This window comes from Alsobacter sp. R-9, from assembly GCF_054612375.1.
This window is the reverse complement of record NZ_JBTSWJ010000011.1, coordinates 54776-166921: the sequence shown is the minus strand read 5'-3', so window position 1 is coordinate 166921 and position 112146 is coordinate 54776. Positions and strand designations below refer to the sequence as shown.

Genomic DNA, 112146 nt, shown 5'->3' with positions numbered 1-112146 from the left:
ACGCTGCCACGGAAGCGCGGCAGACGCCTGCCTGCTCCAGGGCGTGGGCCGCACGCAGCGCCAGGTCCTCCCGCCATGGCGGGGCGATGACCTGGACACCGATGGGCAGGCGCTCGCCCTGTGTCCAGACGGGCACGGCGACGACTGGCAGACCGACGAAGGAGACAGGCTGCGTGAACAGGCCGAGGTTCGGCCGCACGGCCATCTCCGCCCCGCCGAGCGTCATGGTCTTCTGGCCGCCGCGCGGCGCGCGGCACGGCGTGGCCGGGGCGAGAAGCAGGTCGACCTCGTCGAAGAGCCGGACCACCGCGTCGCGGAAGGTCCGGCGCAGCTTGTGGGCCTTTCCGACCAGCGAGGCCGGCGCCATGGCGCCGGCGATCAGCCGGTCCCGGACGTCGGGATCGAAGTCTCCGGGCCGCGTGCGCAGCCGCGGGAGGTGCAGCGAGGCGGCCTCCGTCGCGGTGATCAGGAATGCGGCAGCCCGGGCGCGGGCAACGTCCGGCCACTCGACGGTCCGGGTTGCCTCCAGCGCGCGGGCCACCCTGTCGACGGCGTCGAGCGCGTCGGGTGTCGCCTTCTCGCGGAAGTAGCCGCCCAGGACTGCCACCCGCAGGCCTCGCATGCCCGCGTCGAGGGTCGGCGTCGCGAGATCGATCCCCGCGGCCGTGCAGGAGGGGTCGCGGACATCCGGCCCCTGCATGGCGTCGTAGGCCAAAGCGAGATCGTTGGCCGATCGCGCCAGCGGGCCGAGGTGATCGAGGCTCGCGACGAACGGGAACGTGCCCGCCCGCGACAGCCTGCCGAAGGTGGGCTTGAGACCGAAGAGCCCGCACAGCGAGGCCGGAACGCGGATCGAGCCGTTGGTATCCGAGCCGAGTGTGATCGCCGCGAACCCGGCGGCCGCGGCCGTACCCGAACCGCCCGATGAACCGCCGGACATGTGCGCCGGGTCGTGCGGGTTGGCGGAGCGGCCGTCATGGGCGTTCTCGCCGGTGAAGTCGTAGGCGTACTCGCCCATGTTGAGAGCGCCGAGCAGCACGGCCCCGGCTGCCTGCATCCGCGCCACCAGCGTGGCGTCAGCGGTCGCCGGTGGGTCGTGGCGGTTGATCTTCGACCCGGCGACGGTGACGACGCCCTCGATGTCGAACAGGTTCTTCACGCCGTAGGGGACGCCGGCGAGCGGGCCCGGATCCGAGCCCGCCGCGACGAGAGCATCGACGGCGCCCGCCTCCGCCAGCGCCCGTGCGCGGGTCACGTGCGTGTAGGCGCCGAGCGTCCCGTCGAGGGCGTCGATGCGGGCGAGGTGGGCCTCCGCCACGGCGCGGGCCGTGGTGCGCCGCTCGCGGACGGCGGCGGCGATGGCAGCGGCGCTGGCGCGGACGGGGTCGAAGTCGCTCACGGCCGATACACCGGCGCGGGCTCCTCCCGCTCGTCGATGGCGGCGCCGTCGACGAGGGCGGCCATGGCGGCGATGACGCCGAGGTTGGTCAGGACACCGGGGCGGAAGGCCGGGTCCACGGTGATGCCGAGCAGCGGGGCCATGGCGTCGATGACGGCCTCCGGGTCGAAGGCCGGTGGCGTCGGTGCGGTGTCAGCCATGGACGGCCTCCTCGAGGCGGGCGAGCGGCGTCGCCCAGCCCACGATGGCGCCCTGCGCGGTGATCATCTCGATGGCGCCGGACTTGAAGTGCGGGAAGTAGCTCTCGGTGGCGTCCTCGATCAGCAGGCACTCATAGCCGCGGTCGTTGGCCTCCCGCATCGACGTCTGGACGCACACCTCGGTCGTCACGCCCGCGAAGACGAGATGGGTGATGCCACGCTCCCTCAGGACGGCTTGCAGTCCGGTCGCATAGAAGGCCCCCTTGCCCGGCTTGTCGATCTCGATCTCGCCGGGGATCGGCGCCACGGCGGGGAGGATGGCGTTGCCCGGCTCGCCTCGCACCAGCAGGCGACCCATGGGGCCGTCGTCGCCGATGCGAACCGGCGCGCTGCCGCGGGCGCGCTTGGCGGGCGGCAGGTCGGAGAGGTCGGGCAGGTGGGCCTCGCGGGTATGGATGACCGTCCAGCCCTTCGACCGGAACAGGGCGAGAAGCCGCGCGACCGCAGGCACGATGGCGGCGAGGCGCGACACGTCGTTGCCGAGCGCCTCGCCGAAGCCGCCGGGCTCGATGAAGTCGCGCTGCATGTCGATGACGATCAGCGCGGTGCGGGCCGGATCGAGCGGGTAGGGGTAGGGCGTGGCCTGGACCTCGATCATGCTCAGTGACCCGCCATGTGGGCGCCGATGGTGGTGCGGTCGGTCTCCCCGATGGGCGCCACGTAGGTGATCGTCCCGCCCGACATCACGGCGACCGTGTCGGCGAGTTCGAGCACCTCGTCGAGGTCCTCGGAGACGAGCAGGACGGCCGCGCCGCGGTTGCGCTGCTCCATGATCTGCGCGCGGATCTCGGCCACCGACGCGAAGTCGAGGCCGAAGCAGGGGTTCGCCACGATCAGCACGTCGACGTCACCGGAGAGTTCTCGGGCCAGCACCGCGCGCTGGACGTTGCCGCCGGAGAGGTTGGCGATGGGCGTCTCGGTCGACGGCGTCTTGACGCGGTAGCGGGCGATCAGCTCGCGGGCCTTGTCGCGCATGGGACCGGGCTTCAGCCACCAGCCGAGGCTGGCCACCGGTGGCTTGTCGAAGGTGCGGAAGGCGATGTTCTCGGCGACCGACATGGTGGGCACGGTGGCGTTCTTCAGGGGCTCCTCCGGCAGCCCGAAAACCTTGAGGCGGGCCATGGCCTCGCGCGTCGGCTCGAAGGGCTGGTCGTGGATGAAGATGCGCCCGTCGCGCAGCTCACGCTGGCCCGACAGCACCTCGACGAGCTCCGACTGGCCGTTGCCGGACACGCCGGCGATGCCGACGATCTCGCCGGCATGCACCTTCAGGTTGACGGCTTCGAGAGCGGGCAATCCCTCGTCGTCATCGGCGAAGAGCGCTGTCAGTTCCAGTACGGTGGGTGTCTGCGTGCGGGCCTTGCGCTCGGCGCGGGCGCGGATCGCCGTGTCGCCGATCATCATCCGGGCCATGGCGTCGGGCGTCAGGTCGCCGACGCGGCCCTGGCCGCCGAGGCGACCGCGGCGCAGCACGGTGACGTCGTCGGCGAAGGCGGTCACCTCGCGGAACTTGTGCGTGATCATCAGCACGGTGATCTCGCCGCGTTCGGTCATGCCGCGCACGAGACCCAGCATCTCGTCGGCCTCGCCGGGCGTCAGCACGGATGTCGGCTCGTCGAGGATCAGGAAGCGCTGGTCGAGGTAGAGCTGCTTCAGGATCTCCAGCTTCTGCTTCTCGCCGGCTGCGAGCTGGCTCACGGGCACGTCGAGCGGCACGCGGAAGGGCATCGTCTCGAGGAAGGCGTCGAGGCGCCGGTGCTCGGCCTGCCAGTCGATGACGGCCGGGACGTCGAGCCGCGAGATGACGAGATTCTCCGCGCCGGTGAGGGAGGGCACCAGCGTGAAGTGCTGGTAGACCATGCCGATGCCGGCGGCCCGCGCCTCGCGCGGGTTCTTGACCTGGATCTCGCGGCCGTCGACGAGCACCGTGCCGCGGTCGGGCTGGTAGAAGCCCATGATGCACTTGACCAGCGTCGACTTGCCCGCGCCGTTCTCGCCGAGCAGCGCGTGGAACGAGCCCGCCGGCACGCGGATGGAAACGTCGTCGAGCGCCACGAGCGGCCCGAAGATCTTGCCGATCCCGACGGTCTCGAGGCCGATGGCGCGGGATGCCAGGGCTGCGTTCGTGGCCGGACTCTTGGCGGGCATGGTCACGGCAGGGCCTCCACGAAGGTGCGGCTGTCTGAGACGGTGCCGAACACACCGCCCTGCATCTTCACCATCTTGATCGCAGCGAGGTGGTTGCCGTGGTCGGTGGCGCCGCAGCAGTCCTCCAGCAGGAGGCACTCGTAGCCGCGGTCGTTCGCCTCGCGCATGGTCGTGTGCACGCAGACGTCGGTGGTGATGCCCGTCAGCACGATGTTGGCGATGCCCTTCTGGCGCAGGATCATGTCGAGGTCCGTGGCGCAGAAGGAGCCCTTGCCAGGCTTGTCGATGATCGTCTCGCCGGGCAGCGGGGCGAGCTCGGGGATGATCTCCCAGCCCGGCTCGCCGCGCACGAGGATCTTGCCGCAGGGACCGGGGTCGCCGATGCCGGCGCCGATGCGCTGCGAGCGCCAGCGCTTGTTGGCCGGCAGGTCGGCGAGGTCGGGCCGGTGGCCTTCGCGGGTGTGGATCACGGGGTAGCCCTTCGCCCGCATCGCCGTCATCACCCGACCGATCGGCTCGATCGGCGCGCGGGTGAGGGAGAGGTCGTATCCCATGGCGTCGACATAGCCGCCCTTGCCGCAGAAGTCGGTCTGCATGTCGATGACGACGAGGGCGGTGTTGTCGGGGCGCAGCGCCGCGTTCCACGGCCAGGGATAGGGATCGGCAGGGATCGTCGCCATCGTCAGGTCACTCGGTCAGATCACTCGGCCGCCTTGGGCAGCGTCTCGCCGTAGAGGCGCGTGGGGGCGGGGAAGCCGCAGGAGGTGCCGTCCGTCACCTTCACCTCGTCCTCCCAGGGCAGCCGGTAGCGACCGGCGGCGAGGTCGGTCATGAAGGTGTAGGGGCAGTCGCCTGCGCCGCCCTTCACCGCCACGAAGCCGCGGTGGCCGAGCTGGTAGATGTTGTTCTCGACGCCCCAGCCGGCGCGGGCCTCGCGCACCAGATCCGGGCGGACCTCCGCGGTGATGATCTCGTCGACGCGGCCCGACGTGCCATGCGCGAGCACCGACCCGTCGAAGTTGACGATCATGCCCTCGCCCATGCTGTCGAAGCTGCCGTCCGAGCCGCACATGCAGACGTTGGCGGTCACCATGAGGTTGCAGAAGGCGTTGGCCTGGTTGGTGAAGCGCCACGCCTCGCGGATCGGCGCGGTGTAGCCGGCCGTGCGGATCATGATCTCGGCGCCCTTGTAGGCGCATTCGCGCGCCATCTCCGGGAACATGCCGTCGTGGCAGATGATCAGCGCCAGCTTGCAGCCCTTGGGGCCGGTGATGACGGGGATGCCGAGGTCGCCCGGCTCCCAGGGCTCGACGGGCACCCACGGGTGCATCTTGCGGTAGTAGAGCCGCAACTCGCCCGTGTCGTCGATGACGATGCCGGAGTTGTAGGGGTTGCCGCCGGGGTTCAGCTCCATGATGGAGAAGCAGCCCCAGATGCGGTGCTCGCGGCAGGCCGCCTTGAAGGCGGCGACCTCGGGACCGTCCAGCCGGCACATGATGGCCGGGTTGGTGTCCATCGAAAGGCCGTGCAGCGCGTATTCGGGGAAGACGACGAGGTCCATCGTCGACAGGTTGCGCCGCGCCTTGCCGACCAGCTCGACGATGCGGCGCGTCTGCGCGGCGAGGTCGTCGGGCGTGACGACCACCGGAAGTTGCAGCTGGACGAGGCCGATGACGACGCCGTTGTCCGACTTGTTGAGGCCGCCGAGTCCGTTCATGGGGGCTCCGTTCGATCAGCGTGTCACGGCCAGCTCGCCCGGTGCGCTGGTGAAGGCGCCCTTGGTCGACGAGGAGGCGATCATGATGAAGAGCGTGACGACGTAGGGGGCTGCGTTGAAGAAGTAGTAGCCCTGCGTGATCCCGACGGACTGCAGGGCCGGCCCGATGGCGCCCGCCGCCCCGAACATCAGCGAGGCGTAGAGGCAGCGCAGCGGGTCCCAGCGGGCGAAGATGACGAGGGCGACGGCCATCAGGCCCTGACCGGAGGACAGGCCCTCGCTCCACGACCCGGGGTAGTAGAGCGACAGGAACGATCCGCCGACGCCCGCGAGGAAGCCGCCGGCGGTCGTCGCCAGCAGGCGCACGAGATCGACGTTCACGCCCATGGCCCGGGCCGCGGCGGCGCTGTCGCCGGTGGTGCGCACGACGAGGCCGAGCCGCGTGTTGCGGAAGGCCCACCACAGCGCGAAGGCCAGCGCGATGCCGACGAAGAACAGCGGGTTGACCTTGAGCACCGTCGCCAGCGAGGGATTGCCCGTCCAGTCGGCCAGCGGGATCGAGGGCAGGCGCGGCGCGGAGGGCTGGATGAAGGGCTTGCCGAAGAAGAAGGCGAGGCCGAGCCCGAAGCTCATCATGGCGATGCCGATGGCGACGTCGTTGACGCGCGGCAGCTTGCAGATCCAGCCGTGCGCGGCGCCGAGCATCGCGCCGCAGCAGCCGGCGACGAAGACGCCGAGCCAGGGCGAGCCGGAGAGGTAGGAAATCGCGTAGGCGCTCATCGCGCCGAAGACGAGCGTGCCCTCGAGGCCGAGGTTGATGCGGCCGGATTTCTCCGTGAGGCACTCGCCGAGGGACACGAACAGGAACGGCGTCGAGACTCGGATCGCGCCGCCGATCATGGCGAAGATGACGGTGAGCAGGGCCTCGTTCATGTGCGGTCCGCCTCCGCGCGCGGCCGGAAGATCGCGAAGCGCCCGTAGAGCGTCTCGCTGATGAGCAGGACGACGAAGATCAGGCTCTGGAACACCAGCACGGAGGCGTCGGGCAGGCCCATGCGGCGCTGGATCAGGCCGCCCGCCGCGGCGATGCCCCCGAAGAGGATCGCCACCGGCACGACGGCCAGCGGATTGTGGCGCGCGAGGAACGCGACGAGGATGCCCGTGAAGCCGTAGCCGGCGATGAGCGAGGCATTCGCCTTGCCGTGGATGGCGGCGACCTCGAAGTAGCCGGCGAGCCCGGCGCAGGCGCCGGCGATGGCGCAGCACGACACCATCAGCCAGCCCACCGGCAGGCCCTGCGCGCGGGCTGCGCGGACGTTGCCGCCGGTGACGCGCAGGGCGAACCCGTAGGTGGTGCGGCTGATCAGGACCCAGAGGACGACCGCCAGCAGGATGCCCCAGACGAGGCCCCAGTGGACGTCCATGCCGGGGATCGTGCCGACGCGGACCGCCTCTCCGATGTCCGCCGTCGAAGGCTTGTTGGCGGAGGCCGGGTCACGGAGCGGGCCCTCGACCATGAAGTTCATCAGCGCGATGGCGATGTAGGAGAGCAGCAGGCTCGAGATCGTCTCGTTGACGCCGCGGCTGTGGCGCAGCACGCCGACGAGGCCGATCCAGAAGCCGCCGGCGAGCATCGCCGCCGCGACCATGAGCACCATGACGACGATCGTCGGCCCGCCGCCACCGAAGGGCAGGGCGACGGTGGCCGCTGCGAGCCCGCCGAGGACGAGCGCGCCCTCTCCGCCGATGATGACGAGGCCGGCGCGCGCGGGCAGCGCCACGCAGAGCGCGGTCAGGATCAGCGGCGCCGAGCGCAGCAGGGTGTTCTGCCAGGAGAACGCGGTTCCAAAGCCGCCTCGCCACAGGAGCTGGAAGAACTCGACCGGGTCCTTGCCGAGGAAGAGGAGGAAAACGGAGAACAGCGCCGCCGAGACGAGCACGGCGAAGACCGGAATCGCGACGTACTCCGCGCCGATCCGCAGCCGGTCGATCCACTCGCCGGATCGGGCCGCGGACAGCGGGGCCGCGGGCTGCACCGCGTCGGTCATGGCGTTCTCCGCTGCCGCATCGGATCCCTTCACGGGCGCGACCCTGCCGACCGCGCCGCAACGATCGGCCACCGGCGCGCGAGGCGCGGCCGGTGGTCCGTGTTCGAGGCGCCGTGAGGCGCCGTCATCCGATCAGGTGATCGAGCCGATCACGCCCTCGACGAGGTAGCTCGTCTGCTCGAGCTTCACGTCGTAGTTGTCGATCGACTGGCCGGCGGCGAGGACTTCCTTGCCCTTGTTGTCCTTGAGCGGACCGACGACGTAGGGCTTGTTCGCCTTGAGGTCGGCGATCGCGGCCGTCGCGGCCTTGCGGGCCGGCTCGGTCGCCGCGGCGCCGAACGGGGTGTTCTGCACGTAGTCCTTGTCGAAGCCGCCGCGGACGTAGTTCGGGAGCTTCTCGCCCTTGGCGATGAGGCCGGCGAAATCCTTGTAGATCGTCTCCCACTTGTACTCGGCACCGGTGAGGAAGCCCTTGGGCGCCAGCGGAGCCTGGGAGGCGTTGTGGCCGCAGCTCATCAGGCCGCGGCGCTCGGCCGTCTCGACGACGACCTTCGGGCTGTCGACGTGGCAGGTGATGACATCGCAGCCGGCGTCGGCGAGCGCGTTGGTCGCCTCGGCCTCGCGCACCGGCAGCGACCACTCGCCGGTGAAGATCACCTGCACGGTCGCGTTCGGGTTGGCCTTGCGGGCTCCCATCAGGAACGAGTTGATGTTCAGCAGCACGGTCGGGATCGGCTTGGCGGCGACGAAGCCGAGCTTGCCGGTCTTCGACACGGTCCCGGCGACGATGCCGTCGACGTAGTGGCCCTGGTTGAGGTACGCGAAGTAGGACCCCGCGTTCATCGGGTGCTTCTCCTTGGTCCAGAGGCCGGCGGCGTGCCGGAACTCGACCTTCGGGTACTTCTTGGCCATCTCGATCATGTGGGGGTCGAAGTAGCCGAACGAGGTCGCGAAGATCAGGTTCGCGCCGTCGAGGTTGATCATCGACTCCATGGTCTTCTGGACGGCGACCGTCTCGGGGACGTTCTCCTCCTCGATGACCTTCACGCCCGGCACGGCCTTCAGCGCCTTCGCCGCGACCGCGTGCGCCTGGTTCCAGCCGAAGTCGTCGCGCGGGCCGACGTAGATGATGCCGATGGTGGGGGCGGCGGCGAAGGCGCGGACGGGCAGGCCGGCGACGCCGACGGCGCCCGCCGCGGCGGCCGACTTGAGCAGGCTGCGACGATCGATCTGGAAGGACATGCGACCCTCTCCCTGGGTTGGCCCGCGGCATCCACGTTGATGCCGCGCTATGGGCTTCGGCAGCAGGGAGGCAATGGCTGTGCCAAGTTCCGCTCCAAGTCCCGCTCCAAGTCCCGCTCCATTGGGCCGACGTGCCTGCGAGTTCACGGATGGCGCGGACGGCGGTCGCCGTGGCGTCGTCCCGATGCGACCGGCCCCGCCTGCTGCTTGGCGATCGAGCGGGCAATGGCGAAAATCTGTGCAGCGTTGCTCCAGATTATACAGTTCGCATCAGGACCTGCGGTGAGCGTAGGTCGCATCCAGCCGCTCCCGCAGGTAATCGGCACCGGCGATGGGCGGATAGCGGGTAGGACGGTCCGGTCCCATGCACCCGGGAAGGGCCGACACGATCGCATCGGGGTTGGGATCGAGGAAGAAGGCGATGGAGAGTCGTTCGCGCGGCGCCCGGTGCACGACCCGGTGCGGCGTCGAGACGTAGACGTCGTTCGTCCAGCGCATCAGGCAGTCGCCAATGTTGACGACAAAGGCACCCGGCACGGACGGCGGCGCGATCCAGCTGCCGTCGCGGGCCTGCACCTCGAGGCCGCCGCTGTCGTCGGTCAGGAGCAGGGTGAGGTTTCCGTAGTCGGTGTGGACGCCGGCGCCGATGGCGCCAGATGGCGCCTGCGGCGGTGCCGGCGGGTAGCGCAGCAAGCGCAGGGTGGCGAGGGGACGGTCGAGCTTGTCGGCGAACCACGTCCGCGGCAGCCCGAGATCGACCGCGATCGGCTCGTGAAGCGCCACGCCGAGGCGCCAGACGGCGTCGAAATAGGCGAGGGCGGCCTCGCGCCATCCGGGCAGGTCCGGCCAGACGTTGAGCCCGCGGAAGGGGCGGCCGGCGGTGATGTCCGGATGATCGGCCGGCAGGTCGAGGCCGATGTTGAAGGCTTCCTTGAGATCGGCCGGCTTCGATGGGTCGAGAGCCTCGCCGCCGAGGCGCACCCAGCCGCGGTTGTTCCCGGCCTTCTCGATGGAGAGGCGCTCCTTCTCGGCCAACGGGAGTTCGAAGAGCTGCCTCGACGCGTCGAACATCTGCCTCTGCAGGGTGTCCGCCACTCCGTGGCCGGTGACGAGAAAGAACCCGATGCCTCGCGCCGCGTCCCCGATTGCGGCCGCCGTCGTCTCGAGGGCATCCGGCGCCCCTGCCCGCAGGGCCCAGAGGTCGATGACGGGTATCGTGGCGGACGCGTCGGGCATGGCTCAGGCTCCGGTCGGATCTTCGGTGGACGGCTCCTGCCGCGTCTCAGCGGCGAGGTGGTCCGGCCGTTGCATCACGCGGGCCAACCGGATCGGATCCGGAGGCCGCGGACGCGCCGCCGGCCGCAGCGCAGGAGACGTTCATGCCCAGGGCTTCACTCGATCTCGCCGGCCTCTCAGCCGCCTACGCGGCCGGACTCGACCCGGTCGACCTGGTGCGGGACGTCTATCGCCGGATTGCGGAGGCCGACGACCCGGGCATCTTCATCACCCTCGTCCCGGAGGAGACCGCGGCGGCGGCGGCGCGGGCCCTCGATCCGGCGGGCCGCGGCCGACTGCCCCTGTGGGGTGTTCCCTTCGCGGTGAAGGACAACATCGACGTCGCCGGAGTGCCGACGACGGCGGCCTGCCCGGACTTCGCCTCTGTTCCCGCGCGCTCGGCCCCCGTCGTCGAGCGGTTGCTGGCGTCCGGCGCGATCCTGATCGGCAAGACCAACCTCGACCAGTTCGCCACGGGGCTCGTCGGCGTTCGCTCGCCTTATCCCGTTCCCCGCAACGCGTTCGATCCCGCCGTCGTCCCGGGCGGGTCGTCTTCCGGGTCGGCGGTCGCCGTGGCCCGCGGCCTCGTATCCTTTTCGCTCGGCACGGATACCGCCGGCTCGGGGCGGGTGCCCGCGGCGCTCAACAATCTCGTCGGCCTCAAGCCCTCGCTGGGCCTGCTGCCGACGCGCGGGGTCGTGCCGGCCTGCCGCACCCTCGACTGCGTGTCCGTGTTCGCGCTCACAGTGGATGATGCCGCAACGGCGGCGGCGGTGATGGCGGGCCCGGATGCGGAGGACCCGTTCTCTCGTCCCGGCCCCGCCCCGCGCGTCGGAGCCTCGTCGCCTGCGCCGGTCCTCGGGATCCCGCGGGACGAAGACCTCTTCTTCGACGGCGACGCCGCGTCGGCGCTGGCGTGGCAGGCGGCGCTCGACGCGGCCCGCGGCCTCGGTGCCCGGTTCGTCATCGTCGACCTGCGTCCGTTCCTCGAGACGGCTCGACTGCTCTACGAGGGCGCCTACGTGGCGGAGCGCTACGCCGCGATCCGGTCCTTCCTCGAGGAGCGGCCGGGGAGCGTTCACCCGGTGACCCGCGCGATCATCGAGGGCGCGCGCCGCTTCTCCGCCGCTGACGCGTTCGACGCGCGCTATCGGCTGGCGGAAATGGCGCGCGTCACGGCCCCTGTTTGGTCCGGCATCGACGCGCTGCTGGTGCCGTCGATCCCGCGGCCGATGACGGTGGCGGAACTGGAGGCAGACCCGCTGGGGCCGAATGCACGCCTCGGCACCTACACGAATTTCGTCAACCTGCTCGACCTCTGTGCGCTGGCCGTGCCCGGCCCGTTCCGGATCGACGGCTTCCCGGCGGGGACCACCCTGATTGCCCCACGCGGCCGGGACGGTGCGCTCGCGACGCTCGGTGCAGACCTGCACGCCGCGGCCGCCACCCCGCTTGGGGCCACCGGCTGGCCACAGCCGCCGCGCGCGCCGGGCGAGGACCGGGCGCTCCCTGGCGAGATCGAGCTGTGCGTGGTCGGGGCCCATCTTTCCGGCATGCCGCTCAATCACGAGTTGCGCAGCCTCGACGCCCGCTTCCTTCGCGCCGCGTCGACGGAGCCTTCCTACGCGCTCTACGCGCTTCCGGGCGGCCCGCCGCGCAAGCCGGGCCTCGTGCGCGTGGCGACGGGCGCCGGCGCCGCCATCGCGACGGAGGTCTGGGCGCTGTCGCCAGATGCGTTCGGGCGCTTCGTGGCGGCGATCCCGCCGCCGCTCGGCATCGGCACGCTGCTCCTCGCCGACGGCACGCGCCCCAAGGGCTTCCTCGTCGAACCGCTGGCGGTCGAGGGCGCGCAGGACGTGTCCGCACATGGCGGATGGAGGGCCTACGTCGCCTCCCTCGGCTGAGATTCGACAGGCTCCCGGGCGACAGGCCGCCGCAGGCTGGGCAGGGCTGATGCGCGCGCCGCGCCACTGGCCAAGCGCGACGAATGCGCTAAAGTCCGCGTCCAAAGACAGCGAATGTCGGCTCGGGAGGCCGGAGGATGGCGGTGAGTGGCGCGATGCCTGACGTCGAGAACCTTGGAATCGACGACATCCGGTCCGGGCTCGCGAATGGCAGCATCCTCCTCGTCGACGTGAGAGAGCCCAACGAGTGGGAGGCGGGCCACATCCCCGGCTCCGTGCTCATGCCGCTGTCGGTCTTCGATCCCCACGAGATTCCGCCTGCCAACGGCCGGCGCATCGTCCTGTCGTGCCGGTCGGGCAAGCGGTCGCTCACGGCGGCCGGCATCGCCCATGAGGCGGGCATCCCCATCGATGCCCACTACGCCGGCGGCTTCCTCGACTGGGTGAGCCACGGCGCTCCCGTCGAGACGGGCTCGTAGCATCTCGTTCCGGCCGTCGGCACAGCCGTCGGCTCCCCTTCTTCGGTTTCCGCACGTCCATCGAGGTCCACACCATGTCCGTGAAGAAATTCGGTATCGGCCAGCCCCTGCGCCGCGTCGAGGACCAGCGCCTCCTCACCGGCGGCGGCCGCTACACCGACGACTACACGCCCGAGCGCTGCCTGCACGCGGTGGTGCTGCGCAGCCCGCACGCCCATGCGCGGTTCAAGTTCACGGACCTCGACACCGCCCGCGGCATGAAGGGCGTGAAGCTCATCCTCACCCATGCCGACCTCGCGCATCTCGGCGACGTGCCGTGCCTCGCGCCGCTGCCCAACGGCGACGGCTCGCAGGGCCACGTCGCGCACATCCCGGTGCTGGCCAAGGGCGTCGCCAAGCACGTCGGCGACGCCGTGGCGTTCGTCGTGGCGGACACGCCGCAGCGGGCCCGGGACGCGGCCGAGGCGATCGGCATCGACTACGAGACGCTGCCGGCCGCGGTCGACATGAAGAAGGCGCTGCGCAAGGGATCGGCCGCGGTCTGGTCGCAGCAGCCCGACAACGTCGCCTACGACACCTCGATGGGCGACAAGAAGAAGGTCGACGCGATCTTCAAGGCGGCCGACAAGGTCGTGAAGATCGACATCGAGAACAACCGGCTCATCACCAACTACATGGAGACGCGCGGCTGCGTGGCCGAGTACTTCGGCGCGTCGAAGGGCTGGAAGCTGTCGATCTCCAGCCAGGGCGTGCATGGCCTGCGCGACACCATCGCCAACGCGATCCTCAAGGTGAAGCCTTCCAAGGTTCAAGTGGTGACCGGCGACGTCGGCGGCGGCTTCGGCACCAAGTCGTTCATGTACCGCGAGTACCCGCTGTGCGCCGAGGCTGCGCGGCTGACGCGCCGGCCGGTCAAGTGGATCGCCGACCGCGGCGACCACTTCACGTCCGACGCGCAGGGCCGCGACAACTTCGCGGTGGCGGAGGTGGCGATGGACGCCTCCGGCAAGTTCCTCGCCATGCGCTTCGACATCCTGGGCAACCTCGGCGCCTACCTGTCGCAGTTCGGCCCCTACATCCCCTATCTCGGCGCAACGATGATGACGGGGGTCTACAGGACGCCGGAGATCTACGTCCGCGTGCGCGGCGTCTACACCAACACCGTGCCGGTCGACGCCTATCGCGGAGCCGGCCGCCCGGAGGCGGCGTACCTGCTGGAGCGTCTCGTCGACCGCGCGGCGCGCGAGATGGGCATGAAGCCGGAGAGCATCCGCCGGAAGAACTTCATTCCGCCAAAGGCGATGCCCTACACCACGCCGATCGGCGACCGCACGTATGACACGGGCGACTTCAACCAGCACATGACGCGCGCCATGGAGGCCGCCGACTGGGCCGGCTTCAAGGAGCGCCTGCGTGCGGCCCGCAAGGACGGCAAGATCCGTGGCATCGGCCTCGCCACCTACATCGAGTGCACGGCCTGGGGCGACGGCGAGGAGGTCGAGGTGCGGCTCGATGCCGACGGCGGCGTCACCGTGTTCTCCGGCACGCAGTCGAACGGGCAGGGCCACGCGACGGCGTACGCCCAGTTCGCCGCGACACACCTCGACCTTCCGCTCGACCGCATCCGCGTCGTGCAGGGTGACACGGCGCAGGTGAAGACCGGCCACGGCACCGGCGGCTCGCGCTCCATCCCGGTGGGCGGCGTGTCGGTCTACCTTGCCTCCGAGAACCTCTCCGAGAAGCTGAAGCAGCTCGCCTCGCAGAAGCTCGAGGCCTCGGTCGCCGACCTGGAGATCGCCGACGGCGCCGTGCGCGTCGCGGGCACCGACAAGCGGATCACCTTCGCCGACATCGCCAAGCTCCCGGCGGCGACGCCGGAGGCGACGACGGGGCAGGGGGACTTCACGCCGCCGAACGCGACCTACCCCAACGGCACCCACGTCGCCGAGGTGGAGATCGATCCGGAGACCGGCGTCACGCGCATCGCGCGGTACACGATCTGCGACGACTTCGGCCTCGCGGTGAACCCGATCCTGCTGGCAGGGCAGGTCCATGGCGGCGTCGTGCAGGGCGTCGGGCAGGCGCTGCTCGAGAAGACCGTCTACGACAGCGATGGCCAGCTGGTGACGGCGAGCTTCATGGACTACTGCATGCCGCGCGCCGACGACGTGCCGTTCTTCCACTTCGAGACGAAGAACGTGCCGTCGACGACCAATCCGCTGGGCATCAAGGGGGCCGGCGAGGCGGGGTCGATCGGCTCATGCCCGGCGGTGATGAACGCGGTGGTCGATGCGCTCGACCGCGCCTACGGCATTCGCGACATCGACATGCCGGCGACGCCCGACCGCGTCTTCGCGGCCATCCGCGCCGCGATGCGCAAGGCCGCCTGAGCCCTTCTCGCAAAGCCGTGATCTGCATTTCTGCAAACACGGCTTTGCGAGGTCGTAGGACCTTGGTCGGGGAATAGACACACCTGGAGATTGGTATTGCTACGTACCCGCGTTATCGACGCCGGGGACCCAAGGCGGTCCAATCAGGGGGAGACCACATGCTTCGTATCGTGCTGGCAGCTGCGTTCGCTGCCACGGCGGCCACCACCGTCCTCGCGCAGTCCGACGTCATCGCGCAGCGCAAGGACCTGATGAAGTCCGTCGGCGGCGCCACCCGCGACCCGGGTGCGATGCTGAAGGGCGAGGCGCCCTTCGACAACGCCAAGGTGCAGGCCGCGCTGGCCAAGTACCAGGAAGCCGCCGCGAAGATGCCGTCGCTCTTCCCCGACAACTCCAAGACGGGCGGCGAGACCTCTGCCGCGCCGAAGGTGTGGGAGGACATGAACGGCTTCAAGGCGGCCTTCGAGAAGTTCGGCGCCGAGGCGAAGGCAGCCGCGGCTGCGATCAAGGACGAGGCGTCGTTCAAGGCGAACTTCCCGAACGTCATGAAGAACTGCGGCAGCTGCCACGAGACGTATCGCGTCAAGAAGAGCTGAGGACGGTTCGAGACCCGTCACGGGACCCGGGCGCGAGCCCGGGTCTTTTTCTTTGGGCGGGCGGAGGGCCGCATGCGGCCGCGCAACCGGTTGCATGTCCCTTTGGCGCGGGTGCGGGGTGACGCCGACGCCCCGGCTGCTATCCTCGCCGCGTCGCTTCCGGGAGCTGAGTCTTGAAGAAGATCGTCGTCGTCCTCGGGATCCTCGCCATGCTGGGACTGTCGGGATTCACCGTCCTGACCGCGCCCGCAACGTGGGCGGCGCTCTACAGCGAAGAACCGGCTGATCCCTCTCCGCAGCGCAACCTCGAGAACGGCAAGGCGCTCTTTGCTGCGGGCGGCTGCGCCTCCTGCCACGCCACACCGGGCCAGGACGACAAGACGAAGCTTGGCGGCGGATTGCCGATGCACTCCCCCTTCGGCGTCTTCTACGTCCCCAACATCTCGCCGGACCCGAAGGACGGGATCGGCGCGTGGAGCACGGCGGACTTCATCCGGGCGATGAAGCAGGGCGTGTCGCCGGACGGCCGGCACTACTACCCGGCCTTTCCCTACACGTCCTACCAGCGCATGTCGGTGAACGACCTCGCCGACCTGCAGGCCTACATGAAGACGCTGCCGGCCGTGCAGGGGAAGGTGCGGGACCACGACGTGCCGTTCCCGTTCTCGATGCGGCGGGGGCTGGGGTTGTGGAAGCTCGCCTTCGTGGACGGAAAGGGCTTCAAGCCCGATCCGACGAAGAGCGCGAGCTGGAATCGCGGGGCCTATCTCGTGGAGGGCCCCGGCCACTGCGCCGAGTGTCATTCTCCGCGCACGCTCGCCGGCAACATCCCCGCCGACAAGCGGTTCGCGGGCGGGCCGAACCCTGAGGGCGACGGCTTCGTCCCCAACATCACCCCCCACGAGAGCGGCCTGAAGTCGTGGTCTCAGGCGGAGATCGCGGAACTGCTGAAGACCGGTTTCACGCCGGAGTTCGACTCGGTGGGCGGGACGATGGCGGCCGTCGTGCGCAACACGTCCCAGTTGAGCGATGCCGACCGCGCCGCCATGGCGGAGTACCTGAAGAGCCTGCCGCCGCGCGAAAGCCCGCCGAGGCCGAAGAAGGGCTCGTGAGGCCCTCGCCGGTTCGGCGGCCGCGCGTCAGTCCATCACCGCGGCCTTGAGGATGCAGACCATGGTGGCGTGCGCCGGCTCGTCGCCGACGTTGCGGACGATGTGGGCCCGGTCGCAGCGGTAGCGCAGCGTCTCGCCGGCGCGGGCGCGCTGCGTGACGCCGGCCACCTCGACCTCGAACTCGCCCGACATCACGGAAAGGCATTCGATGGAGCCGCGCTGGTGGGCGTCGGACTCCAGCACGCCGCCGGGCTCGGCGTGCACGTCGTACCACTGGAGCCAGTCCACCGTCTTGATCCAGCCGAAGATCGCCAGGCGCACCTTCCCGTCGTCGGAGAACAGGACAGGCGTGTCGCCCTTCGTCGTCTTCTCGATGAAAGGCTCCTCGTCGCCGGCCGAGAGGACCCGCTCGATGGAGACGTCGAGGGCCTGCGACAGGCGCCAGATCGTCGCCAGCGTCGGGTTGGTCTCGTTGCGCTCGATCTGCGAGATGATCGACTTGGCGACGCCGCTCTGCTCGGCGAGTTCAGACAGCGACAGGTTGTAGGCCTTGCGGAGGCGCTGGACGGTCTTGCCCAGCTGCCCGGACAGGGCATGGGCACCCATGTCCATCGTCTTGGTCCGCTCGCGCCCTTCGACACCCATCATCGTCCCCCATGAAGAACCGGATCGTTCCGATAAAACGAACGCTGCGGTTATAGCGCGGGGGGTGCGGCGACGCGAGCGCGATCTCCGCCGCTGCGTTCACGGGCTCGGGGGTGGCTGCGTGCGCCGTGCCTTCCGGACCGCCTTGCCCTCGTTGTAGATGACGATCAGGCCGGCAGCGATGACGATCAGGGCTCCGAGCAGCACGAGCCTGTGGGGGACTTCGCCGAAGGCAATGTAGCCGAGGACCGTCGCCCAGATCAGCGTCATGTAGTCGAAGGGTGCGATGGCCGAGATGGGCGCGAAGCGATAGCTCGACGTGAGCAGGATCTGCCCGATGCCGCCGAGGATGCCGGCCACGACGAGCATCGCCAGCTGGGTGCCGTCCACGGGGGCCCATGCGAAGACCGCGGTGGCGAGGCCGACGAGCGAGGCCGTGGTCGAGAAGTAGAAGACGATCGCTGCCGTCCGCTCTGTCTGGGCGAGCTTGCGCACCTCCAGCGTGGCGACCGCGGAGAGCGTCGCGGAGGCGAGCCCGATCAGCGCCCCCTTCGCCTCCGCGAGGCCCGCCGCGGCGTGGCCGCCGAGCCCAAGGTAGGGCAGCAGCATTACGACCATGCCGGCGAACCCGAGGACGAGGGCCGCCCAGCGATAGCCGCGCACCGCCTCGCCGAGCACGATGGCCGCCAGGAGGGTGGTCACGATGGGCGTGACGTAGCCGATGGCTGTGGCGTCGGGAAGCGGCAGGTAGGACAGCGCCCAGAAGCCGCAGTACATCCCGGCCGTGCTGGCCACGCAGCGCCGGAGCTGGCCCACGAGGTCGCGGGTGCGCACGGCATCGGCAATCTGACCCTGCCAGCCTAGCCAGAGCATCAGCGGGATCAGGGCGAAGAACGAGCGGAAGAACACCAGCTGCCCGGTCGGGATGCTGTCCGTCAGCGCCTTGATGAGCGCGCCCATCACCGAGAAGGCGATGGTGGCCAGGACCTTGAGGGAGATGCCGAGAAGGGTGTTCATCGGGGGCGAGCGGGCAGGGCTCCCCGGGGCCGAGCACCCCGGGAGGGGGTGCCCGATGAGGATCACGGGACGCCGCGCAGGCCAAACGATATCGCGGATCGGCCGCCCTGCGCCACACGCAGGGCTCCGGTTTCACCCCCGGAGCGAAGCTTCTCGTGCCGAAGCGTCAGGCAACGCCCAGCTTCTTCTGCAGGTTCGTCGAGGACGTCGTGTACTGGAAGAGGAGCTTCTTCTCCGGGTACACGTAGCGGTGCGCCTTCTGGGCGGCGAGGGCGACCTCGTGGAACCCGGACAGGATCAGCTTCAGCTTGCCCGGATAGGTGTTGATGTCGCCGACGGCGAAGATGCCCGGCGTCGAGGTCTCGAACTTCTCCGTGTCGACCGGGACAAGGTTCTCGTGGAGGTTGAGGCCCCAATCGGCGATCGGCCCCAGCTTCATGGTCAGCCCGAAGAAGGGAAGCATCGTATCGCAGGCCACCTCGAAGGTGGCGTTGTCGTTGCCGCGGCAGACGACCGAGGAGAGCCGCCCGTCGGCGCCGTTAAGCGACTGCACCTGGCCGATGCGCAGGTCCATCTTGCCCTCGGCGACGAGGCTGCGCATCTGCTCGACGCTGTGGGGAGCGGCGCGGAAATCGTCGCGGCGGTGCATCAGCGTCACGCGGCGGGCGATCGGCTGCAGGTTCAGCGTCCAGTCGAGCGCGGAGTCACCCCCGCCGACGATGAGGATCGAACGGTCGCGGAACGTCTCCATCTTCCGCACTGCATAGAAGACCGAGTGCTCCTCGTAGAGTTCGATCCCCGTGATCGGCGGCTTCTTCGGCTGGAACGATCCGCCGCCGGCCGCGATCATCACGCACTTGCAGTCGAACACCGTGTCGGCGTCGGTCGTGACCCGGAAACGCGGCGCCTCCGGCGTGCCGGTCGCCTCGAGGGTCGCGACCATCTGGTTGAGATGGAACGTCGGGCCAAAGGGCTCGATCTGCTTCATCAGGTTGTCGACCAGACCCTGGCCGGTGACGATCGGGAACCCCGGGATGTCGTAGATCGGCTTCTCCGGGTAGAGTTCGGCGCACTGTCCGCCCACCTTCGGCAGGATGTCGACGAGGTGCGCCTTGATGTCGAGCAGCCCGAGTTCGAACACGGCGAACAGGCCGACGGGCCCCGCCCCGATGATGACGACGTCGGTGGAGATCGTTTCGGTCATGGTCCCGTTCCGTCACGCCGGCGCCGGCGGCGTCGAGGCGTTCCTTAAATCAACACGCGCTGGCGTGGAAACAAAATATTCCACGCGATGAGATGGGTTTTCAGGCCTGCCGCTCGGGCGTGCGCACCACGAGGCCGTCGAGTTCCGGGCGAACCTTGATCTGGCAGGAGAGGCGGGAATTCGGGCGCACGTCGAAGGCGAAGTCGAGCATGTCCTCTTCCATGGAGGCAGGCTCGCCGACGGCCTCGCGCCAGGCCTCGTCCACGTAGACATGGCAGGTCGCGCAGGCGCAGGCGCCGCCGCACTCCGCCTCGATGCCGGGGACGGCGTTGCGCACGGCGTTCTCCATGACCGTCGAGCCGTTCTCGGCCTCGACCGTCCGCGCCGTCCCGTGGACGTCGATGAAGGTGATCTTGGGCATCCGGTCATCCGAAGCAGTCGCGGCGGGGCCGCGAGGTGGACACTGAATCCTCCCCGCGGCGGCAAAATGCCAGCCGGAGGCGGACGCCCTATCTAGTCCAGCCGCTGCCGGTTGGCGAGGCCCTGTTCCGCTAGAGGCCCAGCGACGTGTTGCCGTCGAGTTCGGCGGCGATGGCGGCCCTCGCTTCCGCGACGCTGGCGTGGAGGGCGACGATCAAGGGAAGCGCCTGCGTCTCGTCTGTCCCCGGCGGAAGATCCTCGACCGCAGCGGCCGCGGCGGCCACGCGGGTGGCCCCGACGGCCCGGGCCGAGCCCTTGAGGAGATGGGCCACCTGGATGCGCTCGTCGCTGTTCCGGCTCTCGCGCAGCCGCCGCATCACCTGGGCGGACTGCTCGAGGAACATGGCGAGGACGTCACGCGCCACGTCGGCGTCGTGCATCGTCTGGGCGGCGAGATGGCCGCGGTCCAGCACCGGCAGGGATCGGCGAGCCTGGCCGTCGGGTCCGTCGAGCTCAGGCCGGCGATCCGCAAAATCGTACAACGCGCTACCCCTTCACCCTGCGGCAGGCAGGCCGCCGCCGTGAAACCACCCATTTACGCATACGGGAGGTGAAATACGGCGTGAACATGATCGTGACGTTTTTGCGCGAGAGTCTTTCGGTCCTGTCTCCATGGGGCCGACGGCGGCGTCGCCGGACGCACGCAGTGGTTCGATGGTGAACAAGCCGTTAACGACGTTTGCTAACTCTCACAGCCCGCGGGTTTCCAAGCGGAACACCCAAGTCTACACTGACTTTTGGTTAATCAGATCCCGTCAGGATCGATAAACCACCGCCCGAGGCCTCCGGGACGGCGCACCGCGACCCTGCGGAGCCCCGGCCCGGCGAGCGGTTTCAGTAAGCGCGTATCCATACGAGGCGACGATGGCGACCCAACCGAAGATCACCGACCCGACCGAGGCGGCCCTGTCGGCGATCCAGGAAGCGCTCAACCTCACTGAGGAGGCTCGTCAGGGCCCGCCGAAATCGGATACCGCCCCTCCCGCCGCGCCCGAGACCAGCGCGGCGGCTGAGGCGCCGGCCGCGCCCGCCCGCCTGCCCGACGTCGAGGAGGCGGGCTTCGGCGAGGTTCGGCTGGAGAAGCCGCGCGACCGTGCGCGCCCGGGCCGCGAGCCGCAGCCCGATCCCCGCCGTCCGGCCCCGGGCCGCGCCGCCAACGATGACCGCCGCGCGGTCGGCGAGATCCTGCAGGCGCTGTCGGTGCGCCCGTCGCGCACGCCCTACGTCCTGGCCACGCTCGGCTCCCTGCTGTGGCTCGGAGCTCTGGCCGTCTATGCGAACGTGCGCTGGGGCGTCACCTACAACCCCGGCGAGCCGATCGCGCCGCTGCTGATGACGCCGGAGGCGGGGCTCGTCGGCTTTGCCGCGCTGGCGCCGATCGTCGTGCTGTTCGTGCTCGCGTCACTCTATACACGCGCGCAGGAGATGCGCGCCGTGGCCCGGTCGATGACGCAGGTCGCCCTACGCCTCGCCGAGCCGGAGACCGCCGGCACCGACGGCTTCGTCAGCCTCTCGCAGGCCATCCGCCGCGAGGTCGCCGCCATGGGCGACGGCATCGAGCGGGCCCTGGCGCGCGCCGGCGAACTGGAGACCCTCGTCCATTCGGAGATCGCGACGCTCGAGCGCGCTTATGGCGAGAACGAAATCCGCATCCGCGCGTTGATCGACGAACTCGTCACCCAGCGCGAAGCGATCCTGGCGAACGCCGAACGCGTGCGTTCCGCCATCAGCGGTTCCCACGAGAGCCTGCGCGACGACCTCGCCTCCGCCTCGGCCCGCATCGCGGACGCCGTCGGACAGGCCGGGGAGCGCGTGACCGCGACCCTCGGCGAGAAGGCCGAGGAAATCACCGGGGCGCTGACCCGCACCGGCGACCAGATGATCGACGGGATCACGCTGCGCGGCGGCGAACTGATCACGCGCCTCACCACGACCAGCGAGGACGTCAACAGCCGCCTCGGCGTCGCCACCACCACCGTCACCGAGACGCTCGGCGGCAAGGCGCGAGAGATCACCGAACTGCTTACCCGCACAGGCGCGAGCCTCGCCGAGGAGATCGCCAGCAAGGGCGCCGAGGTGGGCGCCACGCTGGAGAAGACCAGCGAGATCCTCACCGCCAACCTCAGCGAGGGTTCGGAGCGCGTCACGCGCGTCATCGCCGAGACCGGCGCGGGTGTCGCCGAGGCCATCGCCTCGCGCGCCATGGAGGTCAACGCCACCCTCAAGGCGACGGGCGAGTCCCTGGCGACCGACCTCGGCGAGCGGGGCTCGGAGGTGTCGCGGCGCATCGAGGAGACGGGCCAGCGCATCGCCGAGACGATCAGCACGCGCGGCGAAAACCTCGCTGCTCGCCTCGCCGAGACCGGAGACCGGCTGCAGGTCTCGCTCACCGACCAGCAGAAGACCCTCGAGGGCAACCTCTCCGGCATCGGGGAGCACATCGCCGCCATCATCGGCGAGCGGATCGACGGCGCCCGCGCGAGCATCGAGGAGGGGGCCCACGCCGCCGTCTCGGCGCTCGGCCTGCACAGCGCGGAAGCGACGGCCACCTTCGAGCGCACGGCCCGCGGCATCGCGGAGACGCTGTCGGCGCGCACCGGCGAGACGACCGCCGCGTTCGAATCCGCGGCGCGCACCCTGTCCGATGTGCTCGCGGCAAGGACCCACGAGACTTCGTCCTCCTTCGACGCCGCTGCCCGCACGTTGTCGGACGTGCTCGGGGCCAGGACCCACGAGACCTCTGCTTCGTTCGAGGCTGCGGCCCGCACGCTCTCCGACGTGCTCGGCGCGAGGACGCAGGAAGCCTCCGTCTCGTTCGAGGCGGCCGCCCGGTCCCTGTCCGACCTGCTCGGCTCGCGCACCGCGGAGACATCCGCCGCCTTCGAGGCGAGCGCCCGGTCGCTGGCCGATACCCTCGGCATGACGACGGCCCAGAGCCGCGAGGCCATGTCGCGCCACGCCGCGGACATGCAGAGCGGCATCTCCAGCGTCATCAGCGAGGCCATGGCGGCGCTCGCGGCGCAGACCTCAAGCGTCGGCGACGAACTGCGGCGCAACGCCGAGGTGCTGGCGGAAACGGTGGCCGGCCGCGGCCAGGAGGTCGCCTCCACGCTCGCGAACACCCTCTCTGCCTTCCACGAGACCGTCGTCACCCGCGGCGGGCACCTGGAGCGGTCCCTGGCCTCGCGGATGGAGGCGTTCGAGAGCACCGTCATCGGCAAGGGCCAGCAGCTGGAGCAGGCCCTGGGCGAGCGCGTCGGCGGTTTCGAGGTCGCGGTGGAGCGGCAGGCGAGCCGTCTCGACCAGATCCTCGCCCATCGCTCCGACGGCATCAACGCGCTGCTCGGCGACCATGCGAGCCGGCTCGACGGTCTTCTGTCCGAGCGCTCCGGCAGCCTCGCCACGACCCTCGACGGGCGCGTCGCGCGCTTCGAGGAGGCGATCGCGGCCCGTGCCGAGACGCTGGGCAACGTCATCGACGACCGCACCGGTCGCCTGGAGACGGCGATCACGGAGCGCGTCGGCGCCTTCGAGTCGAGCGTCGACCGCAGCACCATCCGCATCGGCGAGGCGCTGGAAGGCGCCATGACCGGCTTCGAGGCGCGTGTGCTCGGCCGCGGCGCCGACCTCACCACGTCGCTCACCAGCCGGCTCGAATCCTTCGAGGAGGCCGTGCTCGGCCGCGGCGGCGACCTCGTCGAGCGCATCACGCTCGGCACCAAGACCTTCACGGAGCTCGTCGAAAACCGGCTCGGACAGGTGGAGAGCCTGCTGGGCGAGGGGGCCGACGGCGTCGCGAACCGCATTGCCGAGCGTTCGCGCGCCGCGGCGGAGCAGGTCGAGCAGACCCTCGGCAGCTTCGAGACCCGCACGCTCAAGTCGACCGAGCAGGTCGCCCGCACGCTGGACGCTATCTTCGTGCGCATCGACCAGGGTCTCGACGCCCGCGCCAAGGGGCTCACCGAAACGCTGGCCAGCCGCACGCTGGAGATCGCCAAGCTGCTGGGCAGCGGCGGAAAGGACATCACGGACGCGCTGGAGGCCAAGGTCGGCGAAGTCGAGCAGTCGATCGGCGCCCGCACCGAGGAACTCGCCCGCATCCTCTCGACCAAGGCCGACGAGATCAACGCGACGCTGGGCAACCAGGCCGTCGCCATCGCCGAAACGCTCGACGGGCGCGTCACCCGGTTCGAGGAGCGCGTCGTCAACCGGCTCGACAGCGTCAGCTCGACGCTCGACGAGCGGGCGCGGGTCCTTGCCGACGCCCTGTCGAGCGGGGCCGGCTCGGTCGCCCACGCGCTGGGCGAGCGCACGGCGGAACTCGCCAGCCTCTTCGACACGCAGGGCGAGGCGATCCGCACGTCGCTCTCCACCGGCACCGCCTCGATCCGCACGTCGCTCGGCGAGCAGGCCGACCGCATCGCCGACCTGCTGCGCCAGACCGACGAGACCCTGCGGCAGTCCCTGTCTGCAGGCACCGAGACCGTGGCCGGGACGCTCTCCCAGCACACCGAGAAGGTCGCTGGCACGCTGTCCGAGCACACGCAGAAGCTCTCGTCACTCGTCGAGACCTCCGCCGCCACGATCGAGCGGACGCTGTCCACCGGCACGAACGCCGTGGCCGCGACCTTCGGCGAGCACACCGATCGCCTCGTCGGCTCGATCGAGGAGCGCGGCGGCCGTCTCGTCCAGCAGATCGTCCGGGAAGGCGCGGCGGCAGCCGAGCGGCTCGAGACCGGCACGGATGCTCTGCGCACCACCTTCGACGCGCATCGTGGCATCTTGGAGCAGCTCGTCGGCGAGCAGGCGCCCCGGATCGCGGAGGAGATCGGCCGGCGCAGCGCAGAGGCCGCGGAGGCGCTCTCGTCCGGCACGCAGAGCGTCACCTCGGCGTTCGGCCACCAGACCGAGCTCCTGCGCCAGATCGTCGAGGAGCGCGGCAACCGCCTGCTCGACTCGATCATTACGTCCGGCCGCGAAGCGGCCGAGCGTCTCTCGGCCGTCGGCGCGGAGACCTCCCGCGGCATCAACGAGGCCGGCGAGGGGATCGCCGCGTCGCTCGAGACGCGGGGCAACGCCATTCTCGACATGCTCCGCGAGCGCGCCGAGGCTCTCACGGGAACGGTCGAGGAATCGGCTGCGACCCTGCGCAACGCAGTGGACGAAGGCACCGCCCTGTCCGTGGCGCGTCTGCTGTCGGCCGGCGACCGGCTCCGCAACGAGCTCGGTGCAAGCCTCGAGCGGGTTGCGGAAACCAACCGCCAGCTGGAGGCGGCCATCGCCGCGGCGGGCGACAACCTGGGCACGCTGGAGCGTGAGCTCGGCGAGCGGATGACCTCGCTGCACGATGCCCTCGGCTCGATCGTCAGCGACACGCGGGCCACGGCCGTGGCGGCGGGCCAGCAGGTCGACGCGCTGCGCACCCTCTCGACGGGCGCCCTGCGCGACGCCGCGAGCCTGTTCCACCGGCTGGAGGAGCAGAGCCGCTCGGTGGCGTCGTCGACGCAGGAGCACACGACGGCGATGCTCGATGCGACGCGCGCTCTCGAGGAGGTCGAGCGGCGGGTGTCCGTCGCTCTCGACAACCGCAAGGAGGGGATGGAGCACATCCTCGGCGCGATCCATGCGCGCACCGAGGATGTCGACGCCATCACGCGCAGCTTCACGACCCTCGTCGAGGATGGGCTGCGGACGGTGGAGGCGCGGACGCGCCAGGTCGTCGGGACCCTCTCGGAGGCCACGGACGCCGCCACTGCCGCGATGGGCGAGCAGTTCGACCTGATGCGCGCCACGACGGGCAAGGAGCGCGAGCGCACGGCTCTCGCCCTGCGCGGTGCCTACGAGCAGCTGATGGGCGACATCAGCCGTGCCATGGGCGACGCGACAGAGCGCTTCCGCGAGACGGCGACCGAGATGCGGACGCTGGCCTCCCAGGTGCAGGCCGAGCTCGACGAGACGCGGGCCGAACTGCGCCGCGGGGTGCTCGACCTGCCGCGCGAGACGCAGGAATCCACGGCGGCCATGCGTCGCGTGGTGGCTGACCAGATCAAGGCGCTGAACGAGCTCGCCGCCCTCGTGCGGCGCTCGGACACGGCTCTGGACGTCGGCATGCGCGTGGAGGCCGAACCGCCCAGGCGGCCCCCGGTCGTCGAACGTCCGGTTCCCGCGGCTCCGGCGCAGCAGCCTGCGGCCCGCATGAGCGAGCCGGTCCGTCAGCCGGCGCCGACGGAAGCCCCGCGCGCCGTGACGGCCAGGCTCACCGCCCGTGTCGAACCGCCGCGCATGGACACGCCCAAGGCCGAGGCTCCGCGAGCCGAGGCGGCCCGTCCGGATGCGGCCCGCCAGGAGACGGTTCGCCAGGAACCGGTTCGCCAGGAGGCTCCGCGCCAGGATCCGCCTCGCGCCGAGCCTCCCCGACCCGAGCCGCCGCGCTCGCCGGCCGCGCCGCGGGTCGAGATGCCCCGGGCTGACATCCCGTCGCCGCTCGCCGTCCCGCGGCCGCGCGCGGCGGACCAGATGCCTCCGGCGACGCCCAAGCCTCCCGCGCAGCCTGCGCCGGCTCCCGCGCCCCGCGCGCCGGAACCGCCCGTCCGCGAGACCTCCGGCACCGCCCGCGGCGGTTGGCTGTCCGAGCTCCTCGCCCGCGCGTCGCGGGACGACGAGGAACCCTCGATGCGCCGCAATCCGGAAGCCCCTGCGCCGCAGGCGCGCCCGGCCGGGCGGCCCGCCCAGCCGCAGGCGCCTGCGCCCGCAAAGCCGGCTTCCGACGCGGCTCAGCGGGCGGCGGATTCGCTCGGTTCGCTCTCCTCCGAGATCGCCGGCATGATCGACCACGAGGCGGCGGTCGACCTCTGGGACCGCTACACGTCCGGAGAGCGCAACGTGTTCAGCCGCAGGCTCTACACGCTGCAGGGGCAGGAGCGCTTCGACGAGTTCCGCCGGCGCTACCGCCGCGATCCCGACTTCCGGGACACGGTCGACGCGTATGTGGAGAAGTTCGAGGAGCTCCTCAGCGAGATCGCGCCCGGTGACCGGGGCTCGGCGCTCGCCAAGTCGGTCCTGACCTCGGACGAGGGCAAGGTCTACACGATCCTGGCCCACGCCAGCGGCAAGTTCGACTGATCGGACAACGGGTGCGGCGCCTTCCGGGCGCCGCTCCCGGGCTGGTGCTCCAGGGCTGGTGCGGCGCTTCTCAGCCCCGGCCGGCCCAGCGGACGATCTCGGCCAGCACCTGCTTCATCGCCTGATCGAGCGCGGCGGCCGCGGCGCGGCCGTCAACCGCGGGGAGCGGCGCGGCGGCGCGGAAGACGCGCTGCGCCTGGATGCGGCCGTCCGAGCCGACCAGCTTGCCGGAAATCTCGACGACCGCCTGGGCGCCGCCGCCCCCGGTCTGGACCCCGAAGAAGCGGATCTCCGAGGTCAGCGCCACGTCGGCCGACAGGCCGCCGCCGGCGCGACCGACGGCGCGGCCAGTGTTCTCGAAGCTCTGGACGATGCGGCTCTGAAGCAGGCGCGGCAGGCGGTCCGACCACTGGACGCCGGGCAGGAAGCTCACCGAGCCGTCGGCGCCGCGCACGAGGATGCGATCCGACTCCAGGGTCTGGAGGGCCACCGGTTCGGCCACGACGAGGAGGCGCCCTCCGGGCGACGCCTTCCGCGCGCCGTCCGGCACGGAGAGATCGAAGGTCTCCGGCGGGGACTGGAACGAGCCGCAGCCGGCCAACGCGAGCGCCGCCACCGCAGAGGCGCCGAGCAGCAGTCCGCGGCGCGTCGAAGAGACGCCGGGATGTGACGGCTGACGATGGAGGGAGGGCGCGGTCAGGGCGGGATCCGGGCGGTTTGGGGACTCAGGGCTTGCCTCGGTATTCAGGGATGGACGGCCTGCTGCCGAAAAGCAACTGCTGTGGATTGCTCTCGAAGCTGCGCAGCGTGCGGTTCAGTTCGTTGAGCGTGCGCTTTCCCTCCGCCGTCAGCTGCTCGAAGTCGCGCAGGCCAGGCCCTGTGACCTTGCCGAAGCCGGCGGTGATCTCGGCGGTCCGCTTGTCGAGGTTGTCGGCGAGCTTGCGGATCGACTGGGCCATTTCGCTGATCTGCGTGATGGCGCCCTTCGTCTCCGGCGATCCGATGACGCTTTCCGCGCTGGCGAGCAGCCCGTCCACCTTGTCGGCCGACCGGTTGAGCTTCTCCGAGAGTTCCGTCGCGTTGCGGACGATCTCGTCCACCTTGCCGCTGTTGGCGCCCAGCGAGGTCGCGAAGCGGTCGATGTTGTCGATCGTGCGGGCCACCTTCGTGCCGTCAACGCCCTTGAGGGCGCCGTCGAGCGACTTCAGCGCCGACCCGGCATCCGCCAGCACCGAATCGATGCGGTCGCCGGCCTTGTTCAGCTTGGCGGTGAGCTCGCTGGTGTTGCGCAGCACCTCGTCCACCTGCTGGGCGTTGTTGCCGAGGACGGCGGTGAAGCGGTCGAGGTTCTGGACCGTGCGGCCGACCGACTCCGGGTTCATCGCCCGGAACAGGTCGCTCGCCTCGTTGATGGCCGACTCGAGGACCTGCGACGATCGGTTGAGGCGGCTGGTCAGCGTGGCGGCATCCGAGAAGATGCCGGCGATCCGGTCCTTCTCCTGGGCGAACGCCGTCGTGACCTCCTGCAGGTTGGAGATGATCTTGCCGACGTCCGCGGGGTCGACGCCCTTCACGATCCGGTCGATGTTCTCGGAGAGGCGCTGCAGGTCCACGGAGAGGGCAGCGATCTTGTCGGCGGCGTTGCCGGTGGACGACAGGAACTGCGCCACGCCCTGCGAGTTCTGCGCGAGCGCGTCGGAGAACGTCTCGACGTTGCGGACCGTGCGGCTGATCGAACCCGCGTTGTCGGCGAAGAGCGCGTCCGCCTTCGCCAGCACGTCGTCCGCCCGCTTGGCGAGGCGCTGGGCGCTCTCGAGGAGGTCCTGGAAGTCCGAGCGGTCGGCGTAGATGACCGGCGGCTGCTTGCCGTCCGTCGAGACGAGCGGCTTGGCGCCGGGGCTCCCGCCCGAGAGCTGGATGGAGGCGACGCCCGTCAGGCCCTGGAACTCCAGCCGGGCGCGCGTGTCGACGTTCATCGGCGTCGTGGCATCCACGTCGATGCGCGCCACGACCTTGCTGGGATCGTCCGCCTGCAGCTGCAGCGCCGTCACCTCGCCGACCCGCAGGCCGTTGTAGAGCACCTGTGCGCCGCGCGAGAGCCCGGAGACCGAGCCGTTGAAGATCACCCGGTAGGTGACGAGCTTGGTCGTCGCGTCCTTGCCGGAGAACCAGAACACGAAGCCGAACGCCGCTGCCAGCACCGCGAGCGTGAACAGGCCGATGAGGGCGTAGTTGGCGCGGGTTTCCATCGTCTCCTCAGCCGTGGGTCTCGGCGGGCGCCGCGCCCACCAGCTTCTGGGCACGCTTGCCGTGGAAATAGGACTGCAGCCAAGGGTCCGTCGAGGACAGCATGGTCTCGATGGATCCTGCGGCGATCACCTTGCCGTTGCCGAGCGCGGCGATGCGGTCGCAGACAGAATAGAGGCTCCCCAGATCGTGCGTCACCATGAACACGGTCAGGCCCAGCGTTTTCTGCAGCGTCGCGATCAGTTCGTCGAAATCCTGCGCGCCGATCGGGTCGAGGCCGGAGGTCGGCTCGTCGAGGAAGACGATCTCCGGATCGAGCGACAGCGCGCGGGCCAGCGCCACGCGCTTGATCATGCCGCCGGAAAGCTCGGACGGGCGTCTCTCGGCGACATCGGGCTTCAGTCCCACCATCTCGAGCTTGAGGATCGCCAGCTCGTCCATCAGCCGGTCCGACAACTTGAGATACTCGCGCATCGGGACCTGCACGTTCTGCTTCACGCTGAGCGAGGAGAACAGCGCCCCCTGCTGGAACAGCACGCCCCAACGCCGTTCGAGGAGGCGCCGTTCGGGCGGCGCGAGGGCGTCGAGGTCCTGCCCGAACACCCTGATCGAGCCGGACTGCTTCTTCACCAGCCCGAGGATCGTGCGGGTGAGCACGGACTTGCCGGCGCCGGACGCCCCGACGAAGCCCAGAATCTCGCCGCGGAAGACGTCGAGATCGAGGCCGTTCATGACCCGCTTCTCGCCGAAGGCGACGACGAGGTCGCGGACCTCGATGATCGTCTCGCGCGATCCGGCGGGGGAGGGTGGGGTCGAGCCGTTGCCTTGCGCCATCCCGCCCTCAGTACCGGATGGCCGCAAAGAACATGGCGAAAAGGCCGTCGACCACGATCACCATGAAGATGGCCTTCACCACCGAGGACGTGACCTGCCGGCCAAGCGATTCTGCCGATCCCTTCACGGCGAGGCCCTCGATCGTGGCGATGACGCCGATGACCAGCGCCATGAACGGCGCCTTGATCAGGCCGACGAGGAAGGTGTTGAGCCCGATGGCGCTCTGCAGGCGCGACAGGAACACGTCCTGCGAGATGTTCCCGTAGACCCAGGCGACGACCCCGCCGCCGAACAGCGCGGCGATGTCGGCCAGGAAGGTCAGCAGCGGCATCGCTATCATCAGCGCGATGATCCGCGGCAGCACCAGCACTTCCATGGGATCGAGGCCCATCACGCGCAGGGCGTCGATCTCCTCGCGCATCTTCATCGAGCCGATCTCGGCCGTGAAGGCCGAGCCCGAGCGGCCGGCGATCATGATCGAGGTCAGCAGCACGCCGAGCTCCCGCAGGGTGAGGATGCCGATCAGGTCGACGACGAACGCGGTCGCCCCGAACTTCTGGAGCTGGAAGATCCCCTGCTGGGCGACGATGCAGCCGACCAGGAAGGAGATGAGCGTGATGATGGGCACGCTGCGCAGGCCCACCGCCTCCAGGTGGTAGATGACGGACGTGTAGCGGAACCGAGAGGGCTGGACGATCGTGCGGCCCATCGCCGCGACGAGGGCGCCGAGGAACGAAACGCCGCCCACGACGTCCTTGCCCGAATCGACCACGGCCTCGCCGACGTCGGCAAGAAGGCCGACCACCGGCGAGGAGGCCGGCGGCTTGACCGACCCCACGTCGTGGAAGGCCACCTCCCGCAGCAGGATGCGGTGCTCCTCGCGCAGCCCGACATAGCGGACGGTCGAGCCGGTCTGTTCCGCATCATGACGCGCGCGGTCCACGACCCAGGCGCCAAGGGTGTCGAGCCGCTCCACGCCCGTGAGGTCGAGGAGGACGCTGCTGCTCCCCGCCGCGGCGCTGACCACGCCGAGCCCCGCGACCTCCACCTGCTCGCCCTCGCTCGACGTCCACATGCCGGAGAGCAGCACGCGCGCCTCCCCGCCATGCTTGTCGATCGAGAACTGCGGAGCGCTGGCCATCGGCGATCGCTGATCCTGCCCTTGAGACCACGGGGTTGGACTCCTATCGTGCGCGCCGGACCGAGTCGAGCAAGCCCCCGGGGGCTTTCGGCCGCGGACGGAGCGCCCATGGCCCGAACCCTCACCGTCGCCGTCGAACGTTTTCCGATCGCCGGCCGCTTCACGATCTCGCGGGGATCGCGGACCGAGGCGGTCGTCCTGGTGGTCACGGTGACGCAGGACGGCACCGCGGGCCGCGGGGAGTGCGTGCCCTATGCACGCTATGGGGAGACCGTCGAGAGCGTCGCCGGCCAGATCGAAGCCGTTCGGCCGTTGCTCGAAGCCGGGCTCGACCGGCAGGGGCTCGTGGCGGCGATGCCCGCCGGCGCCGCGCGAAACGCGCTCGACTGCGCCCTGTGGGACCTCGAAGCCAAGGTCGCGAGGGTTCCCGCCCACGTGCTTGCCGGCATCGACCGGCTGTCGCCGGCCACGACATGCTTCACGATCAGCCTGGGGTCGCCTGCCGAAATGGCGGAGAGCGCCGCCAAGGCGGCCGACCGGCCCATTCTCAAGGTCAAGCTCGGCGGGGGAGAGGACGATCCCGCCCGCATCGCGGCGGTGCGCGACGGGGCGCCCGATGCGGAACTGGTCGTCGACGCGAACGAGGGCTGGTCCGCGGCCACGCTGGCGCGCCAGTTCGACGCTTGCGCGAAGGCAGGGGTCCGCCTCGTCGAGCAGCCGCTCCCGGCCGCGGACGACTCGGCGCTGGAGGGCACGTCGTGGCCCGTGCCCGTCTGTGCCGACGAGAGCGCCCACGGCATCGACACCCTTCCGGCGGTCGCCCGGCGCTACGCGGCGATCAACGTGAAGCTCGACAAGACAGGAGGCCTGACCAGCGCGCTGTCGCTCGTCGCGGCGGCGCGGGGGGAGGGGCTCGACGTCATGGTCGGCTGCATGGTCGGCACGTCGCTCGCCATGGCACCCGCCATGCTGCTGACGCCGCAGGCGCGGTTCGTCGACCTCGACGGGCCGCTGCTGCTTGCGCAGGACCGGCCGGGCGGCCTGCGGTACGACGGAAGCCTCGTGCATCCGCTGTCGAGAGCGCTGTGGGGATGAGCCGCGGTCCCTTGCGGAACGGGGCACCCGGTGGTGCTGTGTCGGCAGGCCTCCCTGCGGGGCCTGACCGCGATTCGCCACGCCCGGCGGGCGCCGACAGGGGTTTCATGGCCGAGGACAAGCCGCCTGCGCTGACCGCCGCCGATTACGACGCCATCGAGGCGGCCGTGATGGAGACCGCACGCGGCCGCTGGTTCCTCACGGAGTACGCGCGGCGCAACCGCCATTCCGACACGACCACCCTGCTGAGGGCCCTCGACCGCATCGAACAGGCGATCACGCGCGAGAAGCCGGGCGACGATGCCCTGCGGTTGCGGCGCGAGCTGCTCGACATGGCCGATCACGTCGCGCGGGCCCGAAAGGACATCGCGGGCTCGATCGTGGAGGCCGCGGAGGGCTCCCCCGGTCCGCCGCTCGCGGAACGGGCGTTCGAGGATCTCCTCGCAGCCGCCGAGAAGGCCGACACGGACGTGTTCAACGCCGCCGAGCACGTGCAGGAGATCGCGTGGTCGCTGCGCGACGGCCGCGCCGATCCGGTTCTCCTCGACGATCTCAACCGACAGGCCCTGGAGATCTATCGCGCCTCCAATCACCACGCCCTGACGACGAACCGCCTGCGGTCCGTTCTGGCGACGCTGAAGTTCGTCGAGAGCCGCATCCAGGCCATCATCCACTCGTGGTCGTCGGACGTGGCCGTCATCGAGACGATGGCGCCTGTCGCCTCGCCCGACAACCGCCGTGGGACGGTGCTCGACCAGGCACCGGCGCGGATCAAGGACGACATCGCCTTCGTCGAGCAGCGGGCACGCCACCCGCGCCAGCCTGCGCCGGCGCCTGCGGCCCTTCCGGCCGCACCGGCCCAGCCGCGGCCCGATCCGGCGCCGCGCACCGAACGCCTCGACCCGCGCGCGGCGCCCTTCGCCGCGATCGACGCGTTGTCGACGGAGGACAAGATCGCCCTCTTCTCGTGAGCGGGAAGGGGATCGCCAAGCACGGGAGACCGCACATGGATCTGGGTATCGCCGGCCGCAAGGCCATCGTCTGCGCCTCGAGCAAGGGACTCGGGAAGGGCTGCGCACGCTCGCTCGCGTTGGCGGGCTGCGAGGTCGTCATCAACGGCCGGAACGCCGAGGTGCTGAACGCGACGGCCCGTGAACTCGAGGCGACGGGCGCGCGGATTATCCCCGTCGTCGCCGACGTCAGCACGCGCGCCGGCCAGGATGCGCTTCTCGCGGCCTGCCCGGAGCCGGACATCCTCGTCAACAACAACGGCGGGCCGCCGCCGAAGGGCTTCCGGGAGATCGACCGGCCGGCAATGATCGAGGGCGTCATCCAGAACATGGTCACGCCGATCGAACTGATCCAGCGGGTCATCGACGGGATGATGGCGCGCGGGTTCGGCCGCATCATCAACATCACGTCCGCCTCCGTGCGCACGCCGCTGACGGGCCTGGATCTGTCCTCTGGCGCCCGTGCGGGCCTGACGGCCTTTCTCGCCGGTGTCGCGCGCGAGGTCGCCCACGCGGGCGTGACCGTCAACGCCATCCTGCCGGGCGCCTTCGACACGGACCGGCTGCGGAGCGGGACGAAGCGCATGGCGGACCTGCGCGGCGTCGATCCCCAGACGGTGACCCAGGAGCGGATCGCGACGATCCCCGCGCGCCGCCTCGGAAACTCCGAGGAATTCGGCGAACTGTGCGCCTTCCTCGCCAGCCAGCAGGCGGGCTACATCACGGGCCAGAGCATCCTCATCGACGGCGGCGCCTTCCGCACCGTCGTGTGAGGCCGCGGGCCGCGACGGCACGGCCCAGCTCCAGGTTGCATTCGGGGCTGGGTCGGTCGACGTTGACCTGTCGCAAGGTCGACCCTGGCCGCTGGTCCTAGGGTCGTCGTGCAACCGGCTACAGGAGGTCCCCCATGTTCAAGCACATCCTCGTTCCCGTCGATCTCGCCGAGATCGAGGTGTCCCGCCCGGCGCTCGACAAGGCGGTCGCGCTCGCCGCCATCACCGGCGCCAACGTGCGGCTGGTCTATGTCCGCTCGATCATGCCGGTGACGTTCATGGAGTACGTGCCCCCGTCTTTCGACGAGGAGCAGCAGGGCCAGTGCGAGAAGGAGATCGCCGACCTCGCCGCCACCGTCGCTTTGCCGAAAGGGTCGGTCACGACCAGCGTGCGCATGGGCTCGGTCTACAACGAAGTTCTCGCCGAGGCGAAGAAGGTCGAGGCCGACCTGATCATCGTGGGCTCGCACCGTCCGGGCATGGCGACCTATCTGCTCGGATCGAACGCCTCCACCATCGTGCGGCACGCCGAGTGCTCGGTGCTGGTGGTTCGCCAGCCGGCCTGATCGTCGCCGCGGCGTCTTCGGCCGGGCGCGTCAGGCGCCCGGCAGCACCGCGTCGGGGACGGCGTCCGGCGTGAAGGACGCCGGCCGGTTCCGGGTCGCCATGCCCCACGCCTGCCACGCGAATGGCACCAGGAAGAGCAGCGCGAGCGCCGACAACGTCCAGGCACCCTGTGTCGCGCCCCACAGGACCGCGGCGGCGAGCCCCGCGCCGGTGAGGGCTCCCACCGCCGTTGCAGCGAGCCAGACGGGCCGAGGCTTCCCTGCGACGAGTTCCACCGCAGGATTGGCCCGCCCCGCGCGCGCCACCAGGTCGGTGACGAAGGCGCGGTAGTCGGCGTCCTGCCGCTCGACCTCGAAGTACGTCCGCCACGACAGCGACCCGAAGGTCAGCGTCTTGCCGTCCGCGAGGCGGATGACGGCCTTGAAGCCGTGGGACGTGATGTTGGTGGGCGCGAAGGTGAGGCGGATCGCGACGATGTCGCGGTAAGGCACCCGCTTGTTGCGCAGGCCACTGTCCGCGTAGAGCGTCTCGGGCTCCAGCCGCCATGTCACCTCGGGCCCGAACGGGCGCGGGCGCTGCCGGTAGACCGGATCCTCGGTGATGTCGCGGGTTTCCGCCTCGGCCGCGTCGCTCACCGGGCCAGCGCCTTCATCGCGCCGTCGAGGCCTTCCAGCGTCAGAGGGAACATCCGCCCCTCCATGAGGCCCTTCAGCATCTGGATCGACTGCGTGTAACCCCACTGGGTCGGCTTCACCGGGTTGATCCACGCCGCGCGCGGGAAATGGCCGAGGACACGCTGCAGCCAGACCTGGCCCGCTTCCTCGTTCCAGTGCTCGACGGAGCCCCCGGGAGCGACGATCTCGTAGGGGCTCATGGACGCGTCGCCGACGAAAACCACCCGGTAGTCCGACGGATAGGTGCGGATGATGTCCCAGGTCGGCGTGAGGTCCTGCCGGCGGCGGCGGTTTTCCTTCCAGACCCCCTCGTAGAGGCAGTTGTGGAAGTAGAAGTGGTCCATGTGCTTGAACTCGGCGCGGGCGGCGGAGAAGAGTTCCTCCACCTGGCCGACGTGCCAGTCCATCGAGCCGCCGATGTCGAAGAACAGCAGGACCTTCACGGCATTGCGGCGTTCCGGGCGCATCTGCACGTCGAGGAAGCCGTGGCTCGCCGTCTCGCGGATGGTGGCGTCGAGGTCGAGTTCCTCCGCCGCGCCGGTGCGGGCGAACTTGCGCAGGCGCCGCAGCGCGATCTTGATGGTACGTGTGCCCAGCTCGACGGTGTCGTCGAGGTCCTTGAACTCCCGCTGGTCCCAGACCTTCACCGCCCTGAAGTTGCGGTTGCCCTCCTGGCCGATGCGCACCCCCTCCGGGTTGTAGCCGTAGGCGCCGAAGGGGGAGGTGCCGGCCGTGCCGATCCACTTGTTGCCGCCCTGGTGGCGGCCCTTCTGCTCGCGCAGGCGCTGCTCCAGCGTCTCCCAGAGCTTGTCCCAGCCCATCGCCTCGATCTGCGCCTTCTCCTCCTCGGTCAGGTGCTTCTCGGCGAGCTTGCGCAGCCACTCCTCGGGGATGCCGGCGATCTCCGCCTCCCCCTGCTCGGCGGGCGAGGACAGGATGCCGCGGAAGGTCTGGGAGAAGACGCGGTCGAACTTGTCGAGGTTGCGCTCGTCCTTGACGAGGCAGGTGCGCGCAAGGTGGTAGAAGCCGTCGGGCGACAGGTCTGTCACCGACTTCTCGAGCCCCTCCATCAGCACGAGATACTCGCGCAAGGTGCAGGGCACCTTCGCGTCGCGCAGGTTGGAGAAGAAGGTCAGGAACATGGCACGATTGTCGGCCGGATGCGGGCCCTCGACAAGCCGCCGGCCGCTCAGGGCCGGCGGTCGTCGATGACGCGGTAGTCGGCGTCGATCACGCCGGCGGGCGCCTCGCGCCGCTCGAGGTCGGCTGCGGCCTCGTCGAAGGCGCGCTTCAGCCGCCAGCGCGCGATGAGTGCGCCGCCGATGGCGATGGGGGCGAGGACGAGCGCGATCCCCAGCCCCAGCACGAGGATGACGAGGCCGATGGCCACGGCGGCCGCGCCGGCGAGCCCGACGGCCCAGCCCGGAATGGTCGCCGTCCCGATGCGGCCGGTGGACGAGCCGCTGATGATCCTGATCATGACAGGCCTCCCAACGCGGTCAGGTGGCCCCGCCAACCCGTCCTGTCAAGGTTCAGAACCCCTCCCGGGCGCCGGAGCTCGGCGGGAGACGGCGGCGATTGTAGTAGGGCCCGCCCCCGTTGTTGCCCGGATCGTAGCCCCAGCCGAACGTGTAAGGGGGGCGACTGAAGGGCGTTCCGTCATAGTCGCGCCAGCCGTAGGGCCGCGCCACGCGGTAGCGCGGGCCATAGTAGTAGGACCAGCGCGGCCCATGCCGCCGGTAATGGCGCACGGGCGTCGGGGATGTGCCGGCCTCCACGAGTGCACGGACCGGTGGCGAGATCGGCGTGGCCGGAGATGCGGGCGCGGCGAATCCGATGGCCAGCAGGGCGAGGGGGAAAAGCAGGATACGCATGACATCCTCCGCGATGAGGCGGGTTTACGGTGTGGACCGGCAACGCCCGGAGCGGCCGGGCGGTTCTCGGTGCGCCTTGCCGGAGCATTGCGCGGCGGGTAGAGCCGCCTTGGGAGGTGGCCCGATGAGCGGACCGAGGACGCCCTTTCGCGTCGCCGTCGTGGGCGGCGGGCCGGCCGGCCTCATGGCCGCGGAGGCGCTGGCAACAGCCGCTGCACCGGGCGAACTGCGGGTCACCGTGCACGACCACATGCCCTCGCCGGCCCGCAAGCTGCTGATCGCGGGGCGCGGCGGCCTCAACCTCACCCATTCCGAGCCGCTGGACCGTTTCCTGGGCCGCTACGGGGCCGCGATGCCGTGGCTGGAGCCCGCCGTCCGCGGCTTCGACGCCGAGGCGACCCGCGTCTGGGCGGCGGGCCTGGGGCAGGAGACCTTCGTGGGATCGAGCGGGCGCGTCTTTCCGGTCGCCTTCAAGGCGTCACCGCTGTTGCGGGCGTGGCTCGCGCGGCTCGGCCAGCTCGGTGTGACCCTCCGGACCCGATCCCGCTGGATCGGTCTGGATCCGGACGGCCGGCTCCGCTTCGCATCTGGTCCTGAAGGGACAGAGATCGTGGAGGATGCGGATGCCGTGATCCTGGCCCTCGGCGGCGGCAGCTGGGCCCGACTGGGCTCGGACGCCGGCTGGGTCCCGATCCTGCGCGGATGGGGCGTCGCGGTCAGCGACTTCGCGCCCTCGAATTGCGGTTTCCTCGCCCGCTGGAGCCCGGATTTTTCGGCGCGGTTCGCGGGCCAGCCGGTGAAGGGCGTGGCGCTGTCGCTCGAAGGCCGCTCGTCGCGGGGCGAGATCATGATCACCGCCGGCGGACTGGAGGGCGGCGCCGTGTACGCGCTCTCCGGCCTTATCCGCGACCGCATCGCAGGCGAGGGCGCGGCGACGTTGCATGTCGACCTGAAGCCCGACCAGACCGTCGAACGGCTCGCCGAGCGCCTCGACGCCGCGCGGCCGGGTGAGAGCCTGTCGACCCGCCTGCGCAAGCGGCTGAACCTCTCTCCCGCGGCCGTGGGGCTCCTGCGCGAGTCCACGGGCCGGCTGCCTTCCGACGCGTCGGCGCTGGCGGCGCTCGTGAAGGCCGTCCCCGTCCGGCTCGTGGCGACGGCGGGCCTGGAGCGGGCGATCTCGAGCGCCGGGGGAGTCGCGGCGGATGCCTTCGATCCGTCCTTCATGCTCAAGGCCCGGCCGGGTGTGTTCGTCGCGGGCGAGATGCTGGACTGGGAGGCGCCGACGGGCGGCTACCTGCTGCAGGCCTGCCTCGCCACGGGGCGCGCCGCGGGGCTCGGAACGCTGGCATGGCTGAGGAGCGGGGGCCGCTTGTCCCTGGCCCACCCGGCGCCGCTTGCCGCGGGGAGGGGCGGGTCCTAGGTTGCGGTGACGTTCACGGGAACAACCGCATGCGCTTTCAGGGCACCGACAGCTACGTCGCCACCGAAGACCTCACCGTCGCCGTCAACGCGGCGATCGTGCTGGAACGTCCGCTCCTCGTGAAGGGGGAGCCCGGCACCGGGAAGACCGTGCTGGCCGAGGAAATCGCCTCCGCGCTCAAGGCCCCGCTGATCACCTGGCACGTGAAGTCGACGACGAAGGCGGCGCAGGGCCTCTACGAGTACGACGCGGTGTCACGGCTGCGCGACAGCCAGCTCGGCGATCCCCGCGTCTCCGACATCCGCAACTACATCCGCAAGGGCAAGCTCTGGGAGGCATTCGAGAGCGACGCGCGGCCGGTGCTGCTGATCGACGAGATCGACAAGGCCGACATCGAGTTTCCCAACGACCTGCTGCTCGAACTCGACCGCATGGAGTTCCACGTCTACGAGACCGGCGAGACGGTGAAGGCGGCGCGCCGTCCCATCGTCGTGATCACGTCGAACAACGAGAAGGAACTGCCGGACGCGTTCCTGCGCCGCTGCTTCTTCCACTACATCCGCTTTCCCGACACGGAGACGATGGAGCGGATCGTCGAGGTGCACTTCCCCGGCATCAAGAAGCGACTGGTGGGGGAAGCGCTGCGCATCTTCTTCGAGGTCCGCGAGACGCCCGGGCTTCGCAAGAAGCCGTCCACCAGCGAACTGCTCGACTGGCTGAAGCTGCTTCTGAACGAGGATATCGGCCCCGATACGCTGCGCGAGCACGACCCGAAGAAGCTCATCCCGCCGTTGCACGGAGCGCTCCTGAAGAACGAGCAGGACGTGCACCTGTTCGAGCGCATCGCCTTCATCGCGAGGCGGGAGGGGCGCTGAGATGAAGCGCCTCGTCATCTTCCGCCACGCCAAGGCGGTGCCGCACGGCGCCGCGCCGGACTTCGACCGGGCCCTGGCGGAGCGGGGGCTGGGTGACGCCGCCGCAACGGGGCGTTATCTCGCCGAGGAGCAGATCCTGCCGGACCTCGCGCTGGTCTCCCCCTCGCTGCGCACGCGGCAGACGTGGGAGCAGGCCGCGCCGGCACTGGGCCCCGTCCCGGTGCAGTTCGAGGACGACATCTACGACGCCTCGACCAACACGCTCATGGCCATCGTCCGGCGCACCCCCGCTTCCGTGCGGACGCTGGTGGTCGTCGGGCACAATCCGGGCATGGCGCAACTTGCGCGCGACCTCACGGGCCATGGCGACCGCTATGCCTTCGCACGCATGCGGCAGAAGTTCCCGACCTCGGGTGTCGCCGTCGTCGATATCCCGGTCGAGAACTGGGCCGACATCGCGTTCGGGGCGGGCCGCCTCGATCGTTTCGTGACGCCGGGCGGCGACGAGGACTGAGCCGCCAGGGCGGCGCCGTCGACAACCGGGCCTGCAATCCCCACATTGCGGGGACCGGAAACGGACTGAGTCCCGCCTTTGCCGTCCTTCAGCGACATCACTCTCGACCTCAGGATCGCGGCGCAGGCGTTCGCCGACAGCGTCACGGACCTCGCGAGCCCGACCCTGCGGCTCGGCGTGACCGGCCTCTCCCGGTCGGGAAAGACGGTCTTCATCACGGCGCTGGTGCACGCGCTGACGCGGCAGGCGCGCCTGCCCGTCTTCCGGGCCATGTCGGAGGGACGGATCCGCAAGGCGACGCTGTCGCCGCAGCCGGACGATGCAGTGCCGCGCTTCGCCTACGAGGACCACCTGCGCGACCTGACGGCGGGGCTCGACCGCCGGTGGCCAGAGTCGACGCGCCGCATCTCCGAGTTGCGGCTGGTCATCGAGTATGAGAGCCGCACGTCGTGGACGTCCGGACCGAAGACGCTGACGCTCGACATCGTCGACTATCCCGGCGAGTGGCTTCTCGACCTCGCCCTTCTGGACAAGGACTTCGCTACGTGGTCGCGGGAGGCGCTGGCCGCCGCACGCCTGCCGGAGCGGGCGGACGCCTCGGCGCCGTTCCTCGCCCGGCTCTCCGAGGCACCGGCCGACGGGCCGGCGGACGAGACCACGGCGCGCGAACTGGCCGACCTGTTCCGCGCCGCGCTGGTCGCGGCGAGGGCCGAGCCCCTGTCGTTCTCGGCGCTGCCGCCCGGCCGCTTCCTGATGCCGGGGGACCTGGAGGGCTCGCCGGCGCTGACGTTCGCGCCCGTCGACCTCGGGGAGGGGCAGGGGGGCTCCCGCGGGTCGCTCGCCGCGATGATGGAGCGGCGCTACGAGGCCTATCGGGACCATGTCGTGCGGCCGTTCTTCCGCGACCACTTCGCCCGGCTTGACCGGCAGGTCGTGCTCGTGGACGTGATGGCGGCGCTCAACGCCGGGCCGGCCGCCGTGGCCGACCTGCAGCGGGCGCTGGAGGATGTGCTCGGCGCGTTCCGCACCGGGCGCAACTCACTGATCTCGTCGATGCTGCGCCCCCGCATCGACCGCGTCCTCTTCGCCGCAACGAAGGCGGATCATCTTCACCACACAAGCCACGACCGGCTGGAAGCCGTTCTGGGACTGCTCGTGGAGCGTGCTCGCTCGCGGGCTCTCCACCTCGGCGCGCGTGTCGACGTCGTGGCGCTCGCCTCCGTGCGGGCCACGCGCGAGGTGAGGCTGACGGAGCGCCGCCAGGAGATCGACGCCATCGCCGGCGTGCCCCTGGCCGGCGAGACCATCGGCGGCGACACGTTCGACGGGGTGGCCGAGGCGGCCGTTTTCCCCGGCGAACTGCCGGCTGATCCGGCGGTGGCGCTGGCGCGGGCCGGCCTTGACGGTGCGGGGCTGCGCTTCGTCCGTTTCCGCCCGCCGATGACGGCCCGCGCCAGCGATGGCGGCCCCGGGCCGCTGCCGCACATCCGGCTCGACCGGACGCTCGAGTTCCTGGCAGGAGACCGCCTCTCATGAGCAAGGCGCCCCGGGCCTTCCGTCTCGATGGCAAGCCGTCGGCTCCTCCCGAGACGCCGGTTGCGGAACCGTCGGGCTTCACGCTGCAGGAGACGGACGACGAGGCCGCGTTCCTGCGCGAGGAGGACAGGGTCGTCGCCAAGGAGGAGCACCAGGCCGAGCTGGGGCTCGGGCGGCGGCTCTTCGGGTGGGGCGGCGTGCTCGCGGGCTCGCTGGGCGGTCTGCTGCTGCTTTGGCTCGGCGCGAGCCTCGAGGCCTTCATCACCGATCTTCTCGCCCGCAATACCGTGGCCGGCGCAGTGGCGCTGGCGCTCGCGGCACTGGCGGCGCTCGCGGTGGTCGTGCTCGCGGGGCGCGAGATCGCCGGGATCGTGCGGGCTCGTTCGATCGCGCGCCTGAAGGAGCGCGCAGAGGCGGTCCTCGCGTCGGACGACGGGCGGGCGGGGCGCGCCGTGCTCGACGAACTGCACTCGCTTTATGCCGGGCGGCCGGACACCGCACGGGCCCGGGCGCGCCTCGCGGCCGCCTCCGACGACGTCATCGATGGTGCCGACCTCATCCGGCTGGCGGAGCGCGAGCTCCTTGTCACGCTCGACCATGAGGCTCGCGCGGCGGTGATGGCGGCGGCGCGGCGTGTCTCCGTCGTGACGGCCATCTCCCCCCGCGCCATCGTCGATCTGGTCTTCGTGGCCGCGCAGGCGCTGCGGCTGGTGCGGCGGATCTCGGAGATCTACGGCGGCCGGCCGGGCGTCCTGGGCTTCCTCCGCCTGCTGCGCGCCGTCGGCGCGCACCTTGCCGTCACCGGCGGCATGGCGGTGGGGGAGGGGCTCGTGCAGCAGGTGCTCGGCCACGGAATCGCCGCGCGACTTTCGGCGCGGCTCGGAGAGGGCGTCCTCAACGGCCTGCTGACGGCGCGGGTCGGGCTGTCCGCCATCGCCGTGTGCCGGCCGCTTCCCTTCGCCGCCGAGCCGCCGCCCACCATCACGGACGTGGCGTCGATCCTCTTCTCGACGGAAGGCCCGGCAAAGCCTGCCCGGTAGAGTGTCTGCAACCGGCGCATTCTTCCGCAATTCCAGGCTGTTGTTCCTGATTTCATTGATGTTTTGGCTGGCACCCGGCTTGCGGCGGGACAGGCATTCTTTTGTTCGTTCTCGCTCCGGACTGCCGGGGCGCCCATCCAGAAGGATGATTGCCGATGTCCATCTTCAACGCCCTCGTGAATGCCGTGACGGGCCTGCAGGCGCAGTCCTACGCCCTCGGCAACATCTCCTCGAACATCGCGAACTCCCAGACGACGGGCTACAAGCGCGTCGACACCGGCTTTGCCGACATGGTGACCACCGCCCCGCTTCGGCAGCAGAACGGAGGATCGGTCGCAGCCTTTTCCCGCAGCACGAACGGCCTCGCCGGAACGCTCTCCGAAACGCGCGTGCCGACCCATTTCGGCCTCAACGGGGAGGGGTTCATCGCCGTCCGCGAGCGGATCGACGGAACCAGCGCGGTCCCGACCTTCTCCGCGTCCACGCTCTTCACCCGCCGGGGAGACTTCACGGTCGACCGCAGCGGCTATCTCGTCAACGGCGCGGGCCATTACCTTGTCGGGAATCCGCTGGATCCCGAAACGGGCTCCGTCATCGGTGGACGGCCGGACGTGATCAAGGTGACCGAGGGGCGAATGCCCGCCCAGGAGACCACGACCGTCTCGTTCAGCGGCAACATCCCGGCATCGCCCGCGACGGCACGGGCCGCGGGAAGCGGCGGCACCTCGGACCTCTGGCTGGATGCCGGTGGCGTGGCGCCCGCCTCGGTCTCCCCGGCGACGACGCCCAGCGCGTCCTCCTTCGCCCGAAACTCGATCGCCGGCCCCTCGCTGACGCTCTACGACACGCGGGGGAACCCGGTGGATGTATCGATGCGGTGGGCCAAGACGTCCGAAACCGCTGTCGGCTCGACATGGGGGCTCTATGCGCAGACGGGCCCGGGTGAATCGGTCGATCTCGCGGGCTGGTCGCGCGCCGCCACGGTCGCGTTCGACAGGGCCGGCCGCATGACCGCTCCGACCGAGCGCGTGTCCATGGACCTGTCCTCCCTCGGCCTTGGTTCGGCGGTCGCCCTCGACATCGCCGGAAAGGTCACCCAGTTCGCCGACACGACGGGCCAGATGAAGCTCGACCGCATCGACCAGGACGGCGCCGCGATGGGGGATTTCGACAGTCTCTACGTGAGCGACGACGGGCGGGTGATGGCCCGCTACACGAACGGCGAGGCCCGCGGACTCGCCCAGATCGGCATCGCCCAGTTCCGCGCCCCGGACATGCTCGAGCGCGGCAGCGGTGGCACGTTCGCGGCCACGGTCGATTCCGGCGATCCTCTGTGGGGAGCCGGCACGACGACCATCCAGTCCGGTTCTCTGGAAGGCTCCAACACCGACATCGCCGACGAGTTCTCGCGGCTGATCGTGACCCAGCAGGCCTATGCCGCCAACACCAAGGTCATCTCCACGAGCCAGCAGATGCTGCAGGACACGCTGAACGTGGTTCGCTGAACGCCGCCTTTCCCGGCCGGCAATTCTTGCCGGGCGACTGCGCGAGGAGGGCGGAATGTTCCGGAATGGCGTGGTGAATCGGATGTTAATGATCTGTTATTGCTGGGAAATTTCGCTGGCACACCTCTTGCGGTTGCATCCTCGAATTCTTGCGAGCCCGGCGCGTGTGCTGCGCCGGCCCGCCGAACGAGGAAAGGTTCGCCGCATGGGTATCTTCGGTGCGATGATCACGGCCGTGACCGGGCTCAGGGCCCAGTCCTACGCGCTGGAAAACATCTCGGGCAACATCGCCAACTCGCAGACGACGGGCTTCAAGCGCGTCGACACCAGCTTCGAGGACCTCGTCCCCAACCTGCCGGTCCGCCAGCAGTCGAGCGGCGCGGTGTCCGCGTTCTCGCGCGGCACGAACACGATCGACGGTCCGCTCAACTCCACGGGTGTCGGCACGAACATCGCGCTCAGCGGCGAGGGCTTCATCGTGGTGCGCGACCGGGCGGACTACGTCGGCGGTCTGCCCACCTTCTCCGCTTCGAACCTCTACACCCGCCGCGGCGATTTCGAGCTCGACAAGAACGGCTTTCTCATCAACGGGGCCGGCAACTACCTCGTGGGCTACCAGGTGGATCCGACGACCGACACGATCGTCGGGGGCGCGCCTGACGTGCTGCGCTTCACCAACGACCAGGTGCCGGCGCGCGCCTCCACGACCATCACTTACCGCGCCAACCTGCCGGCCAAGCCGCAGACGGCGAACACCGACAGCACGGTGCCCAACTCCGAGCTGATCACCGCGACCGGCTTCACCGTCGACCCGCGCGGCAACACCGGCACGGTGACCGCGGCGGAGGAGACCTCCTTCCTCAACCAGACGATCTCGGGCGGCAGCGTCACCATGTACGACCCGCTCGGCAACGCCATCACGGCGCAGCTGCGCTGGGGCAAGTCGGCGAGCGTCGCCAGCGGCGGCACCGACACCTGGGAGCTGTTCTACATGACCAACTCAAACGCCACGGGCGCGCAGGTGAAGTGGGCCAACGCCGGCTCCAACTTCACCTTCAACTCCGCCGGGCAGCTGACGTCGCCGACGAGCGTCAACATCACCAACATGACGATCGACGGCACCAACCTCGGCACGATCGCGTTCGCGCCCGGGGCCGGCGGCCTGACCCAGTTCGCCGACATCAGCGGCCAGTTCAAGCCGACGGCGCTGAACCAGGACGGCTACGCGGCCGGCTCCCTGCTGCGGCTCGCCATCAACGACGCCGGGCGCGTCCAGGCGGTCTACTCGAACGGCCAGACATCCTCGATCGCGCAGATCGCGGTGGCCCAGTTCAACGCCGACAACATGCTGAAGAGGCGTGACGGCGGGACCTTCGAGGAGACGCTGGAGTCGGGACAGCCGCTCTACGCGCCGTCCTCGACCTCCGTCATCAGCGGCACGGTGGAAGGGTCCAACACCGACATCGCGGAGGAATTCTCCAAGATGATCGTCACGCAGCAGGCCTACTCGGCGAACACCCGCGTGGTCACCACCTCGCAGCAGATGCTGCAGGATGTCCTCAACATCATCCGGTGAATCCGGGTTCGGCTGAAGGGCCGACGGTGTCCCCATGAGTCTGAGCAGCGCCCTCACGAATGCCCTGTCGGGCCTGCGCACCACGCAGGCCCAGATCCAGGTCATCTCGAACAACGTCTCGAACGTCGACACGCCCGGCTACACCCGCCGACAGGCGACGGTGCAGGAGGTCGCGGTCGACGGCTTCGGCGCCGGCGCCCGGGCGACCGGCGTGCAGCGGGCGCTCGACGAGATCCTTCAGCGCGAGCTGCGGGCAGAGACGTCGGGTTCGGGCTATACCGCGATCCGTGCCCGTATCACGGACCAGCTGCAGGCTCTGTTCGGCACCCCCGGATCCTCGAGCGCGCTGACCTCCGTCATCGACGGATTCACCAAGGCCCTCCAGGACCTCGCCAACGACCCCGCGTCGTCGACCGCCCGCACGCAGGTGCTGTCGACCGCTCAGTCGCTGGCCAACACCATCGCCGGCGTTTCGACGGGCATCCAGGACCTGCGCACGCAGGTCGAGCAGCAGATCGGCGCCGACGTGAAGCGCGCCAACGAGTTGCTCTCGGCGATCAAGGACGCCGACCGCCGCGTGTCGGAGACGCTGGGACAGGAACCCTCGCTGCTGGACCAGCGCGACGCGCTCATCAACGAGCTCGCCAAGCTCATCGACGTGCGCACGCAGCAGAACGCCGACGGCTCGGTGGTGCTGACGACGCAGGCCGGCCTGCGCCTCTACGGCAACGGGCAGGCTGCGACGCTGAACTTCGATGCCCGCGGCCTGCTCGGCCCGTCGTCCCTGTACACGAGCGGGACCGGACGGGGCGTGGGCACGATCACCGTGACCAACGGCGGCGGCGCGATCGACGCCATCGCCCAGGGGCTCATTCGCTCCGGCGAGATCGCCGGCCTTCTGGAGCTGCGCGACAAGACGCTCGTCGATGCGCAGGCGCAGATGGATGAGCTTGCGGCGTCCCTGGCCTCCTCGCTGTCCAACCGCACGCAGGCGGGCACCGCGGCCACCGCCGGCGCGTTCACCGGCTTCGACGTCGACCTCACGGGCATCCAGCCCGGCAACGTCGTCACCCTGACCGCGACGGTGGGCGGTGCGACCCGAACCTTCTCGCTGGTCCGCGTCGATGCCGGCGGAACGCTGCCGTCGAACGCGACGCCGGACCCGAACGACACCGAGATCGCCTTCGACTGGTCCGCCGGCCCCGCAGCCGTCGCGGCGGCGCTCGACACGGCGCTGGGCGCGGGCTTCACCGTGTCCAATCCGTCCGGCAACACGCTTCGCATCGTCAACGACGGGACGGCCGGCACGAGCGTCACGGGGCTGTCCGCCTCGATCAGCACGACCGGCCTCACCGGCGACGTCGCGCTGCCGGTGTTCGTGGACGGCGGGACGAGCCCGGCCAGCGTCTTCACCGGCTCCTTCCAGTCCGGCTCGCAGAAGACTGGGCTGTCGTCGCGCCTGATCCTCAACCCGGCCCTGAAGGCGGATCCCAGCCGGCTCGTCGTCTACTCGACCTCGCCGCTCACGCCCTCGGGCGACTCGACGCGGCCCGCGTGGATCCTGAACCAGCTGACGCAGGCGTCGCAGGCGTTCTCGCCGCAGGCCGGGATCGGCGGGACGTCGTCGGCCTTCACCGGCAGCGTCGTCGACTATGCCCGCCGCGTCGTCGATGCGCAGGGCGAGGTCGCCGCCTCGGCCGCCCGGCTCGACGAGGGGCAGAAGGTGGTGCAGGCCTCCATCGACAGCCGCTACTCGCAGGCCACGGGCGTGAGCATCGACCAGGAGCTCGCCCAGCTCGTGCAGATCCAGAACGCCTATTCGGCCAACGCCCGTCTCATGAGCGCCGTGCGCGACATGATGGACCTCCTGATGAGGATGTGAGGCACAGGACATGTCGAGCATCACCAACGTCTTCTCTGGCAGCTACTCCGTCGACTCGCTCACGACCCGGCGCAATGCCGACCGGTTCGTGTCGCTCAAGGAGACGATGGAGGACCTGCAGCGCCAGCTCTCCACCGGCAAGGTCGCGGACGACTGGCAGGGGCTCGGCACGAACCGCCTGCCGTCGCTCGACCTGCGCTCGCGCCTCACCGCGATCGAGGGCTACGACGGGGTGATCAAGGACGCGACGCTGCGCCTCAAGGTCATGGACCAGACCCTGACGGCGCTCGACAAGAGCCGGACCGACGCCTCCAACGAGCTTTCGCTCGACAGCTACCAGTTGCGCACCGGTGGAACGCAGCAGGGGCAGATCATGCTGACGAACCGCTTCGTCGACGCGATCGACCTGCTCAACCAGAACATCAACGGCCGCTACCTCTTCTCGGGGCGCTCGACCGACGTGCGGCCGGTGGCGAGCGCCGACCTGATCCTCAACGGGGGCGGGGGGCTGATCGGCCTGAAGCAGGCGATCACGGACCGCAAGACGGCAGACCTCGCTGGCGGTCTCGGCGGGCTGTCCGTCGGTCTGTCCGGCACGACGGTGACGGTCACCAAGCCCGGCGCGGGCGGCCTCACCGTGTCCGGCGCGAACTCCTTCGACTTCTCGACCCAACCGTCGGCGGGCGCGGCCTATACGCTGACGCTGACCCTGCCGGACGGCACGACGGAGAGGCTGACGCTCACCGCCCGCGCCGCCACGGACACGGGCTCCGCGACCTCCACCTTCGCCATCGGCGGAACGCCGGCCGCTACCGCGGCGAACTTCCAGACGGCCCTCACCGCGGCCGTCACGGAACTCGCCGGCACGTCGCTGGCGGCAGCGTCCGCCTTGCAGGCCTCGCGGGACTTCTTCGCCGGCACCATCCCCGGCACGGTCGACTGGTACGTCGGCGACTCGACGGCATCGCCACGCCAGACGGCGCTGGCGCGCGTGGACGAAGGGACGCCGGTGGCGTCGGGAGCGCAGGCGGACGAGCCGGCGCTGCGGAACCTGCTCGCGTCGCTGGGGGTCATGGCGGCGGAGAGCTTCCCCTCGAGCGACCCGAACTCGCCAGAGCGCTACGACGCGCTGCGCCAGCGGCTCACCGTGGCGCTCGACGAGCCGACAGGCTCGCCCAAGGTGCACGATATCCAGACCGAGCTTGCGCTCGCATCCGTGGACGTGAACACCGCGAAGGATCGCAACGCGGCGAAGAAAGCCGTCCTGCAGACGCAGCTCGACACGGCCGAGAACGCTACGCCGGAGGAAGTCGTGGCGCAGCTCCTGAGCCTCCAGACGCAGCTGCAGGCGAGCTACCAGACGACCTCGATGATCTCGAAGCTGTCGCTGGTGAACTACCTGGGCTGACCCGCCCGCTGGCCGGTGCCACGGCGCATCGCCGACAAAAAAGCCGCGGCCCGTGCCGCGGCTTTTGTCTGTGTCCGGTCGCCGGGCCGGTCCCGCGCTCAGGCCGCTTCGGAGCGGGCGCGCAGTCCTTCGGCGATGTTGCGGTTGATCTGGATGAGGATGTCGGCGCGGCGCGGGTCGGGCTCGTGGGTGAGCTCGAGCGTGCGCTTGAAGATGAAAACGGCCAGGTTGGCGACGTTCTGCTTGATCGGCTTCGGGAGCGGGTTGCTCTCGTCCGTGACCGACGACACGAGCACGGTCCAAAGCTTGCGGTTGTTGAGCAGGACCGGTTCGAACTCCTGCTTGCGCATGTCCCATTCGTCGACGACCTGCTGGATGCGTGCCGCCGCCTTCAGCAGGACATGCGCTTCCAGTTCGCGGGGTGCCAGGCCGGCCTGCGAAACGGCACCGTAGGCCTTAGCCGCGTTGTGCATGGGACATCAACTCCGTCTCGTACTCGATCAGCTTCTTCGCAGACTTCAGCGCCTTATACATCTGGTCGGTTAAGATGTAGTTGTTGATGTCTGCGATGATAGGAACCGAGCTTGGTGCGGCCTGAGTAAATTGCGTTATCAGATCGATGTAAGGTTTCTGATATTTGGACATATCGTTTGCGATATACATCAATTGGACGGTGAAGTAGATCTTCTTCGCGACCGTATCGGCGCCGTCCTCGGTCAGGATGTCCTTCTCCCGCAGGATCGGACAGGTGCCCTCGATGAAGAAGCGGGCCCGATTGTCGCCGTTCCGCAGCACCACGTTTCCGATCAGGATCCGCTCGCCCGGCTTCAGCTCGACCTTGAGGGCCATGGATGCAACGTCTCCGCGAATGACCCGCGGATTGTGCGCCAAAGTAGTTAATCCGGACATAATCGCGCCCGGCGCGCGTTCACCATGACGGCGCCGGCAGGGCAGGCAGGAAGGCAAAAAAAGAGGGGTGGGCCGGGGCCCACCCCTCGATGATCGGTCGAAAGGACCGGATCAGAAGAGCCGCAGGACCTGCTGCTCGCGCTGCGAGGCGAGAGACAGCGACGTCTGGGCGAGCTGGGCGCGCGTGTTGAGCGACACCAGGTTGGCGCCTTCCTCGTTGACGTCCGCCAGGGTCAGCGAGTCGGCGCCGGCCTTGAGCGTGTTGATCATCGAGGTGGTGAACTCCTGGCGGGTCTTCACGATGGCCGCGTTGGCGCCGAGCGCGCTCGCCTCCGAACGCAGGGTCGTGATGGCCTTCGAGAGCGCCGTCAGCTGGGCCTGGATGGCCACGTCGCCGGCCGTCGCCGTCGTGCCGCCGGCCGCCGCGCCGATCGTCCAGGCACCGGCCGCACCGCCCGAAATCCCGAGGCCCGTGGCCGACAGCGCGCCGGTCGCGAGGTTCTGGACGTTGAGCGTGGAGGTCGTGGCCGAGGCGTCGAACTTGACGTTCAGCTTGTCGCCCTTCAGCAGGTTGATCCCGCCATAGCCCGAGTTCTTCATGAGCTCGTCGACCTGGCCGAGAATCGTGTTGTACTGCGTCATCAGCGACGCGCGGGTCGAGTCGTCGGTGCTGGCAGCAGCCGAGTTCGCGAGGCCCTGAGCCGTCTGGAGCAGCTTGGTCATGCCATCGATGCCGCTCGAGGCAGCCTCGATGGTCTTCACGGCCTGGCCCATCGCATCCTGGAGGTTCGACAGGTCGGTGGCGCGGTCATTCAGACCGGCTGCCGTGAAGAAGTTGAGCGGGTTGTCAATCGCCGTGTTCACCTTCTTGCCGGTCGCGAGACGGGTCTGCGCGGTCGCGGCTTCGGAGGTGGCCCGCTGGATCGACGTGAGAGCATCACGGATACCAGCCGAGAGAGTGACGCCAGCCATGGTACGGTTCCTTCTGGGTTTGAAGCGAGCGGTTCTTGCTCGTGACCCGAGGTTGTCCGTGGCCGCTTAAGCAATCATGAATTGCACCGTCTCCACCGGGACCTGCGCAGCCTCAGTGGAGGAGTGGTAAACAAACGCCGTGCGGCTGTTTACCAGCGCACGGCGTTCGGAAAGACTTCAGTAACGACGAGTTTCGACTGGCCTCAGAGGGCCTCGAAACGTCGGATCAGGGCCGCGAGGTCGAGGACGAGGTGCCGGCCGTTCCGCGCCGCCGCGGGGCCGCCGAAGTGGATGATCCCGCAACGCTGCGTGGCCAGGATCTCGTCGATGCCGTCGTCGGTGTCGCAGGCGAGGCGAAGCGGTTCCGGCAAGTTCAGGACCTCGCGCATCATCGCGAAGACCTTCTCGGTCGCCACCACCGTCCCGATGCCGGCGCGGCTCATCTCCATGATCGCGGCTTCCATTGCCGCCAGGGCCTGAAGCTCCTGCGCCACGTTCTCCGCGACGACGTTGAAGCCGTAGCCCAGCAGGCGCCGGTGCAGGTGCCACGCGGTCATCCAGTTGCGACGGGCGATGTTGAGGTTCAGCGCCACGCCCATGCGCTGGCAGGTGAACTCGGTGATCCGCTGGGCGAGGCTGCTGCGGCCCTCGACGGTCTCGAAGCCCCGGCGGGTGCAGAACGAGGCGAAGTACTCGAGGCCACCGCGGTATTCGTCCCAGCCTTCGAGGGTCTCGCGGTTGCCGACCTGCACGTCGCCACGGGAAATCGCCGTCACGATGGCGAAGGGTTCCGGCGCGAACAGCACGTCGGTGCGCATCAGCGCGTGCGCCAGGTGGGCGAAGAAGTGGTAGGAGACCGGCGAGAACGTCGCCAGAACGTCCGGGATGAGGTCCGTCCGGATGATGAACCACTCCGGGAACACGTGGGCCGATAGGAGCAGGTCGAGGCAGGCCGCGTGCTCGCCGGTGCGAAAGCGCCTTTCCTCGGCCAGCGGCCACGAGGTCCCGACGACCTTGTTGTTCTTGGTCTCGTCGAGCAGGAACCAGGGAGCATGGATGACGCCGATCGAGGGATCGGCCTCCATCCGGTCGATGTACTTCTCGACGATCTCGGCGATCAGGAGGTCGTCATTGCCGGCGTAGATCGCGTACTTCCCGCGTGCGGCACGCATCGAGCCGAGGAAGTTGGGCCGGAAGCCGAGGTTCTTCTCGTGCCGGGCGTAGCGGATCCGAGCGTCCGTCTTCATCCAGTCGGCGACGATGTCAGGCGTCTCGTCCGGCGTGCAGTCGTCATGGACGAGCAGTTCGAAGCTGTGCTTCGACGCCGAGAAGGCCTCCAGGTGGTAGCGTAGGAAGCGCTCGACCTTCAGGGGCCGCCCGTAGGTCGGCAGGACGATGGAGAAGACCGGGCGGGCGTTCTCCGGGCGAACGTCGGTCGTTTCGGCGGCGTCGGCGTGGCGCATCGGCGCGGCAGCGGACATCGGTGGCCTCCTCGGGAAGGGCGGTGGCCCAGTCAGAGCCAGAAGTGGCGGGCGTAGCCGTCGGCGAAGACGAGATCGCGGGCGCGGCCGATCTCGATCTCGGAGAACAGCGTTTCCAACCCGTAGTCGGCGAGGTCCACGTCCATGAACGTGTCGACGATCTCGAAGTAGTTCTTCTCCAGCACGTCGCTGGCCGGATCGAGGTTCGTCACGAAGACGAGCCCCGTCGGCGCGGCGTCGACGACGTGGATCTTCAGGTCCGGACGCCAGCGGCGCAGGATCGGGACGAGCTTCCACACGTCGCCCGCCCAGTAGTCGGGATGGCGCGAGCCTTCGCGGCGGGGGTCGCCCATGTCGCGGGCCGTGATCAGCGCGTCGCCGGGCAGGCAGTCGTGCATGACGACGACCGAGTTGCGCCGGCAGTGCTTCTCGGTGTTGAGGAAATCGCGCAGCAGGTACTCGAAGCGGTGCATGCCATCGAGGAAGGCGAGGTCGATGGTCTGCCCGAACAGGGCGCTCGGGCTGTGCTTGCGGAAGAACTCGTCGCTCGGCATCTGGAAGAGCATCGTCGTGGGCCGGGGCCCGATGACGTCGCCGGCGATGTGGAACTGCGGGTCGACGGCGATCGTCGCGCAGGACGCGAGGCGCAGCGTGCCGCCGGTGAAGGTGCCGATCTCGAAGTAGTTCCGCGGCTGGAGGCCGGCGTGGATGGCCCGGAGCACCTCCGCGTAGTTGAGACCCCGGACCCGGTCGAAGAAGTCCTTCGGAGCGATGTGCTGGTTCATGGTCTGCCTCCCGGCGGATCAGGCGGCCGCGCGGGCGGCGTTCTCGTTGTGCTGGTTGACCATCCACACGATGTGGGCAAGCTCGGACACGAGGATGTCCTTGGGCCAGCTCAGGAAGTCGGACAGCAGCTCGTCGTGCCCCTTCTCGAGCTGGGCGGCCGGGTCCTGCGAGAGCTTGACCGAGACGAGGAGGCCGGCCAGTTCGTCGGCCAGCGCCGGCAGCGTCCAGCTGCGCAGGAGGATGCGGAGCTGCCGCTCGTTCTCGCTCATGAGCTGCGGACGCGGACCGGGGCCGTCGAGCGGCGGCACGGTGAAGACGACGATGTCCTCGATGCCCTCGATGAAGCGGGCGCGCATCGCATACTCGCTGGCCCGCTTGCGGCGAAAATCGAGACCTGAGAAGTCCTCGTACTGGGCCAGCGACCGCTTGTCGCCGAGGTCGAAGAGTTGCAGGTCGCGCAGGACGTCGGGGTTCTCGCTGAGCGCGTGGTCGCTCATGTGGTTGAACCGGCGGTAGGCACGCGTGGAGCGGGCGTCGCGGGCCGCGACGAAATCGGCACCCTCTGCGCTGCGCCGCTTGATCGTGTTGTTGCGCTGGAACTGGTGCCAGACCGTCTGTTCGCGCGCCAGGAAGACGTCCCAGCCATGCGTGTAGAGGCGCATGGCGTAGGTCACCTCTTCCGTCTCGAAGTGCTGGTACGGGTCGTACGGCACCTCCTGGAGCATCGCGGCCTTCGAGAACAGCGCGCCGGCCATGACGAAGGGCATGCGGTGGCTCGTCTCGATCTTGCCTCCCTGCCACACGCCGGTGAAGCGCAGGGCGCCGTCCTCGAGGAAGCCGTCGGTGCGGATGATTCCCGGATGCACGTCCTGGATGAGATCGCCCGGCGTCAGGTAGGGCGGGGCGCAGGAGGCGAGCACCGCCTTCTCGCTGTCGCAGGACGCGAGCTCGTCGATGAGCATCGTGTCCCAGCCCTTGGCGAAGCGCATGTGGCTGTCGATCTGGAGGAAGTACTCCTCGTTGCGCCACATGGCCTGCGCGAGGAAGCGGGCCCAGCACACGCCCTTGCTCTCGCGCCAGTCGAAGAGGAGCTCGCGAACCTGCCCCGGGCGCGGCGGATCCACCTCGAAGAGGTCCTTGTCGAACTTGGGATCGTACTGGCAGACGAGTCCGAGGTGGATGCGCTCGGGCCGGTCGGCCTTCTCGAACATGTCCTTGATGGTGAGCTGGCACTCCGGATCGCGGAAGGAGGCGATCGAGACGAAGATGCGCTCCTTGCCCCACGCGTCGTCCGTGACGATGGGATCGTCAGGGGCGCGCACGGCAAGGGCCCTCTCGTAGTCCCGCTGGTAGGCGGGATCGCTCAGGCGGGCGTCGCGCAGGAGAGCCATGGCACACCTCGGTTCAAACAGGCGGACCCGAAAGTGCGACGTCTTGGTAAACGCGCGGTTAAGTTGCGGGTATGGAGGTTTACAACTCTCATGAAAAAGGGCGCGCCCCGGAGGACGCGCCCGATGCCAAGGCCGGTGGCGGATCAGCTGAACAGCCGCAGCACCTGCTGCTCGCGCTGGGCGGCGAGCGAGAGGGAGGTCTGGGCCAGCTGGCCGCGCGTGTTGAGCGAGATGAGCTTCGCGCCCTCCTCGTTGGTGTCCGCGAGGGTGAGGTAGTCGGCGCCGGTCTTGAGGTGATTGATCATCGCGGTGGTGAACTCCTGCCGAGTCTTGACGATCGCCTGGTTGGCGCCGAGCGCGCTCGCCTCGGCCCGCAGGACGGAGATGGCGTTCGACAGGCTCGTCAGCATGTTCTGCAGGGCCGCGTCGCCGATCGTGTCGCTGGCGCCGTTCGTCCACGACAGGGTGCCGGCCGACGCGCTGTTAAGGCCCAGATTGGTGGCCGAGAGGGCGCCCGTGCCGGTGCCGCCGGCCAGCGACTGCACGGTCAGCGTCGACGTCGTGCTCTGGGTGTCGAACTTGACGTTCAGCTTGTCGCCGTTGAGCAGGTTGATGCCGTTGTAGCCGGAGTTCTTCATCAGCTCGTCGGCCTGCGACAGCAGCTTCATGAACTGCGTCTGCAGCGACTTGCGCGTGTTCGTGTCGGCCGAGGCCGCGGCCGACGTCGCGAGGCCCTGCGCCGTCTGCAGGAGCTTCGTCATTCCGTCGATGCCGGAACTCGCCGCGTCGATCGTCTTCGTCGCCTGGCCCATCGCATCCTGGAGGAGCGAGAGATCGTTGGCACGGTCGTTGAGGCCGGCCGCGGCGAAGAAGTTGAGCGGGTTGTCGATCGCGGTGTTGATCTTCTTGCCAGTGGCGAGCTTGACCTGCGCTTCCGACGCTTGCTGCGTCGTGCGCTGGATCGTCAGCAGCGCGTCGCGGATGCCGGAAGAAAGGCTGACTTCGGCCATGGCGGTCTCCAATGGCGCAGCAAAGGCGCGAACGGATATCGTGGCCGTTAGGGTTAACGAGAAAGCCTAATTGATCGTTAAGGTAGAGAGAAAATCAGACGCTTCCGTTAGGTTGTGTGTGTCGATGCGAACCTTGCGGAGGCGGTCCTCGACGACGGGAGCCCTCCGTGGTCCGCCCCCGCCGCGACATGGCCCGTCCCCGCGAGCCTCCGGTTGATCTCGGCGAGACCGAGCGCCTTGGCGGCGTCCCACGACCCCAGCAGCTCGTAGGTTCGCTCGAACACGTAGGTCGAGAGGGACAGGAGCGCTTCCTTGTCCGTGATCGGCAACCCTGAATCGTCCTGCATCGCGGCCGTCGTGAAGATCGACCAGACGCGGCGGTTGCGATCGAGCACGTCGACGATGGCCGGAAGGGCGGGGGAGGGATCCTCCGCGAGCTTGCGCAGGTCGGCGGCACATTGCGTCAGGACGGCGGCCTCCAGCTTGCGGCCGGAGAGTCCTGTGCGTGAGGTGCGGGCATAGGCGCCCGCGGCGTGGTGCGCTGCGTTCATGGGTCGTGCGGCCGTTGGGAATCAGGATTGGGGATAGATGATCGGGTGCGCCGCTCGCGGCGGCGCACCCGGGGGCATCACCGCAGGAGCTGCAGGAGGCTCTGCTCCGCCTGACGGACGGTGTTCATGTTGGCCGTCGCGATCATCTGGCGGTTTGTCAGGGCCGCCTGGTTGGCGGATTCCTCGGCGACGTTCACCGCCGTCATGTCGTTCGCCACCTGCTTCAGCGTCGCGATGTTCGCTTTGTTGAAGTCGAAGCGCGACTGCATCATCGTCTTCTGCTGCGCGAGCACGTTCTGCGACAGGCGCATCTGCTGAAGATAGTTTGTCGACGCATTGATCGCGTTATCCATGTCCCCGTCATTGTTGTAGTTGTTGGTAGTCCAGCCCGCGTTACCGCCGATGTTCGTCGACGATATATTGTTGAACCAGTTTCCTGGATCCAGGCTGTTCGTGCGAATGCCGGAGACGACCGTGGTAGATGTCGGGTTGATGGCGACGGCCTGCTTCACCTCTCCCGTGTCGTTGAGGACTACGTCCATCGTCTCGCCCTTGAGCAGGTTCTGGAAGCCAGGAAGGCTCGCGTCGTTGACGAAGGTCCGCAGGTTCTGGTGGGTCGCGCGCATCGCGTCCGCCGCCATGCGGCGTGCCTCGCGGGCCGACGTCTGGAGCGTGGCCTGCGGGGCATAGGTGTAGGTCGTTCCCGTCGAGCTGGAGCCAGCCTGTGCGCTGACATTGACGCTCGCGCCAGCCGAGTCGACACCGCCGTACTGGCCGAACAGAAGGGTGAAGTCGAACGTGGCGCCGCGGTCCGCTCCGCTGGCCGTGTTGGCCTTCGGGTCCCAGTTCACCGTCTGGCCGAACGTGACGCTCTGCGTGTCGCTCTGGAGGGCAAAGTCCATCTTCTTCGTGGTGATGCCCCCCGACGACGTGGTGGCTGTCACGTTGACGCGGATTTCGTTCGTGCCGAACGCGCTGTTGATCGCGTCCCGCAGGGATTCCATGTCCTTGAAGTTGAATGCGGTCGTCTGACTGACGCCGTCGGCGCGCGTCGTCGAAACCGCCCCCGTCGAGTCGGTCGCGAAATCGCTCACCTCACCCACGGTTCCGTTTCCGGTGTGTTCGACGGCGCGGAAGAACCGTGTCGTGCTGCGTCCGGTGGCGGCATCAGTCAGCGTCATCGAGAAAACGTCGCCCGACTGGAACATCGCCGAACTGTTTGCATCCCTGACGGCATCGGCGGCGGATGCCGGCCGCTGCCGCACGAGAACCGTCGAATCCGTCTGGGAGCTGCCGTAGGCCTGCGCGGTCGACGCAACCGTCGCGACGGCGCGGCTCGCGGTCACGGCCTTGGCGCGGGCATCACGCAACAGCTGGAGCGTGCCCTCGAGGTTCTTCTGCATCGACGTAATGGCCTTGTCGGCCGTGTCGACGTTGGATACGGCCTGGCCGATGTTGGCGTTGACGGTCGAAAGGTCGTCGGCCTTGCTGTTGAAGGACTGGGCCTTGAAGTAGACGGCAGCGTTGTCGGACGCGGTATTGACCGTCTTGCCGGTGTTCAGCCTAGTCTGCACGCCGGTCAGGTCGTCCGTGACGCCCAGGAGGGCGAGCAGGCTCGAATTCATGGCGCTGGAAATCGCAATACTCATCTCGAAATCCTTTTGATGAACACGCAGAAGGAGACGTGCCAATGCATCGCATCCTGACCCGTTCGCATTAAATTGAAGTAAATAAGAAATAAACTATAAGTAGTGCGAAGTATATTCTGCAACCGTGCACGTCGGTCATTCGGCGCGTGCGCGAGCCGCCGAGGGGCCCGGGGCGGCCGGTGGGAGAAGACTTGATGGGATTTGAAGGTCGCCGCTCGGGGCCTCAGGCCGTCTTCTCGACGACGGCGCCTTCCGCTTCGGCGCGGCGCTGCTGCTGCTCGGCGATGGCGGCGCGCAGGCGCAGGAGGGTTTCGTCGGGGATCTGCTGGACGACCTGCCCGGTCTTCTCGTTCGTGACCCGGTAGACGAGGCTGCTCGTCTCCTCGTCGCGCGTGGTCTCGCGACGCAGCGGCTGGCCCTGCGGAGCCTCCATCGCCTGCAGCGTGCGGGCGGTGCGGGAAATGTCGACGCGAGTGGGGGACGAGTCCTCGACCGCGGTCACGGCCGCCTCGGAAGCCACCTCGGTGCTGACGCCCGCGCGCACCGCCGGAGTATCCGGACGGACGACGGGTTGGGCCGATGTCGTGTTCGGCCGGTTCGCGGGGCCGACGTCCATGTCGAAATCCTCTCGACTGATCCGGCCGTTCAGGCCGCGACCCATTCATAGAGTGCAAAAATTGCCGCGAAGTCAGCGGGCTCCTTAAAATTGCAGGAAGCCGCGCGATTGCCGGAACCGCGAGCGACGGGGCCGGTTGTCGGGAGCCAAACCCGATACCGGAGGTTCACGATGGCCATGAAGGAGAAGGGGCTCGAGGAGCTCTTCGTCGAGACGCTGAAGGACATCTACTACGCGGAGAAGCAGATCCTGCGGAACCTGCCTCGCATGGCGAAGGCCGCGACCACGGACGAACTGCGCAACGCGTTCCAGAAGCACAGGGACGAGACCGAGCAGCAGATCGAGCGGCTGGAGCAGGTGTTCGAGCAGATGGGCAAGGCGGCGCGCGGCAAGTCGTGCCAAGCCATCATCGGCATCGTCGAGGAGAGCCAGGAGGTCATGGACGAGTTCAAGGGCAGCGAGGCGCTGGAAGCCGGCATCCTTGCCTCCGCGCAGGCCGTCGAGCACTACGAGATCTCGCGCTACGGCACGCTCGTGACCTGGGCAAACCAGCTGGGCATGAAGGACGCGGCGAAGCTCCTCGGGCAGACGCTCGACGAGGAGAAGAAGACCGACATGCTTCTCACAAGGCTGGCGGAGCAGGCGGTCAACCGCAAGGCTGCCTGAGGCACCGGACGCGGGCCTCAGGCTCGGGCCTTGCGGTTCAGAGTGACCGCGAGATCAGCAGCGACGTGGCCGCCGGCTTCGTGGACGATGCCGGCCGCCCGGCGCCGTAGGTCGTCAGGGTCCGCGGCGCGGCGAGTTCGCTCGCCAGCGAGCGGACGATGCCTTCCGAGACGGAGCGCGCCGTCGCCAGCACGGTCATGTTCACCGTGAGGGCGTCGGACAGCCTCGCCTGCGCCTTTCGCAGGCGCTCTACGGCCGCAGGGGCCCAGCGGGCCATGGCGATGGCGTTGATCTTCAGCGCCTCGAGGCCGTGGACGTAGTCGCGCGCCGCCTCGCTCTTGGCCTGCGCGAGATCCGTCGCCTCCTTCAACCGGGACTGGCGCAGCAAGGCCGTCTCACGGCCGACGACGTCCTCCAGGGCCGCCATCAGCACGATCAGGCGCTCGGCCAGGGCTTCCGCCTCGCGGGGGGTGCCGACTGCCGGCGGACCGGCGGGGCGGGGATCAGGCTGACGGGGTTCTTGCGGGCGCATGGGCACCTCCCTGCAGGCGAAGAAGTTCGCGGTAGACCGCGTCGGCGACGCCGACGCCCCCGGCCTTGGACATCTGGCCGGCATATTCCTTGACGAGCATCCCGCGCCAGACTTCCGCGCCCGTGCCCTCCGTCCCCATCGGGCCCTCGCCCTGCAGGCCGGAGGTCATGTGGCCGAGCATGTTCTCGAGGAACATCGACTCGAAGTCGCTGGCGGTCTTCCACATCTTGGGGTCCCGGGTCCTGGCCGACGCCATCGTGCCGACGCCCGGGATGGAAGGGGTCTGGGAGAGGGTGGTCATCACATCACCTCGATGTCGGCCTGGAGGGCGCCCGCGGCCTTGATGGCCTGGAGGATGCTGATCAGGTCGCGCGGCCCGATGCCGAGGGCGTTCAGCCCGTCGACGAGTTCCTTGAGGGTCACCCCGTCGCGGACGAGCGCGAGCTTGTTTCCCTCGCCGGAGTCGACCCGCACGCCGGTGCGCGGCACAACGACGGTCTGGCCGTCGGAGAGCGCATTGGGCTGGCTCACCACCGGCTGCTCGGTGACCGTCACGGTCAGGTTGCCCTGGGCCACGGCCACGGTGGAGACCCGCACGTCCTTGCCCATGACGATGATGCCGGAGCGCTCGTCGATGATGACGCGCGCGCCCTGGTCGGGATCGACGCGCAACTGCTCGATGTCGGTGAGCAGCTGCACCATGTTGCCCTGGTACCGTGCCGGGATCTGGATCGCGACGGTGGACGGGTCGGTGGGCTCCGCGGTGTCGCTGCCCATGAAGTCGTTGATCGCCGCAGCGATGCGCTTGGCGGTGGTCAGGTCCGGATTGCGCAGGGCAAGCCGCAGCGTCTTGAGCTGGCGGAACTGGAACTCGATCTCGCGCTCCACGAGGGCGCCGTTGGCGATGCGGCCCACGGTGGGGACGCCCCGGGTGATCGTCGCGGCGTCACCGCCGGCGGTGAATCCCGACACCGCGACGGCGCCCTGCGCAACGGCGTAGACCTCGCCGTCGGCACCAAGCAGCGGCGTCACGAGGAGGGTGCCGCCGAGGAGGCTCTTTGCGTCGCCGAGGGCCGAGACGGTCACGTCGAGGCGGGTGCCCTGGGCTCCGAACGCCGGCAGGTTGGCCGTGACCATCACGGCTGCGACGTTCGCCGTCCGGAGGTTGGCGCCCCGCGTGTTGACGCCGAGACGCTCGAGCATGGCCTGCAGGCTCTGCCTCGTGAACGGCGAGTTGTTGAGGCTGTCGCCCGTGCCGTTGAGGCCGACCACGAGGCCGTAGCCGACGAGCTGGTTCTGGCGGACACCCTCAACCGACGCGAGGTCCTTGATCCGCGACGATGCGGCCTCGGCGGCCGTCGTGCCGACGAGAGCGGTCGCGGCGAGCGCCGCGGCGGCGAGGGACAGGAGGCGGGTGCGCAACGACATGGGGCACTCGGTTCGAGCCAGGACCCCGTTCGCATTGCCAGTCTCGTGCCACGGGGCAAGTCACTGAAAAAGCTTGCTGTTCTGGCGTGTGACGAGGCGGGCGTGGGAGCCCTTGCCGGTGCTGGCCACGCGCACCCGGCACGAAATGCCGGGTCATTTACCGCCGCTTAACCATGACGGGTCAGGCTGCGACGCAGGGCAGGCGCGTCCGCTATCCTGCCCTCAGGAGCCCTTCCATGCGCGTCGACGCGAAGCTTCCCATCGGCACAACCGGCGTCGCCCCGCGGCGCCAGGCCGGCGGTCGCTTCACCGTCGACACCCCCGCTGCGTCGTCCGCCGGCCCCGCGGCCGGCGCCTCCGCGACGGGTGCGCTGGGGACCATCGAGTCCCTGCTCGTCCTGCAGGGGGAGGAGGATCCCGCCCAGCGCCGCCGCCGGCAGGCAAAGCGCGGCGGGGACATCCTCGATTCCCTCGACAGGCTGAAGGCCGCGCTGCTTTCGGGGCGCATCCCGATGGTGGACCTGCTGCGCCTGCGCGCGCTCCTGGGGGAGCGCCGAGACGCCACGGACGATCCTCGACTCGACGAGGTCCTCGCGCACATCGAGCTCCGTGCGGCTGTCGAGCTCGCGAAGCTCGGACGCTGACTAAACGGTCAAAATCGGCACGTTCTGCCTGATCAGGCGTCGAACAGGCGTGAAAAACCCGCTTTTGCGACGGTTGCATGGCATCAATGCCCGTTGCCGCACCGGGGGTGCGTCGCTATAGTCCGCGCCGCCCGGCAGGGGCCCTGCGAAAGTCGGACATGGCTGGAAAAGCTGAAAAGGCACAGATGGCTGGCACGACTCTGGAGGCCGCGTATCGGCCGACCGATGACGAACCCTTCATGAACGAACGGCAGCGCGAGTATTTCCGCCGCAAGCTGCTGGCCTGGAAGGAGGAGATCCTTCGCGAAAGCCGCGAGACGCTCGCCGCCCTCCAGAACGAAAGCGAGAATCATCCCGACCTTGCCGATCGCGCCTCCTCGGAGACGGACCGCGCCATCGAGCTGCGGGCCCGCGACCGGCAGCGCAAGCTGATCGCCAAGATCGACGCGGCGCTGTCGCGGATCGATGACGGCACCTACGGCTACTGCGAGGAGACCGGGGAGCCCATCGCCCTGAAGCGACTGGAGGCCCGGCCGATCGCGACGCTGTCGATCGAGGCGCAGGAGCGCCACGAGCGCAACGAGCGGGTTTATCGGGACGACTGAACGCGCGCTGAACGCGTGGACTGGGTGACGAGGGGGCGGCGCTTCGGGAGGAGCGCCGCCCCGCTCATTCGGGGCGTCCGGGAGAGGACGCCTTGCCCCGTTCCGCGGCCGTTGGGGAGCGCGCCGCGAAGCGGGAGGGGAGCTGGACCGCCGTCAGAACGGCAGGATGATGTCGAGCACCTGCTGGCCGTAGCGGGGCTGCTGGACGTCGGTGATCTGGCCGCGGCCGCCATAGGCGATGCGGGCCTGCGCGATCTTGGCGGAGTCGATCGTATTGTCGGCCTCGATGTCCTCGGGCCGGATCACGCCGGCGACGATCAGTTCGCGGACCTCGAAGTTGACGCGCACCTCCTGCTTGCCCTCGATCACGAGGTTGCCGTTGGGCAGCGCCTGCGTGACGACGGCGGCAATGTTGGTGACCAGTTCCTCGGAGCGGCGCACCGAGCCCGAGCCCGCGGCCGTGCCGCTGCTCGTCGTATCGACGAGGTTGTCCGGATCGACGGCGTTCGGGAAGACCCTGTTGTACTCGGACTCGTAGCCGAAGAGGTGGGGCGTCGCCATGTTCTCGGTGCCGCCGCGCGCGCGCTTGGTGGCATTGTCGATGTTGGCCTTGTCGCCGATGCGCACGCGCACCGTGACGAGGTCGCCGATCTGGCGGGCGCGCTGGTCCTTGAAGAAGGCGCGCGAGCCCTGCCGCCACAGCGAGTTCGAGGCAAAGGCAACCGGCTCGGGGGCCGGCATGGGCATCTGCACGGGCTTGTAGCCCGGCTGGGACGTGGGATCCTCGATCGCCGACAGGGTCGGCGCCTTGCCCACCTGCGAGAGGCGGTCGAGCGAGTTGGCGCAGGCCGCGAGGCTCATGGCGAGGCCGACGGCGGTTGCCGCCCTGAGGCCGCTGCGAAGGGTACGCTTGGACATTGCTGGGGTCCTTCCCGGGAGCCTAGTCGACGCTGGACGGGTCATTGCACGGAGGGCGCCGAGAGCGCGGAGGCGACCGGGCCCGGCAGGCTCGACGTCACCGCGACCTTGCCCGGCGCCACGACCACGCCCTGCACCTGGCGGCGCGAGTTCATGTTCTGGACGAGGATGGCGTCTCCGACGCCGCCCGACTCGAGCGCCTTGGCGCGCATCGTGAGGTTGATGCCGGGGCCCTCGTAGACGACGGTGACGACGCTGTTCTTGTCGACCACGTCCTGCTTCACGAGGTCTCCGTCGCGCAGGATGGCGCCGGCCTGCAGCTGCGAGCGGGTCACCTTGCCCGAAAGCGTCACGGCTCCCGTCAGGACCCCTTGGGGAAGCTCCTGGCGGGCGCGCCTTTCGAGGCGGACGTCGCCTTCGCGCACGGCCTCTCCGCGCGGGATGGCGCGGGTGAGCACCGGCACGCTGACGAGGTCGACGACGGAGCCCGTGAGCCGCACGGGCTTCAGCGCGAGCAGGCGGCTTCCCGGCAGGGAGAGGGTGGCCTCGATCCGCCGGGACCGGCTGTCGTAGAACAGGTCGAGCAGCTTGAGGTCGCCCTGTGCGTCCGGTTCGACGAAGAGCGTCGTCTCCCCGTTGTCGAGCCCGACCGTCACCTCCGGCTCTTCCATGCCGTAGCGCGCGACGAGCGCATCCCGTGCGGCCGCCTCCAGTTCGGTCTTGCCGATCTTGCGGGCGGCGCGGGTCACGGTGACCTGCACGGCGCCGGAGGGGTTGGACGGGACCAGCCCGGCCTGCCGCGCGGCATCGATGACGCGCGACACCTGGATGGTGCCGTTCTTGCCGAGCGCGGGCGCGCGGAACACGGGAGTCTCGCCTGCCGTGCCGGCGTTCTCGATGAGGTCGCCGAGGGTCACCGTCTCGCGCGCGACAGTGACGTCGTTGCGCAGGACGGGGCCGCGCGGCTGCTGCGCCGCGGCCGGCAGGGCGAGAACGAGGGCGAGGCCGGCGGCGCCGAGGCGGAGGGTCAGGCGGGAGAGGGTCATGGCTCAGCCCCTGAACATCTGGGTGGTGGCCGACAGCATCTGGTCGGTCGCGGTGATGACGCGGGCGTTCATTTCGTAGGCGCGCTGGGCCGCGATGAGGGAGGAGATCTCCGTTACCGCGTTGACGTTCGCCTCTTCGAGGTAGCCCTGCTGCAGAGAGCCCATGCCCTCCGAGCCCGGGTTCCCTGTGATCGCCTGTCCGGAGGCGGCGGTCTCGATGAAGAGATTGTCGCCGATGGCCTCGAGGCCGGCCTTGTTGACGAAGCGGGCCATCTGTAGCTGGCCCAGCGTCTGCGGCGCCGTCGCGGTCGGGATCGTCGCCTGCACCTGGCCGTTGGCGCTGATCGTGATGCCCGTCGCGTTCTGCGGGATCGTGATCTGCGGCTGGATCACGTAGCCGTCGTGGGTCACGAGCTGCCCGGTGCCGTCCACCTCGAACGAGCCGTCGCGGCTGTAGGCGGTCCGCCCGTCGGGCAGGGAGATCTGGAAGAAGCCTTCGCCGCGGATGGCGACGTCATACTCCTTCTCCGTCGGGGTCAGCGTGCCCTGCGACATGATGCGGCCGGTGGAGGCCGTCTTCACGCCAGAGCCCAGCTGGATGCCGGAGGGAACGACCGTGTTCTGGTCCGACGTCGCGGAGCCGGGCCGGCGCAGCGTGTCGTAGAGGAGGTCCTGGAACTGGGCCCGCTGGCGCTTGTACCCGGTGGTCCTCAGGTTCGCGATGTTGTTGGAGATGACCTGGACGTTCAGCTCCTGGGCCATCATCCCGGTCGAGGCGGTGTAGAGCGCACGCATGGGTCAGATCCTTCAGGCGCTCTGGACCTGCGCGAGCCGCTCGAGAGCGGTGCGGGCCAGTTCGTCGTTACGCTGGATGAGCTGGGAAATGGACTGGTAGGCGCGGTTGACCTCGATGAGGCGGCTCATCTCGAGGACCGGCTTGACGTTGGACTGCTCGATGGTGCCGCTCTCGACCCGGGCCTCCTCGGCCGTGGCGACACGCAGCGGGGTGGCGCTGGTGTAGAGGTTGAACCCGGCGTTCTCGAGCTGCCCGGGGTTCGCGACCATCATCAGCTTGAGCTTGCCCTTCTGCCCCTCTGACGTGGACACCGTGCCGTCGCGACCGATCGTCAGGCCCGTCTCGGAGCTGGTGAAGGTGATCGGGCCGCCGTCGCCCAGCACCCGGTACCCATCGCTGGTGACCAGTTCGCCCCGGTCGTTGATCTGCAACTGTCCATTGCGGGTGTAGCGCTCGCCCTGCGGGGTCTGCACCGCGAGCAGCAGCTTGCCGGTGATGGCGACGTCGAGCGGGTTTTCGGTGCGCAGGAGCGGCCCGTTCGTGAAGTCGATGCCCGATCCCTTGTCGACGACGAAGGAGAGCGGCTTGTCCTGGGTCTGGAAGGCGTCGGCGCTCGCCACCTGGTCGATGTACTCTTCAAAGCGCAGCTGGCGCGCCTTGAAGCCCGTCGTGCCCATGTTGGCGACGTTGTTGGCGACCACGTCCAGCTCGCGCTGCAGCGCGACCTGGCGCGACAGGCCGATGAGGAGTGCGTTCTCCATCGTGCCGTTCTCCCGACTGTCCGGCCGAGGCCGGTCCTTCACCGCGGCCCCGGCGCTCCCCAGCGCGGTCACGGCACGGACGGACGGCGCAACCGCCGTGCCAAGTCGAGTAGGCTCAAGAAAATGTAATGCTATCAGATGGTTGTGGTTTCAGGTGCGGTTTTCTGGGCCCGGCAAGGACGGGGGCGCTGGCAGAAAGGACCCGGCAATTCCTGCCGCGTACGACGGTCCCGTAACCCTTCATTAACCGTGAGCGACGAAGGATGCGTGACATCGGGGCGGGGTGTCATCACATCCCGACCAGCGGGATCGTGACGGGCTCCAGACATGGCCAAGAAGCCCAAGAAGAACGCCACCGAGGAGGCGGCCCCCCCGGTCGAGGGGGGGAAGGCCGAGGCGAAGCCCGCCGGCTCGAAGAAGAAGCTCATCATCATCGCGGCGGCCGCGTCGCTCGTGCTCGCGGGCGGCGGTGGCGGCGGCTACTGGTGGTGGTCGAAGAAGAAGGCGGCCGAGACCGCCGCGGCGGGCGAGGGCACCGACGGCCACGGCGCGCCGGCCGCGCAGAAGAAGACGACGGCCTTCCTCGACATGAAGGAGATGATGGTCAACCTCTCGGGCCAGAACCTCCAGGGTGCCGAGCGCCCGCGCTATCTCAAGATGAAGATCAGCCTCGAGCTCTCCGACCCCAAGCTGGTGACGGAGGTGCAGCCACTGCTGCCGCGCATCGAGGACACGTTCCAGGTGTTCACGCGCGAGTTGCGCGCGTCGGACCTCGAGGGGTCCGCCGGCGTCTACCGGCTCAAGGAGGAACTTCTGCGGCGGGTCAACGTCGCCATCTATCCCTCCAAGGTGGAGGCCGTGCTCTTCAAGGAGATCCTGATCCAGTAGGGCCCGGCCCTGCGGACGGGAGCATACGGAGCCGATCAGGTGGCCGAGAACGACGACAACAACCCCGGTTCTGGCGACTCGGATTCCATCGCGGCCGAATGGACCGCGATGATCGAGGCGGCGGCGACGGCCAACGTGCCGGACGCCGGTGTCGACCGCCTCCTCAACCAGGATGAGATCGACAACTTGCTCGGCTTCCAGGCCGAGGAAGCGGAGCTCGGCAACCGGACGGGCCTGCGCGCCATCGTCGACTCGGCGATGGTGTCGTACGAGCGCCTGCCGATGCTCGAGATCGTCTTCGACCGCCTCGTGCGGCTGCTGACGACGAGCCTGCGCAATTTCTTCTCCGACAACGTCGAGGTCTCGCTGTCCGACATCACGTCGGTCCGCTTCGGCGACTACATCAACTCCATCCCTCTACCGACGATCCTCGCGGTGTTCCGCGCGGAAGAGTGGGACAATTTCGGCCTCATCACCGTCGACAGCGCGCTCGCCTACTCCGTGATCGACGTGCTGCTCGGCGGGCGTCGCTCGACCACCTCCGTGCGGCTCGACGGGCGTCCGTACTCGACCATCGAGACGAGCCTCGTGCGGCGCATGCTGGACCTCGTGCTCGACGACACCGAGCAGGCGTTCAAGCCGCTGACCACGGTCAACCTCGCCATCGACCGACTGGAGACGAACCCGCGCTTCGCCTCGATCTCGCGGCCGGCGAATGCCGCGATCCTGATCCAGCTGCGCATCGACATGGAAGGGCGCGGCGGATCGGTCGAGATCCTGCTGCCCTACGCGACGATCGAGCCGATCCGCGAGCTTCTCCTCCAGAGCTTCATGGGCGAGAAGTTCGGGCGCGACCCGATCTGGGAAGACCATCTCGCGACCGAGATCTGGCAGGCGCACGCCGACATCGACGCGATCCTGCACGAGACCAAGCTGCCGCTGCGCCAGATGATGGCGCTCAAGGTCGGCGACACGCTCATGTTCGACGTGGAGCCCGGCTCGCCCGTCCGGCTCAAGTGCGGCGACGTGCTGCTGACGGAAGGCCGGATGGGCCGGACCGGCAACCACATCGCCGTGCGGATCAGCCGGCCGCTGCGGCGGTCGAAGACCACCTTCGCCGCCTACGAGGCGAGCGCAGCAGCCCGCAAGGACGCCAAGTAGGACGCCCCATGATCGGCATGCTCATCGAAATCCTCGTCTGCGTCCTGCTCGCCACCACCATCGGTTGGTGCGTCGTGCTTGACCGCCGGCTCAAGCGCCTCAAGGCGGACGAACAGACCATGCGCCGCACCATCGTTGACCTCGTCACGGCCACCGAGAAGGCCGAGCGTGCCGTCGCCGGCCTGAAAGCCGTGGTGACCGACTGTGACCAGACGATCGCCTCGCACCTGCGCGACGCGGAACGCCATGCCGCCGACCTCGCCGACTACATCCGCTCGGGCGACGACGTGATCGCGCGCATCGCGCGCATCGTCGAGACGGCCGGCGGGGAGGCGCCGGCCCGCGTGCCGGCTCCGCCCGCGCCCGAGGCGCCGCGCCATCGCCTCGCCTCGACGCTCGCTGCGGCCCAGTCCTTCGCCGAGCGCACGCAGCGGCGCGCCAGCGGGCAAGCCGCATGAAGATGCTGACGCCGCGGCTGCTTCCGGCCGTCGCCGGCGCCGCGGCGGCCCTGTTGATTCTGAAGGCGGTCGATTCCTTCGAGCGACCGTCGACGCTCGCACAGGTCGCGTCCGAGGGGTTCTACAAGGTCCGCACGAACGCGACTGGCGTCGACCCGGACGTGACGGGTTCGACGCCCGCGCCGAAGACCGACGAGAAGAAGAAGGATGACAAGCCTGCGCCACCGCCCCCCGGCACGCCCGTGAACCTCGACGCGCAACCCGTGTCCCCCGCAGAGAAGGCGCTGCTGGAGAGACTTGGCCAGCGGCGCGAGCAGCTCGACGAGCGGCAGCGCGAGCTGGAGATGCGCGAGAACCTGCTGAAGGCGGCCGACAAGAAGCTCGAGTCCCGCATCCAGGAACTGAAGGAACTCGAGACCAAGTCGCCGCAGGGCGAGACGGCTGCGGCCGAGCAGCAGCAACAGCAGCAGGGCCTCAAGAACCTCGTCACCATGTACGAGACGATGAAGCCGAAGGAGGCTGCGCGGGTGTTCGACAAGCTCGAGCTCGCCGTCCTCGTGCCGGTGGTCAACGCCATGAACCCCCGCAAGATGGCCGAGATTCTTGCGGCGATGTCGCCCGAGGCTGCGAGCAAGCTCACGGTGGAACTCGCCAACCGCGGCCAGCAGAAGGCGGCCACGGCGCAGCGCCAGGCGCCGCTGCCGGCGGGCGAACTGCCCGCCATCGACCCGAAGCGCCCCTGAGCAGCAACCTCGGGTATACTTAACGGAGGCTGCGCCATCTACGGGTGCACTTAAGTCCGCGTTAGCCCTTTTCGGTCATCCTGCGCCCATCGCTGCCTCCGTTGTATGGGCGGCGTGGCGGGACGACGATGGCCCTGCGCGTTTGGGTGAAGTCCGGGATCGGCCGTTGGCTGGCGCCGCTGCGCGCCGGCCTTATCGCGTTGGCGCTGGCCGCTCCCGTCGCCGCGCTGGGCGCCGAGGGCACGGTCCGCGGCACCGAAATGAACGGCTACGGGCGTGCCGTGTTTTCGTTCGACGCCCTGCCGAAGACCCAGATGCGGACGTCGAACGGCATCCTCATCCTCAGTTTCGACCGACCGGTTTCGATCAACGTCGACAAGCTGCCCGTCGAGCTGCCGTCCTACGTCTCCGCCGCGCGGCTCGATCCCGACGGCAGGGGCCTTCGCATGGCGCTGGCGCGGCCCCTCAAGCCCAACCAGCTCGAGGCGGGCGAGAAGCTGTTCATCGACTTCCTGCCCGAGTCGTGGCGCCAGCCGCCGCCGGGACTGCCGCAGGACGTCATCGACGACCTGAGCCGTCGCGCCCGCGAGGCGGAGGAGGCAGCGCGCAAGCTGCTGCGCATGAAGGCGGCCGAGGAGGTGAAGGACCTCACCTTCCGCGTCGGCACGACGCCGACCTTCACGCGCGTCGTCTTCCAGATGCCGGTCGTCTCCCCGGTCGAGTTCCGCCGCGACGGCGACACGGTGGAGTTGCAGTTCCAGAACAGCTTCCGCATCGACGTGGCGCGCCTGAAGTCGCAGTTGCCCGACACGGTCGCGTCCGTGGAGGCGGAGGCCGAGACGGGACTCCTGCGCATCGTGATGCAGATCCCGGCGACGTTGGATGTCCGCGGCTTCCGCGAGGACAATACCTTCGCCATCGACATCCCCACGCCGCGCGCGGCCGCGAAGGTTGCCGGGAAGGCCGAGCCGAAGTCCGAGCCGAAGGCCGGTCCGCAGGGCAAGTCGGCGGCCGCCACGCCCGAGGCGAGCCCCGAGAGTGCCGGTCGTCCGCTCGTGGAGGGCAAGCCCGCGGCTCCCGCCGCCGAGCCTCCTCCCGCGGCACCGACCCCTTCGACCAAAGTGGTCGTTCCGCCGCCGGCGCCGCGCATCGGCTCCGACCGTCCCCCGCAGCAGGCGGCGGCGCCCGTTCCGGCCGAGGTGCAGATCGAGGCGACGGCGGAGCGCGGCTCCCTGCGGTTGACGCTGCCCCTGCCGACCAGCATCCCCATCGCGGTGTTCGAGCGGGCCGGGACCTTGTGGATCGCCGCGGAGACGGACTCCTCCCTCGATGCGTCGCGCATCGGCCTGGTGGCTCCCGGTGTCGTTTCCAGCGCCGAAATGCGCCGCGTCGGCCGCCTCGCGGTCCTGCGCCTCGCGATGACCGGCCAGCAACTGGTGCGAGCCGCCGCGACCGACGCGGGATGGGTGGTCACGCTCGGGAATGATGTCGCCGCGCCGTCCCAGCCGCTCGGCTTCGTCCGCGACGCGGACCAGGACGGACGCACTGTCCTGCGCGCGCCGTTCAGCGATGTCGGCGGAGTGCATTGGGTCGACGATCCCGAGGTGGGCGACAAGCTCGCCATCGTGACCGGGCGCACGACCGTTCACAGCCTGATCAAGCCTCTGTCCTTCGTCGACTTCCGGGCGCTCGCGACGGCACAGGGACTCGCGCTGGCGCCGGTCTCCGACGACCTCGTGGTCCGGGCCGGGATCGACGACGTGACCGTCACCCGCGACGGCGGCCTCGCCATCAGCCTGCTCGTCGATGCGCCTACGCCGGTCAAGGGCGCGCCTGAAAGGCCGAGCGCCATCGACCGCGACAAGTGGGAGCGCGACCGCGCCGGCAACGTGCGCGAGCGCGGGCGGGAGTTGATGCGGGCCGCAGCGGACGCGCCGAAGCGCAGCCGGCCGGAGGCGCGTCTCGCCGTCGCCCGTTTCGAGCTCGCCAACAGGTTCGCGGTCGAAGCCATCGGTACGCTCGACGTGGCGATGACCGACGACCCGGATATCACCCGCGAGAAGGCCGTCATCGTTCTGAACGGGGTGGCGCATGCGCTCGCGGGGCGCAATGCCGAGGCGGTCAAGATCCTGTCTGGCGAGGACCTCAAGGACGAGCCCGAGGCCCAGTTGTGGCGCGGCTTCGCCGAGGCGCAGATGCGGCGCTGGCCGCAGGCGCTCGTGGCGTTCCGCCGCAGCGGCACCGTGCTCTCCGGCTATCCCGACGACCTGCAGGGGCAGATCGCGCCGTGGTACGCGGAGGCGGCCATCGAAGCACGCGACTTCGGCCTCGCGCAGCGGGTCCTGGAGTCCATCGAGGGGCTGTCTCCGGAGGTCGTCGACCGGCAGCTCGTGTCCTTCCTCGCGGCCCGCGTGGCCGAAGGCCAGGGTCGGCTGGAGGACGCCTTTGCCGCCTACGACAAGCTCGCCAAGACGGCGAAGCGCCCTGTCGAGGCGCGGGCACGGCTGGCCGGAATCCAGCTCGCGCTGCGCGACCGCACCATCGACCGCAAGGCGGCCATCGGGGAACTCGAAGGGATCGCGGTCTCATGGCGCGGCGACGACGTCGAAGCGCGGTCCCTCAGCCTGCTCGGGCGGCTCTACGCGGAGGAGGGGCGCTGGCGCGACGCCTTCACCATGGCGCGTCGTGCGAACGAGCTGTTCCCCGACAGCGACATCACGCGCGCGCTCTATGATGAGACCGGCTCGAAGTTCGAGGCCCTCTTCCTCGAGAACAAGGGCGAGTCGATCCCCCGCCTCGACGCCGTTGCCCTCTACTTCGACTTCAAGGACTTCACGCCGCCCGGTCGTCGCGGCGATGAGATGATCCGTCGCCTCGCCGAGCGGCTCGTTCAGCTCGACCTCCTGACGGAGGCCGGGGACCTGCTCCAGCACCAGGTCGACAACCGCCTCTCGGGCGCCGCCAAGGCGACGGTGGCCGCGCGGCTCGCGGTCATCCACCTCATGAACCGTCAGCCGGGCAAGGCGTACCAGGCGTTGCGCGACAGCCGGCTCGCCGAGTTGCCCGCCGAGCTGAAGCGCAGCCGCGCCCTGCTGGAGGCGCGTGCACTCTCCGACCTGTCACGCACGGATCTGGCGCTGGAACTGATCGCAGCGGAGGAGGGGCCCGAGGTCGAGCGACTGCGGGCCGACGTCCTCTGGCAGGCGCGTCGCTGGCGCGATGCGGGCGACGTCTATGAGCGCATCGTCGGCGACGCCTGGAAGAAGACCGAGCCGCTGGACGACCGCGCCCGGGCCGACGTCATGCGGGCGGCCATCGCCTTCGGGCTGGCGGACGACATGCTGTCCCTCGAGCGGCTGCGTGCGAAGTTCGCCGCGAAAATGGCGGACAGCCTCGATGTCCGTGCCTTCTCCGTCGTCACGGCGCCGACCGGGGCACGCGCGTCGGAGTACCGTGAACTCGCGCGCTCGATCGCCAGCGCCGACACGCTCTCCGAGTTTCTGACCGAGTACCGGAAGCGTTACCCGGATGCAGGAGCGCCGACGCGTCCGGCCGCCCCGCCGGCCGGTGGTTCCACCGACCAGGGCGCCAGCAATGCAGCGGCTCCCGCGACGCCTCGCGCGCCGGGCTGACCTGTCTCAGACGCCGTAGCTCTGCACGAGGCTGCCGGCGACGAGGTTCCAGCCGTCGACCAGCACGAAGAAGATCAGCTTGAACGGCAAGGCCACCGTCACGGGCGGCAGCATCATCATGCCCATCGACATCAGGATCGACGCGACGACGAGGTCGATGATCAGGAAGGGGATGTAGAGCAGGAAACCGATCTCGAAGGCGCGCCGCAGCTCCGAAATCATGAAGGCCGGCACGAGGCTTGTCAGCGGCGTCGCCTCGGGCGTCTCGGGGCGTGGCGCTCGCGAGAGGTCGAGGAACAGTTCGAGGTCCTTCTCGCGCACGTTGCGGAGCATGAAGTCGCGCAGCGGCACCACGCCGCGGTTGAACGCTTCCTGCGGCGTGATCTGACCGGCGAGCAGCGGAGCGACGCCGACGTTGTAGGAGGTCTGCAGGGTGGGGGCCATGATGAAGGCCGTCAGGAACAGCGCGAGGCTGACGATGACGGTGTTGGGCGGCGCGGTCGGCGCACCGAGTGCCGAGCGCAGCAGCGACAGCACGACCACGATGCGGGTGAAGGACGTCACCATCACGATGGCCGCGGGCGCCAGCGACAGGACGGTGATGAGCGCGACGAGCTGGAGTGCCCGTTCCGTCAGCCCGGTCCCGCCTGCGCCCAGGTCGAGCGTCAGGGTCTGGGCGAGCGCCGCGCCCGAGCCCAGAACAAGGCCGGCCGCGGCAAGGCCGCCTGCCCACCGTCGCATGGTCCTCGTCACGCGAATCCGCCGCATCATCCGCGGACGGTAAGGCGCCGGCCTGCGGCGGTCACGGCGGGCGCGTGATGCGCCCGCCGGCTCCTGTGGAGAAGTCCCCGAGGTGACGTCTCAGGTCTTCGGCGGCCCGGGATCGCGTCCCAGCAGCCGGGACATCTCCGCTTCGAGGCTGTCGAAATCGGCGAAGTCCAGCGGCTTGGCGGGTTTCTCTGCCGGCTTCTCCGCCTTCTCGGCCGCGGGTTCCGGCACCGCCTCCGCGACGGTCGGAGACGCGCTCGCCGATGCCGAGGCCGTTTCCGCGGGTTCCGGCTCGACCTTCGCCTGAACGGGCTCGGGCTCGACCTTCGCCGGAGGCGGCTCGGGCTCGGCGCGGGCAGGGGGCGGTGGAGGCGTCACGGGAGGCGCCGGCGGGGGCCGCACGGCGGTCTCGGCCGCCTTCAGCGCGTCGAACGGCTTCTTCAAGGCCTCTTCGAGCCGGCGCGCCATGTCGTTCAGCTGTGTCGGAGCCGCCGCCTCGGCGGACGGCTTCGGAACCACGGCCTCCGGCGGAGCAGCGGGCGCCACGGCTTCGACCGCTTCGGCGAGAGCCTCCGCGAACGGTCTCGCAGCCGGGGTGGGCTCGACCGGTGCCGGGGCGGGCGTCGGCGCGGGTGATGGCGCAGGCGAAGGCTCGGGCGGGGTCATCGCCTTCTTCGCTTCTGCCGCGGGGGCAGGCTCGGCCGCAGGGGCCGGGCCGGGCGCATTGCGCAGCGCCTGCGACGCCGTTGCGCTCACGGCGGCCGCGAGCGCCGCCGCAGCGACGGGATCGGGCTCGGCACGGCGCGGAGGCACGATCGTCTCCGGCAGCGGTGGCAGAGGATTTCTCGCAGACGCGGCCACCTTCTCCGGCATGGGCGGCGGGGCGGGGCGGGGGCCGGGCGCAGGCGACGGAGGCGGCGGCATCACGCCGTCACGCACCGGCGCGACCGGCTCGGGCCGGCGGTCGGGTGAGGGGCGCAGGGTCGGGGCCGGGGCCGGGCCCGGCGGACGCTGCAGGGGAGGGGGCGGCATCGGCATCTCGCGACCGGGCGGCGACGGCGACAGCGTCGGCGGCGGCACCGGTGGCATCGGAGCCTGCGGAACCGGCGGTGCGACGGGCGGCGGAGCCGCCGGGGGCGGAGCGTGCACCGTCATCGGCGGCGGTCCCGGCGGCACGGGCGCGACGGGGGAAAGAACGGGCGCAACCGGAGCCGCAGGCGGCTCCGCGAAGGCGGGCTCGACCCGGGCGGCTGCCGCACCTGCCACGAGGCCCGCCGGCTCGATCCGCGGCGCCTCGCGCAGGTCGGCCCCCGCCTCGCGCGGGGCCGCGACGCCACGCACGATGCCGCTTTCGATGACCATGTCGTTGGGGCCGCCGATCATGACGAGGTGCTCGACATTGTCGCGACGCACGATCACCAGCTGCCGCTGCCGGTCGAGATCGAAGGCGTCGACGATGCCGAGGCGCGGCTGGCGCCCGCGCGCACCGCCCTGGACGTTCAGCCGCGCCCCGGCGAGCTTGCGCAGGAGCAGCGCGAACAGCGCCAGCAGCACGAAGATGATGAGAAACGCCCCCGCCCACACGATGGGCGTCGACGCCTGGTTCCCTAACAGCGATTGCATCGGCTCGCGCACTCCCATGAGCGGTTGGCGACCCGGGGGGCCTCGCGCCTAACACGCCCGGAAGGGCATGAAGCGTCAAGGTCGTTACCCGGCCGCAACGGCTCTTTACGCAACATTAACCATGCGGGCGGCATTTTTTGCCCATCGGAAGAGGGCGCCACCATGGCCGGCATCGGTTTGCCGTTGATGTCTCAGCTGCGCGACAGGATGCAGTGGCTCCAGTCGCGCCAGAAGGTGCTGGCGCAGAACGTCGCCAACGCCGACATGCCCAATTACAAGCCGCGGGACCTGCGCCCGCAGCCCGACGGGCGCAGCGCCATCGCCATGGCGCCGACCAGCGCGCCACTGCAGACGCAACAGACGGACGGGGCCCACATCCGCACGTCGCTCGGGCCCAGCGGCCCGGCGGGCAAGAGCGCCCAGCGATTCGAGACCGTGCCGTCCGGCAACGCCGTCACGCTGGAGGACGAGATGATGAAGCTCGCCGACACGCAGATGGACTACCAGACCGCGGCGACCCTCTACAGCAAGAGCCTGTCGCTCCTGAAGATCGCCATCGGCAAGCGGGCCTGAGGAGGCGCGTCATGGACTTCATGCGTTCGCTCGCCATCGCCGCGTCGGGGCTCAAGGCCCAGGCCGGCCGGCTGCGCATCATCTCAGAGAACATCGCCAACGCCGATTCGACCGCGGCCTCGGCCGGAGGCGACCCCTACCGCCGCAAGATCGCGACGTTCCGGCCGCAGTTCGACCGGGACCTCGAGGCGCAGACCGTCAAGCTCGGGCGCGTGGCGCGCGACCAGACCGCGTTTCGCACGCGCTACGAGCCGGGCAACCCGGCGGCCGACAGGGATGGCAACGTCAAGCTGCCCAACGTGAACTCGCTCGTCGAGCAGATGGACATGCGGCAGGCCCAGCGCAGCTACGAGGCGAACCTCAACGTCGTCAGCGCCACGCGCCGCATGCTCCAGCGCACGATCGACATCCTGCGCGCCTGATCCCGCACCGGAGCCCTGACCCATGCCGAGCCCCATCGCCGGAGCCCTCGCCGCCAGCACCGCCTACCGGGTGGCCGGCGCCTACACGGCTGCCCAGCAGCTTGCCGGACAGGCCGCAGGCCAGGCGGGAGCCGCGGGCGCGGCCGGCGCATCCGGCGGGCAGAGCTTCTCGGACACCCTGAGCCAGGTCCTCGACTCGGCCGTGCAGGCCGGAAAGGCCGCAGACGCGCAGGCCTCCGCGGCCGCGCAGGGCAAGGCCGACATGGTCGACGTCGTGACCGCCATCGCCGAGTCGGAATCGGCGCTGGAGACCCTCGTCGCCGTGCGCGACCGCGTCATCGCCGCCTACGAGGAAATCATGAGGATGCCGGTGTGAGGATGACCGAATGACCGGGCCCGAGCTGCTCGACGTCGCCCGCGACGGCATCATCACCTTCCTCAAGGTGGCGAGCCCGCTGATGCTGATCGCGCTTGCCATCGGCGTCGTGATCTCGCTGATCCAGGCCCTCACCCAGGTGCAGGAGCAGACGGTGGTCTTCGTGCCGAAGATCATCATCGTCGGGCTCGCGATGCTGCTTCTCCTGCCCTTCATGGGCGACGCGCTCGCCGCCTACATGACGCGGATCGCCTCGCGAATCGCCACGGGCGTCTAGAATGTCCGCCATCGGCGCACCGGTCAGCGGGTGGGCCGCGGGGGTGCCGGTCCGGCCGCGCCTGTACCCGCCGTCAGCCGCGGCCCTGGACCACCGCCGGCGCATGACCTTCACCCTCGGCCCGCAGACCGCAGCCCTGTTCATGCTGGTCTTCGCGCGCGTCGGCACGCTGATGATGCTGATGCCGGGCGTGGGCGAGCGGTTCATGCCGGTCCGCGGGCGCCTGGCTCTGGCGCTCTTCCTGACGCTGGCCATGACGCCGATCGTGCAGCCGCTGCTGCCTGTCAACGCGCTCACTCCGCAGGTCATCGTCGGCATCCTGCTGCTGGAACTGGCCATCGGCCTGATGATCGGCCTCACGGCGCGGCTGGTCGTCGCCAGCCTGCAGACGGCGGGCAACTACGTCTCCCAGTCGCTGGGCCTCGCCTTCGCCGAGACGGTCGACCCCTCCCAGGGCGGGCAGGCGGCGGCGCTGGGCAACTTCCTGACGCTGCTCGGCATCGCGCTGATCTTCGCCACCGACGCGCATCACGTGGTGCTGGCTGCGATCCGCGGCAGCTACTCCGTGCTGCCGCCCGGCTACGTGCCGCCCACTGGCGACGCGGCGAGGCTGGCGCTGACCACGATGGCGTCCGGCTTCGGCGTCGCGGTTCAGATGGCCGCACCGTTCATCGTGTTCGGCATCGTGTTCAACCTGGGGCTCGGCGTGCTGTCGCGCCTGATGCCCGCGATCCAGGTGTTCTTCATCGGCGTGCCGGCGACCATCATCGTCGGCTTCATGATCCTGTTCGCCGTCGTCGGGCTGATGATGACGGTGTTCCTGCGCGAGGTCGCGGACCTCCTGCGCCCGTTCACGGGGGGCTGATCCGTGGCGGAGGATACCGACAGGGAAGACCATACCGAACAGCCGACAGGCCGGCGCCTCGAGCAGGCGGCGGAGAGAGGCGACGTCCCCCGAAGTCTCGAGATCAGCACGTGGTTCGTGCTCGGCGGGGGCACGCTGGCGCTGATGTTCGCGGGCGGTTCGTCGGCCCAGATGCTGACGACGAGCCTAAGGGGCATGCTGGGCAATGCCCACATGATCCCGACGGACGGGCCCGGGCTCGCCCGTTTCGGCGAGAATGCGATCCTCGCCGCGCTCGGCGCCATCGCGGTGCCCATGCTCATCCTGATGGCGGCGGGCATCCTGGGAAACATCCTGCAGAACCCGCCGCGCATCACCACGGAACAGATCGGCTTCAAGCTGGCGCGGATCTCGCCGATCGAGGGGTTCAAGCGCATCTTCGGCAAGGAGGCGCTGGTCCAGTTCCTGAAGGGGCTGTTCAAGATCGGGCTCGTCGGGGCCGCCATGTTCGTGGCGCTGTGGCCGGAGCGCGAGCGGCTGGAATCGCTGGTGCTGCTCGACGTGAAGGCGCTGCTGCCGTTCACCCAGGCGGAGAGCCTGAAGCTGCTTGGCACGGTGCTGGTGATCTTCGCGTTCGTGGCCGGCGGCGATTACCTCTACCAGCGCATGACGTGGTTCAAGCGGCAGATGATGACCCGGCGCGAACTCAAGGAGGAGTTCAAGGAGACCGAAGGAAATCCCGAGATCAAGGCGAAGCTGCGCCAGCTGCGCGCCCAGGCCTCGCGGCGCCGCATGATGGCCCGGGTGCCCAAGGCCACGGTCGTGGTAATGAACCCGACCCACTTCGCCGTCGCGCTCCAGTACGAGAGCGGGATGGCCGCTCCCCTGTGCATTGCCAAGGGACAGGACGCGCTGGCCTTGCGAATCCGCGCCGTTGCGGAGGAAAACGAGGTACCGGTGGTCGAAAACCCGCCACTGGCGCGTGCACTCTACGCTTCGGTCGACATCGACCAGGAGATCCCGGTCGAGCACTACAAGGCCGTTGCGGAAGTGATCGGCTACGTGATGCGGCTGCGCAGGAGGCTGGCGTGACCGCCGCGGACCCAACGAGGATGACCAGGAGCCCCGTGGACGACATCCCGGCCGAGACGTCCGCCCGCGCCGCGGGCCGCCCGCCCCGAGCGGGGCATGCCGGCATGCTCATCGTGCTGGCCGGCGTCCTCGTGGGCGCGGCCATCGCCGTGTCGCTGCTGGCGAGCGAGAAGGCACAGCCGCTCATCATCGGGCTGCTTGCCCTGCTGGCCGTCGTTGGGGTGTTCGCGCTGTTCGCCGGAGCGGTCGGGATCATCGAGTTCGCCGGTCGCGCCGCCGGCAACGACATCACCAAGGCCGTCGCTGATTCCGCCACCGAGGGGCTGGTCGTCGTGGATGCCGACGGGCGCGTGCCCTACGCCAACGATGCGTACCTGCGCTTCGCCGGCGCGCGGTCGCTGGAGAACCTGCCCACCGTGGAGCGGCTCTTCACCGGCGCGCCGGACGTGTCGGAGGCCGTGTACCGCCTCGCCCAGGCCGCGCGCGAGAGCCGGGCCGCGACGGAGGAGGTGCGTCTCTCGCCGCCGCTCGGCGGGGTGGAGGGTGCAGCATGGTACCGCGTCAAGGTGCGTCCCATCGAGCCGGAGGGCGGGCGGCGGGCGACGCTGTGGACGGTGACGGACATCACGCGCGACCGCGAGCGCCAGGAGAACATCTTCCAGGAGCTCCAGCACGCCATCGACTATCTCGACCACGCCCCGGCCGGGTTCCTTTCGCTCGATGCGACGGGCGAGGTGGTCTACATGAACGCCACGCTGGCGGGCTGGCTCGACTACGACCTCGCCCAGTTCGGCTCCGGCGGCCTGCGGCTCAAGGAGATCGTGCCCGGCGACGGCGCGGCGCTGCTCTCGGCCGTTTCTGGCGGGGCGGGGGAGGTCCGCACCGAGATTCTCGACCTCGACCTGCGGCGACGCACCGGGGAATCCCTGCCGGTCCGGCTCTTCCATCGCGTCGCCTACGGCTACGACGGCACGCCGGGCGCCTCGCGCACCCTCGTCCTCAACCGTTCGGCCGGTGAGGACGTCGCCGAGGGCCAGCGGGCGGCGGAGGTTCGCTTCGCGCGCTTCTTCAACAACACCCCCTTGGCCATCGCCACCGTCAACCGGCACGGGCGGATCGCGCGCACAAACGGGCCGTTCGCCCGGCTGTTCGGGGCCGTCTTCAAGGGCACGGACGCCGCCGAGCCGCGCTCCATTCTCGCCGTCGTGCCGGATCGCGACCGGGAGGCACTGGCGCAGGCGATCGCCGCCGCCGCGTCCGGCCGGGGCGAGATCGCGCCCGTGGAACTGGCGCTAGCCAGCGAGGGCAACCGCTGGGCGCGGTTCTTCGTTTCGACCGTCGAGAACCAGGACGAGGGCGAGGCTGCCATCGTCTACGCACTCGACACCACCGACCAGCGAGCGCTCGAGGCCCAGTTCGCCCAGGCGCAGAAGATGCAGGCCGTGGGCGAGCTCGCGGGCGGCGTGGCGCACGACTTCAACAACGTCCTGCAGGGCATCATCGGCTATGCCGACCTGCTGCTCGTGAACCACCGGCCGACGGACCCGGCGTTCCAGGACATCATGCAGATCAAGCACAACGCCAACCGCGCGGCGGGGCTGGTGCGTCAGCTGCTGGCCTTCTCCCGGCGGCAGACCCTGCGTCCGCAGGTGCTCGACTTCGGCGAGGTGCTCTCGGAACTCTCCCTGCTGATCAAGAAGCTGATCGGCGAGCGCATCGAGCTCGACGTCCGGCACGGTCGCGACCTGTGGCCCGTGAAGACCGACCTCACCCAGTTCGAGCAGGTGATCATCAACCTCGCCGTGAACGCGCGCGACGCCATGCCCGAGGGCGGCAAGATCACGCTGCGCACCGCGAACGTGACCGCGGCCGAGGCCGAGGCGCTGGGCGAGGAGCCCATGCCCGCGGCCGACTACGTGCTCGTGGAGGTGAAGGACACCGGTTCCGGCATCCCTCCGGAGATCATCGACAAGATCTTCCAGCCGTTCTTCACCACCAAGGAGGTGGGGAAGGGGACGGGCCTCGGCCTCTCGATGGTCTACGGGTTCGTCAAGCAGGTGGAAGGGTTCATCTTCTGCGACAGCGAGGTCGGGAAGGGCACGACCTTCCGCATCTACCTGCCGCGCTACGCCGGCGAGGCGCAGGAACCCGAGGCCCCGGCCCAGCCGCCGGCTGCCCCAGCGGGCGGCAAGGCCGAGCCCACGGTGCCGGCTGCCCCGCCGACGCGCGACATGACCGGCAACGGCACGGTGCTCCTCGTGGAGGACGAGGACGCCGTGCGGGCCTTCGGTGCGCGGGCCCTGCAGCAGCGCGGCTACACGGTGCTCGAGGCCGCCTCCGGCGTCGAAGCCCTGCGGGTCGTGGCGGAGCACGAAGGGCCTATCGACCTGATCGTGTCCGACGTGGTGATGCCGGAGATGGACGGGCCGACGCTGCTGGGCGAGCTGCGCCGCGGGGGTACGAAGGCCAAGATCATCTTCGTCTCGGGCTATGCCGAGGAAGCCTTCAGCAAGAACCTGCCGGAGGGCGAGGAGTTCGCCTTCCTGCCCAAGCCCTTCACGCTGAAGCAGCTGATCGAGGCGGTGAAGGGCGCGCTGGGCTGAGCAGAGGCTGCCGGCTCGACCTCCCGAATCGACGCGGCCGGTGCGGGACGTCTGGTCCGTCCCGCGTACTCGACCGGACGTTCGCGCAACTCTACATTGCAGCGCATCGCCGGGACGAAGCCGGTTTGAATTTCTCTGGTCTTTTCAGCGACGTGACTACCCGTGAAGCGTGAACAAAAAAAGAACTTGCCAGGCGGAACAAAGCGTGACCATCCTCATGGCAATCCCGTGTTGAGCTTCGCTCCGACCCCTGCCATAAGGACCCCCGTTCGATGTCCCAACCCACGCTCCGACTCGTCGAAGGACAATCCATGGACAAGGCCAAGGCCCTGGACGCCGCGCTCTCCCAGATCGAGCGCGCCTTCGGCAAGGGCTCGATCATGCGTCTCGGCAAGAACGAGAAGGCGGTCGAGATCGAGACGGTGTCGACGGGCTCGCTCGGTCTCGACATCGCTCTCGGCGTCGGCGGGCTGCCGCGGGGCCGGATCATCGAGATCTACGGGCCGGAGTCGTCGGGCAAGACCACGCTGGCGCTGCACACGGTGGCCGAGGCGCAGAAGAAGGGCGGCGTGTGCGGCTTCATCGACGCCGAGCACGCGCTCGACCCGGTCTATGCCCGCAAGCTGGGCGTGAACCTCGAGGACCTGCTGATCTCCCAGCCCGACACGGGCGAGCAGGCGCTGGAAATCGCCGACACGCTGGTCCGCTCCGGCGCCATCGACGTGCTCGTCATCGACTCGGTGGCAGCCCTCGTGCCGCGGGCCGAGATCGAGGGTGAAATGGGCGAGGTGCAGCCGGGCCTCCAGGCGCGCCTGATGAGCCAGGCGCTGCGCAAGTTGACGGCGTCGATCTCCCGCTCGAACACGATGGTCATCTTCATCAACCAGATCCGCATGAAGATCGGTGTGATGTACGGTTCGCCGGAGACGACCACCGGCGGCAACGCGTTGAAGTTCTACGCCTCCGTCCGTCTCGACATCCGCCGCGTCGGGTCCATCAAGGACCGCGAGGAGGTCATTGGAAACACGACGCGCGTGAAGGTGGTGAAGAACAAGGTTGCGCCGCCATTCAAGCAGGTCGAGTTCGACATCATGTACGGCGAGGGCGTCTCGAAGACGGGCGAACTCATCGACCTCGGCGTCAAGGCCGGCATCGTCGAGAAGTCGGGCGCGTGGTTTTCCTACGACAGCCAGCGTCTTGGGCAGGGCCGCGAGAACGCCAAGGGCTTCCTCAAGCAGAACCCCGACATCGCCAACCGTATCGAGGCGCAGATCCGCCAGAATGCCGGCCTCCTTGCCGACAGGATCCTCGACAACATCAATCCCTCCGCCGAGGACCTCGACGAGGGAGAGGCCTGAGGCGAGGCCATTCGGTCGGCAGCGTTTTGACGGCGGGCCTCGGCCCGCCGTTCTTGTCAACGGCCTTCGACAACGGCTCGACGCTGGCGCCATGCGCAACTGACCACCGGGTGAGCCCTGCACGCGGCGGCCGACCGGGCCTTACGCGCCCCGGCGCCCCGGCGCAGGGTCGTGGCGGGCGCTCTTGGGGCGAAAGGCCCGCCCAACCATCTGCAACGTCTCGACTTCCCGGACCCGCACCACTACAAAGCCTCATTCCGTCCCCGAGGGGGCGCGGCGCGGGGCTTTCCGGCGCCGCGGCCCCCGCTGTCGCGAGCGAGTGCCGGCCTGATGAGTGGCGTCAACGAGATCCGTTCCACCTTTCTCGACTACTTTGCCCGCAACGGCCACGAGGTCGTGGCCTCGAGCCCGCTCGTTCCGCGCAATGACCCCACGCTGATGTTCACCAATGCGGGGATGGTGCAGTTCAAGAACGTCTTCACGGGCATCGAGAAGCGGCCTTACTCGACCGCGGCGACGTCGCAGAAGTGCGTGCGCGCGGGCGGCAAGCACAACGACCTCGACAATGTCGGGTACACGGCCCGCCACCACACCTTCTTCGAGATGCTGGGCAACTTCTCGTTCGGCGACTACTTCAAGGACCGCGCGATCGAGCTCGCCTGGAATCTCGTGACCCGCGAGTTCGGCCTGCCGAAGGACCGTCTCATGGTGACGGTCTACCACGAGGATGACGAGGCGCACGGGCTCTGGAAAAAGATCGCCGGCCTGCCGGACAGCAAGATCGTCCGCATCCCGACCTCGGACAATTTCTGGGCCATGGGCGACACAGGCCCATGCGGTCCCTGTTCCGAGATCTTCTACGACCACGGTGACCACATCCCGGGCGGTCCCCCGGGTTCTCCCGACGCGGACGGCGACCGGTTCATCGAGATCTGGAACCTCGTCTTCATGCAGTTCGAGCAGTTGGGCCCGGGTGAGCGCATCACGCTGCCCAAGCCCTCGATCGACACCGGCATGGGGCTCGAGCGCATCTCCGCGGTGCTGCAGGGCACGCACGACAACTACGAGACCGATCTCATGCGCGGCCTGATCCGCGCCGTCGCCGAGGCGACGGGGGTTGATCCGGACAGCCCGCAGAAGGCGAGCCACCGCGTCATCGCCGACCACCTGCGGGCGTCGTCCTTCCTCGTCGCCGACGGGGTGCTGCCCTCGAACGAGGGCCGCGGCTACGTCCTGCGCCGGATCATGCGCCGCGCCATGCGGCACGCGCAGCTGCTGGGCGCGCGTGACCCGCTCATGTGGCGGCTGGTGCCGGCCCTCGTGCGCGAGATGGGGCACGCCTATCCCGAGCTCGTGCGGGCCGAGCCGCTCGTCACGGAGACGCTGCGTCTCGAGGAGACCCGCTTCCGCAAGACGCTGGAGCGGGGCCTCGCGATCCTCGAGGAGGAGACCCGCGCGCTCGGCGCGGGCGACAGCCTCAAGGGCGAGGTCGCCTTCACGCTTTACGACACCTACGGCTTCCCGCTCGACCTGACGCAGGATGCGCTGCGGGCCCGCGGGGTCGGCGTGGACACGGATGCCTTCGCCGCCGCCATGGAGCGCCAGCGGGAGAAGGCGCGCGCGGCCTGGGCCGGGTCCGGCGAGGCGGCTACCGAGGCCGTCTGGTTCCAGCTGCGCGAGAAGACCGGCACCACCGAGTTCCTCGGCTACGACACGGAGCGGGCCGAGGGCGTGGTCACCGCCCTTCTGAAGGACGGACAGCCCGTCGGTTCGCTCGCTGCGGGCGAGAAAGGCTTCGCCGTGCTCAACCAGACGCCGTTCTATGGCGAGTCCGGCGGCCAGGTCGGCGACACCGGGCGGATCACGGGGCCGGACCTTTTCGCCCGCGTCGAGGACACGCAGAAAAAGCTCGGCGACGTCTTTGCGCATGCCATCACGGTCGAGAGCGGCAAGCTTTCGGTCGGCGACGCGGTCGAGTTGGTGGTCGACGGAGAGCGCCGGTCCGCCATCCGTGCCAATCATTCGGCCACGCATCTCCTGCACGAGGCGCTGCGGCAGGTGCTGGGAGACCATGTCGCGCAGAAGGGCTCTCTGGTGTCGCCGGAGCGCCTGCGCTTCGACTTCTCGCATCCCAAGCCGATCTCCGAGGAGGAGCTGTCGCGGGTCGAGGCCATCGTGAATCGTGTCGTGCGGCAGAACGGTCCGGTCGTGACCCGGCTCATGGGCGTCGACGACGCGGTCGCCTCGGGCGCACGGGCCCTCTTCGGCGAGAAGTACGGCGAGGAGGTGCGCGTCGTCTCGATGGGGACGAACGACGGCGGCGACAACGCGGGAACGCCCTATTCGGTGGAACTGTGCGGCGGCACGCACGTGTCGCGGACCGGTGACATCGGGCTCGTCTCCATCGTGGGCGAGGGCGCGGTGGCGGCAGGCGTGCGGCGTCTCGAGGCGATGTCGGGCGAGGGCGCGCGACTGCATCTCGTGGAGGAGAGCCGCCGGCTCAAGGAACTGACGGGGCTGATCAAGGCGCCTGCCAGCGAGGCCGGCGAGCGGCTTTCGGCCCTGCTCGACGAGCGGCGCCGGCTGGAGCGCGAACTTGCGGACGCCCGCAAGAAGCTCGCCATGGGCGGTGGAGGCTCGGGCGGGGACGACGTGCGAGAGCTCAACGGCGTGAAGCTGCTTGCCCGCTCCGTGACCGGCATCGACATGCGCGACCTCAAGGGGCTCGCCGACGAGGGCAAGTCCCGGCTCGGGTCGGGCATCGTCGCGATCGTCGGCGTTGGCGAGGACGGCAAGGCCGGCGTGGTGGTCGGCGTGACGCCCGACCTGACGGATCGCTTCAACGCGGTCGATCTGGTGCGTCTCGGCTCCGCCGCGCTCGGCGGCAAGGGCGGCGGCGGACGGCCGGACATGGCTCAGGCTGGCGGGCCCGACGGCGGCAAGGCCGCCGAAGCCCTGTCGGCCATCGAGGCCGCGATCGGCGGGTCGTGACGACGGGCGATCCCTCGCACCTGTCCCGTCGGTGGCGGCGGCTCCGCCACCGCGTCTACGAGATCATGGAACTCGCGAAGCCCGGCGACCGGGTCGCGAGTCTCGTCCACGACGCGCTCGTCGGCGCGATCATCGTCAGCGTCCTCGCGGTGATCCTGGAGTCGGTGCCGTCGCTGCACGCCCGGTTCCCGGTCGGCTTCGCGGTGGTGGAGTACCTCTCCATCATCGTCTTCACCGCCGAGTTCGCGCTGCGCCTGTGGTCGGCGGCGGACTACCCTCCCTACCGCCACATGTCGCCGCTGGCGGCGCGGATGGCCTACCTGCGCACCGGCGGGGCCGTCATCGACATCCTGACGATCCTGCCCTTCTACGCGGGGCTGGTCATGCAGGCGGACCTGCGCGCCTTCGTGGTGCTGCGGCTGCTGCGCTTCCTGAAGCTCGCCCGCTACTCGCCGGGCATGCGCTCCCTCGGCGAGGCCGTCTACGAGGAGCGGCGGGCGCTGGCGGCCTGCCTCGTCATCCTCATGGGCGCGGTGATCACCGCCGCCTCGCTCATGCATCTCGCCGAAAGCACCGCGCAGCCCGAGAAGTTCGGCACCATTCCCGACGCCATGTGGTGGGCGATGATCACGCTCACCACGGTCGGCTACGGCGACGTCGTCCCCATCACGCCGCTCGGCAAGGTCGTCGCGTCGCTCACCGCGATCATGGGCCTGGTGATGTTGGCGCTGCCGGTCGGCATCATCGCGACGGCCTTCGCCGAGGTCATCCACCGTCGCGAGTTCGTGGTGACATGGGGCATGATCGCGCGGGTGCCGCTCTTCGCAGACCTCACGGCGGAGGAGGTGGCGCAGATCATGCGCCTCCTGCGCTCGCGCGCGGCAGAGCCCGGCGAGATCATCGTGCGGCGGGGCGAGATCGGCCACTCGATGTATTTCATCGCCTCCGGGCAGGTGGAGATCGAACTCCCGCACGGGCGCCAGCACCTGCTCGGCGAGGGGCAGTTCTTCGGCGAGATCGCCGTGCTGCGCAACGCGCGCCGCAATGCCACCGTGCGCGCGGTCGTGCGGACACAACTGCTGGTCCTGGACTCGGGCGACCTGCGGTCGCTGATGGCGCAGCGGCCGGACATCGCCCAGCGCATCCACGAGGTCGCGCATTCGCGCGCCACGCGGACGACCACCGTGATGGCACCCGACTACGGCCCCTCGTCGAAGGATCCCGACGCGCCGCCCGGCGACTGAAGCCGACCGCAAGGGCGCTCAGCGCGCAGGCGGCCACGTCTCGGTGTCATGGTCCGGGTGCTGGCGCGAGCCGAGGCGCGCCATCATGTCGGCGGGCGTGGCTTGCTCCGTCGTCTCGCCGGGAAGGCCGGGCACGATGTCGAGCCAGGGCATGCGGCCCTCCAGTCCGTAGGCCTTCGCCGGCGTCACGCGTTGCGGCTCGTCGAGGCTGCCGAGCGCGATGGCGATGCGCTCCTTGTCCACGTAGCGGAAGAAGAGCGGCGTGCCGCAGGAGGCGCAGAAGCCGCGCTCGGCGGCGTCGGAGGAGCGGAAGACGCCGGGCGTCCCGCGGGTCCACGCGAAGTGGGCGAGGGGGACGCTTGCGAGGGGCGCAAAGTACGAACCGAACTGCTTCTGGCACATGCGGCAATGGCAGACGTGCGGGTTCGTCGGCTCGCAGAAGATCGCGTAGCGCACGGCGCCGCACTGGCAGCCGCCCGTGTGAAGCGGCGTGCGGTCGTCCTGGTTCGTCATCGGTCGTCCCCCCGTTCGGACTGCCCCCCGCGGTCATCTTACCGGGAGCCCGCAAGCCGCCAAGCGCCGGCGCAGCGTCGAACGAAAACGGGCCCGGCGTGAGCCGGGCCCGCTGGACATGTCCTGCCGCGGTCGCCGCTCAGGCGGCCATGGCCTTCTTCAGGTTCTCGTCGATCTTGTCGAGGAAGCCGGTCGTCGACAGCCACTTCTGGTCTGCGCCCACGAGCAAGGCGAGGTCCTTGGTCATGTAGCCGGACTCGACCGTGTCGACGCAGACCTTCTCCAGCGTCGAGGCGAACTTCGCGAGATCGGCGTTGCCGTCGAGCTTGGCACGATGCGCGAGGCCGCGCGTCCAGGCGAAGATCGAGGCGATCGAGTTCGTCGACGTCTCCTCGCCCTTCTGGTGCTGCCGGTAGTGGCGCGTGACGGTGCCGTGCGCGGCCTCCGCCTCGACGGTCTGTCCGTCCGGCGTCATCAGGACCGAGGTCATCAGGCCGAGCGAGCCGAAGCCCTGCGCCACGGTGTCGGACTGGACGTCGCCGTCGTAGTTCTTGCAGGCCCACACGTAGCCGCCCGACCACTTCAGCGCCGAGGCGACCATGTCGTCGATCAGGCGGTGCTCGTAGATGATGCCGGCAGCCTTGAACTTGGCCTTGAACTCGTTCTCGTAGACCTCCTCGAAGATGTCCTTGAAGCGGCCGTCATAGACCTTGAGGATCGTGTTCTTCGTCGAGAGGTAGACCGGGTACTTGCGCATCAGGCCGTAGTTCATCGAAGCCCGGGCGAAGTCGCGGATCGACTCGTCGAGGTTGTACATGGCCATCGCGACGCCGGCGTCCGGGAACTTGAACACCTCCTTCTCGATGACGGTGCCGTCGTCGCCCTCGAACTTGATCGTCAGGCGGCCCTTGCCGGGCACCTTGAAGTCGGTGGCGCGATACTGGTCGCCGAAGGCGTGGCGCCCGACCACGACGGGCTGCGTCCAGCCCGGAACGAGGCGCGGCACGTTGCGGCAGATAATCGGCTCGCGGAAGATCACGCCGCCCAGGATGTTGCGGATCGTGCCGTTGGGCGACTTCCACATCTCCTTCAGGTTGAACTCCTTCACGCGGCCCTCGTCCGGCGTGATGGTGGCGCACTTCACGCCGACGCCGACCTTCTTGATCGCGTGGGCGCTGTCGACCGTGACCTGGTCGTTGGTCGCGTCGCGGTTCTCGACCGAGAGGTCGAAGTACTGCAGGTCGATGTCGAGATAGGGGTGGATCAGCTTGTCGCGGATGTAGTGCCAGATGATCCGGGTCATCTCGTCGCCGTCGAGTTCGACGACGGGGTTCGCCACCTTGATCTTCGCCATCGTGCAGAGCCTTTCGTTCACCGGGTCATGATCCGCCCGTCGCCCCCGCGACGGCCGGACCGGTCGGCGCACCTCTTAGCACTCGCCTTTCGCCTGTTGAAGCGCGCCTTTCGTTGGCGCGGCCGCGGCAAACAGGCCCTCTGGCGCAGCGTCCGCCGGCGCGTCGGCAGCGTGCGCTGTCGCAAAGTGTTGAGGGATTGTGCGGTATCCAATGCCGGGCCGAGACATTAGAACCACGCCATGGCCGATGTGACCCTCACCGCTGCCGTGTTTGCCGGCATCCTCAGCTTCCTGTCGCCGTGCGTGCTGCCGCTGGTGCCGCCCTACCTGTGCTTCCTCGCCGGCACGACCATCGAGGAGTTCGCCGACGGGGGCGTGAAGCGGGCCCGCCGGGACGTGCTGATCGCGGCGGCTCTCTTCGTGCTCGGCTTCTCGACCGTGTTCGTGATGCTCGGTGCGACGGCGTCCGTGCTGGGCCAGCTGATCCGGCAGTACATGGACACGCTGTCGCTCCTCGCCGGTGTCGCCATCGTGCTGATGGGCCTGCACTTCCTCGGCATCTTCCGCATGCGGTTCCTCTATCGCGAGGCGCGGGTGCAGGTGGAGAAGCCCGTGGGCATGTGGGGCGCCTACGTGATGGGGCTCGCCTTCGCCTTCGGCTGGACGCCCTGCATCGGGCCGATCCTCGCCACCATCCTCGCCGTCGCCGGCTCGGAGGACACGGTGGCGCGCGGGGCCATCCTGCTCTCGGCCTACTCGGCCGGGCTCGGCATCCCGTTCCTGCTGGCGGCGCTGGCGCTCGAACCGTTCACCGGCTTCATGCGCCGCTTCCGCAAGCGCATGGGCCTCGTCGAGAAGACGATGGGTGCGCTGCTGGTGATGACCGGCGTGGCCTTCCTCACCGGCAGCTTCACGACGATGTCGTTCTGGCTGCTGGAGACCTTTCCGGCGCTGGGGCGGCTGGGCTAGCTCACTCGGCCTCGCCGCCGCGGCCGCGACGGCCCGAGCGGGCACGGCCGCCGGCCTGCGCCTTGGGCCGCGTGATCGGGCCGAGGCTCGCCTCGACCGCCTCGAAGGTCGGCCGCTCCGGCACCACGCCGCTGTCGAGGGCCCGTCGCATGGCCGCTATGTGGCCGGGCGAAGTGCCGCAGCAGCCGCCGACAATGCGGGCGCCGGATGCGCGGGCGAGGCGGGCGTACTCGGCCATCAGGTCCGGCGTGCCGCCGTAGTGGACCTTGTCGCCCACCCATTGGGGAATGCCGCAGTTGCCCTTCGCGACGAGGACGTCGGACGGCGCAACGGCGCTCATCGACAGGACGGAGGCGACGAGATCGCCCGGGCCGATGCCGCAGTTCGCGCCGTAGGCGACCGGTGGCTCGGGCAGGCGGGCCGCGAGCTCGGCGAGGCCCTCGGGCGTCAGGCCCATCATGGTGCGGCCGGCGGTATCGAAGCTCGCCGTGAAGACGTAGGGCAGGCCGGCCTCGAGCGCGCCGCGGGCGGCGGCCTCGAGTTCCTCCGGGGCCGACATGGTCTCGATCCACGCGACGTCGACGCCACCCTCGGCGAGGCCGCGCGCCTGTTCGGCGAAGGCCGCGACGGCATCCTCCATGGTCAGCTTGCCGAGCGGCTGGAACAGCTCGCCCGTCGGCCCCATCGACCCGGCGACGATGACCTCGCGCCCGGCCTTGTCGGCGGCGCGGCGGGCGATCGAGGCAGCGAGACGGTTCAGCTCGCGCGTGCGGTCCTGCAGGCCGTGCAGCTTCAGGCGGAAGGCGTTGGCGCCGAAGCTGTTGGTCAGCACGATGTCGGAGCCGGCGGCGATGAAGTCCGCATGCAGGCGCTCGACGCGGTCAGGGTGCTCGGTGAGCCACGCCTCCGGCGGCTCGCCGGATTCCAGCCCCATGTCGAAGTAGTTCGTGCCCGTCGCGCCGTCGGCCAGCAGCACGCCCCGCTCCGCGAGGAGCCTGGAGAGCTTGTCGGCGACGAGGGTGGCGGCGGACATGGCAAGCCCCGGTTGCTGCGCGTGCGGGATCACGTAGTGCAGGCGCTGCCGTTTGTCAAAACGGACGCCGCGTCGGATTTGCGGAACGCGGGGATGGTCAGGCCGGCGGGGCGCGCCAGCCGTCGGCGAAAGCCTGTCCTCGCAGGAACGCGAGGAGACGCGTGCGGAAGCGTGTCGCCTCCGCGTCGATGGACTGGCGGAAGGCCGAGCCACCGGCGGGCGGCGCAAGCTCCGGCCAGGGCGACTTCAGGAAGAACGAACGGTAGGCGTCGACGAACCGCCCGTCGCCGCGCCAGCCGGCCTCCCAGGGCTTCGGCCGGTTGACGAAGTGGAAGACGATCGGGTCGACCTCCTGCTCCAGGTCCAGCAGCTGGAAGTCGCCCATGAAGTTGTAGCGCGGCGAGAGCTTCGCGAACTGGCCGTTCACCACCGCGTTGAGCGCGCTCTGCTCGAGGTAGGGGCAGCGCTGGGCGTTGGCGGCGAGGAAGGCCGTCGCGGCACCGGCGACGTCGAGCCGGTCCCAGACCTGCCGGTCCACCAGCGTGAAGCCGTTGTTGAAGTAGGGCGTGGCCGGCGCGAGGCCGAGCCGGGCGCGGTAGCTGCGGAACTCGGCGGTGAGCGGACCGTCCTCGAGATCCTTCAGGAAGATCATGTCGATGGCCGCGGCGAAGGGCATGCGGCCGAGGTCGAGCCCGGCCAGCGCCGCGAGCCCGGGACGGACGACCAGCATGTCCGCGTCGAGCGACACGTAGCGGTCGATGTTCTCGGGCAGGATCCGGTGCAGCGCGAGGCGCCGGTTCACTGCGGAGGTGAAGTGGCCCCGCACGGGCAGGCCGGCGACGTGGCGGCTCCAGTCGACGACGCGGAGCTGGATGCGGTCGCGGAGGGCCCGGTCCAGCCGGCCGTACTCCGGCGCGATGTCCGCCTCCTCGCAGAGGACGAGGACGTCGAGATCGTCGCTGTCCGCCTGCCCGAGGATGCTCGCGGCCGTCAGGATCGCGGGCCGGAAGAAGTTCGCGTCGGGCGTGAGGCAGACGGCGAGGCGCGCAGGCATGTCCTGTCCGGAGCGTTCCAGAGCAGGGAGCACGCCCGGCGCGCCCGCGTCAACGTTTCATTGCCGGGCGAGCCATTGCGTCGCGACCGTGAGGTCCCGTCGTGTCAGGCCATGCCCGGCAGGCACCAGCTCGTGCTCGACCCTTGCACCCGCGGCGCCGAGGAGGTCGACGAGGTGCTGCGCCTTGGCGACCGGGTTGATCGGGTCGGCGGTGCCGGTGAGCACCAGCACCGGCACTCCCGAGAGGTCCACCGGGCCGTCCGGCTCGATCGGCGCGAGGCCGCGGATCAGCACGGCTCCCGCCAGCGCCTGCGGGTGTCGCAGGAGCAGCGCGGAAGCGATGTTGGCACCGTTCGAGAAGCCGAACGCGATCGGCTTCCCGATCCCGTAGGCCTCCCGGGCCGCCTCGATGAAGGCGGCGAGTTCGGCCGCGCGGCGGATGACGTCCTGCGTGTCGAACACGCCCTCCGCCAGGCGACGGAAGAAGCGCGGCATCGGCCCCTCCATCACCTTGCCGCGCGGCGAGAGCAGCGCGGAGCCCGGCGCCACCTCCCGCCCGAGGGGCAGGAGGTCGCTCTCGTCGCCGCCGGTGCCGTGCAGCAGCAGCACCGGCGGCGTGCCGGCGATCCGCGCGGGCTCGAAGCGATGCACGAAGTCGAGGGTGGCGGTCATGGCGGCCTCCGTCAGCCGAGCGAGGGAAGGACGGCCTCGATCCGGGCGCGGTGCGCCTCGTAGCGGGCCGGCAGCATCAGGCCGGTGCCGAGCGCGCCGACGGGCTCGTCCACGGCGAAGCCGGGCTCGTCCGTGGCGATCTCGAACAGCACGCCGCCCGGCTCGCGGAAGTAGACCGAGCGGAAGTAGTTGCGGTCCTGCTGCGGGGTGACGCGCAGCCCCAGCGTGTCGCGCAGCGCGGTCGCGAGTTCGGCCTGCTCCGCGTCGTTGCGGGCGCGGAACGCGACGTGGTGCACGGAGCCGGCGCCAAGTCGCCCGGCGACGGGATCGACGGCGACGAGGTCAACGAACCGTCCGGCGCTCGCGCCAGGGGCTGCGAAGCGCCGCCGGCCGTCATCGACCGCGACGAGCGTCCAGCCGAACACGTCGGTGAGGACGGCGGCGGTGCCGGCGCTGTCGGCGACGCCGAGGGTGACGCCGGCGAAGCCCGCGATCGCCTGCCCGTCCTGGATGCCTGCCGCGCCGCCCCACGGCACGACGTCCTGCCCCGCCTCGCCCTCGACGAGGGAAAGGCGCATGCCGTCGGGGTCACGGAATCGCAGCACGCGGTGCCCGAAGCGCTCGGCCACGGTGTCGGCATCGACGCCCTGCTCCGCAAGGCGCAGTTCCCATGAATCGAGCGCCCCCGCCGGAACGGCGAAGGCCGTCTCGTGCGTCTCTCCGGCGCCGATGCGGCCGGGAGCCGCGTCGGCCCACGGGAAGAAGGTCAGGATGGTGCCCGGCGAGCCGACCGTGTCGCCGAAGTAGAAGTGGTAGGTGCCCGGATCGTCGAAGTTCACGGTCTTCTTGACGAAGCGGAGCCCGAGGACGCGGGTGTAGAAGTCGTGGTTGCGGCGCGGGTCGCCCGCGATCGCGGTGACATGGTGCAGTCCGGCGCTGATGGCCATGGCGATCTCTCCCGGGGCTGCCCGACGGGGCCGCCCTCTCATGGCGCCGAAGATGGCGGGAGGGGGCGCCGGGCGAAAGGCCGGCAAGCGCCCGATTGCGTGTCCGCAAGCCCGGGGGACCCTGCCGTTCAGACAAGGTCAACCACGCCCAGTGACCGGCGCTTAAGGTCAACAGCCGTTAGGTTTCAGAGGTTTACCGGTGACTCAGGGGCGTGGCCGGAGACTGCCTCCACACCGCCCGACCGGGGCGGGCGCACGGAAAGGCCGAGGCCATGACCCAGAACCGCATCGCCACCCTCGTCATCAGGCTGATCGAGAAGCAGTCGGTCACCGATGCCGACGTCGCGCAGCTGCAGGCGGCGCTGGAGGAGGGCGGCTGCATCGGCGCCGAGGAGGCGGAAGCTCTGCTGCGCGTCGAGCGCCTCGTGCCCAACCTCTGCGATGCCTTCGGCACCTTCTTCGTGGACACGCTCACCGCCCACTTCGTGTGGGAATGCCGGCCCACCGGCCGCGTCACGGGCGAGCAGACGGAATGGCTCTTCGGCCAGTTCGAACAGCCCCGCTCCGCGCCGCAGCGCCTCGTCGGCGTGCTCCTCGCCTCCCTCGTCAGCGAGGCGGTGGAGGTCGACGAGCGTCTGCTGATGCGCGCCCTCTCCGAGAACCGCTTCGGCGGCGGCGCCACCCCTGCGGCCGAGGCGCTGAAGGCGGCCTGACCCCCGGCGACGCGTGGCCGCGGGACAGCGGCCGCGTCTCAGCCCTTCGATGAGTGGACGCTCCCGACGGGAGCGCCTAGAAAGCCCTGAATTCCCGCACTCCAGACCGGGTCAGGGCATGTTCGACAAGATCCTCATCGCCAACCGTGGCGAGATCGCCTGCCGCGTGATCAAGACCGCCCGGCGCATGGGCATCAGGACGGTGGCGGTGTTCTCCGACGCCGACCGCGACGCTCTCCACGTCGAGATGGCCGACGAGGCCGTCCACATCGGCCCGCCGCCCGCGGCACAGTCCTACCTGCTGATCGACCGCATCGTGGACGCCTGCAAGCGCACCGGTGCGCAGGCCGTGCATCCCGGCTACGGCTTCCTCTCCGAGCGCGCGGCCTTCCCGCAGGCGCTCGAGGCCGCCGGCATCGTCTTCATCGGCCCGAACCCCGGCGCCATCGAGGCGATGGGCGACAAGATCGAATCGAAGAAGGCGGCGAACGCGGCCAAGGTCTCGACCGTCCCGGGATTCCTCGGCGTCATCGAGGACCCGGCGCACGCGGTGAAGATCGCCGACGAGATCGGCTATCCCGTCATGATCAAGGCGTCCGCCGGCGGCGGAGGCAAGGGCATGCGCATCGCCTACTCGGCGTCCGAGGTGGCGGAGGGCTTCGCCCGCGCGAAGTCGGAGGCTGCGTCCTCCTTCGGCGACGACCGCGTGTTCGTCGAGAAGTTCATCGTGGACCCGCGCCACATCGAGATCCAGGTGCTGGGCGACAAGCACGGCAACGTCGTCTACCTGGGCGAGCGCGAGTGCTCCATCCAGCGCCGCAACCAGAAGGTGATCGAGGAGGCGCCGTCGCCGCTCCTCGACGAAGCCACCCGCCGCAAGATGGGCGAGCAGGCCGTCGCGCTCGCCAAGGCCGTGAAGTACGACTCGGCCGGCACGGTCGAGTTCGTGGCCGGGCAGGACCGCTCCTTCTTCTTCCTCGAGATGAACACGCGCCTGCAGGTGGAGCACCCGGTGACGGAACTCGTCACGGGCATCGACCTCGTGGAGCAGATGATCCGCGTCGCGGCGGGCGAAAAGCTGTCGATGACGCAGGACGACGTGAAGCTGAACGGCTGGGCGGTCGAGAGCCGCGTCTACGCCGAGGACCCGACGCGCAACTTCCTGCCCTCCACCGGGCGGCTGGTGAAGTACCGGCCGCCGGCCGAGGGCGTCGCCGATGGCATCACGGTGCGCAACGACACCGGCGTCTACGAGGGCGGGGAGATCTCGATCTTCTACGATCCGATGATCGCCAAGCTCGTCACGCACGCGCCGACGCGCATCGAGGCCATCGACGCGCAGGCCCGCGCGCTCGACGCCTTCTCGATCGAGGGCATCCGCCACAACATCCCGTTCCTCTCGGCGCTGATGACGCACGAGCGCTGGAAGTCGGGCCGGCTGTCCACGGGCTTCATCGCCGAGGAGTTCCCGGACGGGTTCAAGCCGGCCGAGCCGGAAGGCGAGGCGGGCCACGTCTTCGCTGCCGTCGCCGCGGCCATCGACGACAAGCTCAACCGCCGCAAGCGCGGCATCTCCGACCAGCTGCCGGCGGCGCGCTCCTTCACCTTCGAGCGTGAGCGCGTCGTGATGGTCGGCGCCGCCCGCCACGAGGTCGAGGTGACGGAGGAGGGCGGCACGACACTCGTCGCCTTCGGCAAGGGCCACCACCACCGCGTCGCCTCGGACTGGATCCCCGGAGACCTCGTGTGGCAGGGCACGATCGACGGGACCCCCGTGGCCGTGCAGGTGCGCCCGATCCTCAATGGCGTCGCGCTGGCGCACATGGGTTTCGCCGCCGCCTGCCGCGTCTTCACGGCGCGCGAGGCCGAGCTCGTGGCGCTGATGCCGGAGAAGACCGTCGCCGACAGCGGCAAGCAGCTGCTCTGCCCGATGCCGGGCCTCGTCAAGTCCGTGGCCGTGAAGGTCGGGCAGGAGGTCAAGGCCGGCGAGATGCTGTGCATCGTCGAGGCGATGAAGATGGAGAACGTGCTGCGCGCCGAGCGCGACGCCACCGTGAAGGCGCTCTTCGCCAAGGAGGGCGACAGCCTCGCGGTGGACGCGGTGATCATGGAATTCGCCTGAGCGGGGAGGCGCGGCAGGCCCGACCCGGACCTTCCGCACCCCGCGAGACGACTGACCGCACACCGGCAGGGTCCCCGATGCCGCTCTATTTCGCCTACGGCTCCAACATGGACCGCGCCGCCATGGCGAAGCGGTGCCCCGCCTCGCGTGCCGTCGGCCTCGCGCGTCTGCCCCGCCACCGGTTCCTGATTTCCACGGACGGCTACGCCACCGTGGTGCGCGACCCGCGCCGCACCGTGCACGGCGTCGTGTGGGACCTCGCCCTCTCCGACATCCCGGCGCTGGACCGCTACGAGAGCCTGTCGACCGGGCTCTACACCAAGATCAGCCAGCCGGTGGTCCTGGACGGGGGCGCCAAGCGGGCGCTCGTCTATGTCGGCCGCTCGTCGCGCCCCGGCAAGCCGAAGCCCGGCTACCTCGAGGGCGTGCTGGCGGCGGCCCGCGACTGGGGCCTTCCGGCAGAGTACCTCTACGAGCTCGAGCACGGCGAGCCCGCACCGCGCAAGCCGGGGACGCCGCTGTTCAAGGCGCCGATCTAGGCGGGCCTCTCAGCCGCCTCTGCCGCGCGGAGGCACCTTCTCCCCCGGGTGGGGCGAATGGGAAGCGGTGCCGCTCGCCAAGATGCCGGGAGGTGATGCGCGCTCGATCAGGGCCGGTGCGACCTCGACGGTCGGCGCCGGTTCCCTTCTCAGCGGCCGCCCCACACGAAGCGCTGCTCCGTCAGCGGCGTGCCCCAGCTCGTGTCCAGCGCCTCGTGCTCCAGCCGGAAGCCTGCCTGCTCGTAGAGGTGGCGGGCGGCATCGAGGCCGGCGAAGGTGGTGAGCCAGGCGCGGTCGAAGCCGGCGTCGCGGATGTGGGCCATCGCCCCGCCGAGAAGCAGCCGCCCGACGCCGCGCCCGCGGGCGGCGTCCGACAGGATGAAGTAGCGGATGCGTGCGCCGCGCGTGGCAGCCTCCGGTCCGCTGCCGTCGACGGCGATGGCGCCCACCACCGCCTCGTCCAGCAGGGCGGCGAGGAGGAGGTCGCGGGTCGGGTCCAGGCGGGCGACGAGTTCTCCGAGGCCCTGCGCCACCTTGGCCTCGAACACCGGCCCGAGCCGCCAGTGCGTCTCGTAGTAGCGACCGTGCTCGGCCACGATCCACCCGAGCAGCCCCGGCGTCCAGCCGCGGTGGAGCGCGACGCCGGTCACGGAGCGATGTCCTTGGCCCGCTCGTCGGTGGTGGGGCCGAACACGTCCTCGAAGGCCGCACGCAGGGCCACGTCGGCGTCGTGCATCGTCACGGGCAGCCCGAGGTCGACGAGGCTCGTGACCCCGTATCGGGCCTCGCTGATGCCGCAGGGGACGATGCCGCCGAAGTGGGAGAGGTCGGGCTCGACGTTCAGGCTGATGCCGTGGAACGTGACCCAGCGGCGCACGCGGATGCCGATGGCGGCGATCTTGTCCTCGGTGCCCGCCGCCTTCTCCGGACGGCGGACCCAGACGCCGACGCGATCCTCGCGGCGTTCGCCCCGCACGTTGAAGGCGGCCAGCGTGCCGATGATCCAGGCTTCCAGGGCCGCGACGAAGGCGCGCACGTCCGGCGTGCGGCGACGCAGGTCGAGCATCACGTAGGCCACCCGCTGGCCGGGGCCGTGGTAGGTGAACTGGCCGCCGCGCCCGGTCTGGTGCACCGGAAAACGCGCCTCGACGAGATCCTCGGGGCGGGCGGAGGTGCCGGCGGTGTAGAGCGGAGGGTGCTCGACGAGCCAGACCAGTTCCCCGGCCGTGCCGTCCGCGATGGCGGCGACCCGCGCCTCCATCGCCGCGACCGCCTCCTCATAGCCGACGGGCGCATCGCTCACGCGCCATGCCACGGGCGGCGACCCGGGCGCAGCGAGGCAGCGAATGGGGAGGTCGTCCCGGGCGTTCACGGTCGATTAACCCTGTTCGGTGCTGACTCGCAGGCGCAACTCACCGTCAGTGCAGCGGAACGTCAAGTGTCCTCCGGCCTCGAGACCATCGCCGTCGACATCTCCATCGTGCTGGGGCGGGCACGGATGCCCATCCACCAGCTCCTTCGCATGGGCCGCGGCGCAGTCATCGCGCTCGACGCCGCCGAGGACGACGAAGTCGAAATCCTCGCCAACGACATGCCGATCGCGCGCGGGCTCGTGGTGGTCAACGGCACCGAAATCACCGTCGAGATCAAGGAGCTGCTGCGCCGGCCGCCCAGCGACCGGCTCGACGAGGCCGAGGCGGCCTGACCCGCCGCGCGGCGCCCGCTCAGGTCCCGCGGATCAGCCCGATCGCCTCCATCACGATATAGAGGATGGCCGCGAGAGAGGCGGAGAGGACGATGACCTGCAGGCTCATGTCATGCGGACCCAGCGAATCGTGATTCGACTGTAGCGCATGTGGCGTAACCGCGGGCGTTGCAAAAGATCGCTCAGTATTGCTACGCAACGCGGGAATGAAGATGCTGAATGATCTTCGTCAAATCTCGCATGCGTCCAATGCAAGCCGCCATGAACACGCGACGTCTTGCCATGGCAGAGCGATGGGATGACGCAGTCAGCCTGCGCCAAAAAGAAAGCGCCCCGCGAGGGGCGCTTTCCGAAGCATCCGATTGAAGAAGCCGAAGCTTACTTCTGCTCGACGTAGGTGATCTTGTCGCCCTGCTTCTTCCAGACGTACATGGTGTAGTCCGGACGGGTGATGTCACCCTTCTTGTCGTAGGAGATGTCGCCGATCACGGTCTTGAACGGCTTTCCGCCCTTCATGGCCTCGGCCATCTTCTTGGGATCCGTCGACTTGGCCAGCTCGGCGGCCTGGGCGAGGATCTGCACCGCGGCGTAGCTGTAGAGCGTGTACGCCTCGGGGTTGAACTTCTTCGCCTCGAACTTCTTCACGATGTCCTTGGCCTCCGGACGACCGCGCGGGTCCGGCGGGAAGGTCATCAGCGTGCCCTCGACGCCGGGGCCGCCGATCGTGGCGAACTCGTCGGAGGTGATGCCGTCACCCGACATCAGCACCGCCTTCACGCCCTGGTCGCGCATCTGGCGCACGATCAGGCCGCCCTCGGTGTGCAGGCCGCCCCAGTACACGACCTCGGCACCCGAGGTCTTGATCTTGGAGACGAGCGCCGAGTAGTCCTTCTCGCCCGTGTTGATGCCCTCGTAGAGGACTTCCTTCACGCCCTTGGCGTTCATCGCCTTCTTGGTCTCGTCGGCGAGACCCTGGCCGTAGGTCGTCTTGTCGTGGACGACGGCGACCTTCTTGCCCTTCAGCTTGTCGGCGATGTAGGCCGCGGCCACCGCGCCCTGCTGGTCGTCACGGCCGCAGGTGCGGAACACGTTCCACATGCCGCGCTCGGTGATCTTCGGGTTCGTGGCGGACGGCGTGACCATGATGATGCCGTTCTCCTGGTAAACCTCGGAGGCCGGCATGGTGACGCCAGAGTTGAAGTGGCCGACGACCCACTTGACGCCGTCGCCGACGAACTTGTTGGCGACCGACACGCCCTGCTTGGGGTCGGAGACGTCGTCGCCGACGAACACCTGGATCTTCTGGCCGAGCACGCCGCCCTTGGCGTTGATGTCCTCGACCGCCTGCTCGACGCCGTTCTTCAGCTGCGCGCCGAAGGCCGCGTTCGGGCCCGTGATCGGCCCGGCGACGCCGAGCTTGATCTGGGCGCTGGCGGCGCCCGACAGGGCGACCATCGCGGTCAGCGCGACGCCCGTCATCAGCAGTTTCTTCATCAGATTTCCCCTCTGATCGATGGATCCCCGTGGAGACCCGGTTATCTCGAGATCCTCCCACCGGATGGCCGCATCCTTGCGTTTTTTCCGGTACGAGTCACTCGAAAAGCTGAAGCTCAGTGCCTATTTCAGGCCGTTTTCAGGCAGCGCCAGGAGCGCGCTCCTTCCAGCTGAACGGGCCCGTGCGCTCGTAGAGCCAGCGGTATTGCGTGGTCATCTGCGCCGTCCGCTTGTAGCGGAAGCCGAGGCTTCCCAGCACGATCAGGATGATCGTGTCGACGACGTAGAACTGCGGCGCGAGCAGGGTGCCCTCGAACAGGGCGAAGTGGATGAAGCGGACCGCCAGGCCCAGCACCATCATGTAGGGAATGACCTGCCAGTAGGGACGCCAGGTCAGTGCGATCGACTTGCCCGACGCCCATGCGGCCGAGCCGCCCATCACCACCGAGACGAGCAGGAACAGCCAGATGGACTGTTCTTCGTAGAGGATGCCGGTCATCACGGTCGGTCCGTCAGTGGTGGCCGCCCTCCAGGTACGCGGCGCGCACCTGCGGGTCGGCGAGGAGTTCGCGGCCGGTCCCCGACATCGTGATGAGTCCGTTGACCATCACGTAGCCGCGGTGGGCGAGCTTGAGGGCGTGGTAGGCGTTCTGCTCGACGAGGAAGACGGTCAGGCCTTCCTTCCGGTTGAGGTCGCGGATGGCGTCGAAGATCTGGCGGACGATCAGCGGCGCGAGGCCCAGCGAGGGCTCGTCCAGCAGCAGCAGCCGCGGCCGGGCCATCAGCGCGCGGGCGATGGCCAGCATCTGCTGCTCGCCGCCCGACAGCGTGCCGCCGCGCTGGCCGATGCGCTCCTTGAGGCGCGGGAACAGCGTGAACATCCGCTCGAGGTCCTCCTCGAAATGGGCGAAGCCGTTGATCGACGCGCCCATCTGGAGGTTCTCGTAGACCGTCATGCGCGGGAACACGCGGCGGCCTTCCGGCGACTGGGAGATGCGCAGCCGCGCGATCTCGTGCGTCGGCATCTGCGTGATGTCGTTGCCGTTGAAGGTGATCTGGCCCTCGCGCGCCCGCGGGTTGCCGAAGATCGTCATCATCAGCGTCGACTTGCCGGCGCCGTTGGCGCCGATCAGCGTGACGATCTCGCCCTCGTGGACGTCCATGTCGACGCCCTTCAGGGCGATGATGTTGCCATAGTAGGTCTTCACCCCGCGCACGGCGAGCATGGGCTCGCCCTTCGGCGCGGCGGTGGCGGCGGGAGCGGAGGCGGTGGGGGCGCTCACGGGCGGTTCTCCGCGCTGACTTCCTCGGCCACGTGCTCGACCTCGGCCTCGACCGCGTCGACCTCCTCGTCCTCGACGCCGAGATAGGCGGCAATGACCTTCGGATCGTTCTGGATCTCCTTCGGCGTGCCGTCGGCGATCTTGGTGCCGTAGTCGAGCACCACCACGTGATCGGAGATCTGCATCACCACCGACATGTCGTGCTCGATGAGCAGGATCGAGGTGCCGTGGTCCTTGCGGATCGAGCGAAGGAGGTCGTTGAGCTCGAGGCTCTCCTTCGGATTGAGGCCCGCCGCAGGCTCGTCGAGGCACAGCAGCACGGGGCCCGTGCACATCGCGCGGGCGATCTCGAGCCGGCGCTGCGCGCCGTAGGGGAGGTCGCCTGCGGCGTCGTCGGCGCGGTCGATCAGGCCAGTCTTCTCAAGCCAGTAGACGGCCTTGTCCATCGCCTTGCGCTCATTGTCCTTGTAGCTCTTCAGCCCGAGGATGCCGCCGAAGGTCATTCCGGAGGCGATCATCAGCGGGTTGTGCTGGGCGACGAGGAGGTTCTCCAGGACCGTCATGCCCTGGAAGAGGCGGATGTTCTGGAAGGTGCGGGCGACCTTGGCCTTCCAGTTGATCCGGAAGTCGGTGAGGCGTTCCAGCAGGAAGGTCGAGCCGTCGGCGTGCGTGAGGCCGATCATGCCCTCCGTCGGCTTGTAGAAGCCGGTGATGCAGTTGAAGACGGTCGTCTTGCCGGCGCCGTTGGGGCCGATCAGAGCCGTGATCTCGCCGCGGCGGGCCTCGAAGGAGAGGTCGTTGACCGCAACGAGGCCGCCGAAGCGCATCGTCAGGTGCTCGACCTTGAGGAGGGAGGTCGTCATCAGCCGTGCCCCTCCTTCACCAGAGAGCCCGAGACGCTCTTGCTCTCCTTGAGGAAGGCGGTGGGCTCGCGCGTCGACACGAGGCCGCGCGGCTTCCAGAGCATGATCAGCACCATCGCGAGGCCGAACAGCAGCGTGCGGTACTGCGTCGGGTCGAAGTTCTGGCCGAAAATCTGCTTGAGGAAGTCGAGTTCGCGCAGGATCTCGAAGCCGCCGACCAGCGCGATCGAGGCGATGACCACGCCGACGAGGCTGCCCGTGCCGCCGAGGACGACGATGGCCAGGACCTGCGCCGACTCGATGAAGGTGAAGCTCTCGGGCGAGATGAAACCCTGGCGCGCGGCGAAGAAGCAGCCGGCGAAGCCGCCGAACATGGCGCCCAGCGCGAAGGCCGTCAGCTTCGTGTTCGTGGTGTTGATGCCGAGCGAGCGGCAGGCGATCTCGTCCTCGCGCAGCGCTTCCCACGCGCGCCCGACCGGCAGACGTCGCAGCCGCACCGTCACGAAGGCGGTGAGCAGGGCAAGGCAGAGGATCACGTAGTAGAGAAAGATCGTTCGGTAGATCGGACTGAATTCAAGCCCGAAGACGGCCGCGAAACCGGTGTCCGACGCGTTGAACGGAATGCCGAAGAAGGTCGGGCGCGGGATCGACGAGATGCCGGCGTAGCCGTTCGAGAAGTCCACCCAGTTGATCAGCACGAGGCGGATGATTTCGCCGAAGGCAAGCGTCACGATGGCAAGGTAGTCGCCGCGCAGGCGCAGGACCGGGAAGCCCAGCAGGATTCCCCACATCGCCGCCAGGATGCCGGCGACGGGCAGGCAGACCCAGAAGGCCCACAACCCCAGGGCCGGGAAGACCTCAGGGATCACCTTGGTGGCGAGGAGCGCGTAGGAGTAGGCGCCCACCGCGTAGAAGGCGACGTAGCCGAGGTCGAGCAGGCCGGCGAGGCCCACCACGATGTTCAGGCCCCAGCCCAGCATGATGTAGATGAGGATCTGGATGCCGAAGTTGTCGATCCACTTGATCGACCCGCCCGGGCCCACCATCGCCAGCGCCAGCATGGGGTACACGGCGATGAAGCCGAGGCAGGCGGGGGCCACGTAGGGCCGCAGGGCATCGAAGCGGCCGGGGCCGGTCACCGCCTTCGGCGCAGGGCGGGAGGCCTTGCGGGCCTGCAGCGCGGTGATGCCGAGCCGTCCGACGAAGACGACCGCGCACATGACGAGCACCAGAAGCGGACGCGGCTCGAGGACGAGCTCGTTCGCCATGTTCTGGACCGTCTGCAGCGCGACGATCGGGAAGCAGAGGCCGAGCATCACGAGCGCGGCGAAGCCCGCGTCCTTGACCGCCACGGACCAGTTGACGGTGCCGTCGGGCGCCACGGCGCCCCTCGATTGGGTGGTGGCCGCCATGGTCAGACCTTCTCGACTTCGGGCCGGCCGAGGATGCCCGTCGGCAGGAAGATCAGCGTGATGGCGAGGATGGAGAACGCCGCCACGTCCTTGTAGTCGATGGTGAAATAGGCCGACCACATGGTCTCGATGAGGCCGATCAGCAGCCCGCCGAGCACGGCGCCGGGCAGCGAGCCGATGCCGCCGAGCACCGCGGCGGTGAAGGCCTTCACGCCCGGGACGAAGCCGTCGGCGAAGTTCACGACACCATAGTACATCAGATACATGACGCCCGCGACGGCGGCGAGCGCGGCGCCGATGACGAAGGTGAGCGAGATCGTCTTGTCGACGTCGATGCCGAGCAGGGCTGCCATCTTGCGGTCCTGCTCGCAGGCGCGCTGGGCGCGGCCGAGCGGCGTCTTCTGCACCAGCCACCAGAACACGGCCAGCAGGAGGGCCGTGACGACGACGATGACGATCTGCTTGTAGGCGAGCACGACGGTGGTCGAGCCTTCGCCCATCAGCACGAAGTTGCCCTGGATCATCGGCGGGAGCGGCTTGTTGCGCGGGCCCTGGATGACCTGGACGAAGTTGGCGAGGAAGATCGAGACGCCGATGGCGGAGATCAGCGGGGCGAGGCGGAAGGAGCCGCGCAGGGGCCGGTAGGCCACACGCTCGATGCTCCAGTTCCACAGGCCCGTCAGCACCATGCCGAAGACGAGCACGAGGAGCAGGGCGGGGATGACGGCGAAGCCGATCCAGGCGGTGAAGACCATGAACAGGATCAGCGCGATGAAGCCGCCGATCATGAACACGTCGCCGTGGGCGAAGTTCACCATGCCGATGATGCCGAACACCATCGTGTAGCCGATGGCGATGAGGCCGTAGATCGATCCCAGCGTCAGCCCGTTGATGAGCTGCTGGAGAAACACTTCCATGACTTACGCCACTCCCCTCTCTCGCCGGCGCGCGCCTTAGGCGTCGTTGTAGCGGCCGGTGATGCAACGCAAGCAAGGCACGTGCCTTCCGGCACCCTCCCGCCCGGGGCAAGTCTTACCAATCCGTTTCAGGCCCCACAATCGGGGCCCGTCACGTTTCCGACAAAAAGCGGAACCTGTTGCGCGCCCCCAACTTCCACGCCGACGTTTCGTCGAATCTGCGGCAAAGCTGGCGCTTCGCGCAATCCTGTGCGACAGATCGCTCAGGGCTGCGGCTGGCGCAGGGCTGCCTCCCGGCGCGGACTCAGGTCCTGTCCTTGACCTGAAAGCCGTGGGCGAGGGGGTCGCGGTCGTCGATGAAGATGGTGTTGTAGCCCGTCATCCGCGCCCACCCCTCGATGGACGGAATGATGGCGTCGTAGGGGCCGACCTTGGCCGCGCGCTCGACCCGCCCCTTGAACATGGTGCCGATGATCGACTCGTGGACGAACGCGTCGCCGACGCCGAGCTTCCCCAGGGCCGCCCACTGCGCCATGCGGGCCGACGTTCCCGTCCCGCAGGGGGAGCGGTCGATGGCCTTGTCGCCGTAGAACACGGCGTTGCGGGCATGCGCGTCGGGCTGCGTCGGCGTTCCTGTCCACAGCACGTGCGAGAGGCCGTTGATGGCCGGGTTCTCGGGATGGACGAACTCGTACTTCGCCCGGAACGCGGCCCGGACCTTGGGACTCCAGCGCTGGATGTCGGACGGTTCGACGTGCTCGAGCCCCGGGAAGTTCTTCTGCGGCTCGACAATGGCGTAGAAGTTGCCGCCATAGGCGACGTCCACCACCAGTTCTCCGATCCCGTCCACCTCGGCGGTGATCTGCCGGGAGTGCAGGAAGGAGGCGACGTTGGTGATGCGGACGCTTTCGACAAAGCCGTCCTTCTCGACGTAGCGGGCCTCGACGAGGCCGGCGGGCGTGTCGATGCGCAGAACGCCCTTCTCGCGCGGCGTCACGAGGCCGCGCTCGAGCGCCATCGTCACCGTGCCGATGGTGCCATGCCCGCACATGGGCAGGCAGCCGGAGGTCTCGATGAACAGGAAGGCGATGTCGCAGTCCGGACGGGTCGGCGGGTAGAGGATGGCGCCCGACATCATGTCGTGGCCGCGCGGCTCGAAGCACAGGCCGGTGCGGATCCAGTCGTATTCGGCGAGGAAGTGCGCGCGCTTCTCGACCATGGTGCTGCCGACGAGGGGCGGGCCGCCCCCGGCGACGAGGCGCACGGGATTGCCGCAGGTGTGTCCGTCGACGCAGAAGAAAGTGTGTGTCGCCATGGTCTTGCGGTCTCGTGTTGCCAAACTGATTCAGGTGCGGACGTCACCAGCCCCTGGCGAAGCGGCCGGGCGCGAAGGGCGCCAGGTCGATCGCCGGGGAGCGTCCGGCGATGATATCGGCGACGAGCGCGCCTGTCGCCGCCGACTGGGTGAGCCCGTAGTGCCCGTGGCCGAAGGCGAGCACCACCGACGGCGACGCCGCCGACCGGCCGATGACGGGCAGCGAGTCGGGGATCGACGGGCGAAAGCCCATCCACCGCGTGCCGGTCTCGTAGTCCGGCAGGTCGCGGATGAAGCCGCGGGCGCGGGCATGAAGGGCGCGGGAGCGCTCGTGGTTCGGAGGCAGCTCGAGCCCGCCCAGTTCCACGGCGCCGCCGACCCGCAGGCCGCTGTCGAGAGGTGTGGCGACGAAGCCGAAGCCCGGGAAGGCGACGGGGCGTGACAGCACCGACGTGGCGCCGGGAAAGCTGACGTTGTAGCCGCGCTCCGTGTCGAGCGGGACATCGTCACCGAGCCCGGCGGCGAGGGGCTTTGACCATGCCCCGGCCGCCACGACGACGGCGTCAGCCGTCAGCGGGTCACCGCCGGCGAGGCGCAGCGTCACCGGCGGGCCGGCCTCGACCGCCGTCACCGCGGCCCGCTCGAAGGCGATCCCGCGTGCCAGCGCGGCCTCGAACAGGGCCATGGTGAGGTCCCGCGGGTCCGAGACGTGGGCGGCGTCGGGATAGAACGTCGCCCCGACGATGGCGTCGGTCAGGCCCGGCTCCATCTGGCGCACGGCGTGGCCGTCGATCTCGTCGACGGCGATGCCCAGCGCGCGCTGTGTCTCGACATGCGTCCGGTTGCGGGCGAAGGCGCCGGCGTCGACGTAGGCGAACAGCCCTCCGCGCCGGTGGATGTGGCGCCCGATGCCGAGCTCGGCCGACAGCGCGTCCCACGCCGGCAGGGCCTGCGCCTGCAAGGAGACGAGCGCCTTGACCGACTGTTCGAGCCGCGACGGGCGCGAGGCGGCGATGAGCCGGGCGAGCCAGGGCAGCAGCCGGGGGAGATAGCTCGGGCGGATCGCCAGCGGCCCCAGCGGGTCCAGCAGGAAGCCCGGCACCTGCCGCAGCATCTTGGGCGAGGCGATGAGGTCGATGTCGGTGTGGGCGATCCACCCCGCATTGCCCTGGGAGGCCCCCGCGGCGGGGCCTTCCCGATCGAGAACCGTGACCTGGTGCCCCTCGCGGGCCAGCGCATGGGCGGATGCGAGCCCGACGAGGCCGGCGCCGACGACGACGATGTTCATGGGTTCGTTTTGCCAGGTCGAGGGATGAAGGTTCCGATCGCGGCCCGTTCGGCGCTGCGGCCTGCGACGACTCGTCCGCCGGGCGCGATCCTAAACGGCGGAGCGGCGTTCTGCGAAGGGGAGGGCGACATCGCCGCGTCCGCGGAAAGGGCCGCCGGATGAATCGGTTGGCCCGACGCGCTCAGGTTCTGATTCAGCCGGCCCCGTCCTCTGCCGTCACGACGCCCCGGGGATCGACGGTGACCGTGCGTCCCGCCAGCGCGCGCTGGGCCTCCACCGGCATCCGAAGCGCCGTGGGGATCGGCCAGCCCATCTGCCGGGCGACCACGAGGCCGAGCAGCAGGATGGCGTCGGGCTCCGTCATCAGGATCGCCGCCGGCGCACGGCCGGCATGGACGAGTTCCAGCAGCACCGCGGACGCCGAGGAGGAGCCGATGGTGCCCGGCAACGCGAGCACCCGCCCGGCGATCACCTCGCCGCGCTGCGGGTGGCGGGCGTCGATGATGGTGCCGGTCCGCGGGTCGACCCCTCCCCAGAAGCTGATGGGGTGGGTGAGCGCCAGCACGCAGCCGCGCCCGGGCGCGTCGCCCGCGACGAGCACCTCGTAGCGCGTGCCGGCGGGGGCCGGTCCGTTCTCCATGGCCGTCACGCCCACAGCGTGTCCTCCCTGACGAGCCGGCCCGCCACGGCGCTTTCCACGCAGTCCGCGAGCGAGCCGTAGCGCGCGGCGAGCCCGGTGTTGCCGGGCGCGTAGTGGGCGAACTTGCCCGAATTGGTCATCAGCACCCCCGACGTCCGGTCGAGGATGGGCGTCACGACCACGCATGTATCGGCGACGAAGGTGATGCCCTGCGCCTCCAGCGCGGCGCGGACACCGTCGGCCTCGATGGAACGGATCACGTGCCGGCCGGTGCAGGCATAGAAGGGCATCGTTACCCTGCGCCCGGCGAGCAGCCGCGCCAGTTCGTCCACCTCGTCGCGGGAGAGGTGGGGGCTGCCGATGGCGACGGCGTCGACGGCACCGGTGCCGTCGGTGGAGAGCCGGTCATAGGCGGCGCGCAGCATCGGGCCGGTGAGGGCGATGCGCTCCAGTGCCGAGGCGTCGCCGCCGGCCGCAGTGGGGACGTCGGGCGCCTCGGGCGTCACGCCGGCGATGTGGAACAGCCCGACGCCCCCGGCCGAGGCCGAGGCCGCGCCCAGCGCCTTGAGGCGGTCCTCGGTGGCGAAGCCCGCGAGGCCGTCGATGACCCCGACGGAGGTGCCGGCGGTGAGCCCGTACCAGGTGCCCAGCACCGGCCAGAACGCCTCGCTCGATTTCAGCGCCGGGCTGACGGCGGAGGTGTCGACCACGAAGCGGGCGCGGCGGTTCTCGGGCCGGTGGAGGCCGTAGTCCGGCGCGCGGCCGACGATGGCGCAGGCGATGTCGAGGAAGTCGCCGTAGCGATTGGTGCGCGCGCCGAGCACGGAATTGCAGAAGACGACGGCGTTCGACTCGCCCCAGGCGACGTCCGTGCCGGTCGCCGGCCGGTGGCCGGCCTGGTAGGGCGCGCAGGTCCATGTGGGCGCGCAGCCCATGGCCTCGTAGGCGACCATCATGCGCTTCGCCATGTCCCGCTCGTGCGGCGGCAGGCGGACCCGCGAGCAGCCGACGAGATCGAGGGCGCCGACATTGAGGCTGGAGGGTACGGCGACGCGGGCGCCGCCCGCCACCAGCGCCTCGGCGAAGAGCGTGCCGGAATCGCCGTGGTAGAGCGCCCCGTCGATGTGGGCCGAGGCCACCGGGATCAGCCGCGGCGCGCCCATCAGCCGCGCGCTCTCGGCGACGATGCGCATCGCCATGCCGGCGCCCTCGCCGGCGGACCCCGCCGCGATCGCCTGTTCCTCGGCCGTCAGTGTCGTCATTCCATCCCGCCCCCTGCGTACCGCCGCGCACTATCGGGAGGCGCGGGGGCGGCTGGCAAGGGGATATCGGGGGCGTCGTATGCCTTGCGCGAGCCCCGGTGGCGGGCAAAGGGGGCGGCCATCAGGCCTGTGAGCGATTCACCCCTCCCACTCGTGGGGAGGGGCAGGGGGTGGGGGTCGTCGAGGCGCTTCTCGTCACCGGGTGAGCCGGGTGGCGCCGCCCCCACCCTCGGTCCCTCCCCACAAGGGGGAGGGAAGGGAGCCTCCTTCGGGCGGGGGCGCGGCGAGCGCGCCCGTGCCATCGAAGCCTCGGGCTCGACCTGTCTGCCGCCGCGGGAACCCCTCCCCCTTGTGGGGAGGGGCAGGGGCGGGGGGCTTGGGACCGTCGACACGACCTCGTGCGCCTGGTGCCCGTCGCTTGAGTGTTGCAGCCGCCTCCTGTAGACACCGCGTCCCCCCGCTGGAGCCTGGCCATGTCGTCCCCCTCGCGCGTCTCGGTCGGCATCGACTTCGGGACCAGCAACACCGTCGTGGCACTGGCAGGTCCCGATGGGCCCGCCCATGTCGTGCGGTTCGACCACCGCGGCGTGGAGATGACCACGTTCATGTCCGCCCTGTGCTGGTGGCACGAGCGGATCGACGGGGTGAACACCAAGCGGTTCGACGGTGGCCCGTGGGCGGTCGACGCCTTCCTCACCGCCGTCACGGACCTGCGGTTCATCCAGTCCTTCAAGACCTTCGCCGGCAGCGCGTCGTTCAAGGACACCATCGTGTTCGGCGAGCGCATGGACTACCCGGCGCTCATGGCGACCTTCCTCGGCACGGTGCGCCGGCACAGCGGCCTCGACACGGAGGGGGCGCGGGTCGTCATGGGACGCCCGGTGCGCTTTGCCGGCGGCAATCCCGACGAGGGGCTGGCGATGGCGCGCTACCGCGAAGCGACGGCGCGCCTCGGCGTGGACGATCCCGCCTTCGTCTACGAACCGGTGGGCGCCGCCTTCCACTATGCCCGGGCGCTGGAGGGCGACGCGACGATCCTCGTCGCCGACTTCGGAGGCGGCACGACGGACTTCTCGGTGCTGCGCTTCGGCCGCAAGGGCGGTCGCCGGGTGGCGACGCCGCTGGGCCATGCCGGCATCGGCATCGCCGGCGACACGTTCGACTACCGCTTCCTCGACCGGGTGGTCTCGCCGCGGCTCGGCAAGGGCTCCGACTACCTGTCCTTCGGCAAGTCGCTGACGGTGCCCGGCCACTTCTACGCGAACTTCGCGCGCTGGAACCAGCTGTCGATGATGAAGGCCAACGGCGACCTCAAGGAACTGCGGCAGCTGGCGAAGAGCGCCGTGGCGCGCGAGGCGCTGGAGCGCTTCATCGAGATCGTCGAGTACGATCTCGGCTTCGCGCTCTACCAGGCGGTTTCGGCCGCCAAGAGGGAGCTCTCCCAGAGCGAGGCGGCCGAGTTCGTGTTCGCGCAGGGCGGCATCGACATCCGCGCCCGGGTCACCCGTGCCGAGTTCGAGAGCTGGATCGCCGACGACGTGGCGCAGGTGGAGGCCACGCTCGACGCGGCGCTCTCCCGCGCGCAGGTGCGCCCGGACGGGATCGACCGGGTGTTCCTCACCGGCGGCACGTCCTTCGTCCCAGCCATCCGGCGGCTGTTCCGGCAGCGGTTCGGGGACAAGCGCCCCGTCTCGGGCGACGAATTCGAGTCGATCGCGGCGGGGCTGGCGCTCATCGGGCGGGAGCCGGATCTCGACGGGTGGACCGTCGGAAGCGTTCCATCGTCCGGACATTGACCTGTGTCAATGCAAGTTGACAGTCGCCGTCACCATCGTCGTGGACACTCCTCCCACGAACGGTGGCCCCCATGCGGATCCTCTTCATCCACCCCAATTATCACTCGGGCGGGGCGGAGATCGCCGGGAACTGGCCGCCGGCCTGGGTCGCCTACCTGACAGGGGCGCTGAAGCAGGCGGGCTTCCCCGATGTCCAGTTCATCGACGCGATGACCAACGACATCGACGACGACCGCCTCAAGGGGATGATCGCCGACGCGGCCCCCGACGTCGTGGGCACCACCGCGATCACGCCCTCCATCTACAAGGCCGAGCGCGTGCTGGAGATGGTGCGCGAGGTGCGGCCGCAGGCGATCACCGTGCTCGGCGGCGTGCACGCCACCTTCATGTACAACCAGGTCCTGCCCGAGGCGCCGTGGATCGACGCGATCGTGCGCGGGGAGGGCGAGGACATCATCGTCGACCTGATCCGCGCCATCGACGAGGGCCGCTGGCCCGCGCAGCGCGACAAGATCCGCGGCATCGCCTATCTCGAGGGCGACAAGGTGGTGGCGACGCCCGCCGCGCCCACCGTCAAGAACATCGACGCGCTCAAGCCCGACTGGAGCGTGCTGGAGTGGGACAAATACATCTACATCCCGCTCGGCAAGCGCGTCGCCATCCCCAACATGGCGCGCGGGTGCCCCTTCACCTGCAGCTTCTGCTCGCAGTGGAAGTTCTGGCGCGACTACCGCATCCGCGACCCCAAGAGCGTCGTCGACGAGATCGAGACGCTGGTGAAGGAGCATGACGTCGGCTTCTTCATCCTCGCGGACGAGGAACCCACCATCAACAAGAAGAAGTTCGTCGCCTTCTGCGAGGAACTGATCCGCCGCGACCTCGGCATCCAGTGGGGCATCAACACCCGCGTCACCGACATTCTGCGAGACGAGGACCTGCTGCCGCTCTACCGCAAGGCCGGCCTCATCCACGTGTCGCTCGGCACCGAGGCGGCGGCGCAGATGAAGCTCGATCTCTTCAACAAGGAGACGACGATCGAGCAGAACAAGAAAGCCATCCGCCTCCTGCGCGAGGCCGGCATCGTCGTCGAGGCGCAGTTCATCGTCGGGCTGGAGAACGAGACGGCCGAGACGCTGGAAGAAACGTACAAGATGGCGTGCGACTGGAAGCCGGACCTCGCCAACTGGGCGATGTACACGCCCTGGCCGTTCTCCGACCTGTTCAAGGAGCTCGGCGACCGGGTCGAGATCTTCGACTACGAGAAGTACAACTTCGTCACGCCGATCATCAAGCCCGAGGCGATGGACCGGGGCGAACTGCTCGACCGGGTGATGAACAACTACCGCCGCTTCTACATGAAGAAGGCGCTGTTCTCCTACCCGTGGAGCGGCAGCGGCGACCGGCGGCGCTACCTGCTCGGCTGCCTCAAGGC

104 protein-coding genes (2 of these 104 only partly in view) are annotated in these 112146 nt (G+C 69.5%); 44 read left to right on the top strand and 60 right to left on the bottom strand.

The features are described 5' to 3' along the window. From ACX9GQ_RS18030 to ACX9GQ_RS17985, 10 genes are all read right to left on the bottom strand, one after another. Positions 1 to 1399, bottom strand: the 5' portion of a protein-coding gene (locus ACX9GQ_RS18030) for an AtzE family amidohydrolase (protein ID WP_459630959.1). It extends 2 nt beyond the left edge of the window; only the first 1399 of its 1401 coding nucleotides appear in the window; it begins with the start codon at positions 1397 to 1399; only part of the stop codon is in view: it crosses the left edge, with 1 base visible at position 1. Then, positions 1396 to 1599, bottom strand: coding sequence for a DUF4089 domain-containing protein (locus tag ACX9GQ_RS18025; protein WP_459630958.1), 204 nt, complete (start codon positions 1597 to 1599; stop codon positions 1396 to 1398). The genes ACX9GQ_RS18030 and ACX9GQ_RS18025 overlap by 4 nt, the downstream gene beginning before the upstream one ends. After that, complete coding sequence (locus ACX9GQ_RS18020) at positions 1592 to 2257, bottom strand: cysteine hydrolase family protein (protein WP_459630957.1); 666 nt, start codon at positions 2255 to 2257, stop codon at positions 1592 to 1594. Before ACX9GQ_RS18020 ends, ACX9GQ_RS18025 begins: the two co-directional genes overlap by 8 nt. Positions 2258 to 2259: 2 nt before the next feature. Then, positions 2260 to 3807, bottom strand: coding sequence for an ABC transporter ATP-binding protein (locus ACX9GQ_RS18015; RefSeq protein WP_459631023.1), 1548 nt, complete (start codon positions 3805 to 3807; stop codon positions 2260 to 2262). A gap of 2 nt (positions 3808 to 3809) precedes the next feature. Continuing rightward, positions 3810 to 4487, bottom strand: a complete 678-nt coding sequence (gene biuH / locus ACX9GQ_RS18010) for a biuret amidohydrolase (protein WP_459630956.1) — start codon at positions 4485 to 4487, stop codon at positions 3810 to 3812. A gap of 20 nt (positions 4488 to 4507) precedes the next feature. Beyond that, the gene (locus tag ACX9GQ_RS18005) at positions 4508 to 5524 is read right to left on the bottom strand and encodes a formamidase (protein WP_459630955.1); all 1017 of its coding nucleotides are present in this window, start codon (positions 5522 to 5524) and stop codon (positions 4508 to 4510) included. 15 nt (positions 5525 to 5539) lie between these two features. Continuing rightward, complete coding sequence (locus tag ACX9GQ_RS18000) at positions 5540 to 6457, bottom strand: ABC transporter permease (RefSeq protein WP_459630954.1); 918 nt, start codon at positions 6455 to 6457, stop codon at positions 5540 to 5542. Then, complete coding sequence (locus ACX9GQ_RS17995) at positions 6454 to 7572, bottom strand: ABC transporter permease (protein ID WP_459630953.1); 1119 nt, start codon at positions 7570 to 7572, stop codon at positions 6454 to 6456. The genes ACX9GQ_RS18000 and ACX9GQ_RS17995 overlap by 4 nt, the downstream gene beginning before the upstream one ends. Positions 7573 to 7704: 132 nt before the next feature. Continuing rightward, entirely contained in the window at positions 7705 to 8814 is a 1110-nt protein-coding gene (locus tag ACX9GQ_RS17990; RefSeq protein ID WP_459630952.1) for a BMP family ABC transporter substrate-binding protein, read from the bottom strand. A gap of 270 nt (positions 8815 to 9084) precedes the next feature. Beyond that, a complete protein-coding gene (locus ACX9GQ_RS17985) occupies positions 9085 to 10050 on the bottom strand; it encodes an isopenicillin N synthase family dioxygenase (protein ID WP_459630951.1) in 966 nt (321 codons plus the stop codon). A 143-nt stretch (positions 10051 to 10193) separates the two neighbouring features. Between ACX9GQ_RS17985 and atzF the strand changes: the two genes are divergently transcribed. The 5 genes from atzF (at position 10194) to ACX9GQ_RS17960 (ending at position 16570) form a co-directional block, all read left to right on the top strand. Then, positions 10194 to 11993, top strand: a complete 1800-nt coding sequence (atzF, locus tag ACX9GQ_RS17980; RefSeq protein WP_459630950.1) for an allophanate hydrolase — start codon at positions 10194 to 10196, stop codon at positions 11991 to 11993. Between the two features lie 137 nt (positions 11994 to 12130). Continuing rightward, on the top strand, positions 12131 to 12472 hold the full coding sequence (locus ACX9GQ_RS17975) for a rhodanese-like domain-containing protein (protein ID WP_459630949.1): 342 nt from the start codon (positions 12131 to 12133) through the stop codon (positions 12470 to 12472). Between the two features lie 74 nt (positions 12473 to 12546). Beyond that, on the top strand, positions 12547 to 14862 hold the full coding sequence (locus ACX9GQ_RS17970; protein ID WP_459630948.1) for a xanthine dehydrogenase family protein molybdopterin-binding subunit: 2316 nt from the start codon (positions 12547 to 12549) through the stop codon (positions 14860 to 14862). A gap of 158 nt (positions 14863 to 15020) precedes the next feature. Further along, on the top strand, positions 15021 to 15458 hold the full coding sequence (locus tag ACX9GQ_RS17965) for a c-type cytochrome (RefSeq protein ID WP_459630947.1): 438 nt from the start codon (positions 15021 to 15023) through the stop codon (positions 15456 to 15458). Positions 15459 to 15631: 173 nt separating this feature from the next. Next, a complete protein-coding gene (locus ACX9GQ_RS17960) occupies positions 15632 to 16570 on the top strand; it encodes a c-type cytochrome (RefSeq protein WP_459630946.1) in 939 nt (312 codons plus the stop codon). Positions 16571 to 16597: 27 nt separating this feature from the next. Here the strand turns inward: ACX9GQ_RS17960 and ACX9GQ_RS17955 are convergent, their stop codons facing one another. From ACX9GQ_RS17955 to ACX9GQ_RS17935, 5 genes are all read right to left on the bottom strand, one after another. Beyond that, positions 16598 to 17215 carry a helix-turn-helix domain-containing protein gene (locus tag ACX9GQ_RS17955; protein WP_459631022.1) on the bottom strand — a complete coding sequence of 206 codons (618 nt, stop codon included), beginning with the start codon at positions 17213 to 17215 and terminating at the stop codon, positions 16598 to 16600. 99 nt (positions 17216 to 17314) lie between these two features. Further along, positions 17315 to 18232 carry a DMT family transporter gene (locus ACX9GQ_RS17950; RefSeq protein WP_459630945.1) on the bottom strand — a complete coding sequence of 306 codons (918 nt, stop codon included), beginning with the start codon at positions 18230 to 18232 and terminating at the stop codon, positions 17315 to 17317. A 166-nt stretch (positions 18233 to 18398) separates the two neighbouring features. Further along, positions 18399 to 19436: an NAD(P)/FAD-dependent oxidoreductase gene (locus tag ACX9GQ_RS17945; RefSeq protein ID WP_459630944.1), complete on the bottom strand. Its 1038-nt coding sequence runs from the start codon at positions 19434 to 19436 to the stop codon at positions 18399 to 18401. A gap of 100 nt (positions 19437 to 19536) precedes the next feature. Beyond that, on the bottom strand, positions 19537 to 19857 hold the full coding sequence (locus tag ACX9GQ_RS17940) for a 2Fe-2S iron-sulfur cluster-binding protein (RefSeq protein WP_459630943.1): 321 nt from the start codon (positions 19855 to 19857) through the stop codon (positions 19537 to 19539). Positions 19858 to 19987: 130 nt separating this feature from the next. Continuing rightward, on the bottom strand, positions 19988 to 20398 hold the full coding sequence (locus tag ACX9GQ_RS17935; protein ID WP_459630942.1) for an Hpt domain-containing protein: 411 nt from the start codon (positions 20396 to 20398) through the stop codon (positions 19988 to 19990). 382 nt (positions 20399 to 20780) lie between these two features. Here ACX9GQ_RS17935 and ACX9GQ_RS17930 point away from each other — a divergent pair, with 382 nt between their 5' ends. Beyond that, positions 20781 to 27038 carry an apolipoprotein A-IV repeat region-like domain-containing protein gene (locus ACX9GQ_RS17930; RefSeq protein ID WP_459630941.1) on the top strand — a complete coding sequence of 2086 codons (6258 nt, stop codon included), beginning with the start codon at positions 20781 to 20783 and terminating at the stop codon, positions 27036 to 27038. Positions 27039 to 27108: 70 nt separating this feature from the next. Here ACX9GQ_RS17930 and ACX9GQ_RS17925 read toward each other — a convergent pair whose 3' ends face one another. The 4 genes from ACX9GQ_RS17925 to ACX9GQ_RS17910 form a co-directional block, all read right to left on the bottom strand. Further along, positions 27109 to 27654 carry an ABC-type transport auxiliary lipoprotein family protein gene (locus ACX9GQ_RS17925; RefSeq protein WP_459630940.1) on the bottom strand — a complete coding sequence of 182 codons (546 nt, stop codon included), beginning with the start codon at positions 27652 to 27654 and terminating at the stop codon, positions 27109 to 27111. A 109-nt stretch (positions 27655 to 27763) separates the two neighbouring features. Next, positions 27764 to 29287, bottom strand: a complete 1524-nt coding sequence (locus tag ACX9GQ_RS17920) for an MCE family protein (protein WP_459630939.1) — start codon at positions 29285 to 29287, stop codon at positions 27764 to 27766. Between the two features lie 7 nt (positions 29288 to 29294). Then, positions 29295 to 30119 (bottom strand): ABC transporter ATP-binding protein, encoded by an 825-nt coding sequence (locus tag ACX9GQ_RS17915; RefSeq protein WP_459630938.1) that lies wholly within the window; start codon positions 30117 to 30119, stop codon positions 29295 to 29297. A gap of 7 nt (positions 30120 to 30126) precedes the next feature. Continuing rightward, complete coding sequence (locus ACX9GQ_RS17910) at positions 30127 to 31260, bottom strand: ABC transporter permease (RefSeq protein ID WP_459630937.1); 1134 nt, start codon at positions 31258 to 31260, stop codon at positions 30127 to 30129. A gap of 108 nt (positions 31261 to 31368) precedes the next feature. On the opposite strand from ACX9GQ_RS17910, the gene dgcA reads away from it, so the two are divergent. The 4 genes from dgcA to ACX9GQ_RS17890 all read left to right on the top strand — a co-directional run bounded on the left by dgcA (position 31369) and on the right by ACX9GQ_RS17890 (position 34704). Continuing rightward, positions 31369 to 32355, top strand: coding sequence for an N-acetyl-D-Glu racemase DgcA (gene dgcA / locus ACX9GQ_RS17905; RefSeq protein ID WP_459630936.1), 987 nt, complete (start codon positions 31369 to 31371; stop codon positions 32353 to 32355). Between the two features lie 107 nt (positions 32356 to 32462). Next, positions 32463 to 33326 (top strand): hypothetical protein, encoded by an 864-nt coding sequence (locus ACX9GQ_RS17900; protein ID WP_459630935.1) that lies wholly within the window; start codon positions 32463 to 32465, stop codon positions 33324 to 33326. 35 nt (positions 33327 to 33361) lie between these two features. After that, positions 33362 to 34138 carry an SDR family oxidoreductase gene (locus ACX9GQ_RS17895; protein WP_459630934.1) on the top strand — a complete coding sequence of 259 codons (777 nt, stop codon included), beginning with the start codon at positions 33362 to 33364 and terminating at the stop codon, positions 34136 to 34138. Between the two features lie 134 nt (positions 34139 to 34272). Then, positions 34273 to 34704: a universal stress protein gene (locus ACX9GQ_RS17890; RefSeq protein WP_459630933.1), complete on the top strand. Its 432-nt coding sequence runs from the start codon at positions 34273 to 34275 to the stop codon at positions 34702 to 34704. A 30-nt stretch (positions 34705 to 34734) separates the two neighbouring features. On the opposite strand, the gene ACX9GQ_RS17885 is transcribed toward ACX9GQ_RS17890, so the two are convergent. Genes ACX9GQ_RS17885 through ACX9GQ_RS17870 form a run of 4 tightly spaced genes read right to left on the bottom strand, consistent with a single transcriptional unit; the run spans position 34735 to position 37253 of the window. Next, the gene (locus tag ACX9GQ_RS17885; RefSeq protein ID WP_459630932.1) at positions 34735 to 35340 is read right to left on the bottom strand and encodes a hypothetical protein; all 606 of its coding nucleotides are present in this window, start codon (positions 35338 to 35340) and stop codon (positions 34735 to 34737) included. After that, on the bottom strand, positions 35337 to 36521 hold the full coding sequence (locus ACX9GQ_RS17880; RefSeq protein WP_459630931.1) for a vWA domain-containing protein: 1185 nt from the start codon (positions 36519 to 36521) through the stop codon (positions 35337 to 35339). Before ACX9GQ_RS17880 ends, ACX9GQ_RS17885 begins: the two co-directional genes overlap by 4 nt. Positions 36522 to 36568: 47 nt before the next feature. Continuing rightward, positions 36569 to 36859, bottom strand: a complete 291-nt coding sequence (locus ACX9GQ_RS17875) for a hypothetical protein (RefSeq protein WP_459630930.1) — start codon at positions 36857 to 36859, stop codon at positions 36569 to 36571. Between the two features lie 52 nt (positions 36860 to 36911). Further along, positions 36912 to 37253, bottom strand: coding sequence for a hypothetical protein (locus ACX9GQ_RS17870; RefSeq protein ID WP_459630929.1), 342 nt, complete (start codon positions 37251 to 37253; stop codon positions 36912 to 36914). A 124-nt stretch (positions 37254 to 37377) separates the two neighbouring features. On the opposite strand from ACX9GQ_RS17870, the gene ACX9GQ_RS17865 reads away from it, so the two are divergent. The 9 genes from ACX9GQ_RS17865 (at position 37378) to ACX9GQ_RS17825 (ending at position 49009) form a co-directional block, all read left to right on the top strand. After that, complete coding sequence (locus tag ACX9GQ_RS17865; RefSeq protein ID WP_459630928.1) at positions 37378 to 38673, top strand: TIGR03862 family flavoprotein; 1296 nt, start codon at positions 37378 to 37380, stop codon at positions 38671 to 38673. 29 nt (positions 38674 to 38702) lie between these two features. Continuing rightward, a complete protein-coding gene (locus ACX9GQ_RS17860; protein ID WP_459630927.1) occupies positions 38703 to 39548 on the top strand; it encodes an AAA family ATPase in 846 nt (281 codons plus the stop codon). Between the two features lies 1 nt (position 39549). Then, a complete protein-coding gene (locus ACX9GQ_RS17855; RefSeq protein WP_459630926.1) occupies positions 39550 to 40062 on the top strand; it encodes a SixA phosphatase family protein in 513 nt (170 codons plus the stop codon). 78 nt (positions 40063 to 40140) lie between these two features. Next, positions 40141 to 41598: a YcjX family GTP-binding protein gene (locus tag ACX9GQ_RS17850; protein WP_459630925.1), complete on the top strand. Its 1458-nt coding sequence runs from the start codon at positions 40141 to 40143 to the stop codon at positions 41596 to 41598. Further along, complete coding sequence (locus tag ACX9GQ_RS17845) at positions 41595 to 42638, top strand: YcjF family protein (RefSeq protein ID WP_459630924.1); 1044 nt, start codon at positions 41595 to 41597, stop codon at positions 42636 to 42638. The genes ACX9GQ_RS17850 and ACX9GQ_RS17845 overlap by 4 nt, the downstream gene beginning before the upstream one ends. Before the next feature lie 155 nt (positions 42639 to 42793). Then, positions 42794 to 44143 (top strand): flagellar hook protein FlgE, encoded by a 1350-nt coding sequence (locus ACX9GQ_RS17840; RefSeq protein ID WP_459630923.1) that lies wholly within the window; start codon positions 42794 to 42796, stop codon positions 44141 to 44143. Between the two features lie 205 nt (positions 44144 to 44348). Beyond that, positions 44349 to 45719 carry a flagellar hook protein FlgE gene (locus ACX9GQ_RS17835; protein WP_459630922.1) on the top strand — a complete coding sequence of 457 codons (1371 nt, stop codon included), beginning with the start codon at positions 44349 to 44351 and terminating at the stop codon, positions 45717 to 45719. Positions 45720 to 45753: 34 nt separating this feature from the next. Next, positions 45754 to 47601, top strand: a complete 1848-nt coding sequence (flgK, locus tag ACX9GQ_RS17830; RefSeq protein WP_459630921.1) for a flagellar hook-associated protein FlgK — start codon at positions 45754 to 45756, stop codon at positions 47599 to 47601. 10 nt (positions 47602 to 47611) lie between these two features. Then, a complete protein-coding gene (locus ACX9GQ_RS17825; RefSeq protein WP_459630920.1) occupies positions 47612 to 49009 on the top strand; it encodes a hypothetical protein in 1398 nt (465 codons plus the stop codon). 98 nt (positions 49010 to 49107) lie between these two features. Here ACX9GQ_RS17825 and flaF read toward each other — a convergent pair whose 3' ends face one another. The 10 genes from flaF to ACX9GQ_RS17775 all read right to left on the bottom strand — a co-directional run bounded on the left by flaF (position 49108) and on the right by ACX9GQ_RS17775 (position 58374). After that, positions 49108 to 49482 carry a flagellar biosynthesis regulator FlaF gene (gene flaF / locus ACX9GQ_RS17820; protein WP_459630919.1) on the bottom strand — a complete coding sequence of 125 codons (375 nt, stop codon included), beginning with the start codon at positions 49480 to 49482 and terminating at the stop codon, positions 49108 to 49110. After that, a complete protein-coding gene (flbT, locus tag ACX9GQ_RS17815; RefSeq protein WP_459630918.1) occupies positions 49466 to 49858 on the bottom strand; it encodes a flagellar biosynthesis repressor FlbT in 393 nt (130 codons plus the stop codon). Before flbT ends, flaF begins: the two co-directional genes overlap by 17 nt. Positions 49859 to 50029: 171 nt before the next feature. Continuing rightward, on the bottom strand, positions 50030 to 50890 hold the full coding sequence (locus ACX9GQ_RS17810) for a flagellin N-terminal helical domain-containing protein (RefSeq protein ID WP_459630917.1): 861 nt from the start codon (positions 50888 to 50890) through the stop codon (positions 50030 to 50032). 203 nt (positions 50891 to 51093) lie between these two features. Further along, complete coding sequence (locus ACX9GQ_RS17805) at positions 51094 to 52371, bottom strand: glycosyltransferase family 2 protein (RefSeq protein WP_459630916.1); 1278 nt, start codon at positions 52369 to 52371, stop codon at positions 51094 to 51096. 32 nt (positions 52372 to 52403) lie between these two features. After that, complete coding sequence (locus tag ACX9GQ_RS17800) at positions 52404 to 53156, bottom strand: class I SAM-dependent methyltransferase (RefSeq protein ID WP_459630915.1); 753 nt, start codon at positions 53154 to 53156, stop codon at positions 52404 to 52406. A gap of 18 nt (positions 53157 to 53174) precedes the next feature. Further along, positions 53175 to 54548, bottom strand: coding sequence for a GlcNAc-transferase family protein (locus ACX9GQ_RS17795; RefSeq protein ID WP_459630914.1), 1374 nt, complete (start codon positions 54546 to 54548; stop codon positions 53175 to 53177). A gap of 143 nt (positions 54549 to 54691) precedes the next feature. Beyond that, the gene (locus tag ACX9GQ_RS17790) at positions 54692 to 55558 is read right to left on the bottom strand and encodes a flagellin N-terminal helical domain-containing protein (RefSeq protein ID WP_459630913.1); all 867 of its coding nucleotides are present in this window, start codon (positions 55556 to 55558) and stop codon (positions 54692 to 54694) included. A gap of 107 nt (positions 55559 to 55665) precedes the next feature. Beyond that, a complete protein-coding gene (locus ACX9GQ_RS17785) occupies positions 55666 to 56109 on the bottom strand; it encodes a flagellar biosynthesis regulator FlaF (protein WP_459630912.1) in 444 nt (147 codons plus the stop codon). A gap of 77 nt (positions 56110 to 56186) precedes the next feature. Further along, positions 56187 to 57800, bottom strand: coding sequence for a flagellin N-terminal helical domain-containing protein (locus ACX9GQ_RS17780; RefSeq protein WP_459630911.1), 1614 nt, complete (start codon positions 57798 to 57800; stop codon positions 56187 to 56189). A gap of 181 nt (positions 57801 to 57981) precedes the next feature. Beyond that, the gene (locus ACX9GQ_RS17775; protein ID WP_459630910.1) at positions 57982 to 58374 is read right to left on the bottom strand and encodes a flagellar protein FlaG; all 393 of its coding nucleotides are present in this window, start codon (positions 58372 to 58374) and stop codon (positions 57982 to 57984) included. A gap of 171 nt (positions 58375 to 58545) precedes the next feature. Here ACX9GQ_RS17775 and ACX9GQ_RS17770 point away from each other — a divergent pair, with 171 nt between their 5' ends. Further along, entirely contained in the window at positions 58546 to 59040 is a 495-nt protein-coding gene (locus tag ACX9GQ_RS17770; protein ID WP_459630909.1) for a YciE/YciF ferroxidase family protein, read from the top strand. Positions 59041 to 59077: 37 nt separating this feature from the next. Here ACX9GQ_RS17770 and ACX9GQ_RS17765 read toward each other — a convergent pair whose 3' ends face one another. Genes ACX9GQ_RS17765 through ACX9GQ_RS17755 form a run of 3 tightly spaced genes read right to left on the bottom strand, consistent with a single transcriptional unit; the run spans position 59078 to position 61000 of the window. Further along, a complete protein-coding gene (locus tag ACX9GQ_RS17765) occupies positions 59078 to 59572 on the bottom strand; it encodes a hypothetical protein (protein WP_459630908.1) in 495 nt (164 codons plus the stop codon). After that, positions 59544 to 59873, bottom strand: coding sequence for a rod-binding protein (locus tag ACX9GQ_RS17760; protein WP_459630907.1), 330 nt, complete (start codon positions 59871 to 59873; stop codon positions 59544 to 59546). Before ACX9GQ_RS17760 ends, ACX9GQ_RS17765 begins: the two co-directional genes overlap by 29 nt. Further along, complete coding sequence (locus tag ACX9GQ_RS17755) at positions 59873 to 61000, bottom strand: flagellar basal body P-ring protein FlgI (protein ID WP_459630906.1); 1128 nt, start codon at positions 60998 to 61000, stop codon at positions 59873 to 59875. Before ACX9GQ_RS17755 ends, ACX9GQ_RS17760 begins: the two co-directional genes overlap by 1 nt. A gap of 236 nt (positions 61001 to 61236) precedes the next feature. On the opposite strand from ACX9GQ_RS17755, the gene ACX9GQ_RS17750 reads away from it, so the two are divergent. Together ACX9GQ_RS17750 and dksA are read left to right on the top strand one after the other, a co-directional pair. After that, a complete protein-coding gene (locus ACX9GQ_RS17750; RefSeq protein ID WP_459630905.1) occupies positions 61237 to 61644 on the top strand; it encodes a flagellar assembly protein FliX in 408 nt (135 codons plus the stop codon). A 185-nt stretch (positions 61645 to 61829) separates the two neighbouring features. Then, positions 61830 to 62249, top strand: a complete 420-nt coding sequence (gene dksA, locus ACX9GQ_RS17745; protein WP_459630904.1) for an RNA polymerase-binding protein DksA — start codon at positions 61830 to 61832, stop codon at positions 62247 to 62249. Positions 62250 to 62402: 153 nt separating this feature from the next. On the opposite strand, the gene flgH is transcribed toward dksA, so the two are convergent. From flgH to flgF, 4 genes are all read right to left on the bottom strand, one after another. Then, positions 62403 to 63110 carry a flagellar basal body L-ring protein FlgH gene (flgH, locus tag ACX9GQ_RS17740; RefSeq protein ID WP_459631021.1) on the bottom strand — a complete coding sequence of 236 codons (708 nt, stop codon included), beginning with the start codon at positions 63108 to 63110 and terminating at the stop codon, positions 62403 to 62405. 98 nt (positions 63111 to 63208) lie between these two features. Beyond that, on the bottom strand, positions 63209 to 64213 hold the full coding sequence (gene flgA / locus ACX9GQ_RS17735; protein ID WP_459630903.1) for a flagellar basal body P-ring formation chaperone FlgA: 1005 nt from the start codon (positions 64211 to 64213) through the stop codon (positions 63209 to 63211). Between the two features lie 3 nt (positions 64214 to 64216). Further along, the gene (gene flgG, locus ACX9GQ_RS17730) at positions 64217 to 65008 is read right to left on the bottom strand and encodes a flagellar basal-body rod protein FlgG (RefSeq protein WP_459630902.1); all 792 of its coding nucleotides are present in this window, start codon (positions 65006 to 65008) and stop codon (positions 64217 to 64219) included. Between the two features lie 12 nt (positions 65009 to 65020). Next, positions 65021 to 65770, bottom strand: a complete 750-nt coding sequence (gene flgF / locus ACX9GQ_RS17725) for a flagellar basal-body rod protein FlgF (protein WP_459630901.1) — start codon at positions 65768 to 65770, stop codon at positions 65021 to 65023. Positions 65771 to 66097: 327 nt separating this feature from the next. Between flgF and ACX9GQ_RS17720 the strand changes: the two genes are divergently transcribed. The 5 genes from ACX9GQ_RS17720 to ACX9GQ_RS17700 all read left to right on the top strand — a co-directional run bounded on the left by ACX9GQ_RS17720 (position 66098) and on the right by ACX9GQ_RS17700 (position 72652). Then, positions 66098 to 66658, top strand: a complete 561-nt coding sequence (locus ACX9GQ_RS17720; RefSeq protein ID WP_459630900.1) for a flagellar basal body-associated FliL family protein — start codon at positions 66098 to 66100, stop codon at positions 66656 to 66658. Positions 66659 to 66766: 108 nt separating this feature from the next. Next, positions 66767 to 67819, top strand: coding sequence for a flagellar motor switch protein FliM (gene fliM, locus ACX9GQ_RS17715; protein ID WP_459631020.1), 1053 nt, complete (start codon positions 66767 to 66769; stop codon positions 67817 to 67819). An 8-nt stretch (positions 67820 to 67827) separates the two neighbouring features. Further along, positions 67828 to 68277, top strand: coding sequence for a DUF6468 domain-containing protein (locus tag ACX9GQ_RS17710; protein WP_459630899.1), 450 nt, complete (start codon positions 67828 to 67830; stop codon positions 68275 to 68277). Next, on the top strand, positions 68274 to 69020 hold the full coding sequence (locus ACX9GQ_RS17705; protein WP_459630898.1) for a MotE family protein: 747 nt from the start codon (positions 68274 to 68276) through the stop codon (positions 69018 to 69020). The genes ACX9GQ_RS17710 and ACX9GQ_RS17705 overlap by 4 nt, the downstream gene beginning before the upstream one ends. A gap of 128 nt (positions 69021 to 69148) precedes the next feature. Continuing rightward, positions 69149 to 72652, top strand: coding sequence for a hypothetical protein (locus ACX9GQ_RS17700; protein ID WP_459630897.1), 3504 nt, complete (start codon positions 69149 to 69151; stop codon positions 72650 to 72652). Positions 72653 to 72658: 6 nt separating this feature from the next. Here the strand turns inward: ACX9GQ_RS17700 and fliP are convergent, their stop codons facing one another. Both fliP and ACX9GQ_RS17690 read right to left on the bottom strand, forming a co-directional pair. Continuing rightward, positions 72659 to 73393: a flagellar type III secretion system pore protein FliP gene (fliP, locus tag ACX9GQ_RS17695; protein WP_459630896.1), complete on the bottom strand. Its 735-nt coding sequence runs from the start codon at positions 73391 to 73393 to the stop codon at positions 72659 to 72661. A 120-nt stretch (positions 73394 to 73513) separates the two neighbouring features. Then, entirely contained in the window at positions 73514 to 75043 is a 1530-nt protein-coding gene (locus ACX9GQ_RS17690; protein ID WP_459630895.1) for a hypothetical protein, read from the bottom strand. Positions 75044 to 75205: 162 nt separating this feature from the next. Between ACX9GQ_RS17690 and flgB the strand changes: the two genes are divergently transcribed. From flgB to ACX9GQ_RS17640, 10 genes are all read left to right on the top strand, one after another. After that, the gene (gene flgB / locus ACX9GQ_RS17685; RefSeq protein ID WP_459630894.1) at positions 75206 to 75616 is read left to right on the top strand and encodes a flagellar basal body rod protein FlgB; all 411 of its coding nucleotides are present in this window, start codon (positions 75206 to 75208) and stop codon (positions 75614 to 75616) included. A gap of 11 nt (positions 75617 to 75627) precedes the next feature. After that, positions 75628 to 76038, top strand: a complete 411-nt coding sequence (gene flgC / locus ACX9GQ_RS17680; RefSeq protein ID WP_459630893.1) for a flagellar basal body rod protein FlgC — start codon at positions 75628 to 75630, stop codon at positions 76036 to 76038. A gap of 22 nt (positions 76039 to 76060) precedes the next feature. Further along, the gene (locus ACX9GQ_RS17675; protein WP_459630892.1) at positions 76061 to 76414 is read left to right on the top strand and encodes a flagellar hook-basal body complex protein FliE; all 354 of its coding nucleotides are present in this window, start codon (positions 76061 to 76063) and stop codon (positions 76412 to 76414) included. A 10-nt stretch (positions 76415 to 76424) separates the two neighbouring features. Further along, positions 76425 to 76691, top strand: coding sequence for a flagellar biosynthetic protein FliQ (locus ACX9GQ_RS17670; RefSeq protein ID WP_459630891.1), 267 nt, complete (start codon positions 76425 to 76427; stop codon positions 76689 to 76691). A gap of 103 nt (positions 76692 to 76794) precedes the next feature. Beyond that, positions 76795 to 77556: a flagellar biosynthetic protein FliR gene (gene fliR, locus ACX9GQ_RS17665; protein WP_459630890.1), complete on the top strand. Its 762-nt coding sequence runs from the start codon at positions 76795 to 76797 to the stop codon at positions 77554 to 77556. A gap of 3 nt (positions 77557 to 77559) precedes the next feature. Continuing rightward, positions 77560 to 78627, top strand: a complete 1068-nt coding sequence (flhB, locus tag ACX9GQ_RS17660) for a flagellar biosynthesis protein FlhB (RefSeq protein WP_459630889.1) — start codon at positions 77560 to 77562, stop codon at positions 78625 to 78627. Positions 78628 to 78647: 20 nt separating this feature from the next. Continuing rightward, the gene (gene cckA, locus ACX9GQ_RS17655; RefSeq protein ID WP_459630888.1) at positions 78648 to 81230 is read left to right on the top strand and encodes a cell cycle histidine kinase CckA; all 2583 of its coding nucleotides are present in this window, start codon (positions 78648 to 78650) and stop codon (positions 81228 to 81230) included. Between the two features lie 272 nt (positions 81231 to 81502). Then, on the top strand, positions 81503 to 82588 hold the full coding sequence (gene recA, locus ACX9GQ_RS17650; RefSeq protein ID WP_459630887.1) for a recombinase RecA: 1086 nt from the start codon (positions 81503 to 81505) through the stop codon (positions 82586 to 82588). Between the two features lie 330 nt (positions 82589 to 82918). Next, positions 82919 to 85579 carry an alanine--tRNA ligase gene (gene alaS, locus ACX9GQ_RS17645; protein ID WP_459630886.1) on the top strand — a complete coding sequence of 887 codons (2661 nt, stop codon included), beginning with the start codon at positions 82919 to 82921 and terminating at the stop codon, positions 85577 to 85579. Beyond that, positions 85576 to 86823: a cyclic nucleotide-gated ion channel gene (locus tag ACX9GQ_RS17640; protein WP_459630885.1), complete on the top strand. Its 1248-nt coding sequence runs from the start codon at positions 85576 to 85578 to the stop codon at positions 86821 to 86823. Before alaS ends, ACX9GQ_RS17640 begins: the two co-directional genes overlap by 4 nt. Positions 86824 to 86841: 18 nt before the next feature. Here ACX9GQ_RS17640 and ACX9GQ_RS17635 read toward each other — a convergent pair whose 3' ends face one another. Together ACX9GQ_RS17635 and ACX9GQ_RS17630 are read right to left on the bottom strand one after the other, a co-directional pair. Further along, positions 86842 to 87336 (bottom strand): GFA family protein, encoded by a 495-nt coding sequence (locus ACX9GQ_RS17635; RefSeq protein ID WP_459630884.1) that lies wholly within the window; start codon positions 87334 to 87336, stop codon positions 86842 to 86844. 139 nt (positions 87337 to 87475) lie between these two features. After that, the gene (locus ACX9GQ_RS17630; RefSeq protein WP_459631019.1) at positions 87476 to 88690 is read right to left on the bottom strand and encodes an NADP-dependent isocitrate dehydrogenase; all 1215 of its coding nucleotides are present in this window, start codon (positions 88688 to 88690) and stop codon (positions 87476 to 87478) included. 240 nt (positions 88691 to 88930) lie between these two features. Between ACX9GQ_RS17630 and ACX9GQ_RS17625 the strand changes: the two genes are divergently transcribed. Next, positions 88931 to 89659, top strand: coding sequence for a cytochrome c biogenesis CcdA family protein (locus tag ACX9GQ_RS17625; protein ID WP_459630883.1), 729 nt, complete (start codon positions 88931 to 88933; stop codon positions 89657 to 89659). A 1-nt stretch (position 89660) separates the two neighbouring features. Here ACX9GQ_RS17625 and bmt read toward each other — a convergent pair whose 3' ends face one another. From bmt to ACX9GQ_RS17605, 4 genes are all read right to left on the bottom strand, one after another. Continuing rightward, positions 89661 to 90692, bottom strand: a complete 1032-nt coding sequence (bmt, locus tag ACX9GQ_RS17620; RefSeq protein WP_459630882.1) for a betaine--homocysteine S-methyltransferase — start codon at positions 90690 to 90692, stop codon at positions 89661 to 89663. A gap of 97 nt (positions 90693 to 90789) precedes the next feature. Then, a complete protein-coding gene (locus tag ACX9GQ_RS17615) occupies positions 90790 to 91746 on the bottom strand; it encodes a glycosyltransferase family 8 protein (protein ID WP_459630881.1) in 957 nt (318 codons plus the stop codon). A gap of 57 nt (positions 91747 to 91803) precedes the next feature. After that, positions 91804 to 92418 carry an alpha/beta hydrolase gene (locus tag ACX9GQ_RS17610; protein WP_459630880.1) on the bottom strand — a complete coding sequence of 205 codons (615 nt, stop codon included), beginning with the start codon at positions 92416 to 92418 and terminating at the stop codon, positions 91804 to 91806. A gap of 11 nt (positions 92419 to 92429) precedes the next feature. After that, a complete protein-coding gene (locus ACX9GQ_RS17605; RefSeq protein WP_459630879.1) occupies positions 92430 to 93365 on the bottom strand; it encodes a ring-cleaving dioxygenase in 936 nt (311 codons plus the stop codon). Positions 93366 to 93637: 272 nt separating this feature from the next. Between ACX9GQ_RS17605 and ACX9GQ_RS17600 the strand changes: the two genes are divergently transcribed. From ACX9GQ_RS17600 to ACX9GQ_RS17590, 3 genes are all read left to right on the top strand, one after another. Then, complete coding sequence (locus tag ACX9GQ_RS17600; protein ID WP_459630878.1) at positions 93638 to 94078, top strand: hypothetical protein; 441 nt, start codon at positions 93638 to 93640, stop codon at positions 94076 to 94078. 118 nt (positions 94079 to 94196) lie between these two features. After that, positions 94197 to 96200, top strand: coding sequence for an acetyl-CoA carboxylase biotin carboxylase subunit (locus tag ACX9GQ_RS17595; RefSeq protein WP_459630877.1), 2004 nt, complete (start codon positions 94197 to 94199; stop codon positions 96198 to 96200). A 77-nt stretch (positions 96201 to 96277) separates the two neighbouring features. Further along, positions 96278 to 96739 carry a gamma-glutamylcyclotransferase family protein gene (locus ACX9GQ_RS17590; protein WP_459630876.1) on the top strand — a complete coding sequence of 154 codons (462 nt, stop codon included), beginning with the start codon at positions 96278 to 96280 and terminating at the stop codon, positions 96737 to 96739. A gap of 149 nt (positions 96740 to 96888) precedes the next feature. On the opposite strand, the gene ACX9GQ_RS17585 is transcribed toward ACX9GQ_RS17590, so the two are convergent. Together ACX9GQ_RS17585 and lipB are read right to left on the bottom strand one after the other, a co-directional pair. Continuing rightward, positions 96889 to 97389 (bottom strand): GNAT family N-acetyltransferase, encoded by a 501-nt coding sequence (locus ACX9GQ_RS17585; RefSeq protein WP_459630875.1) that lies wholly within the window; start codon positions 97387 to 97389, stop codon positions 96889 to 96891. Beyond that, on the bottom strand, positions 97386 to 98111 hold the full coding sequence (gene lipB, locus ACX9GQ_RS17580) for a lipoyl(octanoyl) transferase LipB (RefSeq protein WP_459630874.1): 726 nt from the start codon (positions 98109 to 98111) through the stop codon (positions 97386 to 97388). The genes ACX9GQ_RS17585 and lipB overlap by 4 nt, the downstream gene beginning before the upstream one ends. 66 nt (positions 98112 to 98177) lie before the next feature. On the opposite strand from lipB, the gene ACX9GQ_RS17575 reads away from it, so the two are divergent. Next, on the top strand, positions 98178 to 98444 hold the full coding sequence (locus ACX9GQ_RS17575; RefSeq protein WP_459630873.1) for a FliM/FliN family flagellar motor switch protein: 267 nt from the start codon (positions 98178 to 98180) through the stop codon (positions 98442 to 98444). 378 nt (positions 98445 to 98822) lie between these two features. Here ACX9GQ_RS17575 and ACX9GQ_RS17570 read toward each other — a convergent pair whose 3' ends face one another. From ACX9GQ_RS17570 to ACX9GQ_RS17525, 10 genes are all read right to left on the bottom strand, one after another. Beyond that, entirely contained in the window at positions 98823 to 99938 is a 1116-nt protein-coding gene (locus ACX9GQ_RS17570) for a branched-chain amino acid ABC transporter substrate-binding protein (protein ID WP_459630872.1), read from the bottom strand. A gap of 139 nt (positions 99939 to 100077) precedes the next feature. Continuing rightward, positions 100078 to 100437 (bottom strand): DUF6867 family protein, encoded by a 360-nt coding sequence (locus ACX9GQ_RS17565; protein ID WP_459630871.1) that lies wholly within the window; start codon positions 100435 to 100437, stop codon positions 100078 to 100080. A 13-nt stretch (positions 100438 to 100450) separates the two neighbouring features. Continuing rightward, complete coding sequence (locus ACX9GQ_RS17560; protein ID WP_459631018.1) at positions 100451 to 101164, bottom strand: ABC transporter ATP-binding protein; 714 nt, start codon at positions 101162 to 101164, stop codon at positions 100451 to 100453. A 53-nt stretch (positions 101165 to 101217) separates the two neighbouring features. Then, entirely contained in the window at positions 101218 to 102084 is an 867-nt protein-coding gene (locus tag ACX9GQ_RS17555) for an ABC transporter ATP-binding protein (RefSeq protein ID WP_459630870.1), read from the bottom strand. Continuing rightward, the gene (gene livM, locus ACX9GQ_RS17550; protein WP_459630869.1) at positions 102084 to 103496 is read right to left on the bottom strand and encodes a high-affinity branched-chain amino acid ABC transporter permease LivM; all 1413 of its coding nucleotides are present in this window, start codon (positions 103494 to 103496) and stop codon (positions 102084 to 102086) included. Before livM ends, ACX9GQ_RS17555 begins: the two co-directional genes overlap by 1 nt. Before the next feature lie 2 nt (positions 103497 to 103498). Further along, positions 103499 to 104413: an ABC transporter permease subunit gene (locus ACX9GQ_RS17545; RefSeq protein ID WP_459630868.1), complete on the bottom strand. Its 915-nt coding sequence runs from the start codon at positions 104411 to 104413 to the stop codon at positions 103499 to 103501. Positions 104414 to 104717: 304 nt separating this feature from the next. After that, positions 104718 to 105728, bottom strand: a complete 1011-nt coding sequence (locus ACX9GQ_RS17540) for a 4-hydroxyproline epimerase (protein ID WP_459630867.1) — start codon at positions 105726 to 105728, stop codon at positions 104718 to 104720. 43 nt (positions 105729 to 105771) lie between these two features. Next, entirely contained in the window at positions 105772 to 107016 is a 1245-nt protein-coding gene (locus ACX9GQ_RS17535) for an FAD-binding oxidoreductase (RefSeq protein ID WP_459630866.1), read from the bottom strand. Positions 107017 to 107209: 193 nt separating this feature from the next. After that, positions 107210 to 107656, bottom strand: coding sequence for an aconitase X swivel domain-containing protein (locus ACX9GQ_RS17530; protein WP_459630865.1), 447 nt, complete (start codon positions 107654 to 107656; stop codon positions 107210 to 107212). Positions 107657 to 107661: 5 nt separating this feature from the next. After that, complete coding sequence (locus ACX9GQ_RS17525) at positions 107662 to 108918, bottom strand: aconitase X (protein ID WP_459630864.1); 1257 nt, start codon at positions 108916 to 108918, stop codon at positions 107662 to 107664. A 473-nt stretch (positions 108919 to 109391) separates the two neighbouring features. Between ACX9GQ_RS17525 and ACX9GQ_RS17520 the strand changes: the two genes are divergently transcribed. Both ACX9GQ_RS17520 and bchE read left to right on the top strand, forming a co-directional pair. Continuing rightward, on the top strand, positions 109392 to 110714 hold the full coding sequence (locus ACX9GQ_RS17520) for an Hsp70 family protein (RefSeq protein WP_459630863.1): 1323 nt from the start codon (positions 109392 to 109394) through the stop codon (positions 110712 to 110714). A 71-nt stretch (positions 110715 to 110785) separates the two neighbouring features. Next, positions 110786 to 112146, top strand: partial view of a magnesium-protoporphyrin IX monomethyl ester anaerobic oxidative cyclase gene (gene bchE, locus ACX9GQ_RS17515; RefSeq protein ID WP_459630862.1) — the 5' portion only. Its footprint extends 349 nt past the window's final position; the window shows 1361 of its 1710 coding nt (coding positions 1-1361); its start codon is at positions 110786 to 110788; its stop codon lies beyond the right edge, outside the window.

Bases quoted from the DNA above. Each gene is read 5' to 3' on its own strand.
- ACX9GQ_RS18025 (WP_459630958.1), bottom strand. From the start codon at position 1,599: ATGGCTGACACCGCACCGACGCCACCGGCCTTCGACCCGGAGGCCGTC.
- ACX9GQ_RS18020 (WP_459630957.1), bottom strand. From the start codon at position 2,257: ATGATCGAGGTCCAGGCCACGCCCTACCCCTACCCGCTCGATCCGGCC.
- ACX9GQ_RS18015 (WP_459631023.1), bottom strand. From the start codon at position 3,807: ATGCCCGCCAAGAGTCCGGCCACGAACGCAGCCCTGGCATCCCGCGCC.
- biuH (WP_459630956.1), bottom strand. From the start codon at position 4,487: ATGGCGACGATCCCTGCCGATCCCTATCCCTGGCCGTGGAACGCGGCG.
- ACX9GQ_RS18005 (WP_459630955.1), bottom strand. From the start codon at position 5,524: ATGAACGGACTCGGCGGCCTCAACAAGTCGGACAACGGCGTCGTCATC.
- ACX9GQ_RS18000 (WP_459630954.1), bottom strand. From the start codon at position 6,457: ATGAACGAGGCCCTGCTCACCGTCATCTTCGCCATGATCGGCGGCGCG.
- ACX9GQ_RS17995 (WP_459630953.1), bottom strand. From the start codon at position 7,572: ATGACCGACGCGGTGCAGCCCGCGGCCCCGCTGTCCGCGGCCCGATCC.
- ACX9GQ_RS17990 (WP_459630952.1), bottom strand. From the start codon at position 8,814: ATGTCCTTCCAGATCGATCGTCGCAGCCTGCTCAAGTCGGCCGCCGCG.
- ACX9GQ_RS17985 (WP_459630951.1), bottom strand. From the start codon at position 10,050: ATGCCCGACGCGTCCGCCACGATACCCGTCATCGACCTCTGGGCCCTG.
- atzF (WP_459630950.1), top strand. From the start codon at position 10,194: ATGCCCAGGGCTTCACTCGATCTCGCCGGCCTCTCAGCCGCCTACGCG.
- ACX9GQ_RS17975 (WP_459630949.1), top strand. From the start codon at position 12,131: ATGGCGGTGAGTGGCGCGATGCCTGACGTCGAGAACCTTGGAATCGAC.
- ACX9GQ_RS17970 (WP_459630948.1), top strand. From the start codon at position 12,547: ATGTCCGTGAAGAAATTCGGTATCGGCCAGCCCCTGCGCCGCGTCGAG.
- ACX9GQ_RS17965 (WP_459630947.1), top strand. From the start codon at position 15,021: ATGCTTCGTATCGTGCTGGCAGCTGCGTTCGCTGCCACGGCGGCCACC.
- ACX9GQ_RS17955 (WP_459631022.1), bottom strand. From the start codon at position 17,215: ATGGGTGTCGAAGGGCGCGAGCGGACCAAGACGATGGACATGGGTGCC.
- ACX9GQ_RS17950 (WP_459630945.1), bottom strand. From the start codon at position 18,232: ATGAACACCCTTCTCGGCATCTCCCTCAAGGTCCTGGCCACCATCGCC.
- ACX9GQ_RS17945 (WP_459630944.1), bottom strand. From the start codon at position 19,436: ATGACCGAAACGATCTCCACCGACGTCGTCATCATCGGGGCGGGGCCC.
- ACX9GQ_RS17940 (WP_459630943.1), bottom strand. From the start codon at position 19,857: ATGCCCAAGATCACCTTCATCGACGTCCACGGGACGGCGCGGACGGTC.
- ACX9GQ_RS17930 (WP_459630941.1), top strand. From the start codon at position 20,781: ATGGCGACCCAACCGAAGATCACCGACCCGACCGAGGCGGCCCTGTCG.
- ACX9GQ_RS17920 (WP_459630939.1), bottom strand. From the start codon at position 29,287: ATGGAAACCCGCGCCAACTACGCCCTCATCGGCCTGTTCACGCTCGCG.
- ACX9GQ_RS17915 (WP_459630938.1), bottom strand. From the start codon at position 30,119: ATGGCGCAAGGCAACGGCTCGACCCCACCCTCCCCCGCCGGATCGCGC.
- ACX9GQ_RS17910 (WP_459630937.1), bottom strand. From the start codon at position 31,260: ATGGCCAGCGCTCCGCAGTTCTCGATCGACAAGCATGGCGGGGAGGCG.
- dgcA (WP_459630936.1), top strand. From the start codon at position 31,369: ATGGCCCGAACCCTCACCGTCGCCGTCGAACGTTTTCCGATCGCCGGC.
- ACX9GQ_RS17900 (WP_459630935.1), top strand. From the start codon at position 32,463: ATGGCCGAGGACAAGCCGCCTGCGCTGACCGCCGCCGATTACGACGCC.
- ACX9GQ_RS17895 (WP_459630934.1), top strand. From the start codon at position 33,362: ATGGATCTGGGTATCGCCGGCCGCAAGGCCATCGTCTGCGCCTCGAGC.
- ACX9GQ_RS17890 (WP_459630933.1), top strand. From the start codon at position 34,273: ATGTTCAAGCACATCCTCGTTCCCGTCGATCTCGCCGAGATCGAGGTG.
- ACX9GQ_RS17880 (WP_459630931.1), bottom strand. From the start codon at position 36,521: ATGTTCCTGACCTTCTTCTCCAACCTGCGCGACGCGAAGGTGCCCTGC.
- ACX9GQ_RS17875 (WP_459630930.1), bottom strand. From the start codon at position 36,859: ATGATCAGGATCATCAGCGGCTCGTCCACCGGCCGCATCGGGACGGCG.
- ACX9GQ_RS17870 (WP_459630929.1), bottom strand. From the start codon at position 37,253: ATGCGTATCCTGCTTTTCCCCCTCGCCCTGCTGGCCATCGGATTCGCC.
- ACX9GQ_RS17865 (WP_459630928.1), top strand. From the start codon at position 37,378: ATGAGCGGACCGAGGACGCCCTTTCGCGTCGCCGTCGTGGGCGGCGGG.
- ACX9GQ_RS17860 (WP_459630927.1), top strand. From the start codon at position 38,703: ATGCGCTTTCAGGGCACCGACAGCTACGTCGCCACCGAAGACCTCACC.
- ACX9GQ_RS17855 (WP_459630926.1), top strand. From the start codon at position 39,550: ATGAAGCGCCTCGTCATCTTCCGCCACGCCAAGGCGGTGCCGCACGGC.
- ACX9GQ_RS17845 (WP_459630924.1), top strand. From the start codon at position 41,595: ATGAGCAAGGCGCCCCGGGCCTTCCGTCTCGATGGCAAGCCGTCGGCT.
- ACX9GQ_RS17840 (WP_459630923.1), top strand. From the start codon at position 42,794: ATGTCCATCTTCAACGCCCTCGTGAATGCCGTGACGGGCCTGCAGGCG.
- ACX9GQ_RS17835 (WP_459630922.1), top strand. From the start codon at position 44,349: ATGGGTATCTTCGGTGCGATGATCACGGCCGTGACCGGGCTCAGGGCC.
- flgK (WP_459630921.1), top strand. From the start codon at position 45,754: ATGAGTCTGAGCAGCGCCCTCACGAATGCCCTGTCGGGCCTGCGCACC.
- ACX9GQ_RS17825 (WP_459630920.1), top strand. From the start codon at position 47,612: ATGTCGAGCATCACCAACGTCTTCTCTGGCAGCTACTCCGTCGACTCG.
- flaF (WP_459630919.1), bottom strand. From the start codon at position 49,482: ATGCACAACGCGGCTAAGGCCTACGGTGCCGTTTCGCAGGCCGGCCTG.
- flbT (WP_459630918.1), bottom strand. From the start codon at position 49,858: ATGGCCCTCAAGGTCGAGCTGAAGCCGGGCGAGCGGATCCTGATCGGA.
- ACX9GQ_RS17810 (WP_459630917.1), bottom strand. From the start codon at position 50,890: ATGGCTGGCGTCACTCTCTCGGCTGGTATCCGTGATGCTCTCACGTCG.
- ACX9GQ_RS17805 (WP_459630916.1), bottom strand. From the start codon at position 52,371: ATGTCCGCTGCCGCGCCGATGCGCCACGCCGACGCCGCCGAAACGACC.
- ACX9GQ_RS17800 (WP_459630915.1), bottom strand. From the start codon at position 53,156: ATGAACCAGCACATCGCTCCGAAGGACTTCTTCGACCGGGTCCGGGGT.
- ACX9GQ_RS17795 (WP_459630914.1), bottom strand. From the start codon at position 54,548: ATGGCTCTCCTGCGCGACGCCCGCCTGAGCGATCCCGCCTACCAGCGG.
- ACX9GQ_RS17790 (WP_459630913.1), bottom strand. From the start codon at position 55,558: ATGGCCGAAGTCAGCCTTTCTTCCGGCATCCGCGACGCGCTGCTGACG.
- ACX9GQ_RS17785 (WP_459630912.1), bottom strand. From the start codon at position 56,109: ATGAACGCAGCGCACCACGCCGCGGGCGCCTATGCCCGCACCTCACGC.
- ACX9GQ_RS17775 (WP_459630910.1), bottom strand. From the start codon at position 58,374: ATGGACGTCGGCCCCGCGAACCGGCCGAACACGACATCGGCCCAACCC.
- ACX9GQ_RS17770 (WP_459630909.1), top strand. From the start codon at position 58,546: ATGGCCATGAAGGAGAAGGGGCTCGAGGAGCTCTTCGTCGAGACGCTG.
- ACX9GQ_RS17765 (WP_459630908.1), bottom strand. From the start codon at position 59,572: ATGCGCCCGCAAGAACCCCGTCAGCCTGATCCCCGCCCCGCCGGTCCG.
- ACX9GQ_RS17760 (WP_459630907.1), bottom strand. From the start codon at position 59,873: ATGACCACCCTCTCCCAGACCCCTTCCATCCCGGGCGTCGGCACGATG.
- ACX9GQ_RS17755 (WP_459630906.1), bottom strand. From the start codon at position 61,000: ATGTCGTTGCGCACCCGCCTCCTGTCCCTCGCCGCCGCGGCGCTCGCC.
- ACX9GQ_RS17750 (WP_459630905.1), top strand. From the start codon at position 61,237: ATGCGCGTCGACGCGAAGCTTCCCATCGGCACAACCGGCGTCGCCCCG.
- dksA (WP_459630904.1), top strand. From the start codon at position 61,830: ATGGCTGGCACGACTCTGGAGGCCGCGTATCGGCCGACCGATGACGAA.
- flgH (WP_459631021.1), bottom strand. From the start codon at position 63,110: ATGAGCCTCGCGGCCTGCGCCAACTCGCTCGACCGCCTCTCGCAGGTG.
- flgA (WP_459630903.1), bottom strand. From the start codon at position 64,213: ATGACCCTCTCCCGCCTGACCCTCCGCCTCGGCGCCGCCGGCCTCGCC.
- flgG (WP_459630902.1), bottom strand. From the start codon at position 65,008: ATGCGTGCGCTCTACACCGCCTCGACCGGGATGATGGCCCAGGAGCTG.
- flgF (WP_459630901.1), bottom strand. From the start codon at position 65,770: ATGGAGAACGCACTCCTCATCGGCCTGTCGCGCCAGGTCGCGCTGCAG.
- ACX9GQ_RS17720 (WP_459630900.1), top strand. From the start codon at position 66,098: ATGGCCAAGAAGCCCAAGAAGAACGCCACCGAGGAGGCGGCCCCCCCG.
- fliM (WP_459631020.1), top strand. From the start codon at position 66,767: ATGATCGAGGCGGCGGCGACGGCCAACGTGCCGGACGCCGGTGTCGAC.
- ACX9GQ_RS17710 (WP_459630899.1), top strand. From the start codon at position 67,828: ATGATCGGCATGCTCATCGAAATCCTCGTCTGCGTCCTGCTCGCCACC.
- ACX9GQ_RS17705 (WP_459630898.1), top strand. From the start codon at position 68,274: ATGAAGATGCTGACGCCGCGGCTGCTTCCGGCCGTCGCCGGCGCCGCG.
- ACX9GQ_RS17700 (WP_459630897.1), top strand. From the start codon at position 69,149: ATGGCCCTGCGCGTTTGGGTGAAGTCCGGGATCGGCCGTTGGCTGGCG.
- fliP (WP_459630896.1), bottom strand. From the start codon at position 73,393: ATGCGACGGTGGGCAGGCGGCCTTGCCGCGGCCGGCCTTGTTCTGGGC.
- ACX9GQ_RS17690 (WP_459630895.1), bottom strand. From the start codon at position 75,043: ATGCAATCGCTGTTAGGGAACCAGGCGTCGACGCCCATCGTGTGGGCG.
- flgB (WP_459630894.1), top strand. From the start codon at position 75,206: ATGGCCGGCATCGGTTTGCCGTTGATGTCTCAGCTGCGCGACAGGATG.
- flgC (WP_459630893.1), top strand. From the start codon at position 75,628: ATGGACTTCATGCGTTCGCTCGCCATCGCCGCGTCGGGGCTCAAGGCC.
- ACX9GQ_RS17675 (WP_459630892.1), top strand. From the start codon at position 76,061: ATGCCGAGCCCCATCGCCGGAGCCCTCGCCGCCAGCACCGCCTACCGG.
- ACX9GQ_RS17670 (WP_459630891.1), top strand. From the start codon at position 76,425: ATGACCGGGCCCGAGCTGCTCGACGTCGCCCGCGACGGCATCATCACC.
- fliR (WP_459630890.1), top strand. From the start codon at position 76,795: ATGACCTTCACCCTCGGCCCGCAGACCGCAGCCCTGTTCATGCTGGTC.
- cckA (WP_459630888.1), top strand. From the start codon at position 78,648: ATGACCAGGAGCCCCGTGGACGACATCCCGGCCGAGACGTCCGCCCGC.
- recA (WP_459630887.1), top strand. From the start codon at position 81,503: ATGTCCCAACCCACGCTCCGACTCGTCGAAGGACAATCCATGGACAAG.
- alaS (WP_459630886.1), top strand. From the start codon at position 82,919: ATGAGTGGCGTCAACGAGATCCGTTCCACCTTTCTCGACTACTTTGCC.
- ACX9GQ_RS17635 (WP_459630884.1), bottom strand. From the start codon at position 87,336: ATGACGAACCAGGACGACCGCACGCCGCTTCACACGGGCGGCTGCCAG.
- ACX9GQ_RS17630 (WP_459631019.1), bottom strand. From the start codon at position 88,690: ATGGCGAAGATCAAGGTGGCGAACCCCGTCGTCGAACTCGACGGCGAC.
- ACX9GQ_RS17625 (WP_459630883.1), top strand. From the start codon at position 88,931: ATGGCCGATGTGACCCTCACCGCTGCCGTGTTTGCCGGCATCCTCAGC.
- bmt (WP_459630882.1), bottom strand. From the start codon at position 90,692: ATGTCCGCCGCCACCCTCGTCGCCGACAAGCTCTCCAGGCTCCTCGCG.
- ACX9GQ_RS17615 (WP_459630881.1), bottom strand. From the start codon at position 91,746: ATGCCTGCGCGCCTCGCCGTCTGCCTCACGCCCGACGCGAACTTCTTC.
- ACX9GQ_RS17610 (WP_459630880.1), bottom strand. From the start codon at position 92,418: ATGACCGCCACCCTCGACTTCGTGCATCGCTTCGAGCCCGCGCGGATC.
- ACX9GQ_RS17605 (WP_459630879.1), bottom strand. From the start codon at position 93,365: ATGGCCATCAGCGCCGGACTGCACCATGTCACCGCGATCGCGGGCGAC.
- ACX9GQ_RS17600 (WP_459630878.1), top strand. From the start codon at position 93,638: ATGACCCAGAACCGCATCGCCACCCTCGTCATCAGGCTGATCGAGAAG.
- ACX9GQ_RS17595 (WP_459630877.1), top strand. From the start codon at position 94,197: ATGTTCGACAAGATCCTCATCGCCAACCGTGGCGAGATCGCCTGCCGC.
- ACX9GQ_RS17590 (WP_459630876.1), top strand. From the start codon at position 96,278: ATGCCGCTCTATTTCGCCTACGGCTCCAACATGGACCGCGCCGCCATG.
- ACX9GQ_RS17570 (WP_459630872.1), bottom strand. From the start codon at position 99,938: ATGAAGAAACTGCTGATGACGGGCGTCGCGCTGACCGCGATGGTCGCC.
- ACX9GQ_RS17565 (WP_459630871.1), bottom strand. From the start codon at position 100,437: ATGACCGGCATCCTCTACGAAGAACAGTCCATCTGGCTGTTCCTGCTC.
- ACX9GQ_RS17560 (WP_459631018.1), bottom strand. From the start codon at position 101,164: ATGCTCGCCGTGCGCGGGGTGAAGACCTACTATGGCAACATCATCGCC.
- ACX9GQ_RS17555 (WP_459630870.1), bottom strand. From the start codon at position 102,084: ATGACGACCTCCCTCCTCAAGGTCGAGCACCTGACGATGCGCTTCGGC.
- livM (WP_459630869.1), bottom strand. From the start codon at position 103,496: ATGGCGGCCACCACCCAATCGAGGGGCGCCGTGGCGCCCGACGGCACC.
- ACX9GQ_RS17545 (WP_459630868.1), bottom strand. From the start codon at position 104,413: ATGGAAGTGTTTCTCCAGCAGCTCATCAACGGGCTGACGCTGGGATCG.
- ACX9GQ_RS17540 (WP_459630867.1), bottom strand. From the start codon at position 105,728: ATGGCGACACACACTTTCTTCTGCGTCGACGGACACACCTGCGGCAAT.
- ACX9GQ_RS17535 (WP_459630866.1), bottom strand. From the start codon at position 107,016: ATGAACATCGTCGTCGTCGGCGCCGGCCTCGTCGGGCTCGCATCCGCC.
- ACX9GQ_RS17530 (WP_459630865.1), bottom strand. From the start codon at position 107,656: ATGGAGAACGGACCGGCCCCCGCCGGCACGCGCTACGAGGTGCTCGTC.
- ACX9GQ_RS17525 (WP_459630864.1), bottom strand. From the start codon at position 108,918: ATGACGACACTGACGGCCGAGGAACAGGCGATCGCGGCGGGGTCCGCC.
- ACX9GQ_RS17520 (WP_459630863.1), top strand. From the start codon at position 109,392: ATGTCGTCCCCCTCGCGCGTCTCGGTCGGCATCGACTTCGGGACCAGC.